Annotated in this window: 96 protein-coding genes (2 of these 96 only partly in view); 38 read left to right on the top strand and 58 right to left on the bottom strand. The window is 38.9% G+C overall.

The window, feature by feature from the left end:
- Nucleotides 1–4,730: the 3' portion of a putative type IX secretion system sortase PorU2 gene (gene porU2 / locus J0A69_RS08035; protein WP_206586047.1), read on the top strand. The gene continues 295 nt to the left of window position 1, outside the view; the window shows 4,730 of its 5,025 coding nt (coding positions 296–5,025); its start codon lies off the left edge, out of view; its stop codon occupies nt 4,728–4,730.
- A gap of 94 nt (nt 4,731–4,824) precedes the next feature.
- On the opposite strand, the gene J0A69_RS08040 is transcribed toward porU2, so the two are convergent.
- A complete protein-coding gene (locus J0A69_RS08040; RefSeq protein WP_206586048.1) occupies nt 4,825–5,520 on the bottom strand; it encodes a TVP38/TMEM64 family protein in 696 nt (231 codons plus the stop codon).
- Between the two features lie 131 nt (nt 5,521–5,651).
- Between J0A69_RS08040 and J0A69_RS08045 the strand changes: the two genes are divergently transcribed.
- Complete coding sequence (locus tag J0A69_RS08045) at nt 5,652–6,797, top strand: cystathionine gamma-synthase (RefSeq protein WP_206586049.1); 1,146 nt, start codon at nt 5,652–5,654, stop codon at nt 6,795–6,797.
- 61 nt (nt 6,798–6,858) lie between these two features.
- Here the strand turns inward: J0A69_RS08045 and J0A69_RS08050 are convergent, their stop codons facing one another.
- The 5 genes from J0A69_RS08050 to J0A69_RS08070 form a co-directional block, all read right to left on the bottom strand.
- Nucleotides 6,859–7,356, bottom strand: coding sequence for a hypothetical protein (locus tag J0A69_RS08050; protein WP_206586050.1), 498 nt, complete (start codon nt 7,354–7,356; stop codon nt 6,859–6,861).
- A gap of 66 nt (nt 7,357–7,422) precedes the next feature.
- Nucleotides 7,423–8,361 carry a hypothetical protein gene (locus J0A69_RS08055; RefSeq protein ID WP_206586051.1) on the bottom strand — a complete coding sequence of 313 codons (939 nt, stop codon included), beginning with the start codon at nt 8,359–8,361 and terminating at the stop codon, nt 7,423–7,425.
- Nucleotides 8,362–8,370: 9 nt separating this feature from the next.
- Nucleotides 8,371–8,673 (bottom strand): DUF1330 domain-containing protein, encoded by a 303-nt coding sequence (locus J0A69_RS08060; protein WP_206586052.1) that lies wholly within the window; start codon nt 8,671–8,673, stop codon nt 8,371–8,373.
- Nucleotides 8,674–8,675: 2 nt separating this feature from the next.
- Nucleotides 8,676–9,110 (bottom strand): NAD(+)--rifampin ADP-ribosyltransferase, encoded by a 435-nt coding sequence (arr, locus tag J0A69_RS08065; RefSeq protein ID WP_206586053.1) that lies wholly within the window; start codon nt 9,108–9,110, stop codon nt 8,676–8,678.
- A gap of 42 nt (nt 9,111–9,152) precedes the next feature.
- Complete coding sequence (locus tag J0A69_RS08070; protein ID WP_206586054.1) at nt 9,153–9,788, bottom strand: MOSC domain-containing protein; 636 nt, start codon at nt 9,786–9,788, stop codon at nt 9,153–9,155.
- A gap of 436 nt (nt 9,789–10,224) precedes the next feature.
- Here J0A69_RS08070 and tnpA point away from each other — a divergent pair, with 436 nt between their 5' ends.
- Nucleotides 10,225–10,671 carry an IS200/IS605 family transposase gene (tnpA, locus tag J0A69_RS08075; protein WP_206586055.1) on the top strand — a complete coding sequence of 149 codons (447 nt, stop codon included), beginning with the start codon at nt 10,225–10,227 and terminating at the stop codon, nt 10,669–10,671.
- A 44-nt stretch (nt 10,672–10,715) separates the two neighbouring features.
- Here tnpA and J0A69_RS08080 read toward each other — a convergent pair whose 3' ends face one another.
- Genes J0A69_RS08080 through J0A69_RS08095 form a run of 4 tightly spaced genes read right to left on the bottom strand, consistent with a single transcriptional unit; the run spans nt 10,716 to nt 18,427 of the window.
- Nucleotides 10,716–11,549, bottom strand: coding sequence for a hypothetical protein (locus J0A69_RS08080; RefSeq protein WP_206586056.1), 834 nt, complete (start codon nt 11,547–11,549; stop codon nt 10,716–10,718).
- A gap of 3 nt (nt 11,550–11,552) precedes the next feature.
- Complete coding sequence (locus J0A69_RS08085) at nt 11,553–12,503, bottom strand: Smr/MutS family protein (protein WP_206586057.1); 951 nt, start codon at nt 12,501–12,503, stop codon at nt 11,553–11,555.
- Nucleotides 12,503–13,798, bottom strand: coding sequence for a cryptochrome/photolyase family protein (locus J0A69_RS08090; protein WP_206586058.1), 1,296 nt, complete (start codon nt 13,796–13,798; stop codon nt 12,503–12,505). Before J0A69_RS08090 ends, J0A69_RS08085 begins: the two co-directional genes overlap by 1 nt.
- Nucleotides 13,799–13,807: 9 nt before the next feature.
- Nucleotides 13,808–18,427: a translocation/assembly module TamB domain-containing protein gene (locus J0A69_RS08095; protein WP_236032742.1), complete on the bottom strand. Its 4,620-nt coding sequence runs from the start codon at nt 18,425–18,427 to the stop codon at nt 13,808–13,810.
- 29 nt (nt 18,428–18,456) lie between these two features.
- Between J0A69_RS08095 and tsaD the strand changes: the two genes are divergently transcribed.
- The 5 genes from tsaD to J0A69_RS08120 all read left to right on the top strand — a co-directional run bounded on the left by tsaD (nt 18,457) and on the right by J0A69_RS08120 (nt 21,763).
- Nucleotides 18,457–19,470, top strand: a complete 1,014-nt coding sequence (tsaD, locus tag J0A69_RS08100; protein WP_206586059.1) for a tRNA (adenosine(37)-N6)-threonylcarbamoyltransferase complex transferase subunit TsaD — start codon at nt 18,457–18,459, stop codon at nt 19,468–19,470.
- Between the two features lies 1 nt (nt 19,471).
- Complete coding sequence (gene smpB / locus J0A69_RS08105) at nt 19,472–19,939, top strand: SsrA-binding protein (protein ID WP_206586060.1); 468 nt, start codon at nt 19,472–19,474, stop codon at nt 19,937–19,939.
- Nucleotides 19,902–20,699, top strand: a complete 798-nt coding sequence (locus tag J0A69_RS08110; RefSeq protein WP_206586061.1) for an SH3 domain-containing protein — start codon at nt 19,902–19,904, stop codon at nt 20,697–20,699. Before smpB ends, J0A69_RS08110 begins: the two co-directional genes overlap by 38 nt.
- Before the next feature lies 1 nt (nt 20,700).
- Entirely contained in the window at nt 20,701–21,210 is a 510-nt protein-coding gene (locus J0A69_RS08115) for an HNH endonuclease (RefSeq protein WP_206586062.1), read from the top strand.
- Nucleotides 21,211–21,307: 97 nt separating this feature from the next.
- Nucleotides 21,308–21,763, top strand: coding sequence for a lipocalin-like domain-containing protein (locus tag J0A69_RS08120; RefSeq protein WP_206586063.1), 456 nt, complete (start codon nt 21,308–21,310; stop codon nt 21,761–21,763).
- 91 nt (nt 21,764–21,854) lie between these two features.
- Here J0A69_RS08120 and J0A69_RS08125 read toward each other — a convergent pair whose 3' ends face one another.
- Both J0A69_RS08125 and J0A69_RS08130 read right to left on the bottom strand, forming a co-directional pair.
- Nucleotides 21,855–22,457 (bottom strand): ribonuclease HII, encoded by a 603-nt coding sequence (locus J0A69_RS08125; RefSeq protein WP_206586064.1) that lies wholly within the window; start codon nt 22,455–22,457, stop codon nt 21,855–21,857.
- Entirely contained in the window at nt 22,429–25,101 is a 2,673-nt protein-coding gene (locus tag J0A69_RS08130) for an MGH1-like glycoside hydrolase domain-containing protein (protein WP_206586065.1), read from the bottom strand. Before J0A69_RS08130 ends, J0A69_RS08125 begins: the two co-directional genes overlap by 29 nt.
- 340 nt (nt 25,102–25,441) lie before the next feature.
- Here J0A69_RS08130 and J0A69_RS08135 point away from each other — a divergent pair, with 340 nt between their 5' ends.
- Entirely contained in the window at nt 25,442–25,810 is a 369-nt protein-coding gene (locus J0A69_RS08135) for a BlaI/MecI/CopY family transcriptional regulator (RefSeq protein WP_206586066.1), read from the top strand.
- Nucleotides 25,807–28,065, top strand: coding sequence for a M56 family metallopeptidase (locus tag J0A69_RS08140; RefSeq protein ID WP_206586067.1), 2,259 nt, complete (start codon nt 25,807–25,809; stop codon nt 28,063–28,065). The genes J0A69_RS08135 and J0A69_RS08140 overlap by 4 nt, the downstream gene beginning before the upstream one ends.
- A gap of 12 nt (nt 28,066–28,077) precedes the next feature.
- Here J0A69_RS08140 and J0A69_RS08145 read toward each other — a convergent pair whose 3' ends face one another.
- Entirely contained in the window at nt 28,078–29,199 is a 1,122-nt protein-coding gene (locus J0A69_RS08145) for a glycosyltransferase family protein (protein WP_206586068.1), read from the bottom strand.
- A 1-nt stretch (nt 29,200) separates the two neighbouring features.
- Entirely contained in the window at nt 29,201–30,073 is an 873-nt protein-coding gene (locus tag J0A69_RS08150) for a UDP-2,3-diacylglucosamine diphosphatase (RefSeq protein WP_206586069.1), read from the bottom strand.
- 266 nt (nt 30,074–30,339) lie between these two features.
- Between J0A69_RS08150 and J0A69_RS08155 the strand changes: the two genes are divergently transcribed.
- Complete coding sequence (locus J0A69_RS08155; protein ID WP_206586070.1) at nt 30,340–32,823, top strand: S9 family peptidase; 2,484 nt, start codon at nt 30,340–30,342, stop codon at nt 32,821–32,823.
- 91 nt (nt 32,824–32,914) lie between these two features.
- Here J0A69_RS08155 and J0A69_RS08160 read toward each other — a convergent pair whose 3' ends face one another.
- The 9 genes from J0A69_RS08160 to J0A69_RS08200 form a co-directional block, all read right to left on the bottom strand.
- Nucleotides 32,915–33,379 carry a hypothetical protein gene (locus tag J0A69_RS08160; RefSeq protein ID WP_206586071.1) on the bottom strand — a complete coding sequence of 155 codons (465 nt, stop codon included), beginning with the start codon at nt 33,377–33,379 and terminating at the stop codon, nt 32,915–32,917.
- A gap of 90 nt (nt 33,380–33,469) precedes the next feature.
- Nucleotides 33,470–34,285 (bottom strand): sialate O-acetylesterase, encoded by an 816-nt coding sequence (locus J0A69_RS08165; RefSeq protein WP_206586072.1) that lies wholly within the window; start codon nt 34,283–34,285, stop codon nt 33,470–33,472.
- A gap of 43 nt (nt 34,286–34,328) precedes the next feature.
- Nucleotides 34,329–34,706 (bottom strand): nuclear transport factor 2 family protein, encoded by a 378-nt coding sequence (locus tag J0A69_RS08170; protein ID WP_206586073.1) that lies wholly within the window; start codon nt 34,704–34,706, stop codon nt 34,329–34,331.
- Between the two features lie 19 nt (nt 34,707–34,725).
- Complete coding sequence (locus J0A69_RS08175; protein WP_236032744.1) at nt 34,726–35,208, bottom strand: VOC family protein; 483 nt, start codon at nt 35,206–35,208, stop codon at nt 34,726–34,728.
- Between the two features lie 26 nt (nt 35,209–35,234).
- Entirely contained in the window at nt 35,235–35,735 is a 501-nt protein-coding gene (locus tag J0A69_RS08180) for an SRPBCC family protein (RefSeq protein WP_206586074.1), read from the bottom strand.
- The gene (locus J0A69_RS08185; RefSeq protein ID WP_206586075.1) at nt 35,732–36,190 is read right to left on the bottom strand and encodes an SRPBCC domain-containing protein; all 459 of its coding nucleotides are present in this window, start codon (nt 36,188–36,190) and stop codon (nt 35,732–35,734) included. Before J0A69_RS08185 ends, J0A69_RS08180 begins: the two co-directional genes overlap by 4 nt.
- Nucleotides 36,180–36,509, bottom strand: a complete 330-nt coding sequence (locus J0A69_RS08190) for an ArsR/SmtB family transcription factor (protein ID WP_206586076.1) — start codon at nt 36,507–36,509, stop codon at nt 36,180–36,182. Before J0A69_RS08190 ends, J0A69_RS08185 begins: the two co-directional genes overlap by 11 nt.
- Before the next feature lie 69 nt (nt 36,510–36,578).
- Nucleotides 36,579–37,199, bottom strand: coding sequence for a YdeI/OmpD-associated family protein (locus tag J0A69_RS08195; protein WP_206586077.1), 621 nt, complete (start codon nt 37,197–37,199; stop codon nt 36,579–36,581).
- 1 nt (nt 37,200) lies between these two features.
- Nucleotides 37,201–37,788, bottom strand: coding sequence for a YdeI/OmpD-associated family protein (locus tag J0A69_RS08200; protein WP_206586078.1), 588 nt, complete (start codon nt 37,786–37,788; stop codon nt 37,201–37,203).
- 397 nt (nt 37,789–38,185) lie between these two features.
- Here J0A69_RS08200 and J0A69_RS08205 point away from each other — a divergent pair, with 397 nt between their 5' ends.
- Entirely contained in the window at nt 38,186–38,989 is an 804-nt protein-coding gene (locus J0A69_RS08205; RefSeq protein ID WP_206586079.1) for a hypothetical protein, read from the top strand.
- 106 nt (nt 38,990–39,095) lie between these two features.
- Here the strand turns inward: J0A69_RS08205 and J0A69_RS08210 are convergent, their stop codons facing one another.
- The 4 genes from J0A69_RS08210 to J0A69_RS08225 all read right to left on the bottom strand — a co-directional run bounded on the left by J0A69_RS08210 (nt 39,096) and on the right by J0A69_RS08225 (nt 44,484).
- Nucleotides 39,096–40,136, bottom strand: coding sequence for a hypothetical protein (locus J0A69_RS08210; protein WP_206586080.1), 1,041 nt, complete (start codon nt 40,134–40,136; stop codon nt 39,096–39,098).
- 94 nt (nt 40,137–40,230) lie between these two features.
- Complete coding sequence (locus J0A69_RS08215) at nt 40,231–41,757, bottom strand: glycosyltransferase family 39 protein (protein ID WP_206586081.1); 1,527 nt, start codon at nt 41,755–41,757, stop codon at nt 40,231–40,233.
- A gap of 11 nt (nt 41,758–41,768) precedes the next feature.
- Complete coding sequence (locus tag J0A69_RS08220) at nt 41,769–43,112, bottom strand: sensor histidine kinase (protein WP_206586082.1); 1,344 nt, start codon at nt 43,110–43,112, stop codon at nt 41,769–41,771.
- Nucleotides 43,102–44,484 (bottom strand): sigma-54-dependent transcriptional regulator, encoded by a 1,383-nt coding sequence (locus tag J0A69_RS08225; protein ID WP_206586083.1) that lies wholly within the window; start codon nt 44,482–44,484, stop codon nt 43,102–43,104. The genes J0A69_RS08220 and J0A69_RS08225 overlap by 11 nt, the downstream gene beginning before the upstream one ends.
- Nucleotides 44,485–44,664: 180 nt before the next feature.
- Here J0A69_RS08225 and J0A69_RS08230 point away from each other — a divergent pair, with 180 nt between their 5' ends.
- From J0A69_RS08230 to J0A69_RS08240, 3 genes are all read left to right on the top strand, one after another.
- Nucleotides 44,665–45,093 (top strand): FKBP-type peptidyl-prolyl cis-trans isomerase, encoded by a 429-nt coding sequence (locus J0A69_RS08230; protein ID WP_206586910.1) that lies wholly within the window; start codon nt 44,665–44,667, stop codon nt 45,091–45,093.
- A gap of 160 nt (nt 45,094–45,253) precedes the next feature.
- Nucleotides 45,254–46,831, top strand: coding sequence for a solute:sodium symporter family transporter (locus J0A69_RS08235; RefSeq protein WP_206586084.1), 1,578 nt, complete (start codon nt 45,254–45,256; stop codon nt 46,829–46,831).
- Between the two features lie 39 nt (nt 46,832–46,870).
- Nucleotides 46,871–47,728 carry an inositol oxygenase family protein gene (locus tag J0A69_RS08240; protein WP_206586085.1) on the top strand — a complete coding sequence of 286 codons (858 nt, stop codon included), beginning with the start codon at nt 46,871–46,873 and terminating at the stop codon, nt 47,726–47,728.
- A gap of 53 nt (nt 47,729–47,781) precedes the next feature.
- Here the strand turns inward: J0A69_RS08240 and J0A69_RS08245 are convergent, their stop codons facing one another.
- The 4 genes from J0A69_RS08245 to rsfS form a co-directional block, all read right to left on the bottom strand.
- Nucleotides 47,782–48,612, bottom strand: coding sequence for a hypothetical protein (locus tag J0A69_RS08245; RefSeq protein WP_206586086.1), 831 nt, complete (start codon nt 48,610–48,612; stop codon nt 47,782–47,784).
- Entirely contained in the window at nt 48,609–49,385 is a 777-nt protein-coding gene (locus tag J0A69_RS08250) for a UDP-2,3-diacylglucosamine diphosphatase (RefSeq protein WP_236032749.1), read from the bottom strand. The genes J0A69_RS08245 and J0A69_RS08250 overlap by 4 nt, the downstream gene beginning before the upstream one ends.
- A gap of 59 nt (nt 49,386–49,444) precedes the next feature.
- Nucleotides 49,445–51,514 (bottom strand): ATP-dependent zinc metalloprotease FtsH, encoded by a 2,070-nt coding sequence (ftsH, locus tag J0A69_RS08255; protein ID WP_206586087.1) that lies wholly within the window; start codon nt 51,512–51,514, stop codon nt 49,445–49,447.
- A gap of 65 nt (nt 51,515–51,579) precedes the next feature.
- Entirely contained in the window at nt 51,580–51,927 is a 348-nt protein-coding gene (gene rsfS / locus J0A69_RS08260) for a ribosome silencing factor (RefSeq protein ID WP_206586088.1), read from the bottom strand.
- Between the two features lie 59 nt (nt 51,928–51,986).
- Here rsfS and J0A69_RS08265 point away from each other — a divergent pair, with 59 nt between their 5' ends.
- Together J0A69_RS08265 and ahcY are read left to right on the top strand one after the other, a co-directional pair.
- On the top strand, nt 51,987–52,748 hold the full coding sequence (locus J0A69_RS08265) for a biotin--[acetyl-CoA-carboxylase] ligase (RefSeq protein ID WP_206586089.1): 762 nt from the start codon (nt 51,987–51,989) through the stop codon (nt 52,746–52,748).
- An 81-nt stretch (nt 52,749–52,829) separates the two neighbouring features.
- A complete protein-coding gene (ahcY, locus tag J0A69_RS08270) occupies nt 52,830–54,149 on the top strand; it encodes an adenosylhomocysteinase (protein WP_206586090.1) in 1,320 nt (439 codons plus the stop codon).
- A 51-nt stretch (nt 54,150–54,200) separates the two neighbouring features.
- Here ahcY and J0A69_RS08275 read toward each other — a convergent pair whose 3' ends face one another.
- Nucleotides 54,201–55,007, bottom strand: coding sequence for a hypothetical protein (locus J0A69_RS08275; RefSeq protein WP_206586091.1), 807 nt, complete (start codon nt 55,005–55,007; stop codon nt 54,201–54,203).
- 99 nt (nt 55,008–55,106) lie between these two features.
- On the opposite strand from J0A69_RS08275, the gene J0A69_RS08280 reads away from it, so the two are divergent.
- The gene (locus J0A69_RS08280; protein ID WP_206586092.1) at nt 55,107–55,979 is read left to right on the top strand and encodes an SDR family oxidoreductase; all 873 of its coding nucleotides are present in this window, start codon (nt 55,107–55,109) and stop codon (nt 55,977–55,979) included.
- A 42-nt stretch (nt 55,980–56,021) separates the two neighbouring features.
- Here J0A69_RS08280 and J0A69_RS08285 read toward each other — a convergent pair whose 3' ends face one another.
- Complete coding sequence (locus J0A69_RS08285; protein ID WP_206586093.1) at nt 56,022–57,092, bottom strand: PAS domain-containing protein; 1,071 nt, start codon at nt 57,090–57,092, stop codon at nt 56,022–56,024.
- Between the two features lie 72 nt (nt 57,093–57,164).
- Here J0A69_RS08285 and J0A69_RS08290 point away from each other — a divergent pair, with 72 nt between their 5' ends.
- Genes J0A69_RS08290 through J0A69_RS08300 form a run of 3 tightly spaced genes read left to right on the top strand, consistent with a single transcriptional unit; the run spans nt 57,165 to nt 59,583 of the window.
- Complete coding sequence (locus J0A69_RS08290) at nt 57,165–57,782, top strand: HD domain-containing protein (protein ID WP_206586094.1); 618 nt, start codon at nt 57,165–57,167, stop codon at nt 57,780–57,782.
- A 58-nt stretch (nt 57,783–57,840) separates the two neighbouring features.
- Nucleotides 57,841–58,572, top strand: a complete 732-nt coding sequence (locus tag J0A69_RS08295) for a DUF2092 domain-containing protein (protein ID WP_206586095.1) — start codon at nt 57,841–57,843, stop codon at nt 58,570–58,572.
- Between the two features lie 18 nt (nt 58,573–58,590).
- On the top strand, nt 58,591–59,583 hold the full coding sequence (locus J0A69_RS08300; protein WP_206586096.1) for a DUF6515 family protein: 993 nt from the start codon (nt 58,591–58,593) through the stop codon (nt 59,581–59,583).
- A 68-nt stretch (nt 59,584–59,651) separates the two neighbouring features.
- Here the strand turns inward: J0A69_RS08300 and J0A69_RS08305 are convergent, their stop codons facing one another.
- A complete protein-coding gene (locus tag J0A69_RS08305) occupies nt 59,652–60,149 on the bottom strand; it encodes a DUF4494 domain-containing protein (protein WP_206586097.1) in 498 nt (165 codons plus the stop codon).
- 220 nt (nt 60,150–60,369) lie between these two features.
- On the opposite strand from J0A69_RS08305, the gene J0A69_RS08310 reads away from it, so the two are divergent.
- Complete coding sequence (locus J0A69_RS08310; RefSeq protein ID WP_206586098.1) at nt 60,370–62,658, top strand: patatin-like phospholipase family protein; 2,289 nt, start codon at nt 60,370–60,372, stop codon at nt 62,656–62,658.
- Here the strand turns inward: J0A69_RS08310 and J0A69_RS08315 are convergent.
- Nucleotides 62,652–63,131 (bottom strand): Mpo1 family 2-hydroxy fatty acid dioxygenase, encoded by a 480-nt coding sequence (locus J0A69_RS08315; protein WP_206586099.1) that lies wholly within the window; start codon nt 63,129–63,131, stop codon nt 62,652–62,654. The two genes, J0A69_RS08310 and J0A69_RS08315, sit on opposite strands and share 7 nt — an antisense overlap.
- 78 nt (nt 63,132–63,209) lie before the next feature.
- Between J0A69_RS08315 and J0A69_RS08320 the strand changes: the two genes are divergently transcribed.
- From J0A69_RS08320 to J0A69_RS08330, 3 genes are read left to right on the top strand one after another with little or no spacing between them, the layout of a single operon-like run.
- Nucleotides 63,210–64,337: an NAD(P)/FAD-dependent oxidoreductase gene (locus J0A69_RS08320; protein WP_206586100.1), complete on the top strand. Its 1,128-nt coding sequence runs from the start codon at nt 63,210–63,212 to the stop codon at nt 64,335–64,337.
- 51 nt (nt 64,338–64,388) lie between these two features.
- A complete protein-coding gene (gene nhaC / locus J0A69_RS08325; RefSeq protein WP_206586101.1) occupies nt 64,389–65,846 on the top strand; it encodes a Na+/H+ antiporter NhaC in 1,458 nt (485 codons plus the stop codon).
- Nucleotides 65,843–66,445, top strand: a complete 603-nt coding sequence (locus J0A69_RS08330; protein ID WP_206586102.1) for a 3'-5' exonuclease — start codon at nt 65,843–65,845, stop codon at nt 66,443–66,445. Before nhaC ends, J0A69_RS08330 begins: the two co-directional genes overlap by 4 nt.
- Here the strand turns inward: J0A69_RS08330 and J0A69_RS08335 are convergent.
- Nucleotides 66,438–67,049: an IMPACT family protein gene (locus tag J0A69_RS08335; RefSeq protein WP_206586103.1), complete on the bottom strand. Its 612-nt coding sequence runs from the start codon at nt 67,047–67,049 to the stop codon at nt 66,438–66,440. The two genes, J0A69_RS08330 and J0A69_RS08335, sit on opposite strands and share 8 nt — an antisense overlap.
- A 114-nt stretch (nt 67,050–67,163) precedes the next feature.
- On the opposite strand from J0A69_RS08335, the gene J0A69_RS08340 reads away from it, so the two are divergent.
- From J0A69_RS08340 to J0A69_RS08350, 3 genes are read left to right on the top strand one after another with little or no spacing between them, the layout of a single operon-like run.
- Nucleotides 67,164–67,589: a sugar 3,4-ketoisomerase gene (locus J0A69_RS08340; protein ID WP_206586104.1), complete on the top strand. Its 426-nt coding sequence runs from the start codon at nt 67,164–67,166 to the stop codon at nt 67,587–67,589.
- Nucleotides 67,561–68,490, top strand: coding sequence for a GNAT family N-acetyltransferase (locus J0A69_RS08345; RefSeq protein WP_206586105.1), 930 nt, complete (start codon nt 67,561–67,563; stop codon nt 68,488–68,490). Before J0A69_RS08340 ends, J0A69_RS08345 begins: the two co-directional genes overlap by 29 nt.
- A gap of 1 nt (nt 68,491) precedes the next feature.
- Nucleotides 68,492–69,442: a glycosyltransferase gene (locus J0A69_RS08350; protein ID WP_206586106.1), complete on the top strand. Its 951-nt coding sequence runs from the start codon at nt 68,492–68,494 to the stop codon at nt 69,440–69,442.
- Here the strand turns inward: J0A69_RS08350 and J0A69_RS08355 are convergent, their stop codons facing one another.
- The 5 genes from J0A69_RS08355 to J0A69_RS08375 are packed head-to-tail and all read right to left on the bottom strand — an operon-like array spanning nt 69,443 to nt 76,512.
- Nucleotides 69,443–70,714, bottom strand: coding sequence for a M16 family metallopeptidase (locus J0A69_RS08355; RefSeq protein ID WP_206586107.1), 1,272 nt, complete (start codon nt 70,712–70,714; stop codon nt 69,443–69,445).
- 2 nt (nt 70,715–70,716) lie between these two features.
- Nucleotides 70,717–71,928, bottom strand: coding sequence for a type IX secretion system outer membrane channel protein PorV (gene porV / locus J0A69_RS08360; RefSeq protein WP_206586108.1), 1,212 nt, complete (start codon nt 71,926–71,928; stop codon nt 70,717–70,719).
- Entirely contained in the window at nt 71,925–75,173 is a 3,249-nt protein-coding gene (porU, locus tag J0A69_RS08365; protein WP_206586109.1) for a type IX secretion system sortase PorU, read from the bottom strand. The genes porV and porU overlap by 4 nt, the downstream gene beginning before the upstream one ends.
- Complete coding sequence (gene pssA / locus J0A69_RS08370) at nt 75,170–75,862, bottom strand: CDP-diacylglycerol--serine O-phosphatidyltransferase (RefSeq protein WP_206586110.1); 693 nt, start codon at nt 75,860–75,862, stop codon at nt 75,170–75,172. Before pssA ends, porU begins: the two co-directional genes overlap by 4 nt.
- On the bottom strand, nt 75,859–76,512 hold the full coding sequence (locus J0A69_RS08375; RefSeq protein ID WP_206586111.1) for an MBL fold metallo-hydrolase: 654 nt from the start codon (nt 76,510–76,512) through the stop codon (nt 75,859–75,861). The genes pssA and J0A69_RS08375 overlap by 4 nt, the downstream gene beginning before the upstream one ends.
- Nucleotides 76,513–76,567: 55 nt before the next feature.
- Here J0A69_RS08375 and J0A69_RS08380 point away from each other — a divergent pair, with 55 nt between their 5' ends.
- From J0A69_RS08380 to J0A69_RS08390, 3 genes are read left to right on the top strand one after another with little or no spacing between them, the layout of a single operon-like run.
- Nucleotides 76,568–77,614 carry an NAD(P)/FAD-dependent oxidoreductase gene (locus J0A69_RS08380; RefSeq protein WP_206586112.1) on the top strand — a complete coding sequence of 349 codons (1,047 nt, stop codon included), beginning with the start codon at nt 76,568–76,570 and terminating at the stop codon, nt 77,612–77,614.
- Nucleotides 77,615–77,637: 23 nt separating this feature from the next.
- A complete protein-coding gene (locus J0A69_RS08385) occupies nt 77,638–80,928 on the top strand; it encodes a biopolymer transporter Tol (RefSeq protein WP_206586113.1) in 3,291 nt (1,096 codons plus the stop codon).
- Between the two features lie 15 nt (nt 80,929–80,943).
- Nucleotides 80,944–81,825, top strand: coding sequence for a YicC/YloC family endoribonuclease (locus tag J0A69_RS08390; RefSeq protein ID WP_206586114.1), 882 nt, complete (start codon nt 80,944–80,946; stop codon nt 81,823–81,825).
- Between the two features lie 8 nt (nt 81,826–81,833).
- Here the strand turns inward: J0A69_RS08390 and J0A69_RS08395 are convergent, their stop codons facing one another.
- The 17 genes from J0A69_RS08395 to J0A69_RS08475 all read right to left on the bottom strand — a co-directional run bounded on the left by J0A69_RS08395 (nt 81,834) and on the right by J0A69_RS08475 (nt 106,479).
- The gene (locus J0A69_RS08395) at nt 81,834–83,411 is read right to left on the bottom strand and encodes an N-acyl-D-amino-acid deacylase family protein (protein WP_206586115.1); all 1,578 of its coding nucleotides are present in this window, start codon (nt 83,409–83,411) and stop codon (nt 81,834–81,836) included.
- A 99-nt stretch (nt 83,412–83,510) separates the two neighbouring features.
- The gene (locus J0A69_RS08400) at nt 83,511–84,182 is read right to left on the bottom strand and encodes an energy transducer TonB (protein ID WP_206586116.1); all 672 of its coding nucleotides are present in this window, start codon (nt 84,180–84,182) and stop codon (nt 83,511–83,513) included.
- Nucleotides 84,183–84,326: 144 nt separating this feature from the next.
- Nucleotides 84,327–85,001, bottom strand: coding sequence for an energy transducer TonB (locus tag J0A69_RS08405; protein ID WP_206586117.1), 675 nt, complete (start codon nt 84,999–85,001; stop codon nt 84,327–84,329).
- A gap of 67 nt (nt 85,002–85,068) precedes the next feature.
- Nucleotides 85,069–85,440 (bottom strand): VanZ family protein, encoded by a 372-nt coding sequence (locus tag J0A69_RS08410; RefSeq protein WP_206586118.1) that lies wholly within the window; start codon nt 85,438–85,440, stop codon nt 85,069–85,071.
- 11 nt (nt 85,441–85,451) lie between these two features.
- Nucleotides 85,452–85,826 (bottom strand): glycine cleavage system protein GcvH, encoded by a 375-nt coding sequence (gene gcvH, locus J0A69_RS08415; RefSeq protein WP_206586119.1) that lies wholly within the window; start codon nt 85,824–85,826, stop codon nt 85,452–85,454.
- Between the two features lie 56 nt (nt 85,827–85,882).
- Nucleotides 85,883–92,821 (bottom strand): T9SS outer membrane translocon Sov/SprA, encoded by a 6,939-nt coding sequence (gene sov / locus J0A69_RS08420; RefSeq protein ID WP_236032751.1) that lies wholly within the window; start codon nt 92,819–92,821, stop codon nt 85,883–85,885.
- Nucleotides 92,822–93,028: 207 nt separating this feature from the next.
- On the bottom strand, nt 93,029–93,628 hold the full coding sequence (ruvA, locus tag J0A69_RS08425) for a Holliday junction branch migration protein RuvA (protein WP_206586120.1): 600 nt from the start codon (nt 93,626–93,628) through the stop codon (nt 93,029–93,031).
- The gene (locus J0A69_RS08430; RefSeq protein WP_206586121.1) at nt 93,625–95,895 is read right to left on the bottom strand and encodes an NADP-dependent malic enzyme; all 2,271 of its coding nucleotides are present in this window, start codon (nt 95,893–95,895) and stop codon (nt 93,625–93,627) included. Before J0A69_RS08430 ends, ruvA begins: the two co-directional genes overlap by 4 nt.
- A 22-nt stretch (nt 95,896–95,917) precedes the next feature.
- Nucleotides 95,918–97,015 (bottom strand): DUF4837 family protein, encoded by a 1,098-nt coding sequence (locus J0A69_RS08435; protein ID WP_206586122.1) that lies wholly within the window; start codon nt 97,013–97,015, stop codon nt 95,918–95,920.
- A gap of 118 nt (nt 97,016–97,133) precedes the next feature.
- Complete coding sequence (locus tag J0A69_RS08440) at nt 97,134–98,528, bottom strand: LysM peptidoglycan-binding domain-containing protein (protein WP_206586123.1); 1,395 nt, start codon at nt 98,526–98,528, stop codon at nt 97,134–97,136.
- A gap of 14 nt (nt 98,529–98,542) precedes the next feature.
- Nucleotides 98,543–99,970 carry an Asp-tRNA(Asn)/Glu-tRNA(Gln) amidotransferase subunit GatA gene (gatA, locus tag J0A69_RS08445; RefSeq protein ID WP_206586124.1) on the bottom strand — a complete coding sequence of 476 codons (1,428 nt, stop codon included), beginning with the start codon at nt 99,968–99,970 and terminating at the stop codon, nt 98,543–98,545.
- A gap of 18 nt (nt 99,971–99,988) precedes the next feature.
- Entirely contained in the window at nt 99,989–100,186 is a 198-nt protein-coding gene (tatA, locus tag J0A69_RS08450) for a twin-arginine translocase TatA/TatE family subunit (RefSeq protein ID WP_184492828.1), read from the bottom strand.
- Nucleotides 100,187–100,295: 109 nt separating this feature from the next.
- The gene (locus J0A69_RS08455) at nt 100,296–101,543 is read right to left on the bottom strand and encodes a murein hydrolase activator EnvC family protein (protein ID WP_206586125.1); all 1,248 of its coding nucleotides are present in this window, start codon (nt 101,541–101,543) and stop codon (nt 100,296–100,298) included.
- Between the two features lie 5 nt (nt 101,544–101,548).
- Nucleotides 101,549–102,289, bottom strand: a complete 741-nt coding sequence (locus J0A69_RS08460; protein ID WP_206586126.1) for a DUF4292 domain-containing protein — start codon at nt 102,287–102,289, stop codon at nt 101,549–101,551.
- Complete coding sequence (locus J0A69_RS08465; RefSeq protein WP_236032753.1) at nt 102,282–103,973, bottom strand: tetratricopeptide repeat protein; 1,692 nt, start codon at nt 103,971–103,973, stop codon at nt 102,282–102,284. Before J0A69_RS08465 ends, J0A69_RS08460 begins: the two co-directional genes overlap by 8 nt.
- Before the next feature lie 202 nt (nt 103,974–104,175).
- On the bottom strand, nt 104,176–105,678 hold the full coding sequence (locus J0A69_RS08470) for a lipopolysaccharide biosynthesis protein (RefSeq protein ID WP_206586128.1): 1,503 nt from the start codon (nt 105,676–105,678) through the stop codon (nt 104,176–104,178).
- Nucleotides 105,679–105,693: 15 nt separating this feature from the next.
- Nucleotides 105,694–106,479 carry an enoyl-CoA hydratase/isomerase family protein gene (locus tag J0A69_RS08475; RefSeq protein ID WP_206586129.1) on the bottom strand — a complete coding sequence of 262 codons (786 nt, stop codon included), beginning with the start codon at nt 106,477–106,479 and terminating at the stop codon, nt 105,694–105,696.
- 211 nt (nt 106,480–106,690) lie between these two features.
- Here J0A69_RS08475 and J0A69_RS08480 point away from each other — a divergent pair, with 211 nt between their 5' ends.
- From J0A69_RS08480 to J0A69_RS08510, 7 genes are all read left to right on the top strand, one after another.
- On the top strand, nt 106,691–108,145 hold the full coding sequence (locus J0A69_RS08480; RefSeq protein ID WP_206586130.1) for an NADP-dependent isocitrate dehydrogenase: 1,455 nt from the start codon (nt 106,691–106,693) through the stop codon (nt 108,143–108,145).
- A 114-nt stretch (nt 108,146–108,259) separates the two neighbouring features.
- On the top strand, nt 108,260–109,549 hold the full coding sequence (locus tag J0A69_RS08485) for a glycosyltransferase family 4 protein (RefSeq protein WP_206586131.1): 1,290 nt from the start codon (nt 108,260–108,262) through the stop codon (nt 109,547–109,549).
- A complete protein-coding gene (locus tag J0A69_RS08490; RefSeq protein WP_206586132.1) occupies nt 109,530–110,618 on the top strand; it encodes a DegT/DnrJ/EryC1/StrS family aminotransferase in 1,089 nt (362 codons plus the stop codon). The genes J0A69_RS08485 and J0A69_RS08490 overlap by 20 nt, the downstream gene beginning before the upstream one ends.
- An 88-nt stretch (nt 110,619–110,706) precedes the next feature.
- Nucleotides 110,707–111,846 (top strand): DUF819 family protein, encoded by a 1,140-nt coding sequence (locus tag J0A69_RS08495; protein ID WP_206586133.1) that lies wholly within the window; start codon nt 110,707–110,709, stop codon nt 111,844–111,846.
- A gap of 109 nt (nt 111,847–111,955) precedes the next feature.
- Nucleotides 111,956–112,561, top strand: a complete 606-nt coding sequence (locus tag J0A69_RS08500; RefSeq protein ID WP_206586134.1) for an RNA polymerase sigma factor — start codon at nt 111,956–111,958, stop codon at nt 112,559–112,561.
- Between the two features lie 132 nt (nt 112,562–112,693).
- Nucleotides 112,694–113,701: a FecR family protein gene (locus J0A69_RS08505; protein ID WP_206586135.1), complete on the top strand. Its 1,008-nt coding sequence runs from the start codon at nt 112,694–112,696 to the stop codon at nt 113,699–113,701.
- A gap of 43 nt (nt 113,702–113,744) precedes the next feature.
- Nucleotides 113,745–115,343: the 5' end (the start) of a SusC/RagA family TonB-linked outer membrane protein gene (locus J0A69_RS08510; protein WP_236032754.1), read on the top strand. Its footprint extends 1,932 nt past the window's final position; only the first 1,599 of its 3,531 coding nucleotides appear in the window; the start codon lies at nt 113,745–113,747; its stop codon lies off the right edge, out of view.

Here is a 115,343-nt window from a genome sequence, read left to right on the forward strand (position 1 = left end):
TGAGAAATGACGGAACCTTGGATTCTCTTCTTTATACCAGATTCGATAAGATCCCGAACCCTTATTTCAATACACATTCAGATAGCACGGCTTTTTTCCTGACTATTTCTCCGAATATTCAGGGAAAAAGAATGCAGGTTCGTCCGGCACCTGCCGCCAATCTACCTGCAATAACAACTTACAGTTCAGAAAAGCTGGAAGTATTTGGCGAGCAATATTCATTGGGTGTAGGATATGCTTTTGATTTCCGTCTTTCGGTATATGATACTGGTCAAGGCTGGATGAGTTCGGTGATTACAAAAGGTAATTCCAGACAAATCCAATTTACCGGATTGGGTCTAATGGCTAATTCTGGTAATGCAAAGCTTGAAATAGGATTGGTTGGCAGGTCACTGCATAATCATATTACCCGGATTTCTATCGGTAAAACTGCTTCTTCCCAAAGAGTCATCAATACCCAGAATTTCTTTGGCTATGAATATCCTCAATTGACCATTCCGGTTACGATGAATGATTTCAACGCAGATGGCTCAACAGTTGTCACTGTTCAGTCTGCTGGTACGGAAGGTGCAGATAATATCTCGATAGCCTATGCGAAGATCACTTTTCAAGAGCGAGTAAATTCAGGTGATTTCCAAAAGGAGATATTTATCACTCCTCCGGGAAATCAGCGAATTACAATTAGTCAAGCTAATGAATCTTACGAGGCAATCGAGATTTCTGATCCTAGCAATCCTCAGCAGGTTCTTTTGAGCAAAGCCACTGGCCAATTCAGTTTTACTGGTGCTGTAGCTTCTGATAGCAGTAGAATTTGGGTTCAAAATGCGTCTACTGTTCGCATGATTGATCAGATGAAAGCTGTTCAGTTTAAAAACTATCTGGCTCAGGATGCAGATTATATTTTGGTTGGCCATCATAAACTGGAAGAAGCTTCAAACCAATATGAAAATCCTTTGGAATCTTATGCCGCCCATCGGGCATCACCCTTAGGTGGAGGTTTTAAGACCTTGACCATTTTTATGGAGGAAATTTATGACCAATACGGATACGGTGAAGAATCTCCAACGGCACTTTTCGAATTTCTGAGAACTTACTATCCAGCGCATAAACCAACTCATTTGCTTTTGGCAGGTAGAGCTTTGACCATGTATTCTACTGCCCGGCAGAATGGTGTGACTTATTATTACAGAAACAATCCTTCTGCATTTGCATTTCAAAGCTTGATTCCACCAGGAGGATATCCTATTTCGGATAATAATTATGTGGTTGGCTTGGATCCAGCCAACCCGGATTCCCCGGCAATGGCTGTGGGTAGAATTCCAGCTAAAAACTCTCAACAATTGGCAGATTACCTGGATAAAGCCATTGAAAAAGATGCAGTAGGTGTTTCTGCACCTTGGCAAAAAGAGCTGATTCACTTGAGTGGAGGCGTGTCTGAATTTGAATTGAATCGCTATTTCAATTTCTTGAATAACTATAAAAATATTGCGGAGGGTCTTTATTTAGGTGGAAATGTGACAACCTATCGTAAACGATCGAATTCTACCATTGAACTGATTGATATCACGGGAGACCTAAATGAAGGACGCTCTTTGGTGACTTTCTTCGGTCATGGTGCACCCACGGTTATTGATATCGAAATTGGATTTGCATCGGATCCTACATTGAACTATCAGAACAAAGGAAAGTATCCTGTCATGCTATTCAATGGCTGTGATTATGGAAGTGCTTACGGGACTGTTTATACCCAGGGAGAAGATTGGGTGATGACGCCTGGCAAAGGTGCTTCCAATATTATGGCAAATACTTCTGTGGGTGTCGATATTGTTTTGAACCGATACTCCAACTCCTTCTACTCAAAAGCTTTTGCCGATAGCTCCAGTATCTATAAGACAATTGGAGAGGTAAAGCAGCAAGCGGAAACTGATTTTGTAAATCAATTTGGAACCGTTCCCTTGAGTTATTCCCATATGGAGCAAATGGTTCTTTTAGGAGATCCTGGGGTGCGCATGTTCCCTGCCAACAAGGCTGATTATTCCTTGGATGAAAGTGAAGTATTCTTTGAAAGCTTCGATGAAAATCCGCTCAATGCGCTGTCTGACAGCATTAAATTATCTTTTGTCCTTCGGAATTTAGGAATAGTCAATACTGATTCGGTTACTTATCGAATCAAAAGAAAGCTTCCTGATGGAACTGAGCTTGCATTTGATCCGGTAAAAATACCTTATGTCTCCAGACGTGATACTCTCATTTTTACGGTGCCAAATATGGGTTTGAATTCGGCAGGAGAAAATGTATTTACACTTGAGGTAAATCCAGGAAAAGAAATTCCTGAAATGACCTATGGAAATAATCTGATTACTGTCAGTCAATTTATTTCGCTGAGCGGAACCCTAAATCTCTATCCTCTTGATTATGGAATTGTATCGAATCAAGAGATGAAACTAATAGCTCAGATCCCAGGAAAACCTTCAACTGATCGAACAGTCATTTTACAATTGGATACTTCATCCGAGTTTAATTCCGCAAATAGAAAGGAAATCAGGATTACAACAGCGGGTTTGGCAGAATGGTCAGTTTCGCTACCTGTTGCCAATGATAGTGTCACTTATTATTGGAGATCAAAATTTCAGGAACCTCAAGCTGGAGAAACAGATGCTTGGACCAATTCTAGCTTTTCTTTCATTCCAAATGGTCCTCAAGGTTGGACGCAAAGAACCATCGCCCAATTGGAAGAAAATCAATTGGATAACCTGGAGATTAATGCGCAGCGAAATGGTTTTAAATACCTGGATAGGAAATTGGGATTCGAGGTATTTACAGTTGGCGCAGCCGTAGATACTTTGAGTTTTAGAAATACCCAATTTTACCTAGATCAGGTTCCGCAGATTATTGACAATGTCAATAATGCCAATAGCAGGCTTTGTCCAAATGGCTCGTTGGGTTTGGTGACTTTTGAGCAAAAAAGCCTGATGCCTTATTTACCGGTTCCGGTTCCAGGTTTTGATATTTTGGATGCTAGGGCTTGTGGTCGAGTGCCTCAAGTCATTCAAAGCATTCAAAATTCCTGGATTACCACTCCGGGTCAAACCATGCTGGAGCAATACACCAATGGGTTGAAAGATGGGGATTATGTAGTGATTTTTACGGTGGGTAATGTGACATTCGATGCTTGGCCAGATGAAGCTTATGCCTATCTGAGACAATTTGGAGCCAATGAAGCAACCCTTCGAAATCTGAAAACCGGCGATCCATACATCCTATACGGAAGAAAAGGAATGAAACCAGGTGAGGCGATTGAAATCCTGGGAAATCCAAATGGTGAAGTTTTGCCAAATCAGCAGACTCTTTCTTTTGAAACAGAACTGGATGGCTACATCACCAATGGTTTGATTTTGACACCACGTGTGGGGCCAGCTTCAAATTGGGAGCGTTTCTTCCAAAACGTCAATGCCAGAAACTGGATAAATGAAGAGGACTTCACTTATTTTGATATCTTGGGTGTAAAAACCGATGGTTCAGAGGAAATGATCTTGCCAAGATCAGTGGATAGAGAAATCGATCTGAGTTTTGTTGATCCGGGAACCTATCCATATTTGAGATTGCGTTTTGCGATGAATGACCCGCAATCCACTGCTCCGGCGCAACTGGATAAATGGCAGGTTAACTATACGGGAGTGCCTGAGGGAGCTTTGACAGTCAAAACTTCTCAGCCTCAGATCAATCTAAAAGAAGGTCAGGAAACGAGTATTTTGCTTCAGTTCAAGAATATTTCCAGATACGATTTTCTGGATTCCATTCAGGTGGATTGGAAGTGGACGAATGTTGCTTCTAAGAAAATTGAAAGCTTCTCCAAGAAATTCCCAGCGTTGAAAGCTGGCGAGTCTTTTGAATTTGGTCTTGATTTTAATTCGATTGGTAGAGCTGGTACCAACGAGCTTCAGGTTTTTGCCAATCCAAGAATCCAGCAAGAGCAAACATACAGAAATAACCAAATCGATTTTGGGCCTTATGTGTTGGTAGAAGGGGATGAGTCAACCTCTTTATTGGATGTGAACTTTGATGGGATTTATATAATGGATGGAGACATCGTTTCTCCTTCTGTTTTGGTGACAGCCCAATTGGTGAATGATCAAACGCTACTTTATAAGAAGGATACGGTTGGTATGGAGATTTTCTTGAAGCAAAACTGCGAAAGTTGTGATTTCAAACGAGTCAATTTTTCTGATCCGAATCTGACTTGGACTCCAGCATCTGAAAACGAGCGATTCAAAGTTTCTTTCTTGCCAGGTCCTTTGGAAGATGGGGTTTATACTTTGATGATCCAAAACGAAGATTCACCCCAGCCTTATCAGATCACATTTGAGGTGGTGAACGAATCTCAGATTACTAATTTTTATCCTTATCCAAACCCGTTTAGTACCAGTGTAAGATTTGTGTTTACAGTCACTGGATCAGAGGTGCCTGATGAAATCAAAATCCAGATTATGACGGTCACTGGAAAAGTGGTTAGGGAAATTCTTCAAAATGAATTAGGACCAATCCGGATCGGAAATAACCTGACAGAATACGCTTGGGACGGCAAGGATGAATATGGGGATCAGCTGGCCAATGGCGTTTATATTTATAGGGTGCTTGTCCGCAAAAACGGTCAGTTTATGGAGCATCGACCAACGGCTGGGGACAAAGCCTTTAAGAAAGGCTATGGAAAGATGTATTTACTTCGTTGATTCGATTTTCTGAGTGTTTTATTGCAATTGCCTTCGACAACGCTCATGCTGACAAAATCGCGACTGCCAACTGCCACTGCCCACTGATTACTAATCACTGTTTCCTCTTTCTAACGTATCCATAAATCCCCAATAATCCCACGAGAAGCAACCCTAATCCGATTCCCCATTGCAGAGGAGTATTCATGGATTGCTGCGCATCGATGTACGAACTAGCGAGCACTCCTGCGCTGAAAGCAATGACTGTTCGTGTTAGCATCCCTGGTATTCCAAAAAGTAAAACTTTCAACAAACTGACATTCAAGGAAGCAAAAAGGAAATTGGAAATCGCAAAAGGAACCACTGGACTGATCCTGACAAAAAACACAAGCGACCCCTCCTTTTCCTTCCGCGCTTCTATCTCAGCTTGAAATTTGGGATTATTCTGAAAGAGTTGCTCCGTAAGCTCCATGTTAATGATTTTGCCCAGCCCATAACCGATTGCAGAGGCAAGCGAATAGCCCAAAATGAGAAAAGGGAGAGAAATCCATCCAAAAAAGAAACCCGAAGCCAAAGCGATCAGGGTGGTAGGCAACAATGCAAATCCCATTAGGAAAGCACCGATTAGGGTATAAATCAAATAATCTGAAAAATTTTCCAGGCTGTATTTTTCCAGAAAATTGTAGTTCACTGCGAAAATCGTGGAACCGATGAAGGGCATCGCACTTACCCAAAGCCATGCAAGGATGCCTATGGGATGTTTGCCATAGTAAGAGGAAATAGTTTTGAAAATACTGCCCTTTTTTGTCATCTTTGATCACCTATTGGGAAGAAGATTCTTCTCAACGCCTGCAAGTTTAGCAAGGGAAACCCGAAATCAAGCAATATGGAAAGGATTCTTTCCTAGCATTCATTACAAATAGAATAAAACCCCAAATAGATATGAAGTTTGGCACCAAAGCAATCCATGCCGGGGTTGCACCTGATCCAAGTACAGGAGCCATCATGACTCCGATTTATCAAACCTCAACTTATGTTCAGCGTTCCCCGGGTGATCACCAGGGATATGAATATTCCCGAACGCATAATCCAACTCGTACCGCACTTCAGGATAACCTTGCGGCCCTCGAAAACGGAAAACATGGAATCTGTTTTTCCTCTGGTTTGGGAGCGATCGATGCAGTTGTGAAGCTTTTCAGCCCTGGAGATGAAATCATCTCAACCAATGATTTGTATGGTGGGACTTACCGATTATTCACCAAAGTTTTCGAACGATATGGGATCAAATTCCACTTTGTTCCAATGGGTGATCCAGAATCCATCGCCAATTACATCAACGAAAACACTAAGATGATCTGGGTGGAAACTCCAACCAACCCGATGATGAATATCATTGATATCGCTGGGGTTTCAAAAGTTGCAAAAAAGCATGGAGTTCTCCTTGCTGTTGACAATACCTTTGCTTCACCATTTCTCCAAAATCCATTGGATCAAGGTGCTGATATCGTGATGCACTCCGTGACCAAGTACCTAGGGGGACATTCCGATGTGGTGATGGGAGCCTTGGTTTTGAATGACGATGAATTTGCTTCTAAATTGGTATTTATCCAAAATGCCTGCGGTGCTACACCAGGTCCTCAGGACTGTTTCTTGGTATTGAGAGGAATCAAAACCCTTCACCTAAGAATGGAGCGTCATAGCCAGAATGGTAAGACCATAGCGGCGTACCTTAAAAACCATCCGAAAGTAGCCAAGGTCTACTGGCCAGGTTTTGAAGATCATCCAAATCATGACATCGCTAAAAAGCAAATGAGAGACTTTGGAGGGATGATCTCCTTTACATTGGTAGGTAATAGACTGGAAGATGCAAAAACTGTGATGGAGAATTTTCATCTTTTTGCATTGGCAGAATCTCTGGGAGGAGTGGAGTCACTTTGTGGACATCCTGCTTCTATGACGCATGCAAGTATTCCTAGAGAAGAAAGAGAAAAAGTAGGCTTAGTAGATTCTTTGATCCGACTGAGTGTAGGAGTAGAAGATGCAGAAGATCTGAAGCAGGATTTGGCAAATGCCCTTTCGAAAATCTGATTTTAGAACATTCATTTATTTCAAAAAAACCAGCTGATGAGGCTGGTTTTTTTGAAATGTATTAAGCAATATTATTTATTTTAATTGATAAACATTTTTTGGTAGTTAAGTTTATACGGATGTTAAAAATGCAATTTCCTCCATCTAAATAATAGATAATCTGTGTCTTCCAGTTTGGTTCAGCATGATTGCAAAATCCGTTAATCCAAACTTCTTTTTCCCCTTCATCATTTAAATAGGGAACATATTGAACCGTGTAATTTTTTAATTCTCTAATCTGATACAATTCGATGAATTTCTCGGATCTGCCATAATTTTTCGAGCTTTTACTAAGTTTGCCATTATAGTTATCAATTGATTTTTTAAGCAGTTTTTCCAATAAATTGATTTCTTTTTTTGTCAGATCCACCGTCTTTGCGGACTTTGCTACTATGTTTTTTGAGGAGATTAATTCATCTATTCTTTTTTGATCTGATAAAATCACATAATCTGACTGCCCAAAACAGAAGGCAAAATTAAAAAATCCAATAATTAGGAATATGCTTTTTCTCATTATCAACTATTTGATCTTTCTTCTGATTCCATTTTATTGATTCATATAATTGTCTAAAACAGGTCAGCTTAGTTAAGTATTTTGAATTAAATAACAAACCACCTTGCTCTCCGGCTCAAAAAAAACAAAAAGATCACCATCTGCTGCAAAATTCAATTTCTCTAAATAGCGTTGAAGTCCATCATTGGAAGATTCAACGTTACTTCGCTCTGTTATTATTCCAGTAGTACTTGGAATTTGTACCACAAACCTCATGGTTCTATTGGATTTGGGACAAGAAGGGATATCTGGGAATTGAATCCATGTAGGAACTCCAGTATGTCCCATAACTGATTCCCCAAATTCATTTCCAAAGTAGTTTGATTTTTGGCCAGATATATATTTTTTCTGAAATACTATTTCTGAATCGGGTTTTAAATTTGGGAATGGACTTTCTGAGTTCTTTAGTTCCTCTAAGTTTATGACTTTTGGGTTTAGTGGGTCTGAATAATCCAGAAAAATTTTATCTAGTTCCATATATAATGGAGCAGTTAAATGTAAATCAAAAGGAAGCCATTGGAAAGCCTCATCAGAACTAGAAAGAGTTCCAATAAATTGAAATGGAGCTATGAAATCAAATTTGGGAATGTTGAAATCTGTTGGAACTTCACCACCTAAATAGCTTTGCCCATCATTCGATTCATAAAGGTTATAAACTGTATGTACTGGGACATCTTTGTAGGGTTGGCCAAGTTCTTCCTCGGTGAGTTCTCTCGCTTGCCTATCACCTTCATCCATATCAAATGCCCGGATCAATTTTCCATCCTCATATTCTAACTCTATAGCTGAAAAAATGGACAAGGCTGTTTTTTTATCTATCCCTTGGGTCTCCATGAATTTTTGATTTCTTTCATCTCCATTAAATTCAACTTCCCATCCTGCCAAATAAACTTTTTTAATATCCTTTTTTCCAAAGCAGGAATTTAAAAGTCCGATCATAATTAATAATAGTAGTGTTTTGAATGATTTCATTTTTTCGATTTAAATCTTCGATCCTTTGATTAACCAAGTGGATTTGATTGATTGTTCTTTGAGATGAAGGAATTTCTTCCGCTCCTCATCTCGGAAAAAGGCTGCTACATCTTCTTCTTTTTCAAATTCAACCAAATGGATTTCATAGGGCATTTCCATGTTCTTTTCAATAATATTATCAGGTGTTGGCCTATATCGAAGTAGGAGTTTGCCATTATATTTTGCGATCAAAGGGATGGCGACATCTTCAAATTCCAGAAAAGTTTGCTCTTGACCATCTAAGATGTAAATAAGTTGGGTGAAATAAATCATGGCTATTCGTCATTTAGGGAATCTATTCCTTGCTCTTTTAATTTTTCAAGTTGGGTTTTCATCGCTAATACCTGCTCTTGGAGATGTCCTTGCCAGCTGCCAACTTCGCCCACTACTTTGAAAGGATGAGTCGATCGATAAGATTGAGTAGGGTTTCCAGGAAATTTCTTGTCCGTAAGGTCAGGATCATTTTCAATTGGACCTGTTGGTTCAACTAAGTAAATTCTTTCTCTTCCTTCTCCAAGAGCCAGTTCAGCTCCCCAAATCGCTGCGTCAAGTGTGGCAGTAAGGAAGATATATTTGGCATTTTTTCGCTTCCCGTAGTTGGAATTATATCCCGGCTGGATTAAATCACCAATCTTCAGATCTGCTTTGGTTCCATGAAAGAATGTCTGAGCAAAAGGTTTGGGCTGCTTTGAATCCAGATCTTGAGTCATAGTTGAAAATCCTTTAGAGTTTTTTAATTGAGTTTAGAAAACTCATTGAATCCAGGAGGTAAGAAGCAGTCTCTTTTTTGGGTGAATTGCTTTGCTGTTTGCAGCAATTTTTAAAAGCTCAGGATCTTTTTCTTTTGCAAAAACCAATTGAAATAAAGCTGCTGCAGAAAGCCTGTCTTGTTCTCTTTCAACTAGCTTAAATTCATCTCCGACTATTACATTTCCTTCCTCCAGAATACTCAAATAGGTTCCTCCATATCCATGTTGGATGAATTGCTTAATCATTTGTTGGGTTCCAAACTTGTGGCCCAACTTGTAGCAAGGTTCGCGGTATTGGGAAACCTGAACCAAAGCTTCTCCCACTTGGTAGACATCTCCCAAGAAAATTGTGTTTTCATCGAGTCCAGAGACAGTCAGATTTTCCCCAAACATGCCCCAGGACCAGTCCAAATCAGGATATAAAGTTTTCCAATAGGGGTATTGCTCCGCAGAGAAAACATAGCAGGCTTTGTAATATCCCCCATGATTCAGACGATTGGAAACCTCGTCCGAAAGCACATCATTTTTGGTAAGGAAGATTGGGCTATCGATCGGTTTTTTAAAAATTCCTGTTGTTTCCTCTTTTCCATTCCACATAAAGGTGGTGGGTTTTCCAAGGTTCGTTGAGATAATATTCATACTAAAAATAGGCTTGGTTAGTTCCAAAGCTAATATATCATGTTTTTATATATTTCTTTTGAGTTTCATTTCTATGGATTCTTAGAAAGAACTGATCGTGCCTTTGGCACTCTAGATTGAAGATTGTTGACTCTTTCCCTGAATTTCGCTGCGCTGTATTCAGGGTTGGTACTTTTCATGCCTTTGGCATTGGATAGATTCTAGCAAAAATTATTTTTTGTACCCTTGACAGAGGTTAGGTTTTGATTTTTAAAATTTATAATCCTATTGCTTGAATTCGAATTATACGATCTAGTTCCATCAAAAAAATATAATATTTTCTTGCCAAGGGCAAGATAGGTGAATGCCCAGAATGCAATTCTGGGTTTATTAGTTAGTATATTTAGACGAGTGCCAAAGGCACGACCAGTACTTTAGATTCTAACTTTTCTATATTATGCCTCAATCTTTTTCAAAAGTTTATCTACACATTATTTTCTCCACCAAGTTTAGAAGACCAATCGTTACTTCCGCTTTTCAATCAATTCTTCATTCATATATTGTTTCTCTTGGTGCTAACCTTGGAACATTTACTGAAGAAATTTATGCAAATCCAGACCACATTCATTGGCTTTGCACTTTACCTAGAACTTTAACAATTGCTGAACTAATTCAGAAAGTCAAAATTTCAAGTTCTAATAAAATGGCAGAATTGGGGATTAAAGAATTTAGCTGGCAAAAGGGATATGCAGCTTTTTCAGTAAGCCAATCAAAAGTAAGTGTGGTGAAAAGATATATCCAAAATCAAGAAGAGCATCATAAAAAGTTTTCATTTCAAGAAGAATATCTAAAGTTTTTGGGAGAAAATGGATTAGAGTATGATGATAAATATGTTTGGGACTAAAAACCTTCAAACGTAGATATTCTCTACTCTTTAGCTAAAAAAAATTAAACCAAAATCTTGTCAAAAAGCTGATGGGCCTGCTTCTCTGCTTGTGAGGAAAGAAGTTTCTTTTGAGTTTTGAGCTCATTGATCCAATCAAGGTATTTTTTGGAGATTTCTTCTTTCTCAGCTACAAAATGAGTCAAAGACTGTAGGGAAAGTTGGTTGGAATACCAAGGCTTTAAGCTGTCTTTTAATTCTTTGAATTCCTGATGAATACTGGAAACAAAAATGGGATTGAAGCCTAAATGGATCAATAGGTTTTCCAACATGATGATGGTTTTTAGGGCATCAAAAATCTCTTTCAGGGCTTTGCTATCCAAACTTGCCTTGAGATCCAAATGGATAAAATCCAGCTCCTCTTTGATGATCTGGTTGACTGCTGAACTGATCGCTAAGGGTTTGATTCCTTTGCTGGCTTGAAGTGAATTTTGATAAAATTCATCCCAGGCTTTGAGTGAACTTCCGATTACCAGATCAAAAGAATCAATGTACAATTGCTTCTTTTGTTTGTCCAGGTATTGTCGGTAGGAATTAAAAGTCAGTTTGCTGGCTGTTACTTTTTCTTCTAGCGTCTTCTCCGCTAATTTAAAATGCTGGATCTTTCGCAAATTTTTCTGAAGCTTCTTGAAAGGTGCATAAATGTCGAAATTCAAGCCCTGTTGCTCAAAATGAATTTTCCCCAAGAGATTACTGTAGAGTTCCAAAAACTCCATTTTGCCTAACAACTCAACCGCTTTTTTGGATTTGATTTGTTTTCCCAATACCAAAAAAAGGGCTTTGGCATCTTGATGCTGTCGTTCAAAAACTTGAAAAACCGGAGAAACTTTGGACTGCATAGTTCAGGAGATTCTTACCAATGTGGCACCATAGCCCCATTGATCTTTCTGCGTGTCCTGAAAGTACTTAATATTTCCTAATTGACTCAAGTGACGGTGGATTTCTTTTCTCAAAACGCCATTTCCCAAACCATGAATAAAGGTGATTTCATCCATTCCGCTGGCGATAGCCTGATCCAGATTTTTTTCAAAAACCTCCAGCTGAAGCTTTAGCATGGCAGAATTACTCATTTTTTCAGGGTTCTCTGTCAGTTTTTCGATGTGTAGATCGATCGATCTTGCAGGTCTTTTGGTTTGAACTGGTTCAGGTTTGGGATTGATATTTTCAAGTTCCTGATTCAAAGCCCGGATATCCAATTCCTTTGTGGTTTGCTCCAAGGAGAATAAATATGCATTTTTTCCTAGTAAAGGAGCTTTGCTTAAGTGTTTGAAAAACTGGGTTGCTTTCATCTTCATTTGTCTTTCAAATGCAGGTAAAGCTTTCTCCAGTTTTGATTGAATTGGAATGAAACGAAGCAAAAATGCAGGCCATTCGTCCATATCCTTCAATAATCTATCATCAAATTTTCGTGATTCACCGGAACCCAATGTGCCAGCCATCAAAGTTCTGTGGTTATCTCCAAAAACTTCTGATACATGGGCTAAATAGGCTTTTTTGCTGTCATTGATGAGATAAAGGCTCAGACTTTGATCATTGATGGGGATAAAGGCAAGGTACAAGCCTTGATCTTTTGGAGCAGAGATAGCTTGGGGAATTTCATGCGCTGGAGTTTTTGATTCCCGCTCACCAAAGTATTTTTTTTCAGTTTCATGGATCACCACCACTTCATTTTTCAAAGCAGGAATGATAAACCCATCCTCTATTTCTACTTCGATTCGTCCACTGGAAGAGATTTTCCGGATGATTCCTTCCTCTTTTCCATGTAGCATTCGTACTCTATCTCCAATATTCATTAATTCAGTGCTTTTTTGTAGGTGTCCAGTGCTCGTTCTCTGGCAAACTTATGATCTACAATCGGTTTTGGATAGTTTTCAGTTCCATATTCTGGCACCCATTTTTTTATATACTTCAAATCCTTGTCAAATTTTTCGGTTTGAGAAGCTGGATTGAAGACTCTGAAGTAGGGCTGAGCGTCTGTTCCTGTTCCTGCGGCCCATTGCCAACCCCCATTATTTGCCGACAAATCAAAGTCTAAAAGTTTTTTTGCAAAATAGGCCTCTCCCCACCGCCAGTCTATCAGCAAGTGTTTGGTCAGGAAAGAAGCCACAATCATCCTGACACGGTTATGCATGTAGCCTGTGGTGTTGAGTTCGCGCATCCCCGCATCCACGATAGGATAACCCGTTTTTCCCTCACACCAAGCTTTAAATTCCTTCTCGTCGTTTCTCCAAGGAATCTGATCATAAGCAGGTTTAAAAGCTTTGTCAACAACTTGAGGATTATAGGCAAGGATCATCATATAGAACTCCCTCCAAATCAACTCATTCAAATAAGTCCCATTGAGACTGGCTGCTTTTAAAGCTAGATTCCGAATGGAAATTGTGCCAAATCTCAAGTGGATACCCAATCTACTGGTTCCGTTTTTAGCAGGGAAATTTCGTGTTTTATCGTAATGCTTGATGATTTCCTCGTCAGGATTCGACGAAGGAATCTTGATTTCAGACTCTTTGAATCCCATTTTTTCCAAAGAAATCAGCTCAAATGGCTTGCTTGGGAAAAGGTTCTTCCAATGAAAATAAGAAAGGGGTTCGATGGTGTTTTCTTTAAATTTTTCCAGCCAGACCTTACTGAATGGGGTGAAAACTTTATAAAACTCACCACTTCCATTGAGAATTTCTCCTGGCTCGAAAATGACCTGATCTTTAAAACTTAAAAAGACTGCACCTTTTTCTTTTGCCAATTTTTCGATGGCTTTATCCCTCTTTTTGGCATAGGGTTCATAATCTCGGTTGGTATAAATTGCCTGAATATTAAACTCCCTAAAAAGCTCCTCATATACCTCTTCCGGCTTCCCATACTTTACCAAAAGGGTACTTCCTTTATCTTCTAGGTCACTTTTGATTTTTTTGATCTGATCATGGATAAATTCGACTCTTGCATCAGCTTTGTCCTCTAAATCATCCAGAATGTTTCTGTCAAAAATAAATAGGGGTAGGATATTTTCTTCTTGCTGAAGAGCATAATAGAGTGCTGTATTGTCTTCCAAACGGAGGTCTCGTCGGAACCAAAAGATGGTGATTTTCTTCATGAATGTACTTTATCTAAAAAGTTTATCTTGAATAAAAATGTTTAAAGAATCTTTCTTTTCTGGGATAGTATCAGGGATTGTCTGGCGAATTCTCTCCAAAGAATCCAATCTATTTTCAAGGTTTTCAAGATTTATGGGTCGCCATTTATCGCTGTTTTCAAAATTATAACGGAGAAAATCATCCGTATCATTGATTCTAAGTCTTTCCTCTTTCTTTCGGGTTAGCTTTTTGAAAAGCTCTGAAAATGAGTTGAAAGAAACGTTTTGGGAAACCGAAACGCCATAAGTCGCCACGTTTTTAGAAAGCGAAAGGGAAGTAAAGACATTGAAGTTGTTTCTGTTGAAAATCCGGATTCTGTAAACTCCGTCTTCAGTCAAAAGATATTCTGCCTGCCAGTCACCAATGATCGAAGCTGCACTGGCATTTCCGTTATTATTTGTAAATCCGCCGTCGCGTGAAACTCTTAGCCTTCCATCAAGGAAAGTATAAGCAACGGATAGCTGGAAAGTTTCCAAGGTATTGGCATCCAAAGAAGCCAAATCCACATCAATTTCCAGATTTTTATCCACTTGTCCCAAGAATGCATTCAATTGGGAGGAGAGCAATTGACCTAGGGTGGATGAGATGTTTGCCACACCGGAGAACTGGCCTTCTGGAGAGAAGGACCTAGACATGATCACTGAGAATACCTGCCTGTTTTTCTCCTGTTCATCGTTTGCAATTCTATTTTGGAAAGCTGAAATCGTGGTTTGAATATCCCCACTGGAAGGGAATTGACTGAAATCAAACCCAAACTGGATGTTTGGTGAAAGCAAAGCACCTTCCAAGTCCATGATAACCTTGACAGGATAGCGTCTTCTGGATTGGGTATTGTCAGGATCTGTAGTTGTAGTAGCATTGAGCAAAGGCTGGATGGATACATTTTCTACATACTCTGCTGTCAGATCCATTACGCCCTCGTATGGGTTGCCATACCAAGTAATTCTTCCTCCAGGTCGGATATTGAATTGCTTTTTAACAATGTTGTAAAGGGAGAAATTATATTTTCCTTCAGTGATTTCATAGTTCCCGGTCAAGGAGAAATTTCCTTGGGTATCTATGTTCATTGTCAACACGCCACGGCCTCTTCCGGTGATTCCTTCTTCCGTTCTCGGGTCAATGATGATTTCAGCGAGGGCATCCGGAGTGATATCCAAGATGAAATTCATCCGAATATTGTCAATGTCGAGTCGATTTATTTCTTCTGTGACCTCTCGGATCCTAACCGTATCCTGAATGTTGATGATGTGAATAAAATCCTCCTGAGCGATTTGGCTGTCATCAGTAAGCGGGATAAAAATCCGGGTGTTTGGCTGACTCGTGGCTCGCGCATTGATGTCCAGATTGGTAGTACTTCCGAGGAAATCGACAGATCCACTTACATAAGCATTTCCATAAAAAGTCTCATTGTCCTTATCAGTTGTATTGAGCACTTGGAAATTATTCAGGGTAGATTTGATATTCAGGTAAAAGTTTTTGAATCCCTTGTGGTCAATGCCACCAGTAAGGTTTGCTCGTTGTCCATTCACATCCAAGAGAATCAGATCTCTAAAGCTGATCTGCTTGGGTCTGAAAGCAATATTTCCATCCAATTGGTAGCTGGTATTTAGGAAGTTGATCTTGAGTTTTCCTTGGTTGACCCGACCGGTACCGAGTACTTCTGGAGTTCGTGTAGTACCTCTGATTTGAAAATCTCCAGTCACTGACCCACCCATCTGCGAAATGTAATTGGAAAGGAAAGGTTCAAGAATCACAAGGCTGGTTTCACTCAATTTTGCATCGACATCAATGTCCTGATATTCCAGTCCAATGGTTCCTGCCATATCGATGGTTTTTTTGCCATTTCTCGTATTGCTGAGATTTAAAGAAATCCTTTCGTTGTCCAATTGGGCTGTTCCTTTCAGGTTTCCGATTGGGAAGGTATTGATCTCAAGACTGTCAATACCAATATCTCCTTGGAGTATTGGCCTGTCGTACACGTTTTCTACTGTGAGCAAACCATTGGCAGTTCCTTCGAATTGTTGTGGAACCAGCGTATTTAATAAATCTACATTTACTTCATGAAGAGCTAAAGAAAGTTGCTTGGTGGAATCTTCAGAAATTGCTCCTTCGAGTTCGATAAATTGATCCTCATTGAAGATCTTCACATTGGAGAAACTGATTTCTCCGGGGACCAAAGTGATCAGGTTTTCATCGTCAAACTTCCAAACCCGATTCAGGACTTTTAAGGAAGACGGCTCAAAGGCAATTTTGGTATTTTGGGAGGTAAACTGAGCATTGGCATTGACTCTCGCAGCACTTTGAGTGGAATCCTGATCCAAGGTAAAATCCAAAGCAACCTTATTCTGATCCCAGATTGCCTCTAAGCCAAGATTAGAAAACTCCAATGCCTTTCCGAGGTTTTGGGCTTTGGAGAAAATATAGAAAGAAGCCAATATCTCTTCGCTATTGATGATTTTGGAGGTGTTAAAGTCAATGTTAGTAGCATAAGCAGTTTTTCCCTGATAGCTGATTGTATCAATGCTGGTGAAAAAGTTGAAAATTGTGTTTTCAGGGGTTTGATAAAAAGCGCCCTCCAAAATGGTGTTTTTGGAAATACTCAGGTCGGGTTCAAAGAGTTGAACAATCGGATTCACATTAAACATACGGATGTTCAAATCCAGATTATAGGTTTCTGCAAACACTGTTTCAAGGTCTGCTTCAGGCTGTGGTTCGTTTAGGATAATGGCAATGTATTGATCCAAAAGAATATCCAAATCTTTTGAAATCTGTTCCAGATTAAACTGTCCGGAAGCTGCTGCAACCAGATAATCGGAGTTGATGGACATGGTTCGCGTGCCTCCTGCGAAAAGCGACTGGAAATTGAAATCTCCAAGTTCCAGATATCGGTCCTCAAACCCGATTCCCATGTCGGTGAATCTGGCGATTCCTTGGATATCATCGATGTTGATTCCTTTGGTGTCTATATTCAAATGACCTTTGAGAAAGTTCAACTTATCGGTCAAATTGATAGCTTGTAAAAATGCTGTATCCAAATCAATCTGCATTCTCACCGAATCCACTGATTCATTCAAATTCAGCAATCCTGTTGCCTGCATTTTCAGGTTGGGATCGTCAATATCCAGATTACCCTTAAATAGATTCAGGCCGTAAGTTGCATCTGTGTTAATGTTTGTATAACTGTAATTTCTAAATCCTACTTTATCGATTGTAGCATCTAGTCCTATCAAGATATTTTCCCGTGAATTCCCTTTCAAAGTCACGTTTCCGTCTAGACTAACCTTCTGAAATTGTTCCCTGTCTTCAGCCAAAATTCCCAAATCCAGATTATTCACAGTCACTCTGGAAACCACAGATGGCATTCCGTCCACTATATCAAAATTGATTCGGCCTTTGATATCTCCAATGCTGGTCTTGAAATCTCCCGAGGTATTAAACCGGCGGAGGTATCCTGCAAAATCTGCATCAAAACGGATGGTGTTGAATTTGAAAATCTGTTTTTCTACATCTGGATTCAGGTAAGGAGCAAGATCTTTTGCTAAAATCGTTGAGTTTTTGAGAGATAAATTGATGTAAGTATCTTCGATCTCAGGGAGTCCTTCCAGCTCAAATGCACCAAAAAGCGCAGTTTTTTCTCCCAATCGGATCAGAAATTCATCTGATTTCAGATCGGAGACAGTACCACTAACTTCCCCACTTAAGTAAATTTCATCTTCAATTTCTGGAAGGTCAGGAGCGAATTTTCGAAGGTCTGCCAGATGTAATTTTGACTCATCCATTCGGGAAGTGATTTTCACATCTGTCACAAAATTGGAAAGAGCAGAATCCGAAAGCATATCAAACCTCAGGAAGTTTTTGACATGGGTTTTGTCAGATTTCAAACTCAAATCCGCAAACTCCATGAAGTCTGGAGAATATTTAAAATCTGTGATTAGTTCTTTGATTTCCAGCCCTGATGTTGCTTCAATTCCAGTGATCATTTGTATGTCCACTCCAATTTCTGCCCCTTCCACATAGAAATCCTGAGCGTTGCAAAACACCTGTTCGAATCTTAGGTGGTTATAATCAAAGCCTTGATCAAATAATTCATAGGAGAAATTTTCTATGTAAACCGTACCTTCTCTGATCTGAACTTTGTCTATGCCGAATTTTGCACTGCCACCAGAACTGCTTCCGGAACCAAAAACATCTGATAATTGTATCAACCACAGATTAATGTTCAGGATACTATCCCCGGCATGGTTGATCAGGTGTAAGTCGGGCTTACTCAACCGTACTTCTTGAAGGGAAGGATCACCCAAAGAAAGGATGGCTTGCAGGTCAAAATCTACATCGATTTGTTTGGCACCAATCATCAAACTATCCTGATGATCATAGACGGTCACATCTTGAAGCTTTACTGCATCCCACCAAGTGAGGTAAATTTTACCGATGTCAGTTTTAAAATCTGTTCTTTCGTTGACGTAGTTAGAAACAAGGCCAACAGCCCAGTTTTGGACAAAAGTCAACTGAAGACAAAGTGCAATGAAAATGAGGAGAAAGAGTATGGAAACAACCAACCAAAGGATAATCCGAAACGCTTTGTGCAAAAAATCCGTAACTTTCGCGTTCTTTTCCAATGGGTACCAACGATAACTTTATTCTAGCAATTGAATCCTCGTGTGACGAGACTTCTGCCTCTATTATAGTAGACGGCAAAGTACTTAATAATATTGTCGCCACACAATCCGTGCACGAAAAATATGGGGGTGTGGTTCCCGAATTAGCATCACGTGCACACCAAGAAAATCTAATCCCAGTTGTTCAGGAAGCGGTTTTATCAGCTGGCATTACCGTAGATCAACTGGCTGCAGTAGCTTTTACTAGGGGTCCTGGATTGATGGGGTCGCTATTGGTAGGAGTGAGCTTCGCAAAAGCATTGGCTTTCGCCAGAAAAATACCCTTGATTGAGGTGAACCACATGCAAGCGCATATCTTGGCTCATTTTATTGATGATCCAAAACCTTCCTTTCCCTTTATATGTCTTACTGTCAGTGGAGGACACACTCAACTTGTCTTGGTTAAAGGTTATTTGGAAATGGAAGTGATCGGTGAGACCCAAGATGATGCAGTAGGAGAGGCTTTTGACAAGACTGCAAAGCTTTTAGGTTTGCCGTATCCTGGAGGGCCGTTGATTGATAAATACGCGAAAGAAGGAAATCCAAAGGCATTTAAGTTTCCGGTAACCCGGATGCCTGGTTTGAATTATTCTTTCAGTGGGATAAAAACTGCAGTCTTATATTTCTTGCGGGATCAGCTTCAGGAAAATCCAAAATTCATTGAGGAGAACTTAGCTGATCTCTGTGCCAGCATCCAATTTACTTTAATTGAGATGTTGCAGATCAAATTGAAAGAGGCGGTGAAGCAATACGGGGTGAAGGAAATCGCGATTGCTGGTGGTGTTTCTGCTAATTCCGGCTTGAGAAATACACTTCAAGAATTGGCAGAGAAAAAAGGATGGAAACTGTACATTCCAAAATTTGAATATTGTACAGACAATGCGGCGATGATTGCCATGGCTGCATATTACAAGTTTCTGGCGAAGGATTTTTCATCGTATGATGTAACTCCGCTGGCAAAAATGAAAATCTGATATGGCTAAGGCTAGTAAATTCGATAAAATAATCAACATCAAAAATAAGAAAGCGAGCTTTCAATTTGAGTTTATTGATACCTATGTATGTGGGATGGTTTTGAAAGGAACCGAGATAAAATCAATTCGGGAAGGCAAAGTTTCTTTAACAGAGTCTTTCTGTATTTTTTTACGTGGAGAGCTTTATGTGCGTCAAATGCACATCGCTCCTTATAGCATGGCGGCTAGCTATAACCATGAAGCAGTGAGGGATAGAAAGCTCTTGCTCAGTAAGAAAGAACTAGAAAAATTAGAAACTAAGTCGGATGAAAAGGGGCTGTCTATCATTCCTGTTCGTATATTTATAAACGACCGAGGTCTAGCCAAGATGGAAATAGCCTTGGGTCGAGGCAAAAAGCTTCACGACAAAAGAAACGACCTGAAAGAAAAAGATGCGAAAAGAGAACTCCAGCGAATGGCCATTGACTGATGTCTTTGGGATATGCCGCCAGACAATTTTACCGCTCTACAAAAAACCAACTTTTGATTCTGCTTTAGTTTCCCAACTACTTTTCGGGGAATGCTATCAGGTGCAAGCCATCACTTCTGACCAGAATTGGTACAAGATTTTTCATGAAGACACCTCCTTAACCGGTTGGATTTCATCCAAATCCATCAAAACAATCACCCCTGTTGATTATGCAAGCTATATAGGTCAGGATTTTCAGGTTGTCACCAGTCCGATAGCTGTCATTGAATACTTGGGTACTAACCTCTACTTACTTCCCGGAAGCAGACTGCATTTTTCAGAAATGGAGCTATTTAACTGGCAGGATCATATAGGGTTTACAGGAACTTCCCGTAGTCATGCGCTAAAAGCAACCCGCGAAGAATTGATTGACATTGCATTAAAATATATCAATGCCCCATATCAAGCAGGAGGAAGAAGTATTTTTGGATTGGACGAAATCAAATGCTTCGAATTGATTTATGCTGCAGCGGGCTATGATTGGAAAGCTGGAAAATTGCCAGGAAAAATGATCGATCCGGCACACATAATCCCGGGAGATTTGCTTATTTTCAGAGATATAGAAAGAAATATTTCACAATTGTCGATGTATTTGGGAGCGGAAGAGGTGTTGTGGATGGACGAAAAAATGAAAGTCTCAGACATTGATGAGTGGGAAACTCTGCAAAAAAACAAATCCAGTAAACAGTATGTTTTGGAAGGCAGATCAATTTTAATTTAGCATGGAAAAAAGAGTATTGGTTTTGAATTTAGATCACTCACCTGTCGCGGTGGTTCCTGTTCAAAAAGCTATTGTCCTATTACTATTGGACAAGGCCAATATTCTTTCTACCTATGAGCTTCTAAAGATTCGGACGGTTAGTCGGAGTTTTGAATACCCGGCTGTGATTCGCTTGGTTTCCTATAAAAACATTCCCTATCGAGGGGTTTTACTGAATCGTTCCAATCTATTTAAGAGAGATAACGGCGAGTGCCAATATTGTGGAAGTAAGAAACATCTCACGATTGATCATGTGATCCCTCGATCAAAAGGAGGGAAAACCAACTGGATGAATTTAGTCACAGCTTGTCATCGATGTAATGTCAACAAAGGAGATAAGTCTCCCGAGCAAGCAGGCTTAACTTTAAGAACTGCTCCTTTTAGGCCTACGCTTTCTTATTTCTTATCTGAATACGCAGATAGAAATGCTGCTGAATGGCTACCATTTTTGGAAAGTAAAGTTGTCCAATAACATTCTTGTGCCAAGAAGTCACGTTAGTTGACAATTCAAAAGCTTGAATAAGCTTTGTTTAGGATTTTTTTGGCAGAATAATTGCCGCTGACCAGTCATGAATTTATCATTTATATCCACCCTGTTTTTAGCTTTGGTGCTTGGCTTTAGCCAAATCCAATTTCAGGAACTGATAGGAAGCTGGCAATTAGTTGATTTTGATGGGATCAAAAAGATCAAGACCTCTCCAGAATATTTAAGTTCCAGTAAGGCTTTCAGAGCAGATTTGGAAGCGAAGATTAATTATAGATTGGAAAATACAGTCTATAAATTCATTCCTGGTGACAGTCTGACCTACACTGATTATGTCAATAAAGAGATTGTTTTGCGCAAAGCGAAGATCGAATTAAGCGAGGACAATGTTTTGACTATTCAAGAAGGTAAAAATGTAAAACAGGCAAAAATCATATCCTTTGATGGGAATAATCTAGTCATTGAGCCTATCGGCAAAGATGGAAAAAGTGGAGGGAAGTTGTTTTTTGAACGGATCGTCGAAAAGAAAGAAGAGAAGTAAAATCCCCTTAGAATAAATTAAAAGCATATCTGAGCAATCGGATATGCTTTTTTTATTTCGTGACTGTAAGGAAATAAACAGGATTAGGAAATCAGATCTCCAACTTAAGTTGCCGGGGTAGAAGCTGGAAACTTTTGCGATGCCATAAACATCCACCATGCTGTTCTATACCCGAACGATGGATTTTGGTGGGATATCCAGCATTCTTTTCCCAACCATAGTGTGGAAATTCCTCTGCTAGTTTTTCCATGAATTGATCTCGATAAACCTTCGCCAAAATGGAAGCAGCCGCGATATTTGCATATTTACCGTCTCCCTTGATGACACATGTAAAAGGGATTTTCAACTCTGATCGGAAACGATTACCATCGATCAAAAGGTGTTCAGGAACTATTTCCAGTCCCTGAACAGCCCTTGTCATGGCCAAAAATGAGGCGTTTAGGATGTTGATTTTATCGATTTCTTCTACAGAGGCTTCAGCTACCTTCCAGGCAAGGGATTTATCTTTGATTTCCTCAATCAAATCTTCCCGCTGCTTTTTTCCAAGCTTTTTGGAATCATTTATCCAGGCATTTGAATAGTCTGGAGGGAGAATTACGGCTGCAGCGACAACAGGCCCTGCAAGACAGCCTCTTCCTACTTCATCACAACCCGCTTCGATTCGGTTAGCTTCTAAAAAGGGTTTTAGAGTCATGTTCCTTGTCTTCTCTTATCTTGTAGTATTTGTGGATCATTTCTGCAACTAGGCCTGTCCAACCAGTTTGGTGGGAAGCGCCCAAGCCGAGTCCTGAGTCTCCATGGAAATACTCATAAAACAGGATATAATCCTTGAAATGGGGGTCTTCTTGAAACTTTTTATTCGTTCCGTAAACTGGTCTGTTTCCGTTTTTGTCTCGCATAAAGATCTTCATACATCGCAAAGAGAGCTCTTTGGCAATGATATCCATGGTCATATACCTTCCAGATCCTGTTGGATATTCGATCGAAAAATCTCCTCCATAATAGAAATCAAATTTCTTCAGAGATTCGATAATTAGATAATTTATCGGAAACCAGATTGGTCCTCTCCAGTTGGAATTTCCGCCAAACATAACTGTATCAGATTCGCCCGGAGTATATTTAATCGAAAGAACATCTCCCCCGATTTTCATGGCATATGGATTTTCCAGATGATATTTTGAAAGGGAACGGATTCCGAAATCACTCAGGAATTCATCAGAATCCAGCATTTTATGAAGAATGCTTTTCATGCGATGACCTCTCAAAAGAGAGAAGAGTCTTCTTTTGTCAAAGCCTGGTTGGATCCAACTGGATACCAAAGCAGCTAATTTTGGTTTTTCCCGAAGGAAGAATTCCAATCTCTTCTTGAATTCCGGTAATTGATCAAAGAGATCTTCACGAATAGGTTCTACAGCAAATAAAGGAATCAAGCCCACGATGGATCGTACTTTCATCCTTTTGGATTCCTTGCCGGGAACGTGGAAGACATCGTAGAAGAAATTGTCCTCATCATCCCAAAGAGAAATTCCCTCTGCAGAAATATTACTCATCGCACCAGCGATGTAGAGAAAATGTTCTAAGAATTTGGTGGCGGTAAATTGATAAACCTTATTGCTTTCGCAGAGATCCAAACTGATTCTCAGGAGATTTAAAGAAAACATCGCCATCCAAGAAGTGGCATCAGCTTGCTCTAATTTTCCCTGATACTTTTGTGCATGGCTTCTGTCAAAAACCGAGATGTTATCCAATCCCAAGAATCCACCTTCGAAGATATTCTGGCCATCACTGTCTTTTTGATTTACCCACCAGGTAAAATTGAGCATTAGTTTATGCAAAGCTCTTTCCAAAAACTCATAATCGCCGACTCCGTCATTTGCCTTTTTATCTATTTGAAAGACCCTTTGCACTGCATAGGCATGCACTGGCGGATTAACGTCTGAGAAATTCCACTCATAAGCAGGAATCTGACCATTGGGATGCATGTACCATTCGTTGAGCAAAAGCAGCAATTGTTCTTTTGCAAACTCAGGATCAATCCTGGCAATAGGAATGCAATGAAAAGCCAAGTCCCAGGCAGCATACCAAGGATATTCCCATTTGTCAGGCATGGAAATGATGTCGTAATTCTGGAGATGTTTCCAATTACTGTTCCTTCCTTTTTTCCTGGAAACTGGTGGTTTATACCTTCCGGGGTCGCCTTCCAGCCAACGCTCGACATCGTAATAATAAAACTGCTTTGACCACATCATGCCTGCATAGGCCTGTCTTTGGATGCGTTTCAGATCCGGGTCAGTCACCCTTTCTTGAAGCTCTTCATAGAATTCGTCTGCTTCAGCTTTTGCTTTTTCCAAGGTGGCATCGCAGATATCCAGAGGATCCTCAAAATTTTGATGTGCCAAACGTAGTTTGATGCATTTACTTCCTCCTGCAGGGATTTCTAAGTGATAGATTGCTGCAGCTTTAGTCCCTACATTATCAGGGTTTAGATGACGGGAATCCCCATCTACCACATAATCATTGATAGCATCTTTGAGGTATTTTTTCTCATTACCAATGTTGTAGATTTTTTCCCGGTTGGTTTCGTTATCACAAAACTTCAATTCTGGGCTATCACAAAATGCTATGGTATAATTACCTGATTTGGCATTATAAGCTCGAATGGTATTTTCATTCTGCTTGCTGAGCTTCGGCATAAAAGGCTCATGACCAGTAAACCAGGTTTTTCGAAACCAGACGGTTGGCATCACACAGATATAGGCGGCTTCAGCACCTCTGTTATGGATAGTAGCACAGGCAATGATGTCTTCTGCGTCGTTTTTAGCGTACTCAATGAAAATATCAAAGTAATTGTCCTCATCGAATAAGCCAGTATCTATCAACTCAAATTCAGGTTCCGATTTCCCTCTCCTGAGATTTTCTTCCAGTAATTTTTTGTAGGGATATTCAGCTTGAGGATACTTGTAGAGCATCTTCATATAGCTGTGAGTAGGGGTAGAATCCAGGTAATAGTAAAGCTCTTTTACATCCTCGCCATGGTTTCCTTGATTGCCTGTGACTCCATATAAACGTTCTTTAATGAAGGGATCTTTTCCATTCCAAAATCCCCAGGCCAAACAAAGTTTTTGCTTATAATCTGAAATTCCACCTATTCCTTCTTCTCCCCATCTGTATGCTTTGCTTCTAGCGTCGTCATGTGTCACGTTCTCCCAAGCAGCACCATCTGGGCTATAATCTTCCCTTACCGTTCCCCACTGTCTATCAGTGAGATAAGGCCCCCACTTCTTCCAGTGCTTTTTCCATTCTCTATCTTCCTGTAAACGTATTTTTTCAGCTAACATGTCATTCTAAAATGAGCGAATTCGAAATTATGATTTTCCTAGAATAATGGGCTATTATTCAGGCAAGTGTTGAAATAATTAGGTGTTATTTTTTTTATCTTCTAATTATTTAAACCCATTTTTCAATAAACCACTTTTGATTTGAAGAAGCCTTTGTTCAAAATAAAATATTGAATCTTGTGAAGAGGTATAATTTTTCTACTGGTTTTTGAATGAGTTGGCCGCTTGATTAGAAATTATTTCATTATTGATCTACAATTGTAGAATAAATTTTCGTTCTACATTTGTAGAATTAAAAAAGAGTTCTACATTTGTAGAGTAACTGATTAAAATCCATCCAATGAAATTATCGAGATCCGAGGAAGAGTTGATGAATTACCTATGGGAATTCAAAAAAGCCTTTTTGAAAGAACTTCTAGAGGCCTATCCTGAACCAAAGCCAGCAACCACAACGGTTTCGACGCTTTTGAAAAGGATGCAGGAAAAGAATTTTGTTGGCTACGATATGGTGGGGAGTATGCGCCAGTATTTTCCATTGGTCAGTAAGGAAAATTACTTTGCGAAGCATATCAAAGGCCTGATCAAGAACTTTTTTAATGATTCGCCGAGCCAATTTGCTTCATTTTTTACCAAAAAAGCTGACTTATCAGAAGCTGAATTGGAGGAGTTAAAGAAATTGATTGAAAACGAACTAACGAAAAAGAAATGATGGAATATCTTATTAAATCCATGCTCTGTTTAGTGCTGCTACTTTTGTTTCACAAGTTGTTTTTGCAGCAGGAAGTACTTCACCGCTTTAACAGATTTTATTTGTTGGGAGCTGTGGTATTTTCCTTTTTGATTCCCCTATATGTGGTGGAGGTTGAGCCAGAAGAGCCGATCGTAATATCTGAAGCTACAGTATTTGAGCCTCAGGTATTCCAATCGGAATACGAGGTTCCAGTACAACCATTTGACAGCCCATCAGTGAAGGTTCAAGCGTCTAAAGCTTTCCCTTGGTCAGAGGTTTTACTAGGGGGCTATTTGCTTGTCAGTTTGATTTTCTTGATTCGGTTTTTTCGGAATATCCGGATTCTCTTCAATCAAATCCATCGAAATGTAACAGTAACTTTCAAGGGTTATCCGGTGGTTTTGCTGGAAGAAAATACACTTCCTTATTCCTTTCTGAAATTCATTTTCGTTTCAAAGAATGCCTATGAATCAGGGGAGTTTTCTGATGAGATTTTTCAGCATGAACTGACTCATGTCAAGGAAGGTCACAGCTGGGATGTTTTGTTTATTGAATTGCTGTTGATTCCTTTCTGGTTTCATCCTGGGCTTTATTTTGCAAAGCAGGCAATCCGTCTCAATCATGAATTTATAGCAGATCAGGTAGCCTTAAAATCCACTTCGATCCAAGCCTATCAACGGCTTTTACTTTCCATGACACTTACCAATCCTCACAACTCTCTTGTGAGTAGTTTAAATTTTTCTTTAACCAAAAAGAGATTAGAAATGATGAAAAAGAAATCCAATCCAATTTTTAAATGGGTCAAAATCTTTGTTTTGATTCCGGTGTTAGGCGTGATGGTATATGTGTTTAGTGAGAAGGTGACGGCACAACAAGAGCTGGAAAAGTTGGCACAGAATGAGTTGCTTTCTTCAACAGAAATTGATCAAGACTTTACTTTAAAAAGTGATGGAAGCTTCGTCTATCAAGATGAAAATTATCAACTTTCTCAGTTGCCGGGAATTTTGGAAGGGCTAGACAAGGAAAAATCCATCATTAACATCATAGCTGATTCCGAGGTGAAAATGGGTGTAATCCAGGATTTTCAGCGGGTATTGAGGGAAACTGGTGTTAATAAAGTGAAGTATCAATCCTCTACAGGAGAAATAGAACTAGACGCCACTAAAGTTGTCAAACTGGGTCCGATTGTCAATAATTGGGATCGAGATAAATATTATAAAAACGCTACTTTTTTTGTTGAAAATGAGTCCGGCGAATTTGAAGAGAAGACCTATCAAATGCTTTCAGAGCAAGAAAAGAAGATGTTGGCACCACCTCCACCTCCTCCTAAGAAATCTTCCCCATTAACTGAAGAATTTGAGTCATGGAAGAATTCTAAAAACTTTGCACTTTGGCTTAATGGAACAGCTATTTCAAATGATAAATTAAATCAGATGAAAAGTGAAGACATTGTGTATTTCCATAGCAGCTTTGTTCATACAAATGCACGATCTGAAAAATTTCCACAGGAGCATCAGGTCAATTTGTTCAATCATGAGGGTTATGAAAAATTTTACGGAGGAGAATCTGGCTTTTCAGATCCATTAACCAAAGATGATTCGCTATATCTATACCCATCTAAAAATGAAATTTCTAGAAGAAAGCCTTTAGTAAAAGAGGCAAAGTCAGCAGTTTCGCTTTACCAAGAGATGAACGATAAGTACGAGAAATTAAGAAAAGCCGAACCTCATTTTATTCAGAGATCAGAAGAAGAAAAATATAATTTGGAAGCGTTATTTTCAGAATTGGGAAGTTTGTATTTCAGGATTCCACTGGAACTGAAAGGCACTGTAAAAAGACCTACGCATCCTTTTGCTCCTTATCTTAAACTGGAAGCCGATGGTAAGGTGTATTACAAACTTGCTGAGGATTTGACCGCTGAAGAAAAAAGTCAACTACCTCCGCCTCCGCCAGCCACTAAAGATAAAGTTGAGGCATATCAGCAATTATTTCTCAAATATGAGTGGATAAGAATGGAAGGGAGGAAATATTCCAATAAAAGCCAAGAGGAGAGAGCTTACATGTATGAGCTTTACAATGGGATGCAAGAACAGTTTATGGCTATGAATCCTATCCAAAGGCGACAGGTAAAACGTGTCAACTATCCTTTCATTCCTATGAATGAAAATGGCCAATTAACTTTCAAGGTTGTAGATGAACTGACGCCAGAGCAAAGGGCTTTTGCAGGCTGCTAATAGATAAATGATTTAAGAAAATGACTGGGTAAGTTCTAATACTGGCTCAGTCATTTTTGTTTCTGGCAAAATCTGACTTAGAATGACATTCCATTTGCCAGCCCATTCCTGATAATCATCTTCTGTTTTTTGATAGGAAGCAATCCTCTCTTCAAGTTTTCCAAAGTCAAAATTTTTAGAAGAGATACCTACTCCAGATTCCACTGTATCTAAAGCATTGCAGGCTTGTTCGTATTGACCTTTTACCGGGATCACCATTACTGGTTTTTTCAGAAATAAGGCTTCACAAACTGATTCGAAACCAGCCGTACAAACCAACCCGCTACAATGTGCCATATCTTCCAAAAAATGCCTGTCATGGATTTTATGAAAGGATAAATTAGGAAGTGGATTTTCAGTTTCCTTGGCTTTCTTTTTATCCCAATAGGCCTTGATTCGCAGATGTGGATATTTTGTGGCAAAGGAGATGACTTCTGCTGCGTACCCAGGATTAACCATGTATGCTAAGATAAAATCACCCGTCTTAGGCTTGAGATGCTTGACTTCCTCCCGTAGAAGAGGTGGCGCAATTACCAGTTTGTCCTCATGAATCTGGGATAGAGGCTTGAAAGCCAGAGCGATTTTTTTATCAGCACTAAGCGCTGTCAACCAGGTGTTGATCTGAAAAAGTTCTTTTTGAAAAGCAATCGATCTGGCAAACCTAAAGGAGGGATGGTACATCAAATACTGATGGCCGATTACCCAGAAATGAGCTCTAGGTCTAAATAAAGCATTGTACAACCCTCCCAGCAAATCGTAAAAATTAAGAATGATGTCTGGTTCGGTGGTCTTGACTATTTCATCTATCTGTTGGAGACTTTTGAAAAAGACAGGTGCTTTTCTCAGGTTTTTAGTAATGGTTTTTCCGATCAGAATTCTTTTTTCCCCTTTGTCAGTTTCAAAATTTGGACTTTCTACTGGGTAGATTTTTGTTGGAATCTGATCAATAAAAAAATCCGGAATAGTCCTCCTTTTGCTTTTCCCGACAACAACTCCTGTGAGTTGATGGCCTTGGGTTTCCAGCATTTTTGAGAAGGCGATAGCTTGAGTCAAATGTCCTCTTCCTTCTCCTTGGATGATGAATAAAAATTTCATTTTAAAGCCTGAAGGAAGGATTTTCTAAATCTTGATCATCAGCTTTTCCAAAAGAGACTTCCTTAAATGGCCCATATTGGATTTGTGGAATTTCCTTATTCAAAGGCTGAATCTTGTGCTCTTCAATTGATTTGAAGTTTATTTCATTGTAGTAAATCAGTTGCCAGTTTCCTTCGTGATCTTCTGCCAGAGCTGACATCGTTTCCACCCAATCCCCAGAGTTTAGATAATCAATGCCATCGATCATTCGTTTCTCCGCCTTGTGAATATGACCGCAGATGATCCCGTCACATCCTTTGACTCTTGCCATTTTTGCCAGTTCTACTTCGTATTGATCGATGTAAGAAACCGCTGATTTGACCTTACCTTTTACATACTTTGAAAGCGAAAAATAGGGCAGTCCTCGTTTGAACCTATAGAAATTCAGCACCCGATTGAGCCAAAGCAGAAAGGTATATCCCACATCGCCTATGTAGGCAATCCATCGCAAGTTTGTCGTAATGCTGTCAAAAACATCTCCATGAGTGATGAAATATTTCTTCCCGTTACTTTCATAAATCATGTCTTGCTGGATGGAGAGCTTCCCGATTTGCAAGGGTAAAATTTGATCCAAAAAATCATCGTGATTACCTCGCAGGTAGTAAACCCGCGTATTTTGATTTTCAATCATTTTGATGATTCTATTGAAAAAACGGGTATGTTTTCTCTTCCAAGAGCCTGATTTTTTCAATTGCCAACCGTCAATGATATCCCCGTTCAAAATGAGATTTTCACATTCATATTGTTTGAGGAACCGGGAGATTTCTTTGGCTTTGGAGCCTTTTGTTCCCAAATGCACATCGGAAACTACGATTGTCTTGAATTTGGTTTTCACGCTTCTTGTTTTGATCGAAATATATCCTCTTAAGATCAACTAAGAATGAAATCCATTTTACTAAAAAGCTATATTTCAGGGTATTTGGAAGGTTTTCTATGAATTTAGTATTACCTGAAAATTAAAAATCCGCATGGTTGTGGGGTGATTTTTATGGATATACGGGGATTTTGGCAGAGAAAAATCAATTCTAGGTCAAAATTTATATCAGTGGTTCTTTATGAAAAGAGCTTTCCTGTAGTTTCGGTAGTTCAAATGTAAACCCTATGAAACAAGCTTTACTCTTTATCGCTTTCCTGATGGTTTTTCAAGGCAGCTTTGCCCAAGAAAAAATCTATCCTGGAAATTATGAATTAGCAGCAAGATTCTCTCCTGAGAAGATGCGCAAGATGGTATTTTCCACCTCTGTTTCACCACACTGGTTGAAGAAATCCGATCGTTTCTGGTATGAATATGAAACCAGCAATGGAAAAAATTGGTACATCGTGGATCCAGTTAGAAAGACTAAAACCCAGCTTTTTGATCGGGATAAACTGGCCATGGAGATCACCAAAATCATGAAAGATCCTTTTGATGGACAGCATTTGAAATTGGAGGACTTGAAGTTTATGGAAGATGAAAACTCCATTCGATTCAAGGTGAAGGGAACAGAGGAAGTTCTCAAGAAAGATTGGGCAGAAATCAAGGAAAAGAATAAAAACGCAAAGGATTCTTTGGAGAAGAAAACCTTTGTTTTTCAGTACAACATCGGTAATCAGACTCTTACAGAAATCGTAGATGCCGAAAAGGATCCTTCTCGTATGTCTTGGGCTTCTATTTCACCTGATTCTTCCAAGGTAGTTTTTGCGAAGCATAATAACCTGTATTGGATGGATAAGGAGAATTTTTTGAAAGCAGTAAAAGATGAAAAAGACTCCACTATCGTAGAAAATCAAATAACCACTGACGGTGAAGAGGATTTCGGCTATGGATTCAGTGGAAGAGGCGAGGACAATGTCGAGGTAGAAAAAAATAAAGACAAAAGAAAAAGAGCAGGAGTACTTTGGAATGAAGCTTCCACGCAGTTTATAATCACAAAAACTGATGAGAGAAAAGTAAAGGACCTTTGGGTGCTTCACAATACTCGTGATCCACGTCCTACTTTGGAAACATACAAGTATGCGATGCCTGGAGAAAAGGAGCAACCGATCACTTATTTGTATCATTACTCCTTCGAAAACAGTGAATTGAAGAATTTACCGATTGCTACTTTTAAGGATCAGTCGGTTTCACTTTGGTCTAAACCTGCACCTGCTAATGCTAGAGATGATGATTTCAGAGCTGCAACATGGTTAGGTGATGCTGATGAATTTTACTTTGGTTTGACTTCCAGAGATTTGAAAAAAGTAGACATCGTAAGATGGAATCTAAGTACCAATTCCAAAGAAGTGGTGATCGAAGAGCGAAGCAATACTTACATCGATTTGAGCAGACCTGAATTGGTCAATGGTGGTGATGAATTGATTTTCTGGTCTGAGAGAGACGGTTGGGGACATTTTTACCTTTATGACAAAGATGGTACGCTAAAAAGACAATTGACCTCTGGAGCTTTCCATACTGATCGTGTGGAGAGAGTGGATGACAAGGGAAGAAGATTATTCTTCGTTGCCAATGGAAAAGAAAATGGTGAGGATCCGTATTACGAACACCTCTATTCTGTAAGCCTTGATGGTGGAGCGATTACGCTTTTGAACAAGGGTAATTTCAATAACTCCTCAGACATGAATGACGCAGGAACCTTCTTTGTCAATACTTATTCCAGAGTCAATACAGCGCCTGTTTCTGAATTGAAAGATAGAAATGGAGCCAAAGTAATGGATTTGGAGACAACAGACCTTTCCAACCTTTTCGCAGCAGGATACCAATTCCCAGAGCCATTCACTTTCAAAGCGGATGACGGAATCACGGATTTGTATGGCGTAATGTATAAGCCTTTTGATTTTGATTCTACCCGTAAATACCCAATCATTGAGTATGTATATCCAGGTCCGCAGACGGAAGCTGTTGATAAGTCATTCTCTGCTAGATTAGATAGAACAGACCGATTGGCTCAATTTGGATTTGTGGTGATTACGCTTGGAAATAGAGGTGGCCACCCAGGAAGATCCAAATGGTATCATAATTATGGCTATGGTGACTTGAGAGATTATGGATTGGCAGATAAAAAAGCAGCAATCGAGCAGTTGGCAGATCGCCATGATTTTATCGATAGATCAAAAGTTGGGATTCATGGTCACTCTGGAGGAGGATTTATGTCCACTGCAGCGATGCTGGTTTATCCAGATATTTTCAAAGTGGCGGTTTCTTCAGCTGGAAATCACGAAAACAATATTTACAACCGTTGGTGGTCAGAAAAGCACCATGGAGTAAAGGAGCAAATCTCTCCAAAAGGTGATACTACCTTTGTTTATCAAATTGAAAAAAATCCTGATTTGGCAAAGAACCTAAAAGGACATTTGATGCTTTCTCATGGCGATGTTGATAATAATGTGCACCCTGCAAATTCCACCCGCATGGCAAATGCTTTGATCAAGGCGGGTAAACGTTTTGATTTTGTGATGCTTCCAGGACAGCGCCATGGTTATGGAGATATGACGGAATATTTCTTCTGGAGAATGGGCGATTACTTCGTGCAGCATTTGCTGGGAGATAATACTCCACCTCCAGTAGACATGCTGGAATTCCAGCGCGAAAAAGCCCAAACAAAGTAAGTTTAGGCTATTATTCAATAGAAAAGCCCGTTTCTGGAAGGAATCGGGCTTTTGTTTTTTAAGCTTGATCAGGTTTAATTAAATCCTATGTTTAAAATTTTACCTTGAAAATTCCATTGTTTACTTCCACTTCCATACGCAGCAAAACATCTACAGCATCACCTTTTTGAATTCCTGGATTCCATTCTACTGAATTTTGGAAAACATCCAAAACCGCTTTGCAAAACTGAGCAGTTTCAGGATCGCAGATCAAAAATTGATAATCTCCAGCTTTTCCTTCACAATTAACCAAAAACTGAAACATGGTTTTAGCAGAGCGGATTCCTTTTGTATTTACGTTTTTTTTGAGAAGCTTTTCCAGTGTAGGACTTGGAAGGATAGGATCCGGCATGGTTTCGACAATATGATAAAAATTGGCTTTGGGGCCCGTTGGATCATTAGTGTTTCCAAAGGCATAAGAACAAGCAAGACTTGGATCCAAAAGTGGCTTAAACTCTTGGGGAAAAGTGCTGAAAACCGGTAAAAAGACTAAAGAAAATAGGAGTATAGATTTCATATGCTTTTGGTAACCTGCCTGATGAATTTATAGAATTATTTAACCAATGTCCATTTTTAAGGTGTAAGGATTTTTGAAGGCATTTTGAATTTAATTCTGGCAATTGCTCTGGAGGTTCATCATTTCAACTGCATACCTTCTGCCTAACTCATGATATGAATCTGAATCAAAATGGGTGCTATCGCCTTTATGATGAAGACCTTCGGCACTTACTAAACCTATGCAAGGTTGAGATAAAGCAATTTCTTGGAGTTGCTGATTTAGGTTTTCAGCTAGAGGAGCTTTGCCATAAAAGAAATGACCTATTTCGCCAATTACCACTGGAACGGGTTCAATTTCTAATTCTTTGTAAACTGAATCCATCATCGCAAAAAACTTCTCAGAATAGCTGGAAACACGTGCTTCCGAACCGGTATCTGATTCCCCCTGATGCCATAGAATCCCTTTAATTGTGCCTTCTTTCAAAGCCTCTTTGGCTCTTAAAACCATGTCATTGAATGGGTAGACATTGGTTTGCTGATGTAGAGAATCGCGGAACCAAGCATGGATTGAGCTTCCACCAACAGCTGTGGGTATAAGCCCGATTTTTACATCTGAGTTTGAGTTTGCCATGATTTTTCCGAAGGTCAATCCAAGACCAACTCCTGCTACTGGTTTGTCAAAATGCATGGGGTCTTTTGCCAAAACCCAATTCATACTAGAGTCAAGCTTATAAACTCTCGGATGATTAATCGTGTCAATGGCACCTACCAAGCCTCTTCCCGCCATATTTGACTGACCCATCAATAGATACAAATGAAAATTCTCTTTGGGATTTTCCTGTTCAGTTTCTTGTTCTGATTTATTTTCACAAGAAAAAAGTAGGAAACTGATCAGTGAAATCAGCAAGAAGTTTTTGAATTTCATTTCTTTAAGATTGAGTGAAGAATAGGAGTGAGGTTTAATATGATTAATACATGGTATTAGGATTTTCTGATTTTTCCGGAATCTGCTGGATTGCATCCCAATGTTCGCAGATCTTTCCATTTTCATCGAACCTAAAGAAATCCATTGTTACATATTGGTCATTTCCAGGCCAAATCTGATGCGTGTGCAAAGCGACTAAATCACCTTCTGCAATGCATCTTACAAAATCAATGCTCTTGTCCGGATATTCCTTTTGCATTCTGGTGAAATAATCAATAAAGCCTTTCGTCCCATCTGAAACAGCTGGATTGTGCTGGATGTATTCTTTCCCAACATAAAGTTGGACAGCTTTTTCCGATTCTCCGAAATAAGCTGTTTTATAAAATGCGATTGCGTTTTTCTTATTTTCCTGTAAATCCATAAGCTTCATTAAAAAGGAATTAGATTTTCTTTTGAATCTGCCAAAGATGACCAAAAGGATCCTGAATCATACTTTGCCGGTAGCCATAATCGTGATCAGTGACCGGATTGATGATTTTTGCGCCTGCTGCAACGCAGGAATCGAAAACCTTTGCCACATCATCCACAAATAATCCGATGCAAACTGTAGAATGATTTAAGGTATCTGGGGATTTAAAAAAGCTATTTGGCATCCCTTCATGAATATGAAAAATAGCGCCGTCAATGGATAATTCCACAACATGTATGCTTCCATCTTCATTGGTAAATCGAAAATGCTCTTTGGCCGCAAAAGCCTCCTGGTAAAAAGAAATGTCGAAGGTTCCCCTGGGAATATATAGTTCCGGAGCAAAGGCTGTTGTAGTTGCCATGGCAGGTTTTGAAAGGATGAATTCCTTCAATTTACCCATTTCGAGACAAATTCCTGCAAAGAAGTGCCTAATAGAAAGGGAAGGGAATCTCATGGCTGGATCCCCTTCTTAAAAATAGTTTAAGAGAGTTTTTTGAGAACCTCTTCTAGATTTCCTAGAGCCATGGTGAATCCTTCTTTGAAGCCCATTTTGATTACCATTTCCAAATCGGCAAGAGTCTCGTATTTGGCTACGATGGATACAGTGGTAGTTTGTGCATTTTCAGTGAATGTGTTGGTCCAGAGCGTTCGAGGCATGGAATCGCTGGCTTCTCCTTTTTCATTACAAAAAGCATCCAATCCCGAATAACTGTTTTTTGAATCGATGGTGATATAATCGTTTTTGCACCAATGGATATTTCCTTCAGGACTTTCCATGTAGTATAGCCAAGTTCCTCCCGGCTTAAAGTCCATGGATTTTGTGACGTTCTTGTAGGGTTTTGGAGCCCACCATTGATCAAGTATTTCTGGTTTGGTCCAAGCATCCCAGACCAAATCAAGGTTTGCCGCAAATTCTCTGGTGACGTGGACAGTTTGAGTTTCTTTGTTGACAGTAAAGTCGAATTTGAGAGGGAGGCTCATGATAAGTTGAATTTTTGTGAAAGATAATTTTGAAGTTTTTCGCCGTTTTGTTTTAGTCCTTCGAGGGCATTATGGTTTTTGATGACAGCTTGTAGGATTTCTTCAGAGTCTAAAACCACTGTCCAATCCATTTCGGTTTTATCTCCTTTTGATTCAAAAAGTACTGTTGTGATAAAATGTGGATTAAAGTGCTCAAACACGATTTTTTTAAAGGGAATAATCTCTTTGAAAATGGAATGATTGGGATAATTTTTCCCATCAGGACCATGCATGGTAAAAATCCAATCACCTTCCGCCTTGAAATCCATGGTTTTTATGGTGTTGGTAAAACCGCTGGGACCCCACCACTGCGAAATGTGTTCTGGTTTTGTCCATACTTCCCATACCAGATCAATAGGAGCATTTAGAACCCGGAACATGTGCATTTGCCGGTTCTTTGTTGATTCATTGGTCATCTTTTCTTTCTTTTTGGATTTTAGCGAGGTAGGCATCCAAGTTGTCAAAACGGGATTCCCAGATTTTTCTGAATTGCTCAAGCCAGATGTCTAGTTCTTTCATTTTCTCCAGTTCAAGACTGTAAAAAATTTCTCGGCCTTTTTGCTCTTGCTTTAAGACTTCACATTCATGAAGCACTTTCAAATGTTTGGAAACTGCCTGACGGCTGGTATCAAACTGCTCTGCAATGGCATTGGGAGTCATCGCCTGGATAGCTATCAAGGCGATGATGGCTCTTCGGGTAGGATCTGCAATCGCTTGGAAAATATCTCTTCTCATTATTTATGAAACTGATTGGTTGCAAATATATGCAACTAATTGGTTTCATATAAATAATTTCAAAAAAAATTAATAGTCGTGGACTCCTTTGCCTTCAAAGATTTTTGGGGTCACCTTTTCTATTCTAGAAATCCTGGTTTTAGACTGTTTAGGAGCCGAAATGAATAAAATATATCCTCTTTTTCTTCCTGGGGTAAGTTTGTCAAAAGCCTCTTTAAGAATTGGATCTTTCTCAAAAGCAAGTTCCAGTTCCTCCGGCATTGGTTCGGGATTTTCCTTAAAAGTAACTTTCAGTCCAGCTTTTTCAACTTCAATTGCCTCGTATAAATAGGCTTTGATGGTAGTTCTCAAATGGATTATTTTTTCTGAATCCGTAAACTTGATGATCCGGGCTGCCTGTGTGTTTTCTCCAGGTTTTTCCAAAATTTTGGCTTCATCTTTTAATAAAGCTCCTTTAAAAAAGCTTAATACAAAATAGTCTTTAAGTGCACTTAATACAGCAATATTTTTCCCTTGATAAGAGTAACAGGGCACTCCCCACTTAGACTCCTCCTCAAGACCACATTCGAGAATAAGATTTCTCAAGAGCATCATGGGCTTTGCCCAAGTGTGCACCTTGCAATCTGGTGTTCCACCTAAAGCGCATCTACCGCAACCTTCTTCAAAATATTGTTCTACGGATGTTATCATTTTAATCGTTCAGACCTTTACCCAATTTGATAGAAGGAATACTTTTTTCAATTCTGGATTCTCTTGTTTTGGCCTGTTTAGGTGCCGAAAAATGTAGAAGGTAGCCTCTTTGTCTTCCTGGAGTCAAGGATTCAAAAGCTTCTTTGAAAGATGGGTCAGAGTCAAATTTCTCCTTTAATTCATCTGGAATTTCATACTCTTTAGTCTCTTTCAATTCAACTTTCAAACCTGCTTTTTCAACTTCTATCGCTTGATAGATATAAGCATTGATTGCAGTTTCCTTCGATTTTATTTCTTCAAGATCTGAAAATCTGAGCTGCCTAGCAGCCTGGACATTTTTTGTTTGTTGGATGAGTAGCTGCTCATCATCTTGAAGCAAAGCTCCTTTGTGAAAAAGTAGGGCACAGTATTCTTTGAAGCCATGAATCAAAACCACATTTGCTCCATGATAGGTATAGCAGGGAACTCCCCATTTTAATTCTTCTACTAAGCCTGTTTTCAATGCTAGTTGCCTTAGTTTCTTGTATTCATTTTGCCACTGACTTGGTTTGTCAAAGAAAAAATCAACAGCTGGATTTGGTGTATTCATAGCTTAAAACTGGGTTCATGGATTTAACCAATCAATTTAAAAAAGAAATCTGAACTACTTCCTATTTATTCAATCAAGAGAATAAAGGGAGTATGTCGTGAATTTTTTTGCCCGAAACAGGAATTTATTGCACAGGAAAAGTCTCTGACATATTCTTATAAATTCATTCAGGATTTTATATAGCTGAAGCTTTTTATAGAAAAAGACTTCGAAATTCACCTATAAATCCAAAATATCACAAGTAATTCCCATTTTTTTGACTCTTTCTGAATGAATTGCTAGTTGTATCTGTTAGAAAAACAACTTAGAGTCTGACACATTGACCGAATGAATGCGATATTTCCTTGGCTGGAATAACATTTGAGCATAAATAGAAAAAAATCAAAAACCGAAAATTATGAAAGTAAGAATATTGAGTGCAGCAGCTGCCGCATTATTATTTGCAGTAAGCTGTCAACCGAAAAATTCAGAAAACGAAGAAGTTGTGGTAGAGGAAATGGAAATGACTACACCTGCTACCATTTCTATTGAAAAATTTGAAGACTCTCCGGCTTATGCCAGTTCTTCTTTAAAAATGACACAACCAAGCAATATGACAGTTCCTCAAGCAGGAGAAGTTGATTTTGCTTTTGAGGTAGGCGATTATGAATTGGGAGCCCAAACTGAGAAGAATGGTATGGCTGCAAACCTAGCTAATTCAGGTAATGGCCAACACATCCACTTCATTGTTGACAATGATCCTTATTCAGCACATTACGAGCCTGAATTCAAAAAAGAAATGACTGCAGGTACCCATTATGTGGTAGCTTTTCTAAGCAGATCTTATCATGAATCAGTAAAAAATGCCAACTCTTTCGTAGCGAAGAAAATCGTTGTAGGTGAAGCTGGCGACGACATGAACGTAGATTTGGAGAAACCAACCATGATCTACAGTAGACCTAAAGGTGAATATACCGGTGCGGATACTGAAAACTTGATGTTGGATTTCTTCTTATTGAATACTACGCTTGCAGAAGATGGAAATAAAGTAAGAGCAACCATCAACGGTCAGGAATTTATGATCACTGAGTGGGCTCCTTATATTATCAAAGGGCTTCCAAAAGGTGAGGCTACAATTAAATTAGAATTATTGGATGCTGATGGGAATTTGATTCCAGGTGGATTCAATGAAGTAACTAGAACTGTTACTTTGAAAGACTAATCTTTCAATTTTCAGTAGAAAAATTAAAACTCCGTGTGATTCGTTTCACACGGAGTTTTTTTTTGAAGCTATAATCCAATTATCAGAATTAGTTTATAGCATTAGATTAATTTTGTTTTTCTACAAGAATTTCAAAGTTTTCAAATTGGACTTCTCCTTCTGTTCCAGGCATCATAACTGCAAAAGGAATAAAGATTTCACTTTTTCTCGTGAAGTTTGGAATAGTCACTTCCAAGATATGGTCAGATAACACACCAGAAATAGGGCTGTTCTCCGTTGAATAAAATTCTGACTGGGTGGTTTGTGCTCCATTTGAAAAGAGTTCGGTTTCATAAACTCTAAGCGCAATGGCAACTCCAGGACCTTTCAATCCTGACGAATTTACTTTGGTACGAAGTGTCACTTTTGCACCTTCCGGTATGTCTGGATTGTCAATTTGAGTATACCAGTAGCCAGTTTCTGTTGATGGTTTGCCGTCAATTGAAGAAATATTCAATGAATTGGTGGTATTGGATCTATTTCCTGAAAAACTCCCTTTGGCATTATAAAAAAACCAAAAATCATCCTCAGCAAGATGCTTAAAGAAAACTGGATCTGCCTCAAAATTTTGAATTTCCGCAATACATTTTTGTTCTGAGGCCATTTTATCAAAAAGCTCATCTAAATAATATTCTTTTAATGTTGGATCATTTTGGTAATAATCAAAAGTAGCAACCTGAGAATGCATCAAAGAAGTTGGTTTACCATCACATAAAAAAGAGTCATCGTGACTTAAGTTTACAAAAGCATGACCTATTTCATGGAAAAAGAATCTTTCCCGTTGTAAATCAGATTGAGTGGCCCATCCGCATCGGCTTGATTTTGAAATAAGGACTGTCCTTCGACCTGTTGAGGGATAATTTTGATATCCGAAACCACAAAAGGCTTCTCCATTTTGCATAATATCCCCGTCTACATAAATGAGGTCCACACCTGATAAGTCAAGGCTTAAGCCTCTAGCTTTAGCTTCCGCTAAAAACCGTTCTTTAAAAATTTCCAGAGATGGAAATGGGTCAGGGTTTGGGTCAGGAAAATCATCTTCTTTGCATGAAAAAAAGGCGCAAAAAAGGAGTAAAAATAAAATGATTGAAGAGTAGTTAGGTTTCATGATTTTGGGTTTAAAAAACTAATAGTTGAAAAATTAACGTGGGCATTAAATACTAAGTTTAAAAAAAATAGAGGCTTAAAGCTATTAAACTCTTTTACTCCCTCAATTCCGCCCGCTTCTCTTCAATTTCTCCAGCTAAAATTGAATTTATATCTGTTTTGGCACCAAGGAGGAGATGGATGATTGTTCCCGATTCACGGGAATTTGGATCTGTGATTGTACCGATTCTTTCTGATTTCTCGAATAAAGAAATCTCCCGCTCACTGATTCCATCTCTTGCTTCTCTTACTAGAATAACATTTTTTATTTCCCGGCTTAAATCAATCCAATTCACGTAGTCCGCATTCATCGTGATCGCCTGCAAACCTTTTGTTTTCGTGTAAAAGTTAATCGCTCCAGCAAGTCCGTAATTATCACAGATGATCACCGTGTATTCATCTTTGGGTGTCATTGCATATGCTTGGTCAACTTTTTTAGCCAATTCCTTCCAACCGATCATATCCGCAAAATCCTGAGGGATATCATGAATTTCTCCATCTTCCCAGCGGGTTAATTGCAAGTCAGGATGTCTAGCAAATACTTCTTTTAGTTTTTCAGGCCTTTGAATTGGAAAAACAAGAGGTACCATCAAAATGAATAAAGCTACAGGAATAATGAAAGTAATTGGTTTTAAATATCGAAGCTTTCCTTTGTCTAAAACCTGAGATAAATACACAGAACCAAAAGCAAAATAGATTGGATAAATACTGATAGCATAATAAGCTTTTGCTTGTAGGTAGGTCAGGATGGCAAGTGTAAAAACCAAGGTGAAAAAGAGAAATCTGTACTTTTTAAAAGGAGGGTAGGAGAAAAAGGAAATTATTCCGGCTATTAAAACAAAGATTGATCCTATGAAAAATAAGGGTTGTTCGACGAGGAAATCGACCCGACTCACATTCACCAATTGGTACTTTGAGAGCATTCTCATATGCCAGATGACGGGAAAATCATTTACGATTTGCCAGATTATATTGGGTAAGGCAATTAAAAGAGCTAGACCAATTCCACCATAGAAATGTGGATTTTGAAGTCTTTTTCGCTCAGGGCTTGCCAATAGACCCAAAACCAAGCCTATTCCCAAAAAAGCAACAGTGTATTTATTCAAAAAGCCAAACCCAAATCCAACACCCATCCAATAAAGCCAAGCGTTTTTGCCTGTCTGTATATGTTTTATCAGGGTATAAAAAATAAAAGTCCAAGCAAGAATATCGAAAGAATTGGGTTGGAAAAGAAGATTGAGTCTCGCTAAAGCAGAAAAGGTCAAGGCTGTAGCAGCCAAGCAAAGGGCATAGATACCTCCTCCTAATGATTCTATCATTTTCCAGACGAGAACAATCGTCAAAGCTCCAAGCAGGGCAGGAAAGAATTTGACCCAAAACTCTGTATACCCAAGGAGGTAAATGAGGTAAGAAAACCAGGAGGTGACAGGCGGAACAGAGATATATCCCCAAGCTAAATGATGGACTTGATCAAGATGCAGGAATTCATCCCGTTGCAGCTCATAATATGGTGAAATCAAAAGGTATTGTAGGATGATTTTGAGCAATACAAATCCCAATAACAACCAATTTCTTTTCCCCATTTCCAGAAATGTTAGCCGTTAAAAATCAACTTGAAAGTAGTGCCTTCTCCGATGGCTGATCGAACTTGGATATTTCCTTTGTGCCTTCTCATAATCTGTTTGGATAGACTAAGGCCAATACCCGATCCTTTCTTCTTGGTGGTAAAGAATGGAATGAAAATTTTGGAAAGCGCCTCTTCTTCGATGCCTTTTCCAGTATCGCTTACTTCCAAAATAATTTTTCCGGCTTCATCTATAAAAGCGCTAAAAGTAATGACTTTGATTTCTGCATCTTCAACAGCATGGATTGCATTTTGAGCCAAATTGATCAGTACTTGTTCGATTTGAGTCTGGTCGCCAAAAAGGATCAATTCCGGAGGATTCAGCTCTTTTCTTAAAGTGATTTCATGGCTTTCGAGCTGATGGGCAAGTAAAACCTCCAACTGATCGAATAACTTAGAAATACCAATGCTGCTGAATTTCGGGGTAGGAATATGGGCTAGACTTCTAAAATCAGATACAAAATTGATCAATCCCTGGCTTCGCTTTTCGATTGTACTAATTCCCATTAAATAGTCTTCCATGTCAGAAGGTCCGACTTTAGACAAGTCATCCATTTTACCTTCGATCTCTTCTTTAATCGTTCCCGCCAAAGAAGAAATAGGGGCAATGGAATTCATGATTTCATGTGTCAGGATCTTGACTAGGTTTTGCCAAGCCTCCATTTCCTTTTCTTCCAGTTCTGATTGGATGTTTTGTAAGGAAACCAACTTAAACTTCTCACCTCGCATCAGCAATTCGATCACATAAACAGATAGCTGCATGATGCCGTCCGGATGAGCAATCTTAATCAGTTCAGAACCTCCGGTTCTCAGATTGTGAATGGCTAAATGAAGTTCTTTATTGATCTGTTCTATTTCACGGATATTCTTCAACTCCTCTACATCCAAGATTCTTTTCGCAGAAGTATTGATGATTTGGATTTCCCCATTTTCACCGAAAGTGATCAAACCAATGCTGAGATGCTTGAAAACCGAACGGAAATATTGGTAGTTAGCTTCCTTTTCAGCTTGGTCTTCCTTCAGTTTAGCAAGAATCGCATTGAATTCAATGTGTAGATCGTCAGTCTCAGTTCCGTCAAACTTCACGGGGTAGAGCTGCGAATATTTATCCTGTTTGATATTATCCAGAAAGACCCGGACTTTCTTAAAAGAACTTTCGGAGTACTTCAGAAAAAAAATGATCTGGATTGCCACCAAAATCAAGAAAAGGGAGATCATAAAGACTCCCCACTCATTGAAAATGGTGTATGCCAATAAAAACAGGGTAGCAGCCAAGAAGGCTATTCTACCCAATAAACCTACTTTATAATCCATATTTTTCCAGTCTTCTGTAAAGAGAAGCTCGTGTCAAGCCTAGCTCTTTAGCAGCTTTGGAGATATTACCTCCATTTTTATCAATAGCTCGCTGAATGGTACTTCTCTCCATATCATCGAGATTTAGGGTGTTGTTTGCCGGTGCTTTATCCGAAGCAGGCTTGGCAGAAAGGAAGAAGAAATCTCTTGAATCCAATTCTTCTCCTTCAGCCATAATGATGGCGCGCTCGATGGCATGCTGCAATTCACGGATATTTCCTGGCCAGTTGTAGCGCTGAAGCAATTCCATTGCCGCTGGTTTAAAGCCAGTGAAGTTCTTGCGATATTTTTGAGAATAGGATTTCAAGAAGTGATTTGCTAAAACAGGGATGTCGTCTTGTCTTTCACGAAGTGGAGGAAGGAATATCTCCACAGTATTGATTCTGTAAAGCAAATCTTGTCGGAAAGTATTCTCCATGACCATTTCATGCACGTGCATGTTAGTAGCACAAATCAATCGGATATCCACCGGTATGGCTTTGTTTGTACCGATACGAGTCACTTCCCTCTTTTGCAAAACAGTTAAAAGTTTGGATTGCAAAGGCATTGATAAGTTCCCGATTTCATCCAAGAAAAGCGTTCCATTATCTGCAACCTCAAATCTACCAGCCCGATCATCTTTTGCATCCGTAAAAGCACCTCTTTTATGACCAAAAAGCTCTGATTCAAAGAGCGTTTCCGTGATCGCTCCCATATCTACTCCGACAAAAATTTCATCTTTTCGCAAAGATCTATCGTGAATTGCTCTTGCTATTAGTTCTTTACCGGTACCGTTTTCTCCCAAAATCAAAATATTGGCGTCAGTTTGAGCCACTTTGTCGATGATAGAGAAAATATTTTTCATAGATGCACTCTGTCCGATGATATCGCTGTAAGGCTTTTTCATGTCAGACTGAAGCTGCTTCTGTTTTTTATTCAGCTTATCTACTTCGTTGTAGCTTTCCTTGAGCTTGATTGCTGAAGAAAGGGTAGCAATCAATTTTTCATTTTGCCAAGGCTTCAAAATAAAGTCCGTAGCCCCTTCTTTTAGAGCCTGAACGGCCATTTCCACATCACCGAAGGCAGTAATCAAAATAACTACTGCTTTTGGATCTATTTCCTTGATTTGCTTCAACCAATAAAATCCTTCCTTTCCAGAAGTGGTATCCTCCCGGAAATTCATGTCAAGCAAAATCACATCGTATGAATTATTGTTGATCAAAAAAGGAATACGACGTGGATCTTTTTCAATTGAAACTTCCTTAGCATGCTTTTTTAGGAGCATTTTGGCAGCAAATAATAAATCTTCGTTGTCGTCGATAATAAGTATTCTTCCCAGATCTTGATTTTCCATGGTCTCTTGTTTGGTCTGATATAGGGGAAAATAATGCCAACCCTTATAAAAGGGCTTAAACTGCATTTTTTCGGACACTAGTGTCCATAAATGTACGTTTTTATACTGATATCGGACAGTACTGTCCGGGTTTTATGGCCTAAAAGATTTATGTAACTTTGTGCTTTAACCAAAAGAAATATCATGCAAGCTAAAAAAGGCGATGCAGTGCAAGTGCACTACACCGGAAAATTGGAAGATGGAAGTGTTTTTGATTCTTCAGTAAATAGAGAGCCGCTTGGTTTTACAGTTGGCGCTGGTCAAATGATTCAAGGATTTGATGCTGCTGTAGACGGAATGGCCGTTGGAGATAAAAAAACAGTAACCATACCTGCTGCTCAAGCTTACGGTGAAAAAAGGGAGGACATGATGATTGATGTGCCTATCGAACAGGTTCCTGCTGATATCAAACCGGAAATTGGGATGCAGTTGACACTACAAGGAGGAAATGGCCAGCCAATGCCAGTCATTGTGACTCATGTAGATGAACAAAAAATCACTTTGGATGCCAATCATCAATTGGCTGGAAAAGATTTGATTTTTGACATTGAATTGGTGAAAATCGGATAATTCTCTAAAATTCAGATATAAAAGCCCTTGCAAAAGGGCTTTTTTTATTCCCTTTCGACAAGCCTAAGAAAGAATGAAAGGAAACGTTTGCATAAGTTTGAGGTCATTTTTTTAATAATCTAGACTATATTGAATTGTTGGTTTAACCAATTCAATTAACATGACCCTGACTATTCTCTCTTTTTTGGCTTTCACAGCTTTTGTGGCCATTTTCTCCTGGTATAAACTTCGAAAAGACAAACTGGATACCCAAGAAGGATACTTTTTAGGTGGTAAAAGTTTGACCGGAGTTGTGATTGCCGGATCAATGTTACTGACAAATATTTCCACGGAACATTTGATTGGAATGAATGGCTCAGCCTATAAAAATGGCTTTATCATCATTGCATGGGAAGTGACATCTGCAATAGCCTTAGTAATTGGAGCTTTGTATTTCATTCCGAGTTTTCTCAGAATGGGACTGACTACTATCCCTCAGTATCTGGAATATAGGTTTGATAGAATTACCAGAACTCTTGTTGCCCTCTTTTTGATTGTGTCTTTTGTGGTCACCTTGCTGCCAATTGTGCTTTATACAGGTGCGATTAATCTAGAAAGTATATTCAACGTCTCAGAGACACTTCAAATCAGCCAGCAGGAAGGCTTATGGCTGACTGTCATTATCATTGGAGTTATAGGCTCTATCTATGCGATTTTTGGTGGATTGAAAGCAGTAGCTTTTTCTGATACAATCAACGGAATTGGGCTCTTTTTAGGAGGGTTACTGGTTTTGGGATTCTCCCTTTGGGATATTGGTTCAGGAAATCTCTTGGATGGACTTCACAAAGTTTACGAAGCCGCTCCCGGAAAATTCAATGTGATTGGTGCAAAAGACTCTGTTTTGCCTTTTGAAACCCTATTTACTGGATTGATGATCAACCAGCTTTATTTCTGGTGCATGAATCAAACCATTATCCAAAGGGCTTTTGGAGCCAAGAATCTTGCTGAGGCACAAAAGGGCTTGTTGTATACAGGAGTATTAAAACTCTTTGTTCCCTTGATTATCATACTTCCCGGGGTAATTGGGTTTTACTATTTCGGGGATAGTTTGTATGACAATCAGGATTTGATTTATCCAGAATTGATCAAGAAAGTTCTGCCGGTAGGTCTGACTGGTTTTTTTGCAGCCGTGGTTATGGGGGCTGTCTTAAGTACATTCAATAGTGTGTTGAATAGCACTGCTACAATTTTTAGTTTAGGTATTTACAAAAGGCATTTCAAAAAAGATGCTTCAGAAAAACAGCTGGTCTGGGTAGGGAAACTTACCTCTATCATTCTGGCTATTTGCGCAATCATGGCGGCACCACTGGTAGCTGGAGCTCCCGAAGGTCTATATCAATTGCTACAGCAGCTGAATGGGATATTCTTTATTCCTATAGCCTCGATTATAATCGCTGGTCTGTTTCTGCCAAAAATCTCTGCCATGGGAGCAAAAGTGGGATTATTTGTAGGGTTGGCTTTTTACATTCTAACAGTTTTCATTTTTCCGGTGAATATTCATTTCGTACATATCTGGGGAATTGAATTCGTTTTGAATATGCTGGTCATGTTTACAGTTTCTTATTTCTACCCAAATAGCAATCATTTCAAGCCTTCGGATATAGGCCCAGTGGATTTGAATCCCTGGAAATATGCCAGACATTTAGGCTTGCTTTTGGTACTACTAACAATTGCGATTTACATCTGGCTAGGCAATTGAAATCATTGAAAATCTTTATCTTGGACAAAATATTTACTTATGAAAGAAGTGACACCGCATCAAATGGAAGAGCTTTGGGAAGAAGATCTTTTACAGCGCTATCCTGAAGAAGGAAAACCTGCCAAATCAAAGGAGGAGTTTCGGAATTACGATGATCCAAAGCGTGAAACTGTCAAGGAATTCTACAGGGTGAATCACCTACATCAAACTTATGATTTTGTGCTTGCCAAGGAGCGGGAATTTTTGAAGTTCGATAGGAAAGAAATGACACTTTGGGAGGCAGTGGAATTTTTAAATACGCTTGTTGATGATTCCGATCCTGATACGGATTTGGATCAAACGCAGCATTTGTTGCAAACCTCAGAAGCAATCCGAGCCGATGGCCATCCTGATTGGTTTGTTTTGACAGGATTTCTACATGATTTGGGAAAAGTACTTTGCCTATTTGGAGAGCCTCAATGGTGTGTGGTTGGAGATACATTTCCAGTAGGATGCAAGCACTCTGATAAGATCGTTTATCCTGAATTTTTTGATGCTAACCCAGATTCCAAAGATGGTCGATACAATACCAAATATGGAGTATATGAGCCAAATTGCGGACTGGACAATGTTCATTTGTCTTGGGGACATGATGAATATATCTACCAGATAATGAAAAATTATTTACCTGAGGAGGGCTTGGCAATGTTGCGTTACCATTCATTTTATTCACAACATCGTGAAAATGCCTACAGCCATTTGATGAATAAAGACGATCACAAGCTTTTTGAATGGGTTAATAAATTTAATCCTTATGATCTCTATTCTAAAGCGGCGGTTCCTCCCAATGTGAAGGAATTAAGACCTTATTACGAGGATTTGGCCTCTAAATTTTTGCCAGATACGCTCAAGTTTTAAAACAAAAAGCCGGGTAATTCCGGCTTTTTTTAGTTTAAGGTAAATTCGGTTTTTTATAAGTTTCTGATCCAGTCTGGAATAGGATAGACCTCTATAAGTTCTTTTTGGACAGCAGCTAATACTTCTTGACCAATTTGCAGGTATTTGTAGTCTGAAGAGGGTAATTCTCCGATTGTCAAAATAGATTGAGAGGATGAGATTGAGGTAGCTTTAATCTGGTTTCCTTCCACCCAAAGTAGGTGTTCCTTGTAGAAGCACATCCGTTGATTTGTAGTTACTGCTACTTTCTTCAAGAAATTCCCTTGGTTGTCAAAAAGGTAAATTCCATCGTTAGCAACGTTCATGAAGAGTCGATTTTTAAATTCCCGAATTTCTAAAACCTCAATTTTTTCAGCTTCTAGGATCAGGTTTAGCGGCTGGGACTGGATTACAAGATTTCTCAGATAATCTAAAGTTTTGAGACTAAGATCAGATTCATCCCAAACCCAAACTCGGTTGTTATTTCCCAAAGTTGAGGCTTTGGCCAGATTGATTTCAGCTAAGAAGAAACCCTTTTCAGCCAATTGATTCATAAATCTATCCAAGATCCGATACTCTTGTAGATCAGCAGAAAAGCTAAAAATATTGACAGTCCAGGCAGCTTCCAGCTGGTGTAATCTTGCCTGCCTAGCTGGTGAGAAAAGGTTTATCTGTTTCCCCTTTTTGCTAAATTGATAAATGTCCCCTGAAGTATTGCTGGCGAAAATCTGGTCTTTGGTGTCAAAAGAAAGCAAGTCCAAATTTGAAAGAGTGATTTTGGCTTGTGGTGATTCTAATTTATTAATCGTTTGCGCAAAAAGCTGTTGTAAGGCAAACATCAAAATTGAAAGAATCAGCAACTTCATGATTCAAAAGTTTTCAATTGAACTTCCTTTTCATCCAGTACCAAAAACGTATTTTGAGTGACCCATTCTCCCAAATTGTAATATGTCGAGTTTGGGCTTACCTCCAGCTCAAGCGGAAGATGCCTGTGACCAAAGATGTAATAATCATGATGATTTTCTTTTTCCACCTCTTTGCAATATTGCCAAAGCCACTCATTTTCTCCCAAGAAATGATTCTCGTCCTTTTCGATATTTGTAATCCTGCTATGGCCTGACCATGCATGGGCTAGTTTGATTCCTAAATCTGGATGGAACCACTTGAAAAGCCACTTTGAAAGTGGATGAACAAAGACTTTTTTGAGAAACTTATAGGACTTGTCTCCAGGGCCCAACCCATCACCATGACCAACGAGGATCTTTTTTTCAGCAGCCTTCAATACGATCGGATCAAAGAATACTGGGACGCCCAATTCTTGGGTGAAATAGTCTTTCATCCAGAGATCATGATTTCCAGTGAAAAAGTAAACTGGAATATTTTGATCCCGAAGTTGGGAGATTTTGGAAATGAAAGGGATAAAGCCCTTTGGGATCACTTCGCTGTATTCAAACCAAAAATCAAATATATCTCCAACCAAAAAGATGGCAGCTGCTTCTTTCTCGATGCTATTAAGCCAGCGGATAATTCTTCTTTCCCTTTCTTTACTTGATTTGGCATTGGGCGCTCCCAAATGAAAATCGGAAGCAAAAAATAGTTTTTTGCCATTAAGATCGATGTTCAGAGTTGAGACTTGCATGAATAAAGATAATCTGGGAATTGGGTATAAAAAAAGCCCCAATTGAAGGGGCTTCTAAATTATTGATTTTCTTCCTTCGGTTCCGTGACTGAGCTTGGTTCGTCAGAAGGTGTTGCATCTGGTTCCAAAGTTGGAGTTTCCAACTGATCGATAACAGGAACAGGAGCACTTTCTTTTTTATTAGTAAATGCCTGATAGGTTGTTTCAGTTGCGAATGGTCTCTTTCCGATCAAACGCTCTAAATCAGCTTGGAATAGAATTTCTTTTTCAAGAAGTTCCTGAGCCAATATTTCCAATTCCTTGCTTCTATGAGTCAACAATTCCTTGGTTCTGATATAAGCTTTTTGAATCAACTGTCTTACTTCTTCATCGATAGTTTCGGCAGTAGTTTCTGAATAAGGCTTTGTCATCTTATAGCCATCGCCTTTGGAATCATAGAAAGAGACGTTACCGATTTTATCATTCATACCATAAATCGATACGATAGAATATGCCATCTTAGTCACTCTTTCCAAGTCGCTTAGAGCTCCAGTAGAAATCTTTTTAAAGATTATCTCCTCTGCTGCTCTTCCGCCCAAAGTCATACACATCTCGTCGATGAGTTGTTCTGTTTGATACAAGAACTGCTCCTTTGGTAAATACTGAGCATATCCAAGTGCTGCAATTCCTCTAGGAACAATACTTACTTTGACCAATGGGTCAGCATGCTCGAGGAACCAACCTGCCACAGCGTGACCTGCTTCATGGTAAGCAACAATCTTTTTCTCTTCTGGAGAAATGATCTTATTTCTTTTTTCTAGACCTCCAATAGTTCTGTCAATTGCATCTTGGAAATCCTGCATGTCGACAGCAGTTTTATTTCTTCTTGCTGCGATCAAAGCCGCCTCATTACATACGTTGGCTATTTCTGCACCCGCAAATCCAGGAGTTTGTGCTGCCAATTTTTTAGGATCAATATCCGGACTGGTTTTGATAGGCTTCAAGTGTACTTTGAAGATTGCTTCTCTTCCAACGATATCTGGCTTGTCAATAGAAATCTGTCTGTCAAATCTACCAGCTCTCAACAAGGCGCTATCCAATACATCAGGTCTGTTTGTAGCTGCTAGGACAATAACTCCAGAGTCAGTTCCAAAACCATCCATTTCTACCAATAATGAGTTCAGCGTGTTTTCTCTCTCATCATTGCTTCCTGGCATTTGACCTTTTCCTCTTGATCTACCAATAGCATCAATTTCATCGATAAAGATGATACAAGGCGCTTTTTCTTTGGCTTGCTTAAACAAATCTCTAACTCTTGCCGCTCCGACACCTACGAACATTTCCACAAAGTCAGAACCTGAAAGTGTGAAGAAAGGCACGCCAGCTTCACCAGCAACGGCTTTTGCAAGCAAGGTTTTACCTGTTCCCGGAGGTCCTACTAGCAAAGCACCTTTTGGTATTTTACCACCAAGTTTGGTGAATTTGCCTGGGTTTTTAAGGAATTCAACGATTTCCTGAATTTCTTCTTTTGCTTCGTCAAGGCCTGCCACATTGTCAAAAGTGATTTTGACTTTGTTTTCAGCATCAAATAACTGTGCTTTTGATTTTCCAACATTGAAAATTTGTCCGCCAGGACCGGAAGGACCAGCCATTCTTCTCATCATAAACCAGAAGAAGACAAATAATAAAATCAAGAATCCAAAGCTGCTGAAGTAGCTACTCCAGTTTTCTTCAGTGGAAACTTCCAGATCAATTCGGTTTTCAGGAGCAGCTTGCTCTTTCAAAGCATCAAAATCATTTGCGAACTTATCTACTGAAGCTACCTGAAATGAATAATGTGGTCCTGAAGGATTGAAGAAAGTTGAGTTAGACTCAAGCTCTGTTTTATATTTTGGTTTGGACTGTGCAGATGGTTTTAGAGTAATGTCTACTCGTTCCATATTCTTGACCATCACGACTTTAGATACGTCGCCGGCCATATACATGTCCTCAAATTTCTTTTGGGTGATGTCAATTACTGCTGACCTCTGCTGCAACCAGGTTAGTCCTATCAGCACAATTGCTGCCGCCACAATCAGCCAAAGCTGAAAGTTTGGTTTGGGCTGAGGTGCTTTTGGTACAAATTTCTTGTTCTTATTTTTATCGCTCATCGCTTAATATGTAATTCTGTAAACTTAAGGTAAAACGGAATAGGTTAGGTAAAGTTTGAAGCATTTTAGCCGATTCGGGTAACTTTTGCGTCACCCCAAAGATCTTCTAACCCGTAAAACTCTCGCTTTTCTTTAAGGAAAATATGCGCAACAACGTTTACATAATCCATTAAAATCCAGTTTCTGCTGTTCTTTCCTTCACTTCTCCAGGGGCTGGTGTCACCAGCTTTGATGACTTCTTCTTCAATTGAATCTGAAATGGCATCTAATTGGGTGTCTGAATTACCTGAACAGATAACGAAGAAATCGGTAACGGTGTCTTTTATATGTCTTAAGTCCATCAAAATGATGTTTGAGGCTTTTTTTTCCTCCATTCCTTTGATGATAACTTGGCTCAGCTCTTCTGCTGTCATATTATTAGTTTAATTTTGGAGCTGGTTTAAATGAGTCTTTTCCAGCGAACCTAAAATTTATGTATAAAATTCTTGCCAATACCATTTTTTTGGGGAAAGATGTCCATTTCCTGCCAGACTGTCACTCAACCAATGACATTGCCTTACAGATGGTCAGGTCGGGTCAGGTCCAAGAAGGTGCTATTGTCATTTGCGGTTATCAGACAAAAGGTAAAGGTCAAAGGGGAAATAGTTGGGTTTCTGAGCCAGGAAAGAACTTAACATTTTCATTGGTTCTTAAGCCTGCTTTTTTGGATATCACTGAACAGTTTGTTTTGAATATGTGCATTTCAAATGCAATCAGAAAGGTGTTGCAGGATTATGTTCCTTATTTGACTGTGAAATGGCCAAATGACCTTGTGGTGCCGGATTTTGGAAAATTGGGAGGAATCCTAATTGAAAATGTGATCAGTAGTAAATCCTGGGAAAATGCTGTTGTCGGAATAGGTTTGAATATCAATCAGTTGGTTTTTGAAAATGAAAAAGCTACCTCACTTTCAAAAATCACTGGAAACAATTTTGACTTACAGGAGCTTTTTAGGTTGATCATCACACAAATCGAACAAAGCTACCTTCAGCTAAAAAAAGGTAAGCATAAGGAAATCAAAAATGATTATCTCAGTCATTTATATCTAAAAAATCAAATTGCCTCTTTTCGATCAGAGAATGGCGACTTTTCCGGTCAGATTACCGGAATAGATGAGCAAGGAAAACTTCTTATCGAAGATGAAACTGGGGAATTAAGGACTTTTGGTCTCAAAGAAGTTGCCTTTCTTGACTAAATCGGGATTTTAGATTCCCAAAATTATGCGGTACCTTTGCCGGAGTTTTTAAGAGAATTTAATTCGTTAACTATCAATATTATGTCAGAAACCAAGTCTGAAAAATACGTAAAGTATAAAGTAAAAGACATCTCTCTAGCGGAGTGGGGAAGAAAAGAAATTAAACTTGCTGAAGCTGAAATGCCAGGTCTAATGGCTCTTCGTGAGGAATTTGGCGCATCTAAGCCATTGAAAAATGCAAGAATCGCAGGTTGTCTACACATGACAATCCAGACTGCTGTTTTGATTGAAACTTTGGTTGAATTAGGAGCTGAAGTAACTTGGTCTTCATGTAATATTTTTTCTACTCAGGATCATGCTGCTGCTGCTATTGCTGCTGCCGGAATCTCAGTTTATGCTTGGAAAGGCATGAATGCTGAAGAATTCGATTGGTGTATTGAGCAGACGCTTTTCTTTGGAGAAGATCGTCAACCATTGAATATGATCCTTGATGATGGAGGAGATTTGACAAATATGGTTTTGGATCAATATCCTGAGTTGGTTGCTGGAATCAGAGGTCTTTCTGAAGAGACTACAACTGGTGTTCATAGATTGTATGAGCGTATGAAAAACGGTACACTTCCAATGCCTGCTATCAACGTAAACGACTCTGTTACCAAATCAAAGTTTGACAATAAGTACGGTTGTAAAGAATCATTGGTAGATGCTATCAGAAGAGCAACTGATGTAATGATGGCTGGAAAAGTTGCTGTTGTGGCTGGATACGGTGATGTTGGAAAAGGTTCTGCTGCTTCTTTGAGAGGTGCAGGAGCAAGAGTTGTTGTAACTGAAATCGATCCAATTTGTGCACTTCAAGCTGCAATGGATGGATTTGCAGTTAAGAAAATGGTTGATGCTGTAGCTGGTGCTGATATTGTGGTTACTGCAACAGGTAACAAGGATATCTTGACTGCTGAGCATTTCAAAGCAATGAAAGACAAGGCTATCGTTTGTAACATTGGTCACTTTGACAATGAAATCGATATGGCTTGGTTGAATAAAAATTATGGTCACACCAAGAACGTGATTAAGCCTCAAGTGGATCTTTATGATCTTGATGGCAAAGAAATCATCGTTTTGGCAGAAGGTAGATTGGTGAACTTGGGTTGTGCAACAGGACACCCATCATTTGTAATGTCCAATTCCTTTACCAACCAAACTTTGGCTCAATTGGAATTATGGCAAAACCACGAATCTTATCAACCAGGAGTTTATGTGTTGCCGAAGCATCTTGATGAAAAAGTTGCAGCGCTTCATTTGGCTAAATTAGGAGTGGAATTAGAAACACTTTCTCAAGAGCAAGCCGAGTATATCGGTGTGACTGTAGAAGGACCATTCAAGCCTGAATACTACAGATATTAATTTCTTTGAAGAAAAGAAAAATTAAAAGGCAGCTGTTTAGCTGCCTTTTTTTTATGGGTTTAAAAGAAGTTTTCTGCCATCGGGAAGCAAAACATTTGCAGCTACCTGACAAGAATCAACCAGCTCGTAAGTCAGTCTATGAGTAACCTGATTTGAGGATCCTCTATCAATTGTCCATATTTCTACTCCACTGACAGGATTGAGTTCATTCTGTTTAAAGCAGTTGGTTAGCATCAATCGATCCTCAGGTATTTCTATTGAGAACTCTCTTCCCGCAGCATTTCGCCCAGTCATCATTCCAGTAGAGATCAATCCAATAGAACTAGAAAGTTTCGCATTTTTTTGATGCATCAAGGAACCGGATAAAATCGAAGTCAATTCTTTTGAAGTCTTTTGGGTCATCATGTCAAAAGTCTCAGTCACGATTCCATTTTTGCTTTGTTTATAATTTCTTTCCCCGTCAATACTTGTTCCTTTGAAGGTGTAGTTTTCATAGGATTGAGTCCAGGTTCGGGTGCTATCAAGAGTTAGAGGGTATGTCAGGTTTATTTTCCCCGTCCTTTTGCCTTCATTTGACTGAGCACACTCTGTGGAAGCTAAAAATTCCAATGTAACTTTCCTGCCTTCAGTTTCTATAGAGACAATCGGGCATCCAGGCAATATGAAAGTTGAATCCATGGAAGTATATTCTTCAAAAGTCAAAAGTGAGAAGTATAAGCTTTCACTCCAAGCTGTGGAAATTTCAAACATTTGATTTGCCTCAGCTGGTAAGTCTGTACTGATTACTTTATCCGCATCGTCTTGACAGCCAAATGAGCTCAATAAAATGGCTAGGTATAAAAAGTAGTTCCTATTCATCTCTTCAAATTCAATAATTTCGAGTTTTTACCTTTTGAATCTTTCTTTCAATTACTAGGCCGAATCCCTATCTTGGCTATAAATGAATCCAAAATAGTTATGAATTATTTAGACGGTATGCTTCGAGACGGAGCATTAAAAGGGAAAAACATTCTCATTACTGGAGGTGGAACGGGCCTTGGGAGATCTATGGGAGAATATTTTTTAGAACTGGGAGCAAATCTTGTCATCACTTCTCGAAAGCAGGATGTCCTGGATCAGTCAGCAGTTGAAATGATGAATTCCAAAGGAGGAAAAGTGATTCCTATTTCTTGTGATGTTCGTGAGATTGAACAGATTGAGGGGATGTGGAAGAAAGCTACAGAGGAACTTGGACAGATCCATGTGGTATTGAATAACGCCGCTGGTAATTTCATTAGCCCAACAGAAAGACTTTCTGCCAATGCATTTTCTACTGTTTTGGATATCGTTTTAAAAGGTACATCATTGATGACTTTGACTGCGGGGAAAGATTGGATTGAAAAGAAACAAACTGGGACATTCTTGAATATTGTGACAACCTATGCATGGACAGGTTCGGGTTATGTAGTGCCTTCGGCAGCTGCAAAAGCAGGAGTTTTGGCATTGACACGATCACTAGCAGTAGAATGGGCCAAATATGGAATTCGGTCCAATGCAATAGCACCGGGGCCTTTTCCAACAGAAGGTGCTTGGAGCAGATTGTTACCAGGTGATTTGGTGAAAAAGTTTGATCCCGCCAAAAAAGTCCCTGTTGGTAGGGTAGGGGAGCATCAGGAATTGGCAAATCTTGCAGCTTATCTGGTTTCTGATTTTTCTGCCTATGTAAATGGAGAAGTTATTACCATAGATGGTGGAGAATGGATCAAAGGAGCAGGCGAATTCAATAATCTTGACCAAATACCAAAAGAGATGTGGGATATGATGGAAGTGTCAAGAGGAAAAAAAGCTTAGGCCCCAAGATCATTTGGGGCTATCTAAAATCAAAATGGAAGCTTAGGAATTCTTGAGATTGCTAAGCGAGTTCGAGTCGATTCCTTTTTCAAAATTCTTGTTTTGATTTACGGATTCTTTGATACTTTTTTTGAGAGCATGGTCTAGCTGAACAGTTTCCTTTTTGATGATATCAATGATTCTTTTTGATTCACCAGTTTGTTGTTCAGTTTCCAAAATATCTATTAATCCTAAAATATTTGCCACTCTTGCCCGCAGGGTATGAGATTGCTGAAAAGCGAGATCTCTCAAAAAGAATTGATGCTCTTTCATCCAGATATCTTGTTTCTTCTTCTCAGTGATGTCAATAATTATTCCCTGTACTTTTTTAGGGATTCGCTCTTCATTCCATTGGATTGTTCTGCCAAATGCCAATACCCATAATGTTTGATTTCTCTTGGAAACCAATCTAAATTCTTTTTTAAATGGGACACTCCCAGGAGTCTTGAAATGCTGGTTCAATTCCTGGCTTAAAAGAAAAAAATCATCTTGGTGAATATGTTTTTCCCAAGAGATCTGTTTTTTTTCTTCGATTTCTTTTTCAGAATAGCCAAGTGTTTGTGCTAATCCCGAACTAATAGAATTTACTTTTTCAAAAGGATTGAATTCCCAAAATCCCAATAATTTGTCTTCAAGCAAAGAGTCAATTAATTCAGTGGGGTTTTCATCATTATCCATGAATTCACCCAACTGAAGATTATAAGGGTGCATCACGTCAATTGGATGTCCTATACCTAAGCAGGTTCCAAAGTCCTCTGAAATGAAAAAGAATTCCCACTTTGTTTTCAAAAGATTTCCAGTGGGATAATTGATTTTTTGTAATTCAACCTTAAAGGATTGGTGATGATTTTTCCAGGCTTTTAAGCGATTATTTTCATATTTTACCCAATCAGAAGAAATAAAACAATCCGAAAAATGTAAGGGTTTTTGAGTTCTGTCAAACAAAGAAGGAACTGGCCCAATTCCGGAATCAGAGCTCAGGACAATACCTGAATTGTCCATAGTCACTTGCATAAAATATTCAGAAGTTATTGCCAGTTGACCTAAAACCTCTAATGCGTTGACATTATTCATAAATCAAATTTAAGTCAATAATAAGTTAAATTACAAAAAATATTATACAAAATACATAAAAATAGATTCAAAATGAATAACGAAGCTTTAAAACTACATAGATCCAGTTTCGGAGATCCAAAAAATATTGGAAATGTACTTTCAAAAGAGGAGGCTCTAAAGCTTTTAAATGATTGGGTCCTTAATGACAAATTGCAGGTTCATATGAAGCAGGTTGGGTTTTTAATGAAGAAATATGCCGAATCCAAAGGGTACTCAGCGGAAGTTCAGCACAAATGGTATTTGGCGGGCTTACTTCATGATGCTGATTGGGACCAGTGGCCAGACCAACATTGCAGAAAAATCATAGAAGAGCTTGAGTCAAGGAAAATCGATCCTGAAATAATCCGAGCCATTGCTTCTCATGGCCCTAGGTATTTCGGAGTGGAACCAGAAACTGAAATGGATAAAATGCTTTATGCTTTTGATGAATTAAGTGGATTTACACATGCATATTCTTTGATGCGGCCTACTGGTTATGAAGGAATGGAAGCAAAGGGAGTCAAAAAAAGGTTAAAAGATAAAACGTTCGCAGCCCAGGTAAGTAGGGAAGATATTGCGGATGCCACAGAAAAAGCAGGGATTTCTTTAGATGAATTGATACAATTTGTAATTATTCATCAAAAATTTGCGCTTTCGTTAGAGGAGTAAGTGATTTTTAAATTCTAGTTTTTAAATTATATAGATTTTTCATTCTCAATGACTTACTATGGACAAAAGATTGAGTTTTTTACTACTTACTTTTTTCTTTGCTTTTGGAGCTAAGGCACAAGAAAAAAACATTGATACCACTGCTGTACTCATTCTTGACAGAATGGGAGCTGTTTTCGGAGATCTCAAGAGCGTAGGATTTACTTCAGAAGTTTCAAAAGATGTAGCCTATTCTGATGATTTTTATATCAAGGTTTTTTCAAAAAGTGAAGTGATTATAAAGGGGCCTAATAAGTTTTCTGTAAGACATCATGGAGAAAAAAATGAGGATATCTATTCTTATGATGGAAGTCAGGTAACTTATTTTTCGTTTGCGAATAACATTTATGCAGTTGCAGATGCTCCGGATAATCTTATTGAAACCATTGATTATTTATATGAGGATTTTGGAATTGAGCTGACTACCGCAGACTTTCTTTATCCAAATTTCTCCAAGGATTTTGTAGATCAAATGGATGAGGTTTTATACTTGGGAGTGGCTCAGATAAATGGAAAAAGGGCTTTACATGTCATGGGAAGTAATGATTCGATTTCAGCTCAAATATGGGTTTCGGACGATGCTTATTTCCTTCCCATGAAAATTGTAATTACTTATTTAAGCGAAGGAGTGGCTCATCAGCATCAAACGGATTTTTCTGATTGGGCGCTCAATATGGATTACCCAGATTCAATTTTCGAATTTTTACCACCTCCTAATGCCAGACAAATCACTTGGCTGAAACAAAATTAATCCTAAAGAAAATCGATTATGAAAGCTTTTAAATTCAATTTATTCACCTTAGGATTAGGGCTATTAATGATGATAATTTCTCCTGAGGAAAGTTTGGCTCAACGAATGAGAGCAGGTGGAAGGGCGGCAGCAAGACCAGCAACAACCCGTCAAGCTCCTTCCAGACCTATGAGTAGGCCCACATCTAGACCTCAGACTTCTCAAGCCAAAAGGTCGTTTTCGAAACCGACCACCCGACAATCAAACTCAAGTTCGCGACCGACCTTAAATGGAGGCTCTTCTAGGGTGACTAACAATAGAACAAAAAACAGTAAAGTTTCCAGTATTAAAGACAATAAAGTCGGTAATAATTCAAGGAATAATATTGGAAATCGTGTCAATATCGACAACAGCAAAAATGTGAACGTTAATGTGAACAACAGAAATAACGTCAACATTAGAAATAACAATGTAAGAAACTATCGTCCTTACAGACCATATTATAGACCTTATCCAAGACCTCCTTTTATTTGGGGAGGATTTGGTTTCAGTTGGTTTAGGCCTTATTACTATCATCCCTATGCACCTTTCTATTGGGGACCAGTATGGCATCCTTGGGGATTCTTTGTCGCTACTTTGGCAGTAACGGCAATTGTGGTTTCAGTTGAAAATCAGGATTATAATTATGATGAGGGAGTCTTTTATGTAGAGACGGATGAAGGTTATGTGGTCGTGGAAGCGCCTCAAGGAGCTACTGTAAAAGTAATTCCCAAAGAATCAAAAGAGGTGGAAGTAAGTCCAACTGTAAACAATTACTACTATGGAGGTACTTTTTATGAAAAATCCGAGGGAGGTTATACAGTTGTTCCTCCTCCAGCAGGAGCTGTAGTAGATGCCTTACCTGAAGGTGGAAAAGAGGTAAAAATTGGTGACCAGACTTATGTGAAAATCGGAGACACCTATTACATGCCTGTTCAAGAAGATGGTAAAGACATGTATGAAATAGTTCAGGTAGAAGAAGTAGAAGAGTAATTATAGTCTCAAAAAATTAATAGCTCCTAATTACAGATGTAGTTAGGGGCTATTTTATTTAGACCAATTTATTCCTGGTCTTCTTCCACTTCAGAAAGTGGTCTGAAATTTCCTTCTGGTAACTGTTCTGCTACCTCATCTTTTTCATATGGAAAGACTTCCACGATTGGACTTTCTACTATGTCCGGAATTCTGAAGCTAACCAGCATATTGCTTAAGCTTTCCTGAATCCTGTCGTAGGCTTCTTTGACATCAGCAGCGGTCACAATCATGTACTGGGTTACCTTTTTTTCTTTTCCACTATCTGCATCCGCTACCAAATAACAAATCTTGCATTTGTACCAGATATCAGCATCTTCATAGTAGAAAACATCTACAATATTGCTTTTGCTCAAGTTTGTGACTTGAAAATCTCCTCTGATCTGAGATCCTAGTCGATCATAAATGATCGCTTCAGCCTCAGTGAAGGAGACAGCATCCACCATATATTGTTCAGATATGTTTTTCAACAATCCTTCTTCGTTTTCTTTAGCGTATTTTACTTTACACAAAAACCAGGTTCTCATCTTTCTTTCAATTGAATCGTGAATCTAAATCTTATCGATTGAAGAACCATAAAATTCTTATTAAAACTGGCTAAAGGTTTGTTTTAAAATTCATTAATAGATTGATTATCAAATTACTTGACCCAAAAAATAATTCATTCGATAGCATGAGTTCAAGTCAATAGAAAATGAATTGGTACAGATTTGATAAAAGCCGTAAATTAAAGCGAAATCACAGATCATGCGCGATAAAATCTGGTACAGTTTTCCAGTTCAACTTTTACTTCTTCACCTTAGAAAAAATCTTGCTCTGATCTCCATCTGGGCTTTGTTACTGGGAATCATCCTAGAAAAGTTCGGTGTAGTGCTTGGAATCCCATTTCTGTTTCTAGATCCTGAATATTTACATCAGGTTTCCTGGATCAGTTTCATGATGATGGGAATCGGATTTGCAGTTTTGACCATGGCTTTTCACATGACCACCTATATCATGGACGGAAGCCAATTCAAATTTTTGGCGGTTTTACCGAAACCATTTATCCATTTCAGTCTCAATAACTTTATTGTCCCTTTAATCTTCTATCTGATTTATTGCATCAGGTTTATCAATTTTCAATTGGGAAATGATCTTTCTTCTGAGTGGATAGTCTTGCAGTATTTCTTGGGATTTTCTGCAGGGAGTATACTTTCTTATTCATTGATTTTTGGATATTTCTCGATCACGAATAAAGATTTTTTTATCCTTTTTGCTGGGTCGGTAGATAAACGTCTTCGAAAAGTCAGACTTACCAGGGCCAATGTCATTAGCCAATACAAAGAGCTGAAAACCAAAAATGACAAGGTACTGTATTTTGTAAATATGAAGTTCAGGTTTGAAAAAGTCAGACCCGATATAGCACGATTTGAAGGTACTAAGCTTCTGAGAGTCTTTGATCAAAACCACTTAAACCTATTCCTGATACAGGTTTTTTTGATTCTTTTTGTTTTGTTTTTGGGCTTTTTCAAGGAAAAACCTGTGTTGCAATTGCCTGCAGCGATGAGTGCTACTTTGCTTTTGGCAATTTTAGTGATGTTGGTTGGGGCGGTTAGTTTTTGGCTGCGGAAATGGGCAACAGTCACAGTTATCGGGATGATTTTTCTGATGAATTATTTCTCCAATTTCTCCTTTTTAAACAGACCACATGAAGCCTTTGGCATTGACTACAATTCCAAGCCGGAATTATATAATCTGGAACGATTAAATCAATTATTGCATCCGGATACAGTAGCCAAGGACCGAAATAAGACTTTGGAAATTCTGAATAATTGGAAGTCTAAGTTTCCATTGGAAGAGAAGCCAAAAATGGTTATGGTTGCTGCCAGTGGAGGTGGTCAAAGGGCAGCTCTTTGGACTTTGCATGTTTTGCAATCTATTTATGGAATTGCCGATGGAGAAGTAATAAAGCATACTGAGCTTTTTACCGGGGCCTCTGGAGGCGTATTGGGAGAAGCATTTTTCAGGGAAATTTATTTGAGATCACAGACTGATTCCAATTTTGATCCTTTGGATCCAAAGTATTTAGATCAAATGTCTGCGGACAACCTAAACCCCATCATTTTCACACTTTTGGTGAATGACTTGCTGATTCGAAATCAATATTTCGAATACAGGGGGTACAGACACTTAAAAGACCGAGGTTTTGCTTTCGAAAACCAGTTGAATTTAAATACTGAGGGTATCATGGATAAGCCGATTGAGGCCTATAAAGAGCCTGAAACTTTGGCGAAAATACCGATGCTTCCAGTTACTTCCCTGATTACGAATGACGGAAGGAAGTTGGTGATTTCACCCAATTCCATGTCATATCTAGGTACCTCTGCCTTGGGAAAAAGCGGAGCTGATGAAAAGAAGCAATCGATAGATTTTTTGCGCTTTTTCCATGATCATGATCCAGGGAACTTGAGATTCTTATCTGCCTTGAGAATGAGCGCAACTTTCCCATTTATAACTCCAAATATTCAGCTTCCATCGGTACCTGAAATGGAAACGATGGATACTGGTCTTTCTGATAATTTTGGGATTCAGGATGCATTAAGATTCACCTACGTGTTCCAAAAGTGGATCTCAGAGAATACTTCAGGAGTGATTTTGATTACGATTCGGGATTCTGAGAAGGTGGTGGAGATTCCTCCCACAACCCCTCCTAAAATATTTGAAAAGATCTTTACACCGCTAAAAAACATCTATTCCAATTGGGATAATGTCCAGACTATTCAGAATGAAGTGTTATTTAATTACATGGATGAGTCCATGCCTTTTGATATCGATAAAATCGAATTCGAATACGCTCCCGAAAAGGTACAAGCTGGGGAATTAACAGGTAGTCAGGAAACCATGCAGCGGGCCTCGTTAAACTGGAGATTAACTGCGCGTGAAAAGAAATCGATTTTGGCCAGTATCTACACCCAAAAAAACCAGCAAAGTTTACTTAAGCTTAAAGAAATTTTCGCTCATCAAGATGCGATCCAACTCAATGATTCAATTCAATAAGCAATTCCGATTTTCTTATAAATAAAGTGCATAAGCCAGGCAGGTCCAATCAAAAGGAATTGTAGATCTTTTAGAAATGAGGGTTTTTTGCCTTCTATTTTATGCCCATAAAACTGAAATATCCAGGCTACCACAAAAATGCCGATACTGATTAGCCAAAGCTTTCCGGGAAATTCCAACTCTAGGAAATTTGCCAATGCAAGACAAAGAGCAGAAAAGAAAAACATTCCTAAGGCTAAAGGAGGAGACAAGGAAACATAATAGACCAAGACAATAAGCAAAATGAAGGTAGCCCAATTAGCAAAACCTTCTAAAAAGGGCATAAAGACTGAAATTTGCTCTGAAGGAATCGAGTAAATAAGTCCAACAATACTGAAAAAAATAGAAGGCACACAAATCCAGTGGATCAATTTATTTGTCTGGTTTTGGTGACTCATTCCATATTCCTGAAGCAGTAAATCGATTTTTCGCATCACATTTATGAGTTATTTGGGCTAGATTTATTCAAAATACTAAATCCTTCTAATTAAAATTTAAAATAGGTTCAGAAAATGTTGAGCTATTGGGAACAGAAAAATTTTCTGAAATATGACTTGCTAGTGGTAGGTTCTGGATTTGTAGGACTTTCTACTGCTATTCATTTCAAAAAAAAGCATCCAAAGGCAAATGTGGCCATTTTGGAGCGAGGAGTATTTCCAACTGGGGCGAGTTCAAAGAATGCCGGTTTTGCCTGTTTCGGAAGCTTGACAGAGATTCTGGATGATTTTTGGCACATGACCCCCGAAGAAGTTTTGGGCTTGGTAGAGAGAAGGTATAAGGGCTTGGTTCAAATCAGAAAGACTTTTGGGGATAAGGCATTAGGATATCAGGATAGCAATGGTTTTGAACTTTTGGATGAAAGCCAAATTGCTGCTTTGGAACGGATGGGTGAAGTCAATCAATTTTTAAAAGGCATTTTTAAGAAAAAAGTCTTTTCAACCGTCAAGGATTCTGGAAAACTTGGTTTTGCTCCAAGTGTGAAAGCGATAGTTAAAAATAAGTTTGAAGGAGAATTGGATCCTGGAAAGTATCTAAATAATCTCTGGAAAATGGCTGGTGAACTGGGAGTCAGAATTATTACTGGGGCGGAAGTCAAGCAAGTAGACTCCGAATCAGGAGAGATATCCGCTACTGACAATTTCAGTAATCAGTCACTCTCATTTGTAGCAAAGCGGTTGGCTATCTGTACCAATGCTTTTACAAAACAATTACTTCCAACTGCAGAGCTAGAGCCTGGTAGAGGGTTGGTGATGGTGAGTGAACCATTGGATTTTGAAATTCCTTGGAAAGGAAGTTTCCATATGGATAAAGGGTATGTTTATTTTAGAAAAATTGATGGAAGACTTCTTTTGGGAGGAGCTAGGAATGTGGATTTTGAAGGTGAGAATTCCACAGATTTTAAAGTAAACCCCAAAATCAAATCACATTTGGATCAATTGGCCAAAGAGGTGATTTTCCCTGGGAAGGAATTTAAATGGGAAAGAGAGTGGACAGGGATTATGGCATTTGGGAAGAAAAAAACGCCTATCATCGAGCGGATTAGTGAAAAGACAGCTCTTGCTGTTAGATTGGGTGGAATGGGAGTGGCAGTAGGTTGGCAGGTCGGAAAAGAACTGTCAGCACTTATTTCGGAAAAATAAAGTAATTTTTTTTGATTAGATTCAAACCTTAAATTCACCAAACACCGATTAATGGAAGGAATTACTCGTGCCCCAAAGGTTTTTGACGCCCTTATTCCCTTAATTTTTTTGATTGTACTCCTGGTTTTAAATATCCAGATTTTCGGAACCGACGGGCTTTCTGGTTCTAATCAGATAGTCCTTATTTTATCAGCCTCTATAGCCGCTTTGGTGGCTATTTTCAGGCTGAATTATAATTGGGAAACACTTCAAGATGGTATCGTAAAAAGTATCAGTTCCGCGATGTCAAGTATTCTAATTCTCTTTTTGATTGGAGCTTTGGCTGGAACCTGGCTATTGAGTGGAATCGTGCCTGCCATGATCTATTACGGACTACAGGTTTTGAATCCTACCATTTTCCTTTTTGCTGCCTGTTTCGTGAGTGCCGTGGTTTCTGTAGCTACGGGTAGTAGTTGGACTACTGTTGCTACCGTGGGCGTGGCGCTTTTGGGGATTGGAAAAGCATTGGGTTTTGAAGAAGGAATCATAGCAGGAGCGATTATTTCCGGTGCTTATTTCGGAGATAAAATGTCACCCTTATCTGATACGACCAATTTGGCACCTGCAATGGCAGGAACTGATTTGTTTACTCATATTCGATACATGGCGAGAACTACTGTTCCATCTATGACCATCACCTTGATCTTATTTATAGTCATTGGTTTGAATTATGAAACCCAAGGCTCGGTCGATGATGTGAAAAATATCTCTGCTGTTATTTTAGAAAGATTCAATGTCAGTGGCTGGCTTTTTATTGTGCCGATCGTTGTTTTGGTAATGATTGTAAAACAAGTACCTGCCATTCCGGCTTTATTGGCTGGAGCGCTGCTGGGTGGAGTATTTGCAGTAATATTTCAGCCAGATATCATCACTTTGATAGCTGCTGAAGATGCATCCTATGCTTACCAAAGTTTCAAAGCAGTCATGATGTCCTTGTATGGTGAAATAAGTATTGTAACCAGCAATGACATAGTCAATGAATTATTGGTGACAGGAGGTATGGCAGGTATGCTTAATACCATTTGGTTGATTGTATGTGCGATGGTTTTTGGAGGGATTATGGAAGAAAGCGGGATGTTGAGAGTTTTGGCTGAAGCCATCATCAGAAAGGTTCACAGAGTTGGATCTTTGATTGCTTCCACTGCTGCTACCTGTGTGTTTTTCAATATTACCACCTCAGATCAATATTTGGCAATTTTGGTTCCTGGAAGAATGTATGCAGATGTTTATAAGAAAAGAGGTTTGAAGCCTGAAAATCTTAGTAGAACACTGGAAGATTCAGCCACTGTGACTTCAGTTTTAGTGCCTTGGAATACCTGTGGAGCAACGCAGGCTTCGGTTCTTGGAGTTGCAACATTGACTTATGCACCCTATTGTTTTTTTAATATCATCAGTCCATTTATGACTATCTTATTTGGATACCTGAAGATTGGAATAACCTATTACGAGAAAGAAGAAGAGTTGGCATGATTCCATTTAGGATAAGTAAAGAAGAAATAAACGAATTACCCTTAGGTCAATTTGAAGGAGAAATATTTTTGATTGACCAGATGGAAGATGTGGAGGAAGCAGCAGAGTTTCTTGCCAAACAAAACATTATTGGTTTTGATACTGAAACAAAACCTGCTTTCAGAAGAGGGGTGGTGAATTCAGTTGGGCTTCTTCAATTGTCAACTTCAACTCAAGCTTTTTTATTCCGCCTAAACTTACTTGGAGGATTTCCTGATGAGTTGAGAAACTTGCTTGAAAATGAAAAGATTGTCAAAGTAGGAGCTGCGGTCCATGATGATATCAAAGGTCTGGCAAAGTTGACCGATTCATTTTATGCCCAATCATTTTTTGATTTGAATGATGAATTGAAAAAAGTGGGATTTCACAATGTGGGAGTCCGAAATCTCTGCGGAATGGTCTTGAAAATGAGGATTTCCAAAGCTGAGCAGGTTTCAAATTGGGAAGCAGAAGAATTGACAGAAAAGCAAAAAAGGTATGCTGCTACAGATGCTTGGGCTTGTTTGGAGATTTTTCAGAAATTGAAAAATGAAGGGTATTTAGATGACTTATTTAAGTAAGAATACTCAGATTTTCTATTTCTGAGAGACTTTCCAAAAGTTGATTTTTGATTCCCATTCTAAATTCCAAGTCCATTTTACAGGCTAGTTCCATTTCCTGATCTAGGATTGTCAGATCCATAGATTTCACCAGCTTCATTACCTCATTCATGGCAGGATACTCAAACTGAATCTTAACTGTCTCCAATACTTTTTCTTCAACAATTTCATTTTCTTCGATTGCCAAAGCTGCTGAGGTTTTGTAAGCTTGGATCAGCCCGCTCATTCCTAACTTAGTCCCTCCAAAGTATCTAACCACTACAATCAGAGTATTTGTGAGATTATTGGATCTGATTTGACCTAAGATTGGATCTCCTGCAGAATGATTGGGCTCTCCATCGTCCACAGCTCTGAAAACATCTCCTTCTTTTCCAAGGATATAAGCATAGCAATGATGTCGGGCATCATAATATGTCTTTCTCAATTCGCTCAGCTTTTCCTTGATTTCATCTTCGGTTTTTACGGGAAAGGAGAAATAAAAAAACTTACTGCTTCGATCCTTGTATAGTCCTTCGGTGGTTTTTGAAAGGGTCAAATAAGTATCGTCAAAAGCTTCTGTGTCCATTTAAAAAAGAGAGGGTAATTGCGATGAATGAAAAGCTAAATTAGAAATTTAACTTTTGAGTAAATTGAATCCCTCCAAAATCTGTTAATTTTAACAAATTAGGAATTTGATTGAATGACAGAAATTAAACAGGCAAAGTCACCCAAAATGATTGAGCTTCCAGGGCATGTTTCGGAATCTGGAGAGTTGAGGTTTTGGGATAATGAAGCATTATTCCCCAAAGGAATCCAGCGATGCTTTTGGATTTCAAAAGTAAAACCTGGGGAAACGAGAGGAAACCATGCTCACATGAAAGAATCTCAAGTGATCGTGGCAATTTCAGGAGAGCTTCAAGTTGAAGTAACTGATATAGAAGGAAGAGTTATGAATTTCACCTTGAATTCCTCCTCCAAAGGATTGTTTGTTCCTCCATTACACTGGATTTCTGTCAGTTTTGGAAAAGAGGCAATCCTTTTGGCACTTTGTGATCGAAAATATTCTGAGGAAGACTACATAAGAGACAAAAAAGACTTTGACAACTATACTAAAGCAAATCGGTGAGAATTTTGAATTGCAAGTAGTTTCTTCCGATTTTGAAGAGAAGGATTTTCTACTTAGCAATTTTTCCTGTGAAGGGGAGGAAGCCAGATTGGATTTTTATTTATTAAAAAAGGGAAAGAAAAAAGCAGAGATCAGTTTTTCGGTTTCCAAGGAATCGGTAGCTACTTCTCTTCCTATGGCTCCGTTTGGAGGATTTTTTATCTCTGATAAACTTCATTCTGACGTACTTTCTGACTTCCTGAATGCTATCGTAGCTCACTTAGGGGATTTGAAAATTAAGGAAGTTGTAATCATTCAAGCCCCTAAACCCTATGAAGAGTACCAAGATTTGATGGGGTATTTGCTATTTAAAAGTCACTTTGAGCCCAAAGAGGTTCTTAGCCATCAATTTTTCTTAGGAAGAAAGAAAATCAAGAAATTTTTGCAACAGGAACAAGGGAAGTTTCAGCAACGGCTAAAAGATGCTGGCGTTTCTATTGAGAAGAGTACTATCGGAAACTTTTATTTCCTGCAGCATATTAAGTCCTGGAATCAGCAAAGAGGCTATACCGTAAATCATGATGAAAATAGAATTATTCAGCAGGTTTCGGAATATCCAGATCGTTACTTTTTGATTAACCTGATCAAAGATGAAATGCCAGTTGGACATTGCTTGGGGGTGAAATTGACTTCTGATAGTCTATATTATTTTCTATCTGCCATCAATCCCAAAATGACGATCAAGTATGGTGGTGAACTGATGCTTTATCAATTATTTAAAGTGGCTGCGGAACAAAAGGTGGATTTTATTGATTTAGGATCATCAGACCTTGGTTCGGAGCCAAATCATTCCTTATTGTTTTTTAAATCAAGGTTTTCGAATGATATTTCAAATAAGATAACTTGGGCAAAAAGCCTCTAATATGATCTATTCAGAAACTGTTTCTGTCATTTGCATCTGTTATAACCATGCGCCTTGGATAGTAGAGTGCCTAGAAAGTGTAAGGCTTCAAAATTATTCTTCTAAGGAATTATTTGTGGTGGATAATGGCAGTACAGATAATTCTCTCGAAGTAATTGAAAAATGGATCAATGAAAGTTCTGGTTCTATCCCAGTGGAGCTAATATCAATTTCCGAGTCAAGACCCTATCCCCAGGTTTTTAATGAAATCTTAGCTAAGACAAAAGGCCAATTTATAATTGATCTGTCAGGGGATGATGTGTTATATCCTGAGCATTTTTCTATTTCTGTAAGTATGTTAAAAAAATCTCCAGAGTCGGCTTTTGTGTTTTCTGATGCATATATTCTGGACGATGAGGAAGTAGTGAAGACATTTTACAAAAGGAAAACGGGAGGGGAATTAATCGAGGTGATTGAAACCAGTAAAATTTACGAAACCTTAGTGAAGTCTTATTCGATCTGTTCACCTACAGTTGTTTTCAATCGCCCGATATTAGTCAAAGAGGGTGGCTATGATGAGCAATTAAGCTATGAGGATTTTGATATTCAGATCAGGATGGCGAGAAAGTATCCTTTGTTATTTTCGGATCATGTTGGGGTTTTGAAAAGAGAACATAATGATTCCATGTCCAGTCAGCAATATCAGGCCTATAATTCCAAAATCCTGCCAAGTACCCTAATAGTTTGTCGGAAGATCAAAGAAATGAATGAAACAGAGGATGAAAATTCTGCTTTGAAAGCAAGGGTATTGTATGAATTAAAGCATGCGCTTTGGTCTGCAAATTTTGAAGTTGCCAAAGGATTTATTGATTTGGGAGTGGAAATAGGAATTAAGAATCCGATCTTTCTTGTTTATAAAATCTGGGCATCATTGAAACTGGATATTTCCTGGCTTTACACCCGCGTAGCCTGATTATCCTACTACAATCTCTACAAATTCCTTATCCTTAAAATATTTCTCTCCGAGCAGTTGAATGTCTTCGGAAGTAAATGATTTTAAATAATCCAGTTTTTTGAAATAGTAAGAAAAATCCATTCCAGATTGGTGCACAGCTCTAAATCTATCCATCAGATCAAATGAAGAGCTGAATCGAGACAGCATTTGCCCTATCATATAATTTCGAACCACTTCCAACTCACTTGAGGAAACTGGCTCGACGATCAACCTGTTGATTTCATGGTAAATTTCCTGAATCACTTCTTGGTAAAAAGCTTTTTGAACATCCGCAGCTATGACCCAATATTCAGAATCACCGATTTCTGCCAAACTGGAATAGATTCCATAGGTGTGGCCTTTGTCTTCCCTGATATTTTTGATTAATCTGGAACCAAAATATCCTCCTAAAATGGTATTAAATACGGAAAGCCCGATAAAATCAGGATGTGATTTAGGGATGGAAAAATTCCCAATTCTAATGCTACTTTGAACTGCGTTTTCTCGCGATTCGATCCATTGATAATTCGTTTTTATTTCTGGTAGCAGGACTTGTTCTGTAGGCTTTCTATTGGGAAGTTTTGAAAGCGCATCTTTCAATTCTTCAAATTCTGACTCCGAAAGATTAGCACTAACGAAGATTTCGATATCCTGCCAAAGCATTTCCCTATAATAAAATTGGAGACGTTCTACAGTAATTTCATCTACATGACTTTCTTCCGTTTCCAGGCCATAAGGATGATCCAATCCAAATAAGGATTTTCTGAAAAGTTGACCAGCTCTTACGGAAGTTTTCTCTTTTTCAAGCTTTAAGCCTAAGCGCTTCTGAGATTTTCTTTTGTCCAAGGCATCCTTTGGAAAAGTTGCTTCTGTAAAGAGTTCTATGAAGACGCCTAAGACTTGATTTAAATGCTTTCTGGTGGTCAATAGACTCAATCCTTCATTTGCAAAAGAAAGAATTGGGTTGGCTTCACTTGCGTGGAAATCAAAGAAATTAGCAAGCTCTTCTCCTGATTTTGATTGTATTCCTTCTTGGAGTAAAGCCAATGTAAATGAGGGGACAAGATTTTGATTCAGTGGGAGAGAGGCTTTTCTGCCTTTTCCAATTACCTCAATTTTAACTACCTCAAGATTTGGGGTATTATTAAAAAACAACCTTGCGCCATTATCTAAAGTGGCTTGCAAAGGTGGAGATAGTTCAAAATCCTCAGGAACTTTAAATTCCGGAGCTTTGGACCTGTCTAAACCCATTATTAATTTGGAATGGTGTAAAGTAAAGTGAATCTAAGAGTTTCAGCAAGTGGGTGATTTTGCTTTTGGGGAACCAAATAAGAGAAGTCAAATCCGATACGCTTTAGATCAAACCCAACACCCATAGTGAAGTATTTACGACCTCCCTTACTGTTATTTTCAAAGAAATAACCAGTGCGTAAATTGAATTTTTCAGCGTAAGTATATTCTGCGCCGAAGGAAACAGTTACTTCCTGAATTTCTTCAGAAAAACCTCCAGGTGCATCCGCAAATGAACCAAACATACCTGAAATCAAAGGTCTATTTGGGTCTTTCCCTTGCTGGATAACCAAATTCCCGTCTTCATCGGTTACTGATGTTCCATCTTCATTGGTAGCATAAATTGGAGGAGTTGGGACAAGGAGTTTATTGAAGTCAAGGGCAAATGTAATGGTGTTCATAGGATCCAAATCCAAAGAATAGGCTGTACCTATCCTAAAATTGGTAGGTATGTAATCCAGATCATCGGCACTATTGTAAGTGATTTTTGGACCTATATTAGAGATGTTGACACCCCAAGACCAAGTTCCTTCTTTCGCTCCAGAGAAGATTGGCTTTTGATAATAAAGACCAACGTCAGTTCCTACGCTTATTCCTGGTCTACTTTCACTTCCTCCGGATGATGAAATATTTCCAGATAGATTTGAATGAATAAATCTGGCAGAAATACCTAAAGCTAGGTTTGATGATAATTTTCTTGAATAGGTACCTCCAATGGCGATATCTCTTGGATTGAATTCTCCCAATTCGTTTCCTCTTCCATCGGTGAGCTGAATATCACCCATGTTGAAATAGCGTAGGTCAAAACCAAAAGCGGATACTTCATCTATTTTCACATATCCCGCCAAATAGCTCAAAGACATGTCATTTACAAGTTTACCAAGCCAAGGGGAATAGGAAAGGGAAAATCCCATTTTGTCTTCTACAAATGCCAATTTTCCTGAATTCCAGTGGGCTGAGTTTGCATCTGGGGAAGTTGCGACACCGACATCTCCCATCGCTGAATGTCTGGAATCTGGTGCAAAATTTAAAAATGGAACAGCCGTAGTTATCACCCTTCTGGTCGGATCTTGTCCAGATATAATGGTACTGTTCTGGGCAAAAGTTGTAAAACTAGCCAGGGTGAAAACAAATAGGAGTAAGTTTTTCCTGTTTCTATTGGCCATTATTTTCATTTAATCACGATTTGTCCGCTTGCTGTTGCATATGCATTATCAGATTCAGCTTGAAGCGTTAATTTGTAAATATAAGTTCCTTTTGCTGGATATTTTGTTTGGTTTTGAAAAAATATCCATGATAAATCATCAATTCTAGCAGGTGCTTTGACCAAACGAAATGTTTGCTCAAATATTGTCTGTCCTGTAGTTTGATATACCGAAAATGTAATTTGAAAGTTTTCTCCAGGCCGATTATGTTCAATTTCAAAGTTACTTACGCTATTTGTTGGGTTAGGGTATGTCTTATGATTTAAGATTTTTAAAGTCTCACTACCTTTTACCTGAATCTCTAATGTCAAGATACTTTGATTTCCTAAATTATCCCAAGCCTCAATACTTATTTGATTTTTGCCTTCATTTAAACCAGTAAGCAAAAACTCCAAATTTCCTTTTTTATAATTACCTTCTTCAGCTTTGAAAAACTCATTTAAAATGATTCTTTCTTCTCCATTAACCTGAATTTGAATGGATTGATTTGGAATGAGCCCGGAAATATCAATCCCACTTTCATCTTCCAAATTGATCAAGGCAGATAAGGATTTAGAAGGAAAAGAACTGGAATTAGGAGATTGCCCATTTAGTAAAACAGAAATCAAAGGGCCGTTTTGGTCTAGGACTTCTTGAATTCCTCTTTTGAAATCTAAAGAGTGAAAGCCAAAAGCCTCCAATTCAAGAGATGGATCTGAGCCGATTATTCTTATTTTTCCTTGAAATTCTTCTTCTTCCAAATGGGAGGGAATAATAAATGTAGATTTCAAATTCCCTTCGCTGATTATTCCCTCGCCTCTAAATAGAACGGTATTTTCTTCTTCGAACTCAAAAGGTGAGTTTTCATCCCCTAAAGTCTTCTCTTCAACCTCTTGATAATAAATCTCTAGGGTGTAATTACCCTCATATCCAATCAATTTTGAACCAGGTAAGGGGTCGATGATTTTACCTTCTAAAATCACTTCTTCTCCAATCGGTAATGTCTCCAAAGATGATCCATTTTCATCAGTGATCGAAGTTATTTTAATTTCTAACTCAGGCTTAGCAAGTCTTAGGCTTGGGTCACCAATGAGTGAAAAATTTCGATTGAGGGATCCATTTAAACTATTGTTTTTAGTGTTCTTGAAAATAGTACCAAGGTCTTGGTAATTGCCACCAACAAGCTTAAAAACCTCTTTAGAAAAAGCATCATTCAAAGAAAAGTTGACACTGGAGAAAACAGGACGTCCAGTTGTTAGAAGGGCTATGGCTCCTTTTCCCTCTGCTACTAGAAGTTCTTCTGCAGATGATCGAACAAAAGGGCTGTCTTGTCTTCCAAATTCACAAGTAGCTGTCACCCATATAGCAAGATTATCTTGTTTTGGCCAATCCGAAATATCAGAAACCTGTAAGATTTCCTCCGCGGCCAAGGTCGTTTCATTTCCGTGACCAATATAATTTATAAGCAGCTTGCCTTTCTCTAAAGCTTTTAATAGAGCTGCGCTCGCCTCAGGTGACTTTTGGTTTTGAGCTGTTGATTCTTGCTCATACCTATCCAAGTAAAGTTTTTCTTGGATGATTTCAGGTGCGGATTTTCTGATATTTTCACTCAAAGCTTCCGCATCTCGCATGTGGATACCGTTATCACCATCATCCACAAGCCAAGAAATGCTTTCTTTCCAAAGTCCAGGTTTTAATGAAGTTTCGTAGTCAATAATCTTATTTACCACGATCAGCGCTTCTTGGGTATTTATTACCGGAAGTCTTCCAACGCCGATTTGCATCAGTTCATCGCCTTCACGACTTTCTTCCCAATACCCCTGTCCCAAATCAATTAAACCATAAAAGTCATCAGAGCTGAAAGTCGTTAAGGGATTCAAACTGTTTCGGCTGGTGTAAATAGGGATGATGTTAGGTCTGCCACCGAATTTATTCTTGTAGTCAAATGTACCTTTTCCTAAAATCAACACATTCTTTAGGGATTTTCCATATTGGTATTTGGCTGCAATAAAGTTTCTGATTGCATTGATATCCTTGTTTCCATAACCAAAAGCGGAATAGATATCTGAGAGGTAGGCGATTTCTGAACTGATTCCCAGCGAGTTTTTATGGTTCCTTAGCTTTTCTGCAGCAAATGAAAATTCTCTGGTTGTAATTATTAGCAAAGCAGGAGATGAAGACGCTGAAAAGGGAGATAAAGTTAAAGGCTCGAACGTTTTGATTTCCTCGACTGCTGAAGGATTGAAAACTGCGATCTTTCTGCTTTGAGTAGAAAAACCGAGCGAATTCTGAATTGCAATGGGTTCATAGAAGTCAGAAATATCCCAATAACTCAATCCATTTTTTGGGAGAGCTGAAAACGACTCCATAGACCAATTGTAGTAGATTCCTGTATCCAGTTCTGTGCTTTGATATGGAATCGCGACGCTGATATGATCCCAATAGGCGGAAGCATTTAGGTCTGAAGTTTGGAAGCTAATCCTTAACCTGTCCAATTTGGTTTCTTGCGTATTGAATTCCTTTTCCAACAATTCTTCCCTGCCTTTGATTCCATAAGTGCTATTGGGAAGGGCATCAAAAGCAGTTTTAGAAATTACCTGGTCATCTGCTAATAAACTTATTTCAGAACTTGCCTTTGCACTTGCCATGATTTTCCCGAAAACCTTCCAATTGGAATTTGAACCAGATTCTCTAAATACTGAAATCGTACGGGAGCTTCCCGGAAAGATTGGCTCGGAATACCAAATTCTACCTGAATTTAAAATGTTGTTTTCTTCACCTTTATCATGCTTGTGTTTATAAACCAGCTTTGAGGCAGAGTCCTCTTCAGGTAATTCGATAGAGCTTATGGTAGTTCCTTTTTTTCCGATACCAATGAGGTAGCTGAGACTGTCTTCAAACAAATGATGTTGATAATTCCACTTTTCATCCTCCCAAGCAAAGGAGTTAGGGCCTTCTAAATAGAAAAATTTTGCATCGCCATTTATTTGAGAAGGAATTTCCTGAAGTTCAAATTGCTCCGGATCTAATTTTTGAGGAAGCATTCCGGGGAATCCTGCTATTGAAATTTCATCCAAGGAATTTGCTCCTAATTTTCTGGCTTCAGCTTCCGTGATTTTGTAAATGCCAGATTTTGGGACTTTGAATGAAAAAAAAGTGGATTGACAAATCCCTTTCTCCGAAAAAGAAATACCTATAAATAGAAGTAAGAAAAATATCTTAATTCCCTGTTTCATTTTCTTTGGGTCGCATTTTCTACCATTGATAATCCAATATACGCAAGGATGATCAAGGGGAAGCCAGCCAGACCCAGACTTAAAAATAAAACGACACTAATAGAAATCAATAAATAGCGGTACAGGTTTGAGGAAAAGTCGAAGCTTTTAAACTTTAAAGCAATCAGTGGGATCTCTGATACCAGTAGTAGGGAAAGTCCGAAAGCTATTCCAACGAGGACAAAAGGCGAAGTGATGATTGTTCCGGCCTGAACCCATTGTATGGCAAAATGTGGCAAAGTACTTACAAAAAGTGCTGCTGCTGGCGTTGGTACACCGATGAAACGATCTGATTGTCTTGTGTCAATATTGAATTTAGCTAACCGTAGCGCAGAAAATAAGGGTAAAACCAAGGTGCAGTAAGGAAGCCACTCGATCTTAGAATTGACCTCTGCCATAGAAAACAAGATAAATCCAGGTAGCACACCAAATGAGACCATATCAGCTAGGGAATCCAATTGTTTTCCAATTTCGCTTTGGACTTTTAGCATTCGGGCCGCAAATCCATCAATGAAATCGAAAAATGCTGCCAGTAAAATAAAATAGGCGCCTGAAATGATATTTCCATTCAAAACCCAGACGATTCCTATCAGGCCTGAAAGCAGATTCAATAAGGTGACTGTGTTTGGGATATGGGATTTGATTTTCAAGATCTGGCATTTATACCCACGAATGGGTTGTGAATTTTTTCATAACCGATGGTTGTTTCTGGTCCATGTCCCGGAAAGGCTACGGTTTCATCAGGAAGACTAAATAACTCAGATTTAATCTTGCTAAGCAAAAGATTATGATTTCCGCCAGGCAAATCTGTTCTCCCTATACTTCCTCTAAACAAAGTGTCACCAGCAATCAATTGTCCGGATTCTTCATGGTAGAAAACTACATGGCCAGGAGCATGACCTGGTACAAATCGTATTTGAAGCAACTCCGTCCCTACTTGGATGGTTTTCCCTTCTTCAAGAAATTCATTTGGTTCGGATGGCTCAAAAGCATGGAATCCATAGTTTGATGCATAGGTTTCTACTGCTTTTAATACAGGTAAATCAGCTTTGTGGATGGCCAAAGAAATACCAAAAGTCCGCATGGCCCAGGCATTTCCCAAAACATGGTCAATATGACAATGTGTATTTAGAAGCTGAGTCAATTTTATTTGATTTTCCTGCACATAATCTTTTAACTCTTCCTTTTCTTCTTTTTCATAACACCCCGGATCAATCAATACTCCTGTCCCTTGATCGTCATATAATAAATAGGTGTTTTCCTGAAAAGGGTTAAATGTAAAAGACTTAATATGGAGCATTGGATTTGTGTTGGCTTAGGCAACAAAATAAAGAATTATACCTTTAATTTGAGCCATGGAAATTGATTTTTTGCTGATTGGGCAGGGGATAGCAGGTACTGCTCTGGCCTACCGATTAAAGCAAGCTGGAAAAAAAATCCGAATAATTGACCAACCTACAGGAAATCAATCCAGTAGGGTGGCTGCAGGTTTATATAATCCTGTGACAGGGAGAAAAATGGTTAAAACCTGGAATGCTGATCTGCTTTTCCCGGAAATCAAACCTTTCTATCAGGAACTGGAGGAAATGACTGGCGAGCGGTTTTTAATGGAGCAAAATATCTATCGTCCATTTCTTTCCATAGAAGAGCAAAATGAATGGATGGGGCATAGTGCTGAAGAAGGATTTTTGAGATATCTGGAAGAAATCTACACAGAAAGTCAAAGCCCAGACCTCAAAGATTCTTACGGAGGAGTTTTATTAAAACAATCAGGTTGGCTCAAAATCCCAGACTTTTTGGAAGCAATGAAAAGTTATTTCAAAGAGGATTTGGTGATAGAAACTTTTGAGGAAGAAGAGTTAGCTTTTGAAAATGAACTTTGGCAGTATAAAGATTTTCAAGCAAAGGCCTTGATCTATTGCAATGGACTCGGTGCTATGCAGTCAAGATTTTTCGGTTTTCTTCCTTTTGCACCTGTCAAAGGAGAAATTCTCGAAGTTAAGCAAGCCTTTTGCCCAGATTACATCGTAAATAGAGGCGTATTTCGAGTTCATTTGGGCGAAGGAATTCATCGGGTTGGGTCCACTTACACAAAACATGATTTGGATCAAGGCCCCACAGAATCAGCTAAATCTGAAATTTTGGAGCGCTTAGAAGATTTGGTAAAATTACCAATTGAGGGAATTGTGTCGCATAAAACTGGAATTCGGCCTGCCACAAGAGATCGAAAACCATTTTTGGGAAAACATCCTAAGGCCGAGAGCGTTTACATATTCAATGGTTTTGGTGCGAAAGGCGTATCCCTTGTGCCTTACTTCAGCAAAATCATGTGTGACTATTTATTGGGGAAAACATCCATAGCCAAGGAAGTAGACATAGCTAGGTATTTTAATTATATTTAAAAAAACATCTTTCAGCAATACGAATGCGATATCACCTTTACCGAATATTGATTTTTGCTGGCTTATGGTTGAATTCATTTTTAGTCCAGGCCCAGTTTGACCAGGATAGATTCGGAAAAAACAGAGTTCAACACCAGCAATTTGAATGGTATTATTTTACCTCAAATAATTTTGAGGTGTATTACTATGACCGTGGTGGAGCAAATGCAAAAATGGCGATTGAATATCTGGAAAGTGAATTTAATCGACTGACCCAGATGATCGGCTATGTTGCATACACAAAGCCTAAAATCTACATCTATAACTCTCCGGAAGAATTGCTTCAAAGCAATTTGAATTTGAATAAAATGGAGCTCTATGAGGAGGGGCAGACGGATTTCAATAGATTAATTGCAGAAGTTTCTTACAAAGGCGAGGTTGATAAATTCAAAAGAGACCTGATTTATGCGACTTCGAAAGTAATTATTCAAGAGATGCTCTATGGTTCATCTGTTGCTGATGCTTTCCAGTCTAATCTGGTAAATGCTTTTCCAGAATGGTACATAGATGGAATTGCGCTTTATCTGGCAGCTGGCTGGAGCAGGGAGATGGATGATTTTGTAAGGCATTACTTGCAAGAGGAAGATAATCCAAAGCTGTTAAAATTAAAGGAACATGAGGCGGCTTTGGTCGGTCAATCGGTTTGGAACTACATAGCTGAGCGGTATGGTAGGCGCTACATTTCAAGCATTCTAAACCTTTCTAGAATCAATAGAAATGAAGAAAATAGTATTGCCAATACGGTAGGACTTAATTACAATTTATTCAAAGAAGAGTGGAGAAAATATTACACAACAATAAACCAGCAAGTCTTTAATAGTTTCAAAAATTTGAGTGATGAAGGTGCTGTTGCTACTACTTCACCAAAAGTTATTGGAAAAATAAATGACATAAAATTTAGCCCTGATGGATTAAATTTAGCTTACGTTATCAATAATGGAGGTAAATATAAGGTTCAGGTAAGGGAAATCAGTTCTGGAAATGAACGCACAATTTTCCAGGGTGGGGCAGTTTATCAGGATCAGCAACCTAATTTTTCATCGCCAATTATTGCTTGGAGAGATTCTGCAAATATTGCAATCGCATCATTCAAAAGAGGAATTACGACACTGCGGTTAAGATCGATAGATGGAAGTAGTCAGGATAAAATTTTCCTAAGAAATATTACCCAGATCTTAAGTTTGGATTTCAATGAGTCTGGTAGAAATATGGTTCTTTCAGCAATTTCAAATGGAAAAACTGATATCTATACATTGAATACCAGAGGACAGGGAAAACGACTCACCAATGATATTTTTGATGATCTGACTCCAATGTTCTTGAATGATTCTACGATCATTTATTCCACAAACTTTACCGAACTCCCAGATTCACTTGATCTAAAAGAAATAGATCTAAAGACCTTACCTGACTTTTATAATCTTCAATTAATGGAGGTGGGTGATACGATTGTCACCAAGAGACTTACAAATACAAATAGTAAAAATGTTCTGCCAAGAAAAATCAATGGTAATAATTTGGTTTTCCTATCTGATTTGAGTGGTATAAATAATTTGATGCGATTAAGTGTAAGTTCTCAGGTCGCCAATCAAATTTCTGCATTTGACAAAAGTATCGAGGTGTTTGATGTGAATAGTCGGATGAATAAAATTGCATATGCCGTTAGAGATGGGCGGGAAAGTTTTTTGAAGATTGAAAGCTACAGCAGTTCGGATCAATTTACTCCAAGTACCCCTAGAATTCAGCTGGAGCAAGCAAAATCGCTAAATGAAAGAATAGCTGCCAGAAGACTTTTGGAGGAGAAAAACAATCCAACTCCCGAACCACAACCAGAAAAAGCTCCTGCGGAAGATCCACTTTTGATGCCAGCTGATACAGTTAACAAAAACAAGTCAAATTCCATTAATTTGGATAGGTTGAGATTTGAATCTAAAAACGGAATTGATACCGATAATTATACTTTTGACTCTCTGCCTAATCCACAACTTGCAAAGGAAAACGTAAATGAGACATCGAATAAGATTAATTTATTAGATAGTTTCAGGAAGCAAAGTCTTCAAAAGAGGGTTTCCGGACCAAGAGGGATGGAGCCACTATTCCTCACCAATAGCATCAATACCCGGTTTGTAGTAGATCCACTAAGAGGTTTTGGCGTGAGTTTAACAGGGAAAATGACAGATCTTTTGGATAATCACTCTTTTTATGGAGGAGTGATGACTACGCTGGATTTTAGATCAGGTGGTGATATTTTCTTTGAATATGAGTATCTAAAAAGTCGAATCGATTTCAAGGCTAGATTCGATCGCAAAACTGTTCGGATTTCCGAAGGAGATATTACATTCCAAAAGTATGTCTTGACTAAAATTGAAGCTGGATTCTCTTATCCATTCAATATTAATACAAGATTCACTCTTGCTCCATTTATTGCCAAAACGCAATATTTCAACCTAAATTCTGATTCTTTGATTTTGGGTACTGTTCCGGATCAAAACAGATTTGATGTGAATTACATCGGAGGGAAAGCTGAATTTGTGATTGATAAAACGGAAGCAATTGGGCTTTATTCTCAGGCTGGATTCAAAGGAAAAATTGGATACATGCAATATCAGTCTTTGAATAAATCTTCCAGGTCATTTGGCAATTTCTACCTTGACTTGAGAAATTATCAAAAGATCCACAAGAATATAATTTTCGCTTCTAAGCTATACGCTGGCTCATTTATGGGCAACAATCCACAGACCTATCTGGTGGGAGGTATGGACAATTGGTTGTTTAATGAATTTTATAGACCACCGTCCAATAGACCGGAGAGTTCTCCAATTCGGAACCCATCCGGTGTGGAGAATTCTAATATCTTGTTTGCTGACTTTGTTGATCTCAGAGGATACGATTATGATGAAATCCGTGGAAGAAACGTGATTTCATTTACCTCGGAATTGAGGATTCCTATATTCTCCTATTTGACGAGGGGTAATATCACTTCTAATTTCATTAGAAACTTCCAATTGGTTGGTTTCTATGACATTGCTTCAGCTTGGAATGAATCGGCACCTTGGGAAAAAGTAAATGATCAGAATACCGAAGTGATCAATACCGAAGGTTCTCCATTTACAATTGTTCTCAATAATTTCAATAATCCTTGGCTTCAGAGTTATGGAGCAGGTTTGCGCACCGTTCTTTTGAATTATTATGTGAAATTTGACGTGGCACAACCAGTCCGAAATTATAAGAATGAAGATCTGAAGTTCTATGTAACTTTGGGCATCAATTTCTAATACTCAAAATCTATTATGATCAAATCGATGACCGGCTTTGGAAATGCCGGATTCGAGGATGAGCATCTTATTATCCATGTGGAGGTAAAGTCGCTCAACTCAAAATTTTTGGATCTTTCCATTCGTAGTCCAAGACAATTTTCGGAAAAAGAACATGAAATAAGAAACCTGGTTCAAGGGGTCTTGGATCGTGGTAAAGTCAGCGTTTCGATAGAATTTCTATCCAAAAGCTCCAAAGAATTGCCTGTGTCAATCAATCAGGAGTTATTCACTACTTTCTATCATAAGTTTAAAGGGCTAGCTAATTCAGTTGGTGATGACACGAAAGATATTTTCAAATTAGCTCTTCAAGCTCCAAATGTGATCAATAACGTTTCTTCCGAAGAAAAAGATGAAGTTCAAGAATGGAACAAAGTCAAAGAAATATTGATGGAAGCTCTTCAAAAGTGTGATGATTTCAGAGTTGACGAGGGGAATTCACTTGAAGAAAAATTGGATGAAAATATTGCTGCAATTTCCCAAGGGTTAGCCAGTGTGGCAAAAGAAGAAGGTCAGCGAAAAGAAAAAATTAAGAATAAGATCCGCAACCATTTCAATGATTGGTTGGATGAAAATGCCTTTGACGCAAATAGATTTGAGCAAGAGTTGATTTACTATTTTGAAAAATTAGATATCACTGAGGAATTGGTTCGATTGGATACTCATTTAAAGTATTTTTCAAAAATCATGAAGGAAGAAAAAAACCAAGGTAAAAAACTCGGTTTTATCAGTCAGGAAATTGGGAGGGAAATCAATACTATCGGATCAAAAGCCAATGATGCGGGAATTCAGAAATACGTTATTTTGATGAAGGATGAATTAGAAAAAATAAAGGAGCAATCCATGAATGTATTGTAAAGGGACTTTTAGTCCCTTTTTTGTTTATTTTTTCTGATCACTTTTCCATTGGAGATTCCTGTAAGTTCTCCATTTTTTACTGCAATTTTCCCATTGACAATAACATAGGGAATTCCAATAGGATATTGATGAGGATCTGTAAATGTCGATTGATCAAGAACTGTATTCGGATCAAAAATCGTGATATCAGCATAATAACCCTCCTTAAGAAAGCCTCGATCTTTTAGCCCAAGCCTTTCTGCTGAAAGTCCTGTCATTTTGTGAATAGCAGTCTCTAAAGGCATTATTTTTTTCTCCCTGACATAATATCCTAAAATCCTTGGGAAGGTTCCATAAGCCCTTGGATGTGGATGACCATCTGCGGGACTTGAGAGCCTGCCATCAGATCCAATCATCGTCATTGGATGCTTCATAATGTTTTCCACATCACCTTCATCCATTGCATGGTAGATGGTTCCAGTTCCGCCGTTTAGTTGTGCTTGAATCACCAATTCTGCCCCATTTTCAATACTTGGCTCCAATCCTTCCATTTCTAGCCAATCCTGAAGCGTTTTCCCTTCAAGTTCTTTTTTCCAAGCTACCCTTGAGAATTGAATTCTTCTCAAATCATTTCCACCCCGATCATTTAAAATATTAAAAATAATCCCTGATTTGATGCTATCCTTTAAAGCTTTGTCTTTGACCCTTTCTGCAAATCCTTCTCCCTCCATTGCCCAACTTGGAATTAAAACGCTGATACCTGTATGGCTTGCAGCATAGGGATATTGATCCATCATGATGTCCAGGCCAAGAGCCCTTGCTGAGTCTACCATAGCCAGCGTTTTACCACTAGCTCCCCACATTTTCACTCCTATTGCCTTATGATGCGTTAAGACAACTGGGATTTTAGCTTCTCTTGAAATGATTATTGCTTCTTCAACTGCTCCCAAAAGTCCCAATCCCTCTTCTCTTAAATGTGAAGTATAAATACCATCCTTTTCCCCAGCAATTTTTGACAGAGCGATCACCTCACTTAATTCTGAAAAAGTCCCTGGTAAATATTTTAATCCGGTGGAAATTCCGAACGCCCCTTCATTCATCCCTGATTCGACAAAAGATTCCATTTGCTTTAATTCTTCTTCACTTGGTTTCTTGTCTTCCATTCCCATTACCTGTCTTCGGATAGTATTGTGTCCTACTAAATAGCCGACATTAATACCTAAATCAAAACTATCCAAGCTATCCAGATAACTTCCAAATGGCCAAGGACCGCCTCCATCAGGACCTCCTAGCGCAAAAGTAGCTCCTTGCTTTAGGAGGCTTTCTGCCATTGGTAGCTGCATCAGAGGCTCTAAATGAGTGTGCATATCGATAAAACCCGGGCTGACTGCTAGTCCTTCTGCATTTATTATTTCAACGGCCTCCTCAGAACTCAAATCACCGATTTTAATAATCCGATCACCAATTATTCCGATGTCTCCTTGTACTGGGTTTTCACCAGTTCCATCGTAAATGCTTCCATTTTGAATAATAATATCAAACGACTTGTCTTTTTCTTGACAAGAGAGGAAAATCAAGAACAGCAGGAACCAATGATAATTTTTCATCTAGAGGAAAAGAAAGGTGGGTTGACACCTTAATTTAGATAGAAAAAAAGAAAGCTTGCACTTTTCAGCACAAGCTTTCTTTGTGAAAACGAGGTGAGATTAATTTAATCTGAATTTTATAGGCATTGTCATTCTGGATCGAACCGCACGACCATTCATTCTTCCGGGTAACCAGTTAGGTGAGTTTCTAATCACGTCAAGTGCTACTTCATCACATCCTCCTCCAACTGTACGGACTACTTCAGCATCTTGGATAGATCCATCCGTATTGACTACAAACCTTACTATCACAGTTCCTGAAATACCCATCCTTCTTGCTTGTGAAGGATACTTTAGATTCTTGTTAAGGTATTCGTACCATTTATCCATTTCACCTTTAAATGAAGCCTGTACCTCTACAAATTCTTTTATTTCATCAGGATCTTCTACTATTGGCGGTCCCATTGGAGCAATTTCAGTTGGGATAGGTTCTTGTTCAATACCGAAATCAACGATTGCTTCTAGCTTATCGATGATAATATCATCTTCTATGATTTCGATTTCGGGTTGTTGAATAACAGGAGGTGGGGTAGGATGATCTTGATTGGTGACGGGTATATCCAAAATATCCCAGGTACTGTCTTCTTTATCAAAAGTCTTTATTTGAAAATCATCATAAGCCTTCCATTCGAAGGCCACCAAAACTGCAGCAACACTGAGCATTAATCCCAGGTTAAAAATCATTCCAGACAATTTACCAACGTCTGAACTCGGGTTTTTTTTGTTTTCCATGGTTTTGTTTGTTTAGGTAAAAATCAATTCCTAAGAATTTAACTACTTCAAAACCAAAAGACTAACCCAGTAACATTTATTAACTAATTAAAAAGTTGTTAAAAAATTGACAAAAAAAAGACCCGAGCAATCGGGTCTCATATTTTAGCTAAGTTTAAATCTGATTGGAAGTCTCATTCTTGTACGAACTGGTCTACCTCTTTGCTTACCTGGTTCCCATTTAGGAGCAGCAGATACAACTCTTACAGCTTCTTCGTCACAACCTCCGCCGATTCCTCTTAAAACGTCAACGTCTTGAATAGATCCATCTGTGTTTACAACGAAAACCACGATAACAGTTCCTTCGATACCCATTCTTCTTGCTTGAGTTGGGTATTTAAGGTTTTTGCTAAGGTATTGATTCCAACCTGACATTCCACCTGGAGGATTTGGTTGAGTTTCTACCACGTCAAAGATCTCATCAGCTTTCTCCTCAACTGGAGCTTCAGCGATAACAACTTCTTTGATCACAGTTTCTTCTTTCACATCCACATCAAAGTTTACTTCGATTTTTTCTTCGATTTCAACTTCATCTGGGATTTCCTCGATGATTGGCTGTTCAACTGGTGGCGGTGGTGGTGGTGGCTGCTCAGTGATTGGAATATCAATCAGCTCTTCGAAATTGTCAGTCACCTGGCCTAGGTCCTTAAGAGCACCGTCGTCAAATGACTTCCATTCAAAGGCAGCAAGAGTAGCGCCTACAGCCACTGCTAAGCCAAGATTCAGGAACATGCCTGACTTTCTGGTTAGATCAGCCTTTGGAGTCTTTTTTGCTTCCATGGTGAATTGGTTTATACAGGTTAATTTTTTTCTAAATAAGAATAACAATTCTAAGGATTTAGGACCATTATTCCAAGTTGTTTTTTACTTTGGACAACTTAAAATATGTGAAGAATCCAGCGATTCCACCTATTTCATTGACAATCATGTCCATATAATCATACGTACGAAAGGGTACAAATTGTTGCAGTGACTCTAAGACGATTCCTGCTAAGACTCCGAAAACCAAGAAGTTAAGTAACAATCTTTTACTTAAAATACCTTTTTGATTTGCTTTTATTCCAACTCCGCACCACAGAAAACTCAAGATGCTAAAGCAGATAAAATGGATTAATTTATCCTGAAAATCGAACGCATCAACCTCTGGGAATTTATCTCCGGGTGTAAGCATGGCAACAGAAATGACTATTAACCAAGCTAAACTCAGATATAATCTCAAATTGATTGCTTTTAAGCTCCTACTAATTCAGCATATTCATCTGCTGACATTAAAGAAGAAGTATCTCCAGAAACTTTAACTTTTACCATCCAGCCTTCACCATATGGATCAGAATTGACCAACTCAGGCTCATCTGCTAGTTTATCGTTTAATTCTGTCACTTCACCGGAAACAGGCATAAAAAGATCAGAAACTGTTTTTACTGCTTCCACTGTTCCGAATACTTCCTCTGCTTCCAAAGTATCTCCTACAGTTTCTACTTCCACATATACAATATCGCCCAGTTCTGACTGTGCAAAATCAGTAATTCCTATAGTAGCAATTTCACCTTCAATTTTAACCCATTCGTGGTCTTTTGTGTACTTTAAATCTTGTGGAATATTCATAATTGAAATTTTTTGTAAAGAAATCCAAAATTAAGAGGAATCAGGCTAAATAAAATCTATTGAGATAAATTAAATCGAAGTTGACCTCCAAAAGCTGTCGATGACCTGCGATAAGCTGTTGTAACCCTAGGATCATTGATAGTTCGGTCAAAATAAAGTGTGATACTAAGGTTCTGATTGATCAAATAGCCTATCGTTGGTCTAATCTGAATATTCAGATTTCCATTGGTAATAGTGCTTCCTTCTTCAATTTTCCGCTGAACCTGTCTAGTATCTACGACTTTAGTATTCAATCGTAAAGTTAGGTCATTTTTTAAGACAGATTGCCTTCCCTGGATTTTAAAAGGAACTTTGACTCCAGCTTTTGTATAGCCAATATCAATTCCGAGATCATTGCTTTTTTGCTCTGTCACCTGTGAATTGGAGAAATTGAGCCCCAGGTTTCTCTCCTTATTGTATTTGACAGAAATATTCAGCCTATCTCTTGTCAATAAGTCGACACCAATCAAAGGAGCAAACCTTTCTGTCATGACCACTTGATTTAGAACATAGATCGGGATAAACTGGCCTTCATCATTGGTTACATCTGCTCGAGGAATAGATTGGAGCGTATTATAAAGCTCTAGCCCTTGCTGATATTGAAGGGAATTGGAGAAATTACTAGCATCATAGGTAGAAGTATACTGATGTTCGATATTGATGCTGCTGAAAATCTCACTCAAGCCTTTCAATCTGGACAATCCTCTATATTCCAATCTCCAGTTTGGCAAAGGAGTTTTAGGGAATGGATTAAGTTTCACCTCAGATGCATTTTGGCCACGGTAAGCAGCAATAAATGAAGGAATCATGACATCCTGACCATTTATTGAGTATTCTCCAGCACTTGGATTTTCTGCATCCAATCGACTTTTTATAACAGCTCTATTTTGCTCAAAATCGGTAAATAGTGGTGAATTATTTTCAGAATCATCTTTAGAAAAAGCTGTCCCAATCATTATGGTTGTGATGCTGTACGCACCAATTCTATTCGGACTGATAGAAGTGTAATCTCCTGGATTATCCATCGAATTTCTGAAAATTTCTTGATAATCTCCCGTTTCCCGTTTGGTTGCGTTAAGGGTGATTCTAAAATCTTGGAAAGGCTCGATTAAGCTTCCCAAGCGTAGATTCATCGCTTTGCTTTGTAAGAAAGGTTGCGTAAGCTCAGAGCTTGGTGCCATAGATCCCATACTAGCGAGTCTATAGCGGATCATAGGATCTTGACTTCCGAATAAAAATGCCAATCCTGGATTTTCAAATGCTCTGTCCATTCCCAAGAGTCCAGTATTAGGTAAATAACCTGGTAAGAAAGTACCTTCTACCAAGCCATAATTGAAGGTAATTTCCTTAACCATCATCATGGCTTTCATTAACTTATTGCTGAAAGGTGTACCTATTGTATCCTCTGCTTGAGTATTGTTTCTTCCAGGTATTGCCGGTCGCTTTGGAGCATTTAAAGCAGCCAGTTTTTTATTTTTATTATAAAGCTTTATCAAGTCAAGTTTACCTGTAATCGTCTGATCCCTTGTGTTTTGGATCATGTTGCCCAAAGTGTCTTTTTGGCCAATTGCACCTGTCTGCCAAGTGTAAGTAGTCCCGTATTTATAATCTGCACGGATCCAATCTGTAATCGGAGATTTATCAAAAGGAATTGTATAATTCAAATTGACCTGATGGTTGTAATTCGTTTTTCTTCCAAACCTCCAAAAATTAGCTCGTACTGAATCTTGTTTTGCCTGAGAGTCCAAATCTCCCTCTGGCTCATCGATCACTGCCATGATTCTGGATGAATAGTCCACCCGTAGGTTTTTAGTAAGATCCCAATTGACAGTATAGAACCTATTCATGAAAAAGCTCTTCTGGAAAAGCGGATCTACTCCTGAAGTCCCTAATTGGTCATTTCTATACTGAGACCTTAGGAACCTTCTATCCACATCCAGCCTAGCAACCAATGAAGTCGGGGCCAGATTTAAGTTAAAGTCCTTGATAAGTCTTAGATGCGGGGAATTGAGCCATTCACTGTTTTTAAAGGGCTCAATATTCAAAGGTTTTGGTGTGAAGCTATATGTGATGTTTCCTCGATAAGTTTTAAAATTATAATCCTGAATCTGGGCATTAGTCTGTTTTACAACTCCATAAGCATAGGAGAATGAAAAATTGCTCAAATCATAGATTCTGTTTTTAGCATCAGGATTGGTCTTGATTTTTTTGACATTGTTGAAACTGATGTTTTTCCTATTTAATTGATCCAAAGCAATTCTTCTGTAGGCTTCTTTATCTGCATTTGTTTCAAATTTGCCCAAGGCCACTTCAAAAGGAACATCAGGATTAAGTGGGTCATACTCTGGTCTCGTAGATGAGTTTTCAACACTGAAATACATAGGAATACTTACACCCAAGCCTGCAGGAAGTAGTTTGTGAATATCTACATTGGTAGAAATGTCATATTGCGTGGTTGCTTGACGGGCTCTTTCAGAAAGTCTGGTTTCTAAACCTCCAAAACCAATGGAGTTATGACGAATTGAAGCAGAAACCACTGCTACATCGGCAATTTTTGCATTCAACAAGGCATTAGCTGCCCATCCATTTGACTTGGTAAAACCTGTCACGCGCAATTCGTTTGCCCAAATACAGATGTTTTTGCTGGCTCCTCCAGAATCTCCTGGATTTCTTACACCAATCATCATCCCTTGGATCTGGCTGAGTTCAGGTCTACCTACCACAGTTACTTTATACTGTCTTACCTGCTGGGTAAATGGTAAATTTAGCGGCACCTGATTATTATCTCTTTCTACTTTGACACCTACGATCTCCTGAATGGCAATGTCAATTTCATTTTCCAAAGGCCAAATCTGTCTCGGATCTCTGGTTCCTTTTGGAGTGATGAAAAGTGGTACTTCAATTTCATAATAGTTGTCAGTGTAATCGGTTCCCAATCTTAAGAATGCAGTGATTTCGCCGTCATTGGCATCTTCACTGTCTGCATGTAAGAACATTTTGATTCGCTCATATTGAACTAGGTCCTTATTGATATTTCTGAAAACACCTCTTGCATCATGCGCTGGCAAATCTTCTACACAGATTCGTAGCGATTGCTCGTTCAGTCTTCTTTCAACAGTGGAAGTGTTGTCTCGGTCTCTGTTAATCCCCGGAGGCAAAACATAAGGGCTTTGCGTATCGCTTCCTTGGCTGTTTTGCTCGATACCTACCACATCCACAGTCACATTGGAATTATCAGGCTCAGGGATCTCAAATAAACCTCTTTCGAAAAGCGATTCCTGGAAAACTCTCCACTGACTTCCAACCATTCTGAAATTGGCCATTCTCAAAACCACTGGTTGTTCAAATTCAGTCAAATAAGTTCTGATCCAACGGATTGATTTGAATCCGGAAATATCTCCCTGAACTCGATCTGGCTGTCTTACGGGAATTCTGAATAGGTACCAATTTACATTCTCTCCTCCTTCGTTGTGAGTCACTTTGTCCACAATATAATTTTGGCCTACTACCAGATTTCCAGGTTTCAAGTCAATCTCGTATTCATAGTAATTCTCCAGCTCGTTGATGGTGTTATCCGTATTCAAATCCTCATTATCTGGAGTATTTGAACCAGAAGGGGTATAAGGTAGATTTTGGCTGGCAGTCACAGGAGTATTTCTCTCCATACCATTGAATTTTTTATAACGTTCCAGAATTTTGACATCATTCTCGTCAAATTGCTCATCGAGATAATATCTAAATAAATCTGCTGAAACATCTTGGGTGATTGCATTTCTGGCTTGTTGCGAAACGTTTAGCCTACTCAAGAATCGTGAATTGAAGAAAGAAGCTTCATCCTCATTTTTCAAACCATCCAAACCAACATCCTGATTTTCTCTGGAAGATTCAGAGTTGTCAAATGCTGGCAATAAATACTGCTCTCTGGTTATTCTACCCCATTCATTAGAAGAGGTTTCTGCCGGATCACCATCAGCCGGAAGGCCATTTTCAAAAGCATGCCTGCCATCTTGCATCACATCTTCAGAGATATCACCAAGGTTCAAATAGAGCTTTCCTCCTGTGGTATTGTTTTGATTGAAAATCCCATCAAGCACTCGACCATTTTCTCCTTCGATAAATGGATCCAGCATCCAGAATTCTATGTATTCTATATTGGTTCGGTCAAAATCAACCTCAGTTGTGATAGCTCTTGTCACACCTCCGTAATTCTTTTTGGGGTCTGGGAGCAATCCATCAAAAGTCAGGTTGGTATTGTAGTTATACATTCCCCGCTCACTTGGGAAGTATGCCATTTCAAATAAAGGCTCAGGAGTAATGATAACTGTTCGGTCTTGCTGAGGAAAAATCTCCTGAGGCACAACTCTTCTTACGTAGTGGTTTCTTCTGTCTTCTCGGGTGATATTCGAAGGTACTCCAGGACCATTTTCACGGTAGAAAATATTATCAATATTATACCATGCCAGTCGAGCTCGTCTGTAGGTTGCACCTAATTGGTCCTCTGTCTGATTGCTCAGGTCAAATCTGTCATCGTCCGTCTCTGGTGTTGACGCCAATTTCCAGTTTTGATTGGCTGCGCCTCCAAGGTTAAATGGTGTAACTGCAGCTTCAAAATCGTCAATATAAGAAGCTTGATCTCCATCTACCTGATTGGAAGTTCCTGGAATCAAATGAGCAAATTCACCGCTGATATTGACTAATGAGGTTTCTTTTGTATCGGTAAATGGCAATGCATCCGCTAACTTAGTCAGCCATCGAGATTCGTCAGAGAAGTTGGCGTCTAAGCCCCAGAGACTATTTCTCAATGTTTCATTACCAGTGGCAATACGCGTGACATTCGGTCTTTCATTGAGGTATAAGAATGTACCACCCAAATTGAATTTGTCACTGAATAAATAATCCAATCGGGTTCCCAAAAGGCTTCGGGTTTGGAAGGAAACCAAATCAGCTTTTTCAAAACTGATAGAGATTTGCTTCCCAGATTGAAGGATAGCATTATTGATAATGATTAAGCGACCAACATTATAGTCAATTGTATAATCAACCCCTTCTGTCAATGGAATATTTCCCGCTTGAACTATCACAGAGCCAGGGGAAATATTCAGACCCGGAAGTTGGATTTCAGAGGCCGAACCTGCGGTAAGTCTACCTTTAATGAAATATTTATTCAGTCTAGTGACCAACTCAGCATCTGCCTGGGTAGTCTCATAGAGCGTATCGTAGACATATTTATCCTTTAGGACAATTTCGCCTGGCAGGAAATACTTCTCTAGGTTTGATCCAAATGGCTCTAAAACTGGGAAAACCAAAAGCCCTCGGTCGGGGAGAATAGTCAGTCCTTCTACAAAATCAAAGTTACCATCAGGGGCAGGATCATTTTGAGGATTAAGGTTATCCAATCCTGTCAGTCGGATCAAAGGTTTGTCCTTGACATTTTGTCCCTCTAGTAAAGATGGGTTATCCAAACCAGTTCTATCATCCCTATAAATTACCTGAAGCTGAAAACCTTCTCTGAGTAGCTGATTGGCATTTAGATTATAGACGTTTTTCATCATCAAATCCCAAGTAGGAACTCGAGGATTGATTCGAGCGGGACGTAATAGTTTCAAGAAAATCAACTCATCTTCTTGACGGTTTTGATAATCTTCTGTTAGTTCTCCGACTTTGTAAACTTGTCCGTTGTAGGTGTATTCAAAAGAAACAGCCAAAACTTCGTCGTTTTGGAGCTTTCGGAAAAGAGAAAGATATCCAAGTTGTGGATTGAAGTAATATTCAGTTGGTCCAAGTTTTCTAGAACCATTGATTTGCTCAAAGTCAACACCTTTTTTAAGTCCCAAACTGGACTCGATTGCTCTGGCACCTGTGTCAAAAGGCCTAAAGGATGGGTTATTGGAAATATTAGAAAACAGGTTGTTAGATCCATTGGCGGCTGGAGCACCCGGAGTACCCATTCCTACAGATGGATTTCCTGGATTCAGTAAAACCTGACCTTCACCCAAGTCCATGAAAGCGGCAAAATTTCTGAGAGTTTCAGTATTGGAGGCTCGGTTCATGATATAGACCTCAATCCTCGTTACGTTGACACCTGAAAGTACTTGAGGAAGTCCTCTTAGCCATCTTTCGTAATTGTCTCGGAAGAAATGTGCCAAAAAGAAATGTCGGTTTTCATCGTATTTGGAAGCCTGAATGTCAAATGATCTTCCCTGGCCATTCGCATCGATGATCAGTTGATCTCTTCGTCCCCTTTGAGTGGAGGCCACTGCAGTAACTCCAAGTTTTCCGAATTGCATTTGGGTTTTTACCCCGAAAAGGTTTTGGGCTCCTTGAATCAATCTGTTTTGAACAGACATACTGACGTTACCAATTTCAATAGATTTTATAATGTCTTCTTGAAAGCCGTTGTATTCTACCTTGAGCTGATTTTGAAAGTCAAATGAATTATTGGAGTCAAAGTTTGCTCCGATTTTCATTTTCTCACCAAGAGAACCATTGACAGCCATTTGGATTTGCTGGTCAAAGTTAAAGCCTCCATTCTGCTGCTGGCGAATAGGTAAAGTCGGATTGTCAATCCTTCGGAAAATTGCTCCGAAGTCTAGGTTTACATAGCCAGTTGGAACAATATTAATATCACTGCCACCAAAAATTCGATCGAAAGACGGGCTTACTGTCAAAGGTGGAATAAGTCCTCGGCCTTCTACTGCACTTTCACCATCTCCACCTCTGGCTCTGCTTCTCCAATAGTCCTGACGGACCTTGTATTCCTGTATTTTAGAAAATTGCTCAAAATCATACTCCTGTTCATTTCCGATTCGAGTACTATCGAGCTCTTCTACGATATTATATCTGAGAGTAGAATCGACTAAAACCTGTACTTTTTGATTTGTAGGTGGGGCAGGGATAAATGGTGATTGAGGCTGTAAGAAAGGGTTTCGGTAGGGGAATAGGGGATTCGTCCTCATATTTTGCCAAAGCAAAAATGACGGTGCCATTCTCCTTCGATTGAGAGAATCAATTCGCGTCTGAGTGGTATCGGTAGCGGTTTGTTGAGCCTGGGAAGTAGAAAAGGCCAGAATAAACCCAATCAGGATTAAGTGTTTGGGCAAACCACCGAAAAACCTCCTCCTGCAAAAAGTCAGTACCTTCCGAAAGTTCAATGCAGCTTCAAATTATGGTGTCTTTAAAGATGCTTTAATTAATTCTTCTAAAGAAATTTCTCCAGTGGTTTTTTTCAATACTGCCGCGATGTTTTTTTCCGCAGCAGCTTTTGGGAAACCAAGAGTAATTAAGGCTTGTAACGCTTCCTCACGTACTTTATTGCTCGATTTCAAAAATCCTAATTGTGAAGGAGCCGAATCTCCATCCGCAGTTTTGCCTACTTTATCCTTCAACTCCAAAATTATTCGTTGAGCAGTTTTTGCACCAATTCCTTTAACATGCTGAATGGTAGCAACATCTCCTGAAAGTATGGCATGTTCGATTTCTTCCGCACTCAAAGAGGACAAAATCATCAGCCCGGTATTTGGACCTACTCCATTAATGGAAATCAACAATAAAAAAAGTCTCTTTTCAGCGGCATCTTTAAATCCATATAGCGTATGCGCATCTTCCTTAATATGAAGAAAGGTGAGAAGTTTGATTTGTTCCTCATCCTTAATCTTACTGTAAGTCTGTAAGGAGATCTTGACATGATAGCCGATTCCACCTACATCGATTAGGACGTAGGTGGGATCTTTAAAAATTAATTTTCCGTTGAGATAATCTATCATAGAGTTTGTGCAGATTGAGCATCGACCACAGCGACAGCCACCATATTCACGATTTCACGAATGGAGCTTCCTAATTGAAGAATATGCACTGGCTTATTCATACCTAGCAAAATCGGTCCGATTGCTTCCGCATTTCCGAGTTCTGCTAAAAGTTTGTATGCGATATTACCAGAACTTAAATCAGGGAAAATCAATGTGTTCGCTTTCTTATTGATCAATTTTGAGAAAGGATACATATCTCTTTGAATCTCATCATTGAGAGCCACATTGGCTTGCATTTCCCCTTCGATAATCAAGTCAGGATATTTTTCTTTTGCCATGGCTGTAGCTTTAGCCATTTTATCCGGGATATCTCCTTTAGCAGAGCCAAAGTTTGAATAAGAAAGAACTGCAATTCTTGGTTCAATATTGAAGAATCTGACTGCTTCTGCCGTCAAACCAATAATCTCCACCAATTCTTCTGCAGTTGGATTTAAATTGACAGTGGCATCGGCAAAGAAATAAGGACCTTTGTCCGTATTCATGATATACATACCCGTTACCCTTTTGGTACCAGGCCTCACTCCAATGGTATGTAGGGATGGTAAAACTGTTTTAGGGTAATCTCTTGTCAAACCGGAAATGAAGGCGTCAGCTTGCTCAGTTTCGACCATCATGGCTCCGAAATAATTTCGCTGAGTAACCAGGCGCGCAGCATCACCTTTGGTCATGCCTTTGCGCTGGCGTTTTTTATACAGAATGTCTGCGAATTGAGAAAGCATCTGGCTTTCCTCTAATGGATCTATGATCGTGACATTTTGTAAATCCAAAGAATTTTCCTCAATCAAAGTGAGGATTCGCTCTTTGTTACCTAGTAATATCGGAACAGCTATTTTCTCATCCTTGATAATTTGAGCTGCTTTCAGGATTTTTCTATTGTCAGCTTCAGCAAATACTACTCGCTTCGGATCTTTCTTAGCTCTCGCAATGACCACAGACATCAATCTTTGGTCAATTCCAATTCTTTCTTGAAGTTCAAGCTCATAGGAATCCCAATCTGTAATTGGTTTCTTGGCTACTCCTGATTCGATTGCAGCTTTTGCAACTGCTGGGGCGATCGTAGTGATCAACCTTGGATCAAGCGGTTTTGGAATCAAATAAAATCTTCCAAATCCTAATTTATCCTCCCCGTAAGCTTTATTGACAATATCTGGAACCGGCTCTTTTGCAAGCTTGGCGATCGCTTGAGCAGCCGCCAGTTTCATTTCTTCATTGATGGCAGTTGCTCTAACATCCAATGCTCCACGGAATATATAAGGGAACCCTAAGACATTATTCACTTGATTAGGATGATCGGATCTTCCTGTTGCCATGATAATATCTTCTCTAGCAGCGACTGCCAAATCATAAGATATCTCCGGGTCAGGGTTGGCTAAAGCAAATACAATCGGGTTTGGCGCCATTAATCGTAATTGCTCTTGACTGACTACATTTCCTGCAGAAAGTCCTAAAAATACATCTGCACCCAAGAGCGCATCGCTTAAACTATGCAAGTTCCTGTCTGTGCTGAACTCCCTTCTGATTTCATCTAGATCGGTTCGATCAGTTCTAAGGATTCCATCTTTGTCACAGAGAACGATGTTTTCTCTTTTTATACCAAGGGAAACATAAAATCGAGTACATGAAATAGCTGCAGCACCTGCTCCATTTACTACTAGTTTGATATCAGAAATATCCTTGCCCACAATTTCAAGCGCATTCAAAAGTGCAGCGCCAGAAATAATTGCAGTGCCATGCTGATCATCATGCATGACAGGAATATTCATTTCTTTCTTGAGTGTTTGTTCTATCTCAAAGCATTCTGGAGCTTTGATATCTTCCAGATTTATCCCTCCAAAAGTAGGTTCGAGGGATTTGATAGTTTGAATTAATTTTTTTGGGTCTTTTTCATTGATTTCTATGTCAAAGACATCAATGCCTGCGAATTTTTTAAAGAGTACGCCCTTTCCCTCCATGACCGGTTTGGAAGCTTCTGCTCCGATATCACCTAAGCCTAATACTGCAGAGCCATTTGAAATGACACCTACGAGATTGCCTTTTGCTGTGTATTTGTATACATTTTCTACATCAGCAGCGATTTCTTTGCAGGGTTCAGCTACGCCAGGGGAGTAAGCCAAAGCCAAATCCATCTGGCTGGAAAGAGGTTTCGTCGGGATTACCTCAATTTTTCCGGGTGTTCCTTGGGTGTGATAATTGAGCGCGTCCTCTTTTCGGATTTTAATTGCCATAAAAACTCTAAGTTAGTTTGGGTCAGGTTCCTTGCTCTTCTGTCCAACTAACATCGGTATTTAAAAGGATTGTTTCGATTTCACGCAGTGCATCCCTATGAACTTCATTTGGATAAAACACAAAGCCTTCCATGTAATACAGTTTCCCTTTCTTTTCATCGACCATGATGTATCCCAAATAGGTACCTCCCATGCTCAAATTGTTAGTTTTCCAGGAGCCCCTGATTTCGGTGGTAAAATTATCATTTATCACCATGTTTCGGAAGGCTGGCGGGATTTGTTTTTCCGAAACCATGTAAGAGGTTGGATCATCTGGATCACCAAAAATTTCGTTTTTCGTGATTTCGTCTCTTAGAGCTACAATGTTTGCAGGGAAAGTTTGCTCTTCGCTCACATAATCTGTTTCATAAAAAAACAGGCTAATATCTGCTCTATTGGCAGTAGGAGTGGGTTGTCTCAACCATAAAAATCCAGGCTTGCTTTTGGCAATTTGATAGGAAGCAGGCACATTGATTTTTATTCCAAGATCTTTTTCAGCCTCATGTTCTGCGGCGGTATTTTTTCTTGCTAAAATTATTTTTTCAAGCCTTCCTCTTTCTCTTACTTCAAAAAGATTGATCAATCTTGCTTTATTCTTTTTTAGGTTAGCGACCAATTCTTCTTCATTGTTACCAAAGAGATATAATACTTCCTGTCCAATCGCATATTCATCTTCCATTCTCAAAGTATAGAGACTTGGATCCGCTTCTGCTTTTTCTTTAGATTCTTTCGAAAACTGAGAATTGATTACCTGACTTGCTGCTCCTTTGTCATCAAAAGTGGTCACGTAAATGAGGTTTGTTGACATCTTCAGCATACGAGTCATCGCTCTTGGATCCACTCGATTCACCTTAAATCTCGACTCTGAACGGATCATTCCAGGAAGATCTGCTTCGAAAATATCTTTCAGCTCCTCGCCAACAGGGCCAGCCCATTTAGCAGAATCTATCACTAAAATAATTTCACCGATGGTACCCCTAGCTTTTGGTTTTGTGCTATCAGGTCGATTTGGATCTCCCTCACAGGATGTAAGAATAAAGCCAATGGAAAATATTGCCAGTATGTATTGAAGAGCTCTCATATTCAGGAATTTAGTGTGAATGCTATATCTGTCAAACCTAAAAATAGCAATTCTGGTTTACTTAAAACTTTAAAAGAAGTTAAAGTGAGGGCGCTGGTATTATTTAATCTTAAAGGAATTACCCAATGATCAACTTTTGCCCTGGTTTGATATTGTTGCTATTCAGATTATTTAGCCTTTTGATTTGTTCTACCGTAAGACCTGCGTGCTTTTTGGAGATAATCCAAAGTGAATCACCGGGCTGAACGGTGTAAAGCAATTGACCGGAAGAATTTGTTTTGGTGACAGCTAAAGTAGAAGTGTTGCCTGAATAAATAGTCAAGTTTTGTCCCACTCTAATTAAATTAGAATTCAGGTTATTCCAAGATTTCAACTGAGTGACTGTCACCCCATGTCTGGCTGCGATTTTACCCAAAACATCACCTGATCTCACTTTGTAATAAATCGCCTCTGGTTTAGTCTCTTCTGCCAGTGTCTCGACAGGTGTAAGGACTAATTTACCATTATCAGTTAGGAAGGTGGTAGGGGAATTATTCAAAGAGTCACTGATCCAAGCTAGATTTTGCTTGATATAAGCAGCCTTCGCTTTAGGAATCCGAAGTGCCATGCTTCTATTGCTTTCTGGCACCATTCCTTTTTTCAGCGATGGATTGATTGTTTCCAAATCTTTGGTACAAAGGTCTGTCAATTCAGCTAGCTTAGTTAGGTTCAAAGCTCTATCAAACCTTATTTTTTCAGTTGCTTGGTAATAGGTAGGCTCTTCTAAGTTGAAATTATGCTCCTCAAGATGATTCAGGATATAAAGCATCGCTTGTACTTGAGGCACGTAGCTTCTTGTTTCCCGAGGTAGGTAATTATAAATACCCCAAAAAGTCTTTTTGCCTCCAGATCTTCGGATGGCTTTTCTCACATTTCCTGGTCCACAATTGTAAGCAGCCATAGCTACTTCCCAATCACCAAACATTCGATACAGGGATTTTAGATATTTGGCAGCAGCATCTGTTGCCATTTCTGGATCCATTCTGTCATCTACATCATTTGTGACGTGCATGCCATACATTCTGCCAGTCGCAGGCATAAATTGCCAGAGACCCATTGCTCCAACCCTTGAACGGATCTGAGGATCTAAACCTGATTCAATAATTGATAGGTATTTGATTTCTTCTGGCATTTCATGCTTTCGCAAGGTCTCATCGAAAAGATCAAAAAATAGCTCTTTTCGTGCCAACACCATTCTGGTATAATCCCTGTTTCGAACAGTGAAATACTGAATAAATGAAAAAATCCGGTCATTCAACTCGAAAGGCATGGCGGTTTCCATTTTGGAAATCCTGTCTGCAACTTCCTCATAGGTGAAGTCCGGAATGTATTCGTAATGATAGTTTGGCATTACTTCTTCTTCTGAAAAAAGTGCTGCCGCAATATTCTGGTCGTCCTGTGAAAAAGCCTTGGACAACGGGATCAAACAAGTAATAATCGCAAGTAAGAAAGTGTTGAACCAGGTTTTATTCATGAGGATTTTAAAATTTAAGAAGTTAATTCACTAAGATAATTACTAAAAGCAAAAAGCTCTGCCTCTTTAAATGAGTTGCTGATTACTTGTAGGCCAATCGGCATTCCAGAAGCATCTTTTCCATTTGGAAGAGAGATAGATGGGACGCCGGAAACTGAAGCTTGCACTGTAAAAAGGTCTTCTAAATACATTGCAACCGGGTCATCACTATGCTCTCCAAACTTAAACGCTGTAGATGGCGTAGTTGGCATAATAATATAATCAAAATCATTCAAAAGATTTTCAGTATAGTCTTTTATTAATCTTCTGACTTTCTGAGCCTTAGTAAAATAAGCATCGTAATAGCTTGCACTTAAGACAAAAGTGCCGAGCATGATTCTTCTTTTTACCTCTTCTCCAAATCCTTCACTTCTGGTAAGCTTATACATGCTTTCCAAATTATGAGCGTTTGGTGTACGGTATCCATATTTTACCCCATCAAATCTGGAAAGGTTGGAACTGGCTTCAGCCGTTGTCAAAATGTAATAGGTAGGAAGAATATATTCCAATAGAGGAAATTCTACCTCTTGCACCTCGTGTCCTTCAGATTTTAACTTTTCGAGTACTGCAAGGGTGTTTTCCTTAATTTCTTTTTGTAAAGCAGGTGATTCAATCGACTCCTTTAAGTATGCAACTTTCGCTTTTTTCTCAAAATGCAATAGCTGGCTGTAAGGCAAAACTGGCTTTCTGGAAGAGGTACTGTCATATTCGTCATGGCCAGCCATGATTTCTAAGAGCAGGGCATTGTCTTTGACAGTTTTGGTGAAAATCCCAATTGTATCAAAAGATGACGCATAAGCAATTAATCCCCAGCGGGAAATTCTGGAATAAGTAGGTTTCATCCCAATAATTCCAGTAAATGCTGCAGGTTGTCTAACTGATCCACCTGTATCAGTACCAAGTGAAGCTGTGCATAAATTTGCTTGAACGGCGACAGCAGAGCCTCCTGAAGAACCTCCAGGTACTCGGTTTTCGTCTAGGGCATTTAGAACTTTGCCATGGGCTGAGTTTTCATTAGAACTTCCCATTCCAAACTCATCACAGTTTAGCCTGCCCAAAATGATTGCATCTTCATCGATCAATCGTTGAATGGCAGTGGTTGTAAATTGTGATTCGAAACCTTTTAGGATTTTTGAAGAGGCATTTGACTCGTGTCCTGCATAACAAAGGACGTCTTTGATCCCGATGACCATGCCTGCGAGTTTACCAGCTTTTCCCTCAGAAATTTTCTGATCAATTTTATTAGCCTGTTCTAAAGCGGAATGCTCATAAACTTCGACGAAGGCGTTTAGATGCGCCTTCGTCTTGATGTTTTGAAGATAATGATTGACAATCGCTCGGCAATCAGTCTCTTTCTTCCCGAGCGATTTTTTGATTTCGTCGAATGAAATAAATCTTTCCAATACTATTGGCTTAAGAGATTACTTTTTCTTGTCTTTCAGCCCCTCTTCGAGATCGTTCTGAATATCTTTAGTAGCGTCTTTGAATTCTCTGATTCCACGGCCTAAACCGCGTGCTAATTCTGGTATTCTTTTAGCACCAAACAATAGGAGAATGACAAGGATGATCAGTACGATCGAGCCACCGCCCATGTTTTGTATAAAACCCAATGTAGTCATGATGGTGTATGTTTAAGGGTAAATGTGTTGCAAAGATATAACTGTCATCTGCTTACGCAAAGTAATTGGAGGAGAGTTATTCTTTTTTATAAATATACGATAATTAAAACTATTTGGACGTAATCCAGGTGGCTGGATCCATAACACTCAAACCTTTCCAGGTTTGGAAATGAACCTCGGCTTGCCCATCAGGTCCAGTAGCAACTTGTCCAATTACGTCTTTTGCACTTACAGTCTGACCTGATTTTACAGAGATGGTTTTAAGCTTACTATACATGGTATAATACTCTCCATGTTTGATGATCACAGTACCACCGAAACCAGGCATCGTCGTAATCTTGGTGACAGTCCCGTCAAAAACAGTCCTCACGTTGGAATTTGGCTGTGTACGAATATCAATCCCATCGCTGTCCATCGTGATTCCTTTAAGGGTAGGATGGGGGTAGGTACCAAAACCTTGAGAGATGAAACCTGTCTCAACAGGCCAAGGCAATCTTCCTTTGTTTCCTGCAAAAGAACTTGATAATGCAGCAGCTTCTGGCGTCATAGGCATACTGCTTCCTGCACTTTTCGTCGTGTTACTATTTGATTTTTTAGCGGCAGCTTCTGCCAGACGGATCTCTTCCTCAATCACCTGCTTGATCATTCTATTAAGTTGATCTTGCTGTTTTTTGGTGGCTGCAATCTGCTTTTGTATATCTTTTTCCTTTTTAGAAAGGTTGTTTACGATTCCTTGCTGTTCTTTTCTTGCTTGATCTAAAGCTAGTTTTTCCTGTCTTTCTTCCTCGAGCACACGTTCTTTTTCTTTTCGCTTTTCATCGAGGGAAATTTGCTCATCCGCAAGTTGGATACTCACTTTTTCAATTTGTTCAGCTTGTTGTTTTCTGTTGTCCGTGTACTGTTTCAAGTACTTCAAACGCATGTAAAGCTGATTGAAATTACCTGAACTGAAAACAAAGGAAACGATAGAAAGACCTCTATTCAATTTGGAGGCATTGTAAATCATTCGTGAATACTCCGCTTTTAAATCAATAAGCTCTTGTTGAAGTTTTTTGATTTTTGACTCCGTTTCGCGGATTTCTTGGTCCAATAATTTGATTTCCCTGTCCAGGGTGTTTACTAGCCTGGCTTGGGTCTGAACTTTTCGGGTTACTGCATTCAGTTCCCCAATCGAATTCTGTTTGATTTTGGTTGTTTGACGGAGAATTGCGTCAAACTCTTTCAGGCGCTGCTGCACTTCTGCTTTTTCTCTCTCCAATTGCTCCCGGGACTTTTTGGTCTGGGCCTGGAGATCGGAAAGAAAGCAAAATGTAAATGCTAAAAAGAGAAAAGAAAGCAACAGACTTTTCTTATTCATAAGAATCAAAATCTGAATGGGAAATTCAAAGGACCAGATTGTGGCTCAATCGTATTCCATTCCAAATTAATAATCGTGTTTTGGCTTCCTTCTGGAAGTTGGTATGCTAGTTTATAAAGCACTTCTAAAGGAAAAGGCTGCGTGGCAACTTCCTGAAAATTAGGGAAGCTAGCTAAAAGTGAACCTCTGTCGTCTAATGAATTACTAACCAATTCAGACACCTTGCGGGTATTTACGTCCACCTTGCTGAAGTACCTGACTTTATCTCTTACCTGTGTCAATTCAAATGCTTTTCCTACCCGAACCAAACGATCTTTATAATCAAATGGGGAAGGAGGGTTGGCCCAAAGCAGGTTTTGAAATAATTCCAAAGAAAGCTTAAGCCCATAGATTGTTTCAAATTCAGCGAATGTAAGATTTACGTCTTCTTTGCCGATTCGGTCTTTGATCTGGATTTTCTCTTGTGTGATCAGTCCACGTACGGCTTCCATTCCCATTCCTGGAGAAACTGTAAACCATAAAACACTGTCTTTTTTGGCACGAAGGTTCATGGTGCCTCGGGTAACTTTACCAGATTCCTCCTCAATTACTATTTTAGCTTTAGCCGATAAATAGTCGTATTCATTGTAAATGGGAGCAAAATCTTCCATTTTTCCATTGCTCTGGTAAGCCACATTCTTTTTTGCGCAGCTAGTCAAAAATCCAAAAGCAAACAGAATTAAGAATCCTGCAAAAAGCTTATTCATGGTATTTACCTTCTTTTATTTTTTGAGGAAGTTTATCCGAAGCCTCCGGGCTATGCTCAGCTTTTTTCCAATAGCTAATCGCTTCTGACTTTTTCCCTAAATGATATAAAATATCTCCATAATGCTCCAGCATGACTCCACTTGGCTCAGTTTCATGTTCCATCGCAAGGTCCATGTATTTCTTAGCTCCTTCGTAATCGCCAGACTGGAATAAAACCCATGCATGTGTATCAAGGAAGGTGCCATTATTGGGAAATCGTTTAACAACTTTTTCAGACATGCTTTTGGCCTTGTCCAAATCTTTCTTTTCCAAGGATAAAAAGTATGCGTAATTATTCAGCACCTGCTCATCATTTGGATTCAATTTGATGGCTTTGTCGAAGTTGTCGAAAGCTTTTTCTTTCTCACCAAGATTGTAATAAGCATTTCCCAAAGCTCCATAAGTGGCTTGGTCAAGTCCGATATTTTTACCTGCATTTATGTTGATTGCTTTTTCTAAAGAAATCACTGCAAGGGAATCTTTTTTCCTGGCATTTTTGATCACCCCATCATAAAACCAAAATTCTGCTCTCTCTGGAAATTCATCCACACCCATGATGGTGAATTTCTCCACTTCCTCAAAATCAGCATTTTCTCCAAAGGAATTTGTGATGACTTGATCTAATAACTCTGCATTTTTAGGGTCAACTTGGAGTGATTTTTTGAAATTATCAATTGCCTCTTCTACTTTCCTTTCCTTCATTCTCCGCTTTCCAATGGCAGAAAAGATGGATGCGTCCTGAGGATGATATTCCAGCATTAGTTTTTCCAGCTTGTTCAAAAGCGAATCCCGCTCTGCTGTTTGCATTTCGTTGACAATGGATTCAAAAGATTGAGCTTCCACCATCGGATCCAAATCCGGATTAGAAAATGCTGTAAGGATGGATTTTTCAGATTCTTTAATCTGCCCTTTTTCTTTCAGAAGGGTATAGGCAGCCATGTGTAACTCTGGTTGGTTAGGGAATTTCTCGATTTCACATTCTACCAAATCCAAAGCCTGGTCAATTCGGTTATTGTTGTAAAGTATTTCTACAAGATTTAAGACATAATCAGGAGTTCCGGATTTAGCTTCAATCAATTTTTCACCTTCTTCGATTGCCTTTTCTAAGTTGTTTTTTCGAAGGTAGATCCGCTGTTTTTGAGTCGTGATCGGTTCCATAATCCCGAAGTATTCTTCCGCTCGGTCGAGTACGACCAAAGCTTTATCAAATTCTCCTGCATTCAAATAGATCGATGCCAAATCCAGATTGTATTGTTGGTTTTTCTCCCCATCAGCTGTTAATCTATCCAAGATCTCAGCGGCCTTAAGAGGTTGCTTCAAGTTGGTGTAGATTTCAGCAACCATCAAGGCATAGTATTTATTTTCTATGTCCAGGTCTGCTGCTTTTTCTGCATATGGAAGTGCTGATTCTGGTTTATTTCCTCTCAATAAAACTTCAGCAATTTTGTAATGAATTGCGGGTTCTTCAGTAGAAAACTCCAAGGCTTTTTGGAGATAAAAATAGGCTTTGTCCAACTCCCCAAGTACCAAATATTTTTCCCCTTCAATGTAATACCGAGTAGCCTTAGCCTCGGTTTCTTGAAGCTTACGTTCTTTTTTGGATAATTTTTCCTGAGAATAGCCAGTAGAAATGGCTAAAATCAAAAATGTCGATATGAGGAATAATCTTTTAAGGATCACGGGGATTAATGTATTCGGCTTTAATTCACAAACATAATGCCTTTTATGCAAATTGACAGGTATTTTGGAAAGGGATGATGATCAATTGGCTTTCAGTCTATTTGGCATTTTTTGGATAACGCAAAATCAAGAAAATTGATCCCTAAAAAGGTTTAAAAATTTATGATTAGACAGATTTCTTTCTGAAATAGGCTTTCAATTGATTCTTTTCCAACAACCAAATGAATCCTAAGTATAAAAGAATCAGACTGTTTTTAGTTAGAAAATTCATCAAGAAAGAGCCGAAATCCAGATAAAAACCAAAGTAGCTGATCATGAAGGCCACTCCTAAATACAAAAGGGCTTTGCCTGTTTGGTAGGGAATAGGATAGTAGCGTTGTCCATAGACAAAGCAGATAATAGACATAATCAGGTAACAACTCAAAGTGCTCAAAGCACCTCCAAAATATCCCCAAATAGGCACAAAGATCCAGATGACAAAAATTGAAATAATAGCTCCTATCAAAGTAATCCAAAAGCTATAATTGGTTTTGTCCGTGATTTTAAACCAGATAGAAAGGTTGAAATAAATCCCCAAGAAAAGATAACCCATCAACAGGGTTGGGACTATAAATAAACCTTCCTCATAGCCGGGTTTTCTCAAAAATAATGGTCCAATCCAATGTAAATTAACAGAGATGGCAACCATCAAAATCGTGCAAAAAAGGATAAAGGCATGCATTACATTGGCATATAGCAGGGGCGAATTTTTATCCGATGATTTTTTAAAGAAAAAGGGCTCAGCAGCATATTTGAATGCCTGAATGACAAGATTCATAAAAATGGCCAGTTTGAAATTTGCCCCGAATACTCCTGCTGCTTCTCTGGCATTAAGTCCTGCGAAATAATTCTCCGGAAGAAGGTATTCAAAAAATAGTCTTGAAATAAGTTCGTTGGTGACACCAGCTAAACCCATAAAAAGAAGTGGAATCGAATAACTCCACATCGGCTTAATGATTTCAGAATCTAGTTGGAAACGGAACATTCCCGCCTTCCACCAAACCCAGGGAACGATAAGGCCATTTGCAAACAGGTTTGACAAAAGAATGTATTCCACTCCCCACTCAGACTTGTATCCTAGAAATCCATCCGGAATCACACCTTCTTTTATCAGGTAAGGGAAAGCTACAATCAGGATCAAATTGAACCCGACATTCATCAGAATATTTAGAATCTTGGCACTTGCAAAAGTAAATGCCTTGTTTTCCAATCGGAGCTTAGCAAATGGAATTGCAAGAATGGCATCAAAGGTAAGCAGGAGGGCTGCCCATCGAAATAAATAGGCTTGGCCAGGGTAATCCATCCAATCTGCCAAAAGGGGAGCTCCTAAATACAGGAAGGATCCTAAAATTAAAGAGCTGGTAAGTAAGAGGGATTGGGTGGAATTATAAACCCGATTTGGATCTAGGTTTTTACCTGTAGCAAAGCGAAAAAATGCAGTCTCCATCCCGTAGGTAAAGACGATGTTCAGAAAACCTATGAGTGCATAAATAGAAGTGTAAGAACCGACTTCTTCTTTGCTGAGATAGGCAGTGTATACGATAATCAGTAAAAAATTGATTGATCTGCCTAGAATACTACTCAGTCCGTAGACTGCAGTCTGCCCAGCTAAATTTTTAAGATTACTCATTCAGTCACAAGGAGCTTACTCTCCTTTGAAATTCGGTTTTCTCTTTTCCAGAAATGCAGAAGTACCTTCTTTGTAATCACCTGATTTGACGCACCTTGCAAAACTATTGGCTTCAGTCTGGAATCCGTTTTCATCTGATAAGTAAACTGCATTGACACAATCGATAATCATACCTATGGCCAAAGGAGCTTTACTCATAATTTTTTCTACAATTTCCTCAGCTTTAGCAATTGCATCAGATTTTGTCGGTAATACATGATTGACAAGACCTAGTGTCTTTGCTTCTGAAGCATCAATCATATCTCCTGTCATCATTAGCTCGTGAGCTTTGCCTCTTCCGATCAATATTGTCAATCTCTGAGTACCTCCATATCCCGGGATGATTCCCAGGTTTACTTCTGGTTGACCAAATTTCGCATTGGCAGTTGCAACCCGCATATGGCAAGCCATGGCCAATTCGCAACCTCCACCGAGAGTATACCCGTTCGTCACAGCGATAACAGGCTTATGAAGGTTTTCGATCATGCTGAAAATTTCCTGACCATTTTCAGCAAATTTCCTCGCATTTACCTCATTTAAAGAAGCGATCTCGCTGATATCAGCACCAGCTACAAATGCTCTTTCGCCAGCACCTGTAATAATAACTGCTTTGATGGATTTGCTGTCAGCAACTTCCTCAAAAATTGCTTTCAACTCCTCCAGAGTGGCAAAATTCAGTGCGTTCATCTTATCTTCCCTATTTACGGTCAAATAGAGAACGCCATCTTTTACCTCCGTCAGAATATTATTGAATTCAGCCATAAAACGTCGATGTGTTTAAAACAAATATACAAGCAGGGTATTCAATGACAAATTTTAAGACTTAGAAAAAATCCTCTCTGCTGTCAAGCTGCTTTCTTAAATTTATTTATTCCCGTAGATTTTTTTAAATTATTGCATCCCAAAATGCCCTTCCACCATTTTTATTTACTTTTGTGGCGAATTCAGTATAAACTAAATCCACTATTATAATATGTCTTCTAAAAGAAAAATTACAGTGGCTTATGGTGACGGGATAGGACCTGAAATCATGAAAGCAACTTTGGCAATTCTTGAAGCCGCAGGTGCGCAGCTTGAGTACGATGTCATAGAAATCGGAGAGCAAGTCTACTTGAAAGGAATCAGCTCAGGAATGGAACCAAGTGCTTTTGAATCTTTAAAAGAAACAAAAGTCTTTTTAAAGGCTCCGATCACAACGCCACAAGGTGGTGGATTTAAATCACTGAATGTTACTACCAGAACTTCCTTTGGCCTCTATGCCAATGTGAGACCCTGCAAAGCATTTTCTCCATTTATCAAGACTCATTTCCCAAAAACTGATTTAGTCATCATCAGAGAAAATGAAGAGGACTTGTATGCTGGGATCGAGCATAGACAAACTCAGGAAGTATGTCAGTCTTTGAAATTGATTTCTAAGCCTGGTTCTGAAAAAATTATTCGATATGCCTTTGAATACGCTAAAAAATACGGTCGCAAAAAAGTGACTTGTATGACAAAGGATAATATCATGAAGATCGCTGACGGTCTTTTCCATAAAACTTTCGACGAAGTCGCTAAAGAATATCCAGACATTCAAACGGATCACAAAATCATCGATATCGGAACTGCATTGATTGCTGACCGACCAGAGATGTTTGATGTTATCGTGACCCTAAACCTATATGGGGATATTATTTCAGATGTGGCAGCTCAGGTGACTGGTTCTGTTGGGCTAGGCGGATCAGCCAACGTTGGAGAAGAAGTGGCTATGTTTGAGGCAATTCACGGTTCTGCACCGGATATTACCGGTATGGGAATCGCTAACCCATCAGGTCTATTGAATGGAGCTATCATGATGTTGGTGCACATTGGCCAGCCTGAAGTGGCAGAAAAAGTAGCCAATGCCTGGATGAAGACACTAGAAGATGGAATCCATACAGGTGATATTTATCAGGAAGGACTTTCCTCCAAAAAAGTAGGTACTGAGGAGTTTGCTCAGGCAGTAATCGATCGAATCGGACAGGTACCTGCCAAAATGATTCCTGCTTCTTTTGACAAAGAAAGCACTGAGCCGATGAATATTTTCGTAACTGAAAGACCAAAACAGAAAAAAGAACTGATTGGAGTTGACGTTTTCTTGGATTGGGATGAAAGCGGAAGAGATCCTCAGGTTTTGGGAGAAAAATTAAGACAACTGAATGTTGATGGACTTCAATTGCAGTTGATCACCAATAGAGGGATAAAAGTGTTCCCTGGAGGAATGAAAGAAACCTATTGCACTGATCACTGGAGATGTAGATTCCAAAATGCGGAAATGTCTCCAATCAAACATTCATTGGTGACAGAATTGTTAAATCAAATCGATGCAAGCGGCTTTGACTTTATTAAAACAGAAAATCTTTACTCTTTTGATGGAGTAAGAGGATATTCTCTTTCTCAGGGAGAATAAATTTAAATCTCTTATAGAATTTAGGGAGTTGGGGAAACCAACTCCCTTTTTTTGTGAAATTTCATTTTGTGGACTGAGACTTGATTCATCTTACTTAGTACCTTGTCAAAGATTATGTCAAAAAGAGTTCTGATTATAACCTATTATTGGCCACCAAGTGGAGGTAGCGGAGTGCAACGCTGGTTGAAATTCGCTAAATACCTGCCAGAAGCAGGTTGGGAGCCAGTTATTTTTACGCCTGAAAATCCAGATTTTGACCTGAAAGATGAAAGTTTGGAAGCTGAAATTTCTCCACAACTTGAGGTAATGAAGTTCCCGATTTGGGAGCCCTATCAGCTTTTGGATAAGCTTCGGGGAAAAAAGGAAACCCATCCTGGAAGACTTCTGGAACAAAAAGAAAAAGGCTGGCTAGAAAAAGCAGCTGTTTGGCTTCGAGCCAATTTGATGGTACCTGACCCAAGGATCTTTTGGGTAAAACCTTCCGTCAAATTTTTAACAGAATTGGTTAAAAGCGGGCAATATGATGCAATCATCACAACAGGTCCACCTCATAGTTTGCATCTAATCGGTCGCGATTTAAAAAGAAAAACAGGTGTCTTTTGGTTGGCAGACTTTCGTGATCCATGGTCTCAATGGGAGTTTTTGGATAAGCTTCCCATGCAAAAATATGTGAAGAAAAAGCACGCCGAGTTGGAGCAATCCATTTTGAAAGAAGCAAACGTGGTTACTACCATCTCACCGACTTTTCAAAAAGACCTGGAGAAACTGGCACAAAGAAAGGTTTCATTGCTTACCAATGGTTTTGATTTGGCAGATATACCTACTGATTTCAAGCCTGCTGTAAAAAAATCAAGGAGATTGAATCTGGTGTATTCTGGAATAATCGATTCAATTCGGAATCCGATGCCACTTTTATTGGCTATGAAAGAGGAGTTTAAACCACTGGAAGAAGAGGTTAGCTTTACTTTTGTCGGTCGAGTAAGTGATCAGGTACAGGCACAAATTGAAGATGATTCATGGCTCAAAGAACATGTGAAAATGGCGGGATATATTTCCCATGAAGAGGTTTTTGAGTTCTATGAAAAGGCGGATGCTTTGGTGTTGATCCTTACGAATACAAAAAATGCACAGGGCAATATTCCAGGTAAACTCTTTGAATATTTGGCTACCAAAATACCGATTTTAGCTTTGGGTGATCCTAAAGGAGACACTTCTAAGATCCTTGTCAATATCGGTTCAGAACCAGCGATTTCCCACTCTGACCATGTGGAAATTCAAGTTAGATTAAGAAAGCTATTTGAAATGGAAGATTTATCGATGCAAGTTTCTTCCATTGACCATTATTCCAGAAAAAATTTAAGTACCCAACTAGCACATTTATTAGATGGAAATCCCATTTCTTGATCTATCCAGAATTGATAAGGAGTTAAAGGAAGCTTTGAAATCAAAGTTTGCAGAAATCTTGGATAAGGGCATGTTTTCTGGTGGTCAAGAGGTTGATTTGTTTGAGAAAGCTGTTTCTGACTATTTAAATTCGCCACATGCAATTGCTTGCGCCAATGGGACAGATGCACTTGAATTAGCCTTAAGGGCTCTAGGCATTGGTCCTGGAGATGAAGTAGTAGTGCCTGCTTTGACCTGGGTTTCAACAGCCGAAGTTGTCTTAATGGTTGGGGCTAAACTGATTTTTTGGGATACAGACGAAAAGGGTCTGCTGGCAGGAGATTGGACCAAAGCTATTTCTAAAAAAACCAAAGCGGTAATTCCAGTTCATCTATATGGTCAAATGGTGGAAATGGAAACTTTGGTAGATCAAGCTTCCAAGTTGAATCTGCACGTTATTGAAGATGCTGCACAAGCTTTTGGAGCCGAACAATATGGGAAAGCAGCAGGTACTTGGGGTGATGTTGGATGTTTGAGTTTTTATCCCACGAAAAACCTTGGAGCATTGGGAGAGGCAGGAATGTGTCTAACCTCAAACACAGAAACTAACAAATTTCTTAGGCTACTTCTAAATCATGGACAGATTAAAAGAGATGAACATGAAGGTGTTGGACGAAATAGTAGAATAGATAGCCTTCAAGCAGGGTTTTTAAATGTCATGTTGGGAAAATGGGAAACTCATCAAAAAATCAGAAAGCAAATTGCTGCTTTTTATAAGAGTGAATTAAAGGGTGTTTCGGATCTGAAATTGCCAACCGGAACAGAAGAACAATCACACAATTGTCATTTATTCGTCGTCCAAACTTCCCGCAGGGATCAACTGAAAGAGTTTTTGAAAAGGGAAGGAGTTGGAACGGCAATTCATTATCCTGCTATACTACCAGATCTAAAACCTTACCTGACAAAAGGTGATTTTTCCAATGCGAGAGCTTTCACTACAAATGGCTTGTCGCTTCCTTTAAATCCTTATTTAAGTCAAATAGAAATTGAATATATCGTTGATAAAATCAAAGATTTTTTTCGATCCTAAATCGGTTCGGGATAAGTTTCAAAAGGATAAAAACCAATCCGAATAAAAAGAAATAAACTCCTTCCAGTCTTTTTGTTTATTTTCAAAAATGACTTGGACCGAGGACCCTATCTATGTAAGCGGAATGCTCTGCTTCGCAGTCTTATTTTCAGTTTGGCTGGCAACTTTTAAAACAGGCAGAACCATTGGTTCACCGATTTTGGTAATCTTGGTTTGTGCCTTGATTTCAAACATTGGAATCATTCCAACTGCCACCGCAGGACATCCGATTTACAATGCTGTTTTTATGTATTTGGCACCTATGGGTATTTTTATTGCCTTGCTAGATGTGGATTTGAAGAGTATCAAAAATGCTGGGATCCCGATTTTGGTAATGTTTGGAATAGGCGCTTTAGGTACCATTATCGGAGTTTTGGTTGCATGGTTTATTGTAAATCCTGCCGTTGAAATCGGTCCCTTGGCAAATGCGATAGCCGGGATGTATACTGGCACCTATATCGGAGGCAGTATAAATTTTAATGCCGTGGCACTTTCTTACCAGGTAAATGAGAATGCAGATTTATTTGCTGCTACAACTGTAGTGGATAATCTGATTGGTACCCCTTGGATCATCATCACTTTATTGTTGCCAAAGTACCTTCAAAAATTAATGCCTCGAAAAAAGTTATTGCCTCCGAAGGATCAAATAGGAAAAATCAAAAATGAAGAGTCTATTTCCATCGCAACATTAGCGGCGATTTTTGGAATGGCATTTTTAGCTATGTCTTTTTCTAAGATGTTAAGCTCATACGTTCCACAGATCCCTGAAATAATTACGCTGACAACCCTTGCATTGATTTTTGCACAAATTCCTTTTATCCAAAAAGTGAAAGGAACCCAAACCATCGGTTTTTTCCTCATTCTTATTTTCCTTGGCACCATTGGGACTTTATGTGATTTCAAGACTCTTTCTGGTATTGGAGATTTAGCTGGTACTTTAATATTGTTTGTAAGCATATTAATATTAATCCACGGGATAGTGATCTACGGCCTCGGAGGTTTGTTAAAAATCGATTGGGATGTAGTTACTGTAGCTTCCCAAGCAAATGTAGGGGGAAACACAACTGCTTTGGCAGCGGCAGAAAGCTTGAATCGACCTGATTTATTGATTCCAGGAGTATTAGTAGGAAGCCTTGGAAATGCCTTGGGAACCTATGCTGGATTTTTTATAGCTGGAATCCTAGGGTGATTTTTATTATTTGGGAAAAATGGTTTTACAATAAATTAAAATCTGTATTTGAAATAAATTTAAAACTTACTACCTTAAAATCGTCAAATTGTAATATATAATTTCGATTATGAGGGATAGTCTTAATCAAAATTTTTTCAAAAGTTCAAATGACTCAAGGAAATCTTCCTCTGATGATCTTGCACTTTGGAGAAGTATTAAGAATGGAAATGATCTTGCATTTTCAAGTCTCTATAATCGATATGCTCAGCAACTTTTTAATTATGGAATGCATCTTTGCCACAATCGAGAACTCTGCAAAGATTCCATTCAGGAATTATTTACTTATCTCTGGAATCGAAAGGAATCACTTTCGGAAATTGACTCGGTAAAATATTATTTGTTGAAATCCTTCAGGAACCTTCTTATAAAAAGTATAGAAAAGGACAGAAAATTTTTTGTTGATTTGGATGATAAGCATGAGCAGTTTCAGCCAGAAACTTTTGTAGAGGAGGAGATTATTCTAAAGGAGATAAATTTTTTGAAAAGAGAAAAAATGAATTTTGCCCTTTCCAATATTCCTAAAAGACAGCGGGAGATAATTGTTCTCAGGTATTTTAATGAAATGAATTACCAAGAGATTTCTAGTTTGATGGGGATCTCAGTTCCTTCAGCTCACAACTTACTTTCCAAAAGTCTTCAATCCATGCTAGCCATAATTGGAAAATCAAAATGATCATTTTCCCGTTTGGGACTTCGTTTAAATGCCTCTAAAGGGCAATTTTTTTTTTGTCTTAAAAAAAAATGAAAAAAGTGATGAGAAATGGATGACCTGATACTCTTATAGCTGTATTTAAAGTCCGTTGCATTGAATTATCCTAAATCAAATTATTCTGAATTCTCAGTTGAGGATTTTATCATGGATCCATTTTTCAAAGAATGGGTTATCCAATCGTCTCCTGAGGCTGATGAATTTTGGATTCATTGGAAAGAAGAAAATCCCTCCAAAGTAGAAATCTTAGAGGACGCCAAAAAGGCTGTTTTAGCATTGGAGAAATCCCAATTCACTTTAAAAGAAGAGGAATTCAAGGAAATCTGGAAAGGAATAAACAGCTCAAAAACTCAAAAGCCTGCAATAGTTGAAAAGACGAAAAGGAGGTTGGCAATCTGGCCTTATGCTTCAGCAGCAGCATTTTTGGTTCTTTTGTTGGCCTTTTTCTGGATTAGGATGCCAAAAGAAATTGAATACCTGACCGGCTATGGAGAGACTCAAAAAATCATTTTACCTGATAGTTCAATTGTTATCCTAAATGCCAGTTCCAAACTTACTTTTATTGATAACTGGGAATCAGAGGCAGCTCGTGAAATTTGGATCGAAGGTGAGGCATTTTTTGAAGTCAAGCATATGCAAGATCATCAACCCTTTAAAGTCTGGAGTTCAAATGGGATTGGAATCGAGGTTTTAGGGACAGAATTTAATGTTTACAACCGCTCGAATGAAACTGAAGTTGTCCTCAACTCAGGCGTGGTTTCTCTAAGTTTTCCAGTGAAAGAAAAGGAGGGAAAAATCCTGATGAAGCCTGGAGAAATGGTTCAGTTCAAAGACAGCAAATTTCAGAAGAAGGAAGTTAATGCATCGCTCTATACATCTTGGAAAGATGATGTTTTAAACCTGGATGAAACAAGCCTGAAGGATATTCTAAATGTTGCAAAAACCAATTACGGAGTGGATGTGGAAATAGAAAATGAAGCTGTATTAGAACTTACTGCATCCGGTTCCATGCCGCTTTCAGATGCTGAAAATTTCATGAAACAAGTTTCCATGATTTTCAATATCGAAATAACCAAAGAAGAAAATAAGTACCTGATTAAATAACCCAAAATGATTTATTCTCAAAATAACCTAAACCCCAGTAACCATGAAAAAGATTCTACAATTCATGTGTTTCAGTTGCTGGATTTCGTGGAATGCGTTTTCGCAAAACACGGAATTATTGGCTTCTGGGCGCATCAGCTCAGCCTCGGGACATTCCGAAACTGAGTACCAAGACCTTAGAGAAGGTCTCAGTCAGTTAGAAGAAAAATTCAAAGTGTCGATTGCCTACAAAGATGAATTGGTGCAATCAAAGCGATTTAAGAAACAGAATGCTTCATTTACTTCAGTTGAGCAAGGGCTGAAGGTTTTATTGAAAGAATCTGGATTAGCCTATGAAAAGGCAAGTGAAAATTTTTACATCATTTCAGAGAAAAAAGCATCAACTCCAATTAACAAAACAAAGCTGAATCAAATCAGGAATGCTGAATCGATTACAGAGGCACCAGTAGCTTCCCAAAATTCGGGTTTCAGCAGTACCCAATTAGTCAAAGCAAGACAAGTCCAAATTGGAGGTAGAGTAACCGATGAAAATGGAGCAGGATTCCCGGGAGTAAATATTCTTCTCAAAGGTACTTCTGTAGGAACTGTTACCGATGCTCAAGGGAATTATACGATCAATGTAGAAAATGAAAACTCTGTTCTTGTTTTTTCATTTGTCGGGTACAATAACCAAGAAATTTTGGTTGGAAACCGAACAGTGATTGATGTTCAGTTGGAAGTAGATGAAAGTAACCTAGAAGAGGTAGTTGTGACAGCTTTGGGTATTGAGAAATCTGCGAAAAGCTTGGGCTATGCCACCTCAACTGTCCATTCGGATGAATTATCCATTAACAGAACTCCTAATGTGATGAACGCACTTCAGGGTAAAGTTGCTGGGGTAAGCATTTCCGCTTTAGGTTCTGGACCAGGTGGTACTTCAAAAATCAGAATCAGAGGTCAATCCTCAATTTCTGGTCAAAACAACCCACTTATCGTCGTAAACGGGGTTCCAATTGATAATACAAACTTCGGTTCGAATCCTGGAAACAACGCATCTGATAGTAGTATCGGTGTAAGAGGTGGTGGTAATACCTCTGATGGTGGCGACGGTTTGTCAAGTATCAACCCGGATGATGTGGAAACTATGACCATCCTAAAAGGTGCCGCAGCTGCAGCTTTGTATGGTTCTAGAGCGAAAGACGGGGTAATCATGATTACTACTAAAAGTAAAAATGATTCGAAAGGAATCGGAGTTACTTACAATTTGAACTACACCAATGAGGCTCCTCTGGACTTTACTGATTATCAATATGAATATGGACAGGGAGAACAAGGTGTGAGACCTACCACTCCTAACCCAACATCTGGACAATGGTCTTTTGGTGAGAAGTTTCAGCCTGGAATGACTCAAGTTCTATTTGATGGAGTTTCTGTTCCTTATGAGCCTGTAAGAGACCGCATCAAGACTTTCTTTAGAAATGGGCAAAATGTGACTAATTCGGTGACACTTGCCACTTCCAGTGATAAAGGTGGAATGAGCTTGTCATTTTCAGATTTGACAAGTAAAGGGATTGTACCAAACAACACCTTTAATAGAAAAACAATCAACCTTGGATTTGCCTATAATTTAAGTCCAAAGTTCAGTTTCAGAGGTAATTTCAAC

Origin of the sequence: Algoriphagus pacificus (genome assembly GCF_017254845.1) — a bacterium.
GTDB lineage: Bacteria > Bacteroidota > Bacteroidia > Cytophagales > Cyclobacteriaceae > Algoriphagus > Algoriphagus pacificus.

Bases quoted from the DNA above. Each gene is read 5' to 3' on its own strand.
- J0A69_RS08040 (WP_206586048.1), bottom strand. From the start codon at position 5,520: ATGACAAAAAAGGGCAGTATTTTCAAAACTATTTCCTCTTACTATGGC.
- J0A69_RS08045 (WP_206586049.1), top strand. From the start codon at position 5,652: ATGAAGTTTGGCACCAAAGCAATCCATGCCGGGGTTGCACCTGATCCA.
- J0A69_RS08055 (WP_206586051.1), bottom strand. From the start codon at position 8,361: ATGAAATCATTCAAAACACTACTATTATTAATTATGATCGGACTTTTA.
- J0A69_RS08060 (WP_206586052.1), bottom strand. From the start codon at position 8,673: ATGATTTATTTCACCCAACTTATTTACATCTTAGATGGTCAAGAGCAA.
- arr (WP_206586053.1), bottom strand. From the start codon at position 9,110: ATGACTCAAGATCTGGATTCAAAGCAGCCCAAACCTTTTGCTCAGACA.
- J0A69_RS08070 (WP_206586054.1), bottom strand. From the start codon at position 9,788: ATGAATATTATCTCAACGAACCTTGGAAAACCCACCACCTTTATGTGG.
- tnpA (WP_206586055.1), top strand. From the start codon at position 10,225: ATGCCTCAATCTTTTTCAAAAGTTTATCTACACATTATTTTCTCCACC.
- J0A69_RS08080 (WP_206586056.1), bottom strand. From the start codon at position 11,549: ATGCAGTCCAAAGTTTCTCCGGTTTTTCAAGTTTTTGAACGACAGCAT.
- J0A69_RS08085 (WP_206586057.1), bottom strand. From the start codon at position 12,503: ATGAATATTGGAGATAGAGTACGAATGCTACATGGAAAAGAGGAAGGA.
- J0A69_RS08090 (WP_206586058.1), bottom strand. From the start codon at position 13,798: ATGAAGAAAATCACCATCTTTTGGTTCCGACGAGACCTCCGTTTGGAA.
- tsaD (WP_206586059.1), top strand. From the start codon at position 18,457: ATGGGTACCAACGATAACTTTATTCTAGCAATTGAATCCTCGTGTGAC.
- smpB (WP_206586060.1), top strand. From the start codon at position 19,472: ATGGCTAAGGCTAGTAAATTCGATAAAATAATCAACATCAAAAATAAG.
- J0A69_RS08110 (WP_206586061.1), top strand. From the start codon at position 19,902: ATGCGAAAAGAGAACTCCAGCGAATGGCCATTGACTGATGTCTTTGGG.
- J0A69_RS08115 (WP_206586062.1), top strand. From the start codon at position 20,701: ATGGAAAAAAGAGTATTGGTTTTGAATTTAGATCACTCACCTGTCGCG.
- J0A69_RS08120 (WP_206586063.1), top strand. From the start codon at position 21,308: ATGAATTTATCATTTATATCCACCCTGTTTTTAGCTTTGGTGCTTGGC.
- J0A69_RS08125 (WP_206586064.1), bottom strand. From the start codon at position 22,457: ATGACTCTAAAACCCTTTTTAGAAGCTAACCGAATCGAAGCGGGTTGT.
- J0A69_RS08130 (WP_206586065.1), bottom strand. From the start codon at position 25,101: ATGTTAGCTGAAAAAATACGTTTACAGGAAGATAGAGAATGGAAAAAG.
- J0A69_RS08135 (WP_206586066.1), top strand. From the start codon at position 25,442: ATGAAATTATCGAGATCCGAGGAAGAGTTGATGAATTACCTATGGGAA.
- J0A69_RS08140 (WP_206586067.1), top strand. From the start codon at position 25,807: ATGATGGAATATCTTATTAAATCCATGCTCTGTTTAGTGCTGCTACTT.
- J0A69_RS08145 (WP_206586068.1), bottom strand. From the start codon at position 29,199: ATGAAATTTTTATTCATCATCCAAGGAGAAGGAAGAGGACATTTGACT.
- J0A69_RS08155 (WP_206586070.1), top strand. From the start codon at position 30,340: ATGAAACAAGCTTTACTCTTTATCGCTTTCCTGATGGTTTTTCAAGGC.
- J0A69_RS08160 (WP_206586071.1), bottom strand. From the start codon at position 33,379: ATGAAATCTATACTCCTATTTTCTTTAGTCTTTTTACCGGTTTTCAGC.
- J0A69_RS08165 (WP_206586072.1), bottom strand. From the start codon at position 34,285: ATGAAATTCAAAAACTTCTTGCTGATTTCACTGATCAGTTTCCTACTT.
- J0A69_RS08170 (WP_206586073.1), bottom strand. From the start codon at position 34,706: ATGGATTTACAGGAAAATAAGAAAAACGCAATCGCATTTTATAAAACA.
- J0A69_RS08175 (WP_236032744.1), bottom strand. From the start codon at position 35,208: ATGAGATTCCCTTCCCTTTCTATTAGGCACTTCTTTGCAGGAATTTGT.
- J0A69_RS08180 (WP_206586074.1), bottom strand. From the start codon at position 35,735: ATGAGCCTCCCTCTCAAATTCGACTTTACTGTCAACAAAGAAACTCAA.
- J0A69_RS08185 (WP_206586075.1), bottom strand. From the start codon at position 36,190: ATGACCAATGAATCAACAAAGAACCGGCAAATGCACATGTTCCGGGTT.
- J0A69_RS08190 (WP_206586076.1), bottom strand. From the start codon at position 36,509: ATGAGAAGAGATATTTTCCAAGCGATTGCAGATCCTACCCGAAGAGCC.
- J0A69_RS08195 (WP_206586077.1), bottom strand. From the start codon at position 37,199: ATGATAACATCCGTAGAACAATATTTTGAAGAAGGTTGCGGTAGATGC.
- J0A69_RS08200 (WP_206586078.1), bottom strand. From the start codon at position 37,788: ATGAATACACCAAATCCAGCTGTTGATTTTTTCTTTGACAAACCAAGT.
- J0A69_RS08205 (WP_206586079.1), top strand. From the start codon at position 38,186: ATGAAAGTAAGAATATTGAGTGCAGCAGCTGCCGCATTATTATTTGCA.
- J0A69_RS08210 (WP_206586080.1), bottom strand. From the start codon at position 40,136: ATGAAACCTAACTACTCTTCAATCATTTTATTTTTACTCCTTTTTTGC.
- J0A69_RS08215 (WP_206586081.1), bottom strand. From the start codon at position 41,757: ATGGGGAAAAGAAATTGGTTGTTATTGGGATTTGTATTGCTCAAAATC.
- J0A69_RS08220 (WP_206586082.1), bottom strand. From the start codon at position 43,112: ATGGATTATAAAGTAGGTTTATTGGGTAGAATAGCCTTCTTGGCTGCT.
- J0A69_RS08225 (WP_206586083.1), bottom strand. From the start codon at position 44,484: ATGGAAAATCAAGATCTGGGAAGAATACTTATTATCGACGACAACGAA.
- J0A69_RS08235 (WP_206586084.1), top strand. From the start codon at position 45,254: ATGACCCTGACTATTCTCTCTTTTTTGGCTTTCACAGCTTTTGTGGCC.
- J0A69_RS08240 (WP_206586085.1), top strand. From the start codon at position 46,871: ATGAAAGAAGTGACACCGCATCAAATGGAAGAGCTTTGGGAAGAAGAT.
- J0A69_RS08245 (WP_206586086.1), bottom strand. From the start codon at position 48,612: ATGAAGTTGCTGATTCTTTCAATTTTGATGTTTGCCTTACAACAGCTT.
- J0A69_RS08250 (WP_236032749.1), bottom strand. From the start codon at position 49,385: ATGCAAGTCTCAACTCTGAACATCGATCTTAATGGCAAAAAACTATTT.
- ftsH (WP_206586087.1), bottom strand. From the start codon at position 51,514: ATGAGCGATAAAAATAAGAACAAGAAATTTGTACCAAAAGCACCTCAG.
- rsfS (WP_206586088.1), bottom strand. From the start codon at position 51,927: ATGACAGCAGAAGAGCTGAGCCAAGTTATCATCAAAGGAATGGAGGAA.
- J0A69_RS08265 (WP_206586089.1), top strand. From the start codon at position 51,987: ATGTATAAAATTCTTGCCAATACCATTTTTTTGGGGAAAGATGTCCAT.
- ahcY (WP_206586090.1), top strand. From the start codon at position 52,830: ATGTCAGAAACCAAGTCTGAAAAATACGTAAAGTATAAAGTAAAAGAC.
- J0A69_RS08275 (WP_206586091.1), bottom strand. From the start codon at position 55,007: ATGAATAGGAACTACTTTTTATACCTAGCCATTTTATTGAGCTCATTT.
- J0A69_RS08280 (WP_206586092.1), top strand. From the start codon at position 55,107: ATGAATTATTTAGACGGTATGCTTCGAGACGGAGCATTAAAAGGGAAA.
- J0A69_RS08285 (WP_206586093.1), bottom strand. From the start codon at position 57,092: ATGAATAATGTCAACGCATTAGAGGTTTTAGGTCAACTGGCAATAACT.
- J0A69_RS08290 (WP_206586094.1), top strand. From the start codon at position 57,165: ATGAATAACGAAGCTTTAAAACTACATAGATCCAGTTTCGGAGATCCA.
- J0A69_RS08295 (WP_206586095.1), top strand. From the start codon at position 57,841: ATGGACAAAAGATTGAGTTTTTTACTACTTACTTTTTTCTTTGCTTTT.
- J0A69_RS08300 (WP_206586096.1), top strand. From the start codon at position 58,591: ATGAAAGCTTTTAAATTCAATTTATTCACCTTAGGATTAGGGCTATTA.
- J0A69_RS08305 (WP_206586097.1), bottom strand. From the start codon at position 60,149: ATGAGAACCTGGTTTTTGTGTAAAGTAAAATACGCTAAAGAAAACGAA.
- J0A69_RS08310 (WP_206586098.1), top strand. From the start codon at position 60,370: ATGCGCGATAAAATCTGGTACAGTTTTCCAGTTCAACTTTTACTTCTT.
- J0A69_RS08315 (WP_206586099.1), bottom strand. From the start codon at position 63,131: ATGCGAAAAATCGATTTACTGCTTCAGGAATATGGAATGAGTCACCAA.
- J0A69_RS08320 (WP_206586100.1), top strand. From the start codon at position 63,210: ATGTTGAGCTATTGGGAACAGAAAAATTTTCTGAAATATGACTTGCTA.
- nhaC (WP_206586101.1), top strand. From the start codon at position 64,389: ATGGAAGGAATTACTCGTGCCCCAAAGGTTTTTGACGCCCTTATTCCC.
- J0A69_RS08330 (WP_206586102.1), top strand. From the start codon at position 65,843: ATGATTCCATTTAGGATAAGTAAAGAAGAAATAAACGAATTACCCTTA.
- J0A69_RS08335 (WP_206586103.1), bottom strand. From the start codon at position 67,049: ATGGACACAGAAGCTTTTGACGATACTTATTTGACCCTTTCAAAAACC.
- J0A69_RS08340 (WP_206586104.1), top strand. From the start codon at position 67,164: ATGACAGAAATTAAACAGGCAAAGTCACCCAAAATGATTGAGCTTCCA.
- J0A69_RS08350 (WP_206586106.1), top strand. From the start codon at position 68,492: ATGATCTATTCAGAAACTGTTTCTGTCATTTGCATCTGTTATAACCAT.
- J0A69_RS08355 (WP_206586107.1), bottom strand. From the start codon at position 70,714: ATGGGTTTAGACAGGTCCAAAGCTCCGGAATTTAAAGTTCCTGAGGAT.
- porV (WP_206586108.1), bottom strand. From the start codon at position 71,928: ATGAAAATAATGGCCAATAGAAACAGGAAAAACTTACTCCTATTTGTT.
- porU (WP_206586109.1), bottom strand. From the start codon at position 75,173: ATGAAACAGGGAATTAAGATATTTTTCTTACTTCTATTTATAGGTATT.
- J0A69_RS08375 (WP_206586111.1), bottom strand. From the start codon at position 76,512: ATGCTCCATATTAAGTCTTTTACATTTAACCCTTTTCAGGAAAACACC.
- J0A69_RS08380 (WP_206586112.1), top strand. From the start codon at position 76,568: ATGGAAATTGATTTTTTGCTGATTGGGCAGGGGATAGCAGGTACTGCT.
- J0A69_RS08385 (WP_206586113.1), top strand. From the start codon at position 77,638: ATGCGATATCACCTTTACCGAATATTGATTTTTGCTGGCTTATGGTTG.
- J0A69_RS08390 (WP_206586114.1), top strand. From the start codon at position 80,944: ATGATCAAATCGATGACCGGCTTTGGAAATGCCGGATTCGAGGATGAG.
- J0A69_RS08395 (WP_206586115.1), bottom strand. From the start codon at position 83,411: ATGAAAAATTATCATTGGTTCCTGCTGTTCTTGATTTTCCTCTCTTGT.
- J0A69_RS08400 (WP_206586116.1), bottom strand. From the start codon at position 84,182: ATGGAAAACAAAAAAAACCCGAGTTCAGACGTTGGTAAATTGTCTGGA.
- J0A69_RS08405 (WP_206586117.1), bottom strand. From the start codon at position 85,001: ATGGAAGCAAAAAAGACTCCAAAGGCTGATCTAACCAGAAAGTCAGGC.
- gcvH (WP_206586119.1), bottom strand. From the start codon at position 85,826: ATGAATATTCCACAAGATTTAAAGTACACAAAAGACCACGAATGGGTT.
- sov (WP_236032751.1), bottom strand. From the start codon at position 92,821: ATGAGGACGAATCCCCTATTCCCCTACCGAAACCCTTTCTTACAGCCT.
- ruvA (WP_206586120.1), bottom strand. From the start codon at position 93,628: ATGATAGATTATCTCAACGGAAAATTAATTTTTAAAGATCCCACCTAC.
- J0A69_RS08430 (WP_206586121.1), bottom strand. From the start codon at position 95,895: ATGGCAATTAAAATCCGAAAAGAGGACGCGCTCAATTATCACACCCAA.
- J0A69_RS08435 (WP_206586122.1), bottom strand. From the start codon at position 97,015: ATGAGAGCTCTTCAATACATACTGGCAATATTTTCCATTGGCTTTATT.
- J0A69_RS08440 (WP_206586123.1), bottom strand. From the start codon at position 98,528: ATGAATAAAACCTGGTTCAACACTTTCTTACTTGCGATTATTACTTGT.
- tatA (WP_184492828.1), bottom strand. From the start codon at position 100,186: ATGACTACATTGGGTTTTATACAAAACATGGGCGGTGGCTCGATCGTA.
- J0A69_RS08455 (WP_206586125.1), bottom strand. From the start codon at position 101,543: ATGAATAAGAAAAGTCTGTTGCTTTCTTTTCTCTTTTTAGCATTTACA.
- J0A69_RS08460 (WP_206586126.1), bottom strand. From the start codon at position 102,289: ATGAATAAGCTTTTTGCAGGATTCTTAATTCTGTTTGCTTTTGGATTT.
- J0A69_RS08470 (WP_206586128.1), bottom strand. From the start codon at position 105,678: ATGAGTAATCTTAAAAATTTAGCTGGGCAGACTGCAGTCTACGGACTG.
- J0A69_RS08475 (WP_206586129.1), bottom strand. From the start codon at position 106,479: ATGGCTGAATTCAATAATATTCTGACGGAGGTAAAAGATGGCGTTCTC.
- J0A69_RS08480 (WP_206586130.1), top strand. From the start codon at position 106,691: ATGTCTTCTAAAAGAAAAATTACAGTGGCTTATGGTGACGGGATAGGA.
- J0A69_RS08485 (WP_206586131.1), top strand. From the start codon at position 108,260: ATGTCAAAAAGAGTTCTGATTATAACCTATTATTGGCCACCAAGTGGA.
- J0A69_RS08490 (WP_206586132.1), top strand. From the start codon at position 109,530: ATGGAAATCCCATTTCTTGATCTATCCAGAATTGATAAGGAGTTAAAG.
- J0A69_RS08495 (WP_206586133.1), top strand. From the start codon at position 110,707: ATGACTTGGACCGAGGACCCTATCTATGTAAGCGGAATGCTCTGCTTC.
- J0A69_RS08500 (WP_206586134.1), top strand. From the start codon at position 111,956: ATGAGGGATAGTCTTAATCAAAATTTTTTCAAAAGTTCAAATGACTCA.